Origin of the sequence: Halorubrum ejinorense (assembly GCF_039522565.1) — an archaeon.
Classification (GTDB): Archaea; Halobacteriota; Halobacteria; order Halobacteriales; family Haloferacaceae; genus Halorubrum; species Halorubrum ejinorense.
Genome location: NZ_BAAADQ010000013.1, coordinates 433,727 through 515,835 on the forward strand (window position 1 = coordinate 433,727; position 82,109 = coordinate 515,835).

Annotated in this window: 75 protein-coding genes and 3 tRNA genes (1 of these 78 cut by a window edge); 47 read left to right on the forward strand and 31 right to left on the reverse strand. The window is 69.5% G+C overall.

Annotated elements, in window-relative coordinates; all coding sequences use genetic code 11:
• From ABDZ89_RS12835 to ABDZ89_RS12875, 9 genes are all read left to right on the forward strand, one after another.
• Nucleotides 1-173 carry the 3' end of a vWA domain-containing protein gene (locus ABDZ89_RS12835; protein ID WP_343779694.1) on the forward strand. Its footprint begins 1,303 nt before the window's first position, so the window shows 173 of its 1,476 coding nt (coding positions 1,304-1,476); its start codon lies beyond the left edge, outside the window; the stop codon is at nt 171-173.
• 124 nt (nt 174-297) lie between these two features.
• On the forward strand, nt 298-1,623 hold the full coding sequence (locus tag ABDZ89_RS12840) for a choice-of-anchor W domain-containing protein (protein ID WP_343779696.1): 1,326 nt from the start codon (nt 298-300) through the stop codon (nt 1,621-1,623).
• A gap of 96 nt (nt 1,624-1,719) precedes the next feature.
• Nucleotides 1,720-3,429 (forward strand): SipW-dependent-type signal peptide-containing protein, encoded by a 1,710-nt coding sequence (locus tag ABDZ89_RS12845; RefSeq protein WP_343779698.1) that lies wholly within the window; start codon nt 1,720-1,722, stop codon nt 3,427-3,429.
• Nucleotides 3,430-3,647: 218 nt separating this feature from the next.
• On the forward strand, nt 3,648-4,427 hold the full coding sequence (locus ABDZ89_RS12850; RefSeq protein WP_343779702.1) for a hypothetical protein: 780 nt from the start codon (nt 3,648-3,650) through the stop codon (nt 4,425-4,427).
• Nucleotides 4,424-5,653: a SipW-dependent-type signal peptide-containing protein gene (locus tag ABDZ89_RS12855; RefSeq protein ID WP_343779705.1), complete on the forward strand. Its 1,230-nt coding sequence runs from the start codon at nt 4,424-4,426 to the stop codon at nt 5,651-5,653. Before ABDZ89_RS12850 ends, ABDZ89_RS12855 begins: the two co-directional genes overlap by 4 nt.
• Nucleotides 5,653-6,726 (forward strand): signal peptidase I, encoded by a 1,074-nt coding sequence (locus tag ABDZ89_RS12860; RefSeq protein ID WP_343779708.1) that lies wholly within the window; start codon nt 5,653-5,655, stop codon nt 6,724-6,726. Before ABDZ89_RS12855 ends, ABDZ89_RS12860 begins: the two co-directional genes overlap by 1 nt.
• Nucleotides 6,726-7,391 (forward strand): RodZ family helix-turn-helix domain-containing protein, encoded by a 666-nt coding sequence (locus ABDZ89_RS12865; protein ID WP_343779710.1) that lies wholly within the window; start codon nt 6,726-6,728, stop codon nt 7,389-7,391. The genes ABDZ89_RS12860 and ABDZ89_RS12865 overlap by 1 nt, the downstream gene beginning before the upstream one ends.
• Nucleotides 7,388-7,552, forward strand: coding sequence for a hypothetical protein (locus ABDZ89_RS12870; protein ID WP_343779713.1), 165 nt, complete (start codon nt 7,388-7,390; stop codon nt 7,550-7,552). Before ABDZ89_RS12865 ends, ABDZ89_RS12870 begins: the two co-directional genes overlap by 4 nt.
• 91 nt (nt 7,553-7,643) lie before the next feature.
• Nucleotides 7,644-8,441, forward strand: a complete 798-nt coding sequence (locus ABDZ89_RS12875; protein ID WP_343779715.1) for a ZIP family metal transporter — start codon at nt 7,644-7,646, stop codon at nt 8,439-8,441.
• 69 nt (nt 8,442-8,510) lie between these two features.
• Here the strand turns inward: ABDZ89_RS12875 and thiD are convergent, their stop codons facing one another.
• Nucleotides 8,511-9,389: a bifunctional hydroxymethylpyrimidine kinase/phosphomethylpyrimidine kinase gene (gene thiD / locus ABDZ89_RS12880; protein WP_343779717.1), complete on the reverse strand. Its 879-nt coding sequence runs from the start codon at nt 9,387-9,389 to the stop codon at nt 8,511-8,513.
• Nucleotides 9,390-9,533: 144 nt separating this feature from the next.
• Between thiD and ABDZ89_RS12885 the strand changes: the two genes are divergently transcribed.
• Nucleotides 9,534-10,190 carry a DsbA family oxidoreductase gene (locus tag ABDZ89_RS12885; RefSeq protein WP_343779719.1) on the forward strand — a complete coding sequence of 219 codons (657 nt, stop codon included), beginning with the start codon at nt 9,534-9,536 and terminating at the stop codon, nt 10,188-10,190.
• Between the two features lie 28 nt (nt 10,191-10,218).
• On the opposite strand, the gene ABDZ89_RS12890 is transcribed toward ABDZ89_RS12885, so the two are convergent.
• The 4 genes from ABDZ89_RS12890 to ABDZ89_RS12905 all read right to left on the reverse strand — a co-directional run bounded on the left by ABDZ89_RS12890 (nt 10,219) and on the right by ABDZ89_RS12905 (nt 14,757).
• A complete protein-coding gene (locus tag ABDZ89_RS12890; RefSeq protein ID WP_343779721.1) occupies nt 10,219-11,094 on the reverse strand; it encodes a phosphatase PAP2 family protein in 876 nt (291 codons plus the stop codon).
• Entirely contained in the window at nt 11,091-13,067 is a 1,977-nt protein-coding gene (locus ABDZ89_RS12895; protein WP_343779724.1) for an ABC transporter substrate-binding protein, read from the reverse strand. Before ABDZ89_RS12895 ends, ABDZ89_RS12890 begins: the two co-directional genes overlap by 4 nt.
• A 109-nt stretch (nt 13,068-13,176) precedes the next feature.
• A complete protein-coding gene (locus tag ABDZ89_RS12900; protein ID WP_343779725.1) occupies nt 13,177-14,370 on the reverse strand; it encodes a hypothetical protein in 1,194 nt (397 codons plus the stop codon).
• Nucleotides 14,371-14,454: 84 nt separating this feature from the next.
• Nucleotides 14,455-14,757, reverse strand: a complete 303-nt coding sequence (locus ABDZ89_RS12905) for a DUF7091 family protein (protein ID WP_343779727.1) — start codon at nt 14,755-14,757, stop codon at nt 14,455-14,457.
• A 138-nt stretch (nt 14,758-14,895) separates the two neighbouring features.
• Here ABDZ89_RS12905 and ABDZ89_RS12910 point away from each other — a divergent pair, with 138 nt between their 5' ends.
• Together ABDZ89_RS12910 and ABDZ89_RS12915 are read left to right on the forward strand one after the other, a co-directional pair.
• Nucleotides 14,896-15,327: an HIT domain-containing protein gene (locus tag ABDZ89_RS12910; protein ID WP_343779730.1), complete on the forward strand. Its 432-nt coding sequence runs from the start codon at nt 14,896-14,898 to the stop codon at nt 15,325-15,327.
• Nucleotides 15,328-15,423: 96 nt separating this feature from the next.
• Complete coding sequence (locus ABDZ89_RS12915; RefSeq protein WP_343779733.1) at nt 15,424-16,257, forward strand: P-loop NTPase family protein; 834 nt, start codon at nt 15,424-15,426, stop codon at nt 16,255-16,257.
• Between the two features lie 28 nt (nt 16,258-16,285).
• Here ABDZ89_RS12915 and ABDZ89_RS12920 read toward each other — a convergent pair whose 3' ends face one another.
• Complete coding sequence (locus ABDZ89_RS12920) at nt 16,286-16,807, reverse strand: DUF7858 family protein (protein ID WP_343779735.1); 522 nt, start codon at nt 16,805-16,807, stop codon at nt 16,286-16,288.
• 163 nt (nt 16,808-16,970) lie between these two features.
• Between ABDZ89_RS12920 and ABDZ89_RS12925 the strand changes: the two genes are divergently transcribed.
• Nucleotides 16,971-17,990: a transcription initiation factor IIB gene (locus tag ABDZ89_RS12925; RefSeq protein ID WP_343779737.1), complete on the forward strand. Its 1,020-nt coding sequence runs from the start codon at nt 16,971-16,973 to the stop codon at nt 17,988-17,990.
• A gap of 315 nt (nt 17,991-18,305) precedes the next feature.
• Here ABDZ89_RS12925 and ABDZ89_RS12930 read toward each other — a convergent pair whose 3' ends face one another.
• Nucleotides 18,306-19,154, reverse strand: coding sequence for an HFX_2341 family transcriptional regulator domain-containing protein (locus ABDZ89_RS12930; protein ID WP_343779738.1), 849 nt, complete (start codon nt 19,152-19,154; stop codon nt 18,306-18,308).
• 128 nt (nt 19,155-19,282) lie between these two features.
• On the opposite strand from ABDZ89_RS12930, the gene ABDZ89_RS12935 reads away from it, so the two are divergent.
• From ABDZ89_RS12935 to ABDZ89_RS12960, 6 genes are all read left to right on the forward strand, one after another.
• Nucleotides 19,283-20,938: a GTPBP1 family GTP-binding protein gene (locus ABDZ89_RS12935; RefSeq protein WP_343779739.1), complete on the forward strand. Its 1,656-nt coding sequence runs from the start codon at nt 19,283-19,285 to the stop codon at nt 20,936-20,938.
• A gap of 181 nt (nt 20,939-21,119) precedes the next feature.
• Entirely contained in the window at nt 21,120-22,736 is a 1,617-nt protein-coding gene (locus ABDZ89_RS12940; protein WP_343779740.1) for an ABC transporter substrate-binding protein, read from the forward strand.
• Nucleotides 22,737-22,892: 156 nt separating this feature from the next.
• Nucleotides 22,893-23,891, forward strand: a complete 999-nt coding sequence (locus ABDZ89_RS12945) for an ABC transporter permease (RefSeq protein WP_343779742.1) — start codon at nt 22,893-22,895, stop codon at nt 23,889-23,891.
• On the forward strand, nt 23,891-24,871 hold the full coding sequence (locus tag ABDZ89_RS12950; RefSeq protein WP_343779743.1) for an ABC transporter permease: 981 nt from the start codon (nt 23,891-23,893) through the stop codon (nt 24,869-24,871). The genes ABDZ89_RS12945 and ABDZ89_RS12950 overlap by 1 nt, the downstream gene beginning before the upstream one ends.
• 1 nt (nt 24,872) lies before the next feature.
• Complete coding sequence (locus ABDZ89_RS12955) at nt 24,873-25,994, forward strand: ABC transporter ATP-binding protein (protein ID WP_343779744.1); 1,122 nt, start codon at nt 24,873-24,875, stop codon at nt 25,992-25,994.
• A complete protein-coding gene (locus ABDZ89_RS12960; RefSeq protein WP_343779745.1) occupies nt 25,991-27,355 on the forward strand; it encodes an ABC transporter ATP-binding protein in 1,365 nt (454 codons plus the stop codon). Before ABDZ89_RS12955 ends, ABDZ89_RS12960 begins: the two co-directional genes overlap by 4 nt.
• 88 nt (nt 27,356-27,443) lie before the next feature.
• Here the strand turns inward: ABDZ89_RS12960 and ABDZ89_RS12965 are convergent, their stop codons facing one another.
• The 5 genes from ABDZ89_RS12965 to ABDZ89_RS12985 all read right to left on the reverse strand — a co-directional run bounded on the left by ABDZ89_RS12965 (nt 27,444) and on the right by ABDZ89_RS12985 (nt 31,398).
• Entirely contained in the window at nt 27,444-27,944 is a 501-nt protein-coding gene (locus ABDZ89_RS12965; protein ID WP_343779746.1) for a DUF7974 family protein, read from the reverse strand.
• A gap of 64 nt (nt 27,945-28,008) precedes the next feature.
• The gene (locus tag ABDZ89_RS12970; RefSeq protein WP_343779748.1) at nt 28,009-28,392 is read right to left on the reverse strand and encodes a dihydroneopterin aldolase family protein; all 384 of its coding nucleotides are present in this window, start codon (nt 28,390-28,392) and stop codon (nt 28,009-28,011) included.
• Nucleotides 28,393-28,526: 134 nt separating this feature from the next.
• The gene (locus tag ABDZ89_RS12975) at nt 28,527-29,393 is read right to left on the reverse strand and encodes an ABC transporter permease (RefSeq protein WP_343779750.1); all 867 of its coding nucleotides are present in this window, start codon (nt 29,391-29,393) and stop codon (nt 28,527-28,529) included.
• Between the two features lie 3 nt (nt 29,394-29,396).
• Nucleotides 29,397-30,302, reverse strand: a complete 906-nt coding sequence (locus ABDZ89_RS12980) for an ABC transporter permease (RefSeq protein ID WP_343779751.1) — start codon at nt 30,300-30,302, stop codon at nt 29,397-29,399.
• 7 nt (nt 30,303-30,309) lie between these two features.
• The gene (locus ABDZ89_RS12985) at nt 30,310-31,398 is read right to left on the reverse strand and encodes an ABC transporter substrate-binding protein (protein WP_343779753.1); all 1,089 of its coding nucleotides are present in this window, start codon (nt 31,396-31,398) and stop codon (nt 30,310-30,312) included.
• Nucleotides 31,399-31,701: 303 nt separating this feature from the next.
• On the opposite strand from ABDZ89_RS12985, the gene ABDZ89_RS12990 reads away from it, so the two are divergent.
• Nucleotides 31,702-32,769 (forward strand): ABC transporter ATP-binding protein, encoded by a 1,068-nt coding sequence (locus ABDZ89_RS12990; protein WP_343779754.1) that lies wholly within the window; start codon nt 31,702-31,704, stop codon nt 32,767-32,769.
• 137 nt (nt 32,770-32,906) lie between these two features.
• Nucleotides 32,907-33,908 carry a D-2-hydroxyacid dehydrogenase gene (locus ABDZ89_RS12995; protein ID WP_343779755.1) on the forward strand — a complete coding sequence of 334 codons (1,002 nt, stop codon included), beginning with the start codon at nt 32,907-32,909 and terminating at the stop codon, nt 33,906-33,908.
• A gap of 17 nt (nt 33,909-33,925) precedes the next feature.
• Here ABDZ89_RS12995 and ABDZ89_RS13000 read toward each other — a convergent pair whose 3' ends face one another.
• On the reverse strand, nt 33,926-35,161 hold the full coding sequence (locus ABDZ89_RS13000; RefSeq protein ID WP_343779756.1) for an aminotransferase-like domain-containing protein: 1,236 nt from the start codon (nt 35,159-35,161) through the stop codon (nt 33,926-33,928).
• A gap of 435 nt (nt 35,162-35,596) precedes the next feature.
• On the opposite strand from ABDZ89_RS13000, the gene ABDZ89_RS13010 reads away from it, so the two are divergent.
• The 7 genes from ABDZ89_RS13010 to ABDZ89_RS13040 all read left to right on the forward strand — a co-directional run bounded on the left by ABDZ89_RS13010 (nt 35,597) and on the right by ABDZ89_RS13040 (nt 44,134).
• A complete protein-coding gene (locus tag ABDZ89_RS13010) occupies nt 35,597-36,916 on the forward strand; it encodes an amidohydrolase (protein WP_343779758.1) in 1,320 nt (439 codons plus the stop codon).
• A gap of 779 nt (nt 36,917-37,695) precedes the next feature.
• The gene (locus ABDZ89_RS13015) at nt 37,696-38,799 is read left to right on the forward strand and encodes a hypothetical protein (protein ID WP_343779759.1); all 1,104 of its coding nucleotides are present in this window, start codon (nt 37,696-37,698) and stop codon (nt 38,797-38,799) included.
• A 126-nt stretch (nt 38,800-38,925) separates the two neighbouring features.
• Nucleotides 38,926-40,215, forward strand: a complete 1,290-nt coding sequence (locus tag ABDZ89_RS13020) for an adenosylhomocysteinase (RefSeq protein WP_343779760.1) — start codon at nt 38,926-38,928, stop codon at nt 40,213-40,215.
• Nucleotides 40,216-40,301: 86 nt separating this feature from the next.
• Complete coding sequence (locus ABDZ89_RS13025; RefSeq protein ID WP_343779761.1) at nt 40,302-40,451, forward strand: hypothetical protein; 150 nt, start codon at nt 40,302-40,304, stop codon at nt 40,449-40,451.
• A 54-nt stretch (nt 40,452-40,505) separates the two neighbouring features.
• Nucleotides 40,506-41,279: an endonuclease NucS gene (nucS, locus tag ABDZ89_RS13030; protein ID WP_343779763.1), complete on the forward strand. Its 774-nt coding sequence runs from the start codon at nt 40,506-40,508 to the stop codon at nt 41,277-41,279.
• A gap of 128 nt (nt 41,280-41,407) precedes the next feature.
• The gene (locus ABDZ89_RS13035; RefSeq protein ID WP_215087182.1) at nt 41,408-41,938 is read left to right on the forward strand and encodes a 50S ribosomal protein L16; all 531 of its coding nucleotides are present in this window, start codon (nt 41,408-41,410) and stop codon (nt 41,936-41,938) included.
• Between the two features lie 141 nt (nt 41,939-42,079).
• The gene (locus ABDZ89_RS13040; protein WP_343779765.1) at nt 42,080-44,134 is read left to right on the forward strand and encodes a DEAD/DEAH box helicase; all 2,055 of its coding nucleotides are present in this window, start codon (nt 42,080-42,082) and stop codon (nt 44,132-44,134) included.
• A 60-nt stretch (nt 44,135-44,194) separates the two neighbouring features.
• On the opposite strand, the gene ABDZ89_RS13045 is transcribed toward ABDZ89_RS13040, so the two are convergent.
• A complete protein-coding gene (locus tag ABDZ89_RS13045) occupies nt 44,195-45,997 on the reverse strand; it encodes an SLC13 family permease (RefSeq protein WP_343779859.1) in 1,803 nt (600 codons plus the stop codon).
• A 155-nt stretch (nt 45,998-46,152) separates the two neighbouring features.
• On the opposite strand from ABDZ89_RS13045, the gene ABDZ89_RS13050 reads away from it, so the two are divergent.
• Nucleotides 46,153-46,223: transfer RNA gene (locus ABDZ89_RS13050), tRNA-Pro, on the forward strand.
• Between the two features lie 197 nt (nt 46,224-46,420).
• Here the strand turns inward: ABDZ89_RS13050 and ABDZ89_RS13055 are convergent.
• Complete coding sequence (locus ABDZ89_RS13055; RefSeq protein ID WP_343779766.1) at nt 46,421-47,569, reverse strand: DNA cytosine methyltransferase; 1,149 nt, start codon at nt 47,567-47,569, stop codon at nt 46,421-46,423.
• Nucleotides 47,570-47,752: 183 nt separating this feature from the next.
• On the reverse strand, nt 47,753-48,364 hold the full coding sequence (locus tag ABDZ89_RS13060) for a beta-class carbonic anhydrase (protein ID WP_343779769.1): 612 nt from the start codon (nt 48,362-48,364) through the stop codon (nt 47,753-47,755).
• Between the two features lie 210 nt (nt 48,365-48,574).
• On the opposite strand from ABDZ89_RS13060, the gene ABDZ89_RS13065 reads away from it, so the two are divergent.
• Nucleotides 48,575-48,648: transfer RNA gene (locus ABDZ89_RS13065), tRNA-Phe, on the forward strand.
• A 345-nt stretch (nt 48,649-48,993) separates the two neighbouring features.
• On the opposite strand, the gene ABDZ89_RS13070 is transcribed toward ABDZ89_RS13065, so the two are convergent.
• Together ABDZ89_RS13070 and ABDZ89_RS13075 are read right to left on the reverse strand one after the other, a co-directional pair.
• Complete coding sequence (locus tag ABDZ89_RS13070; protein ID WP_343779772.1) at nt 48,994-49,278, reverse strand: DUF7577 domain-containing protein; 285 nt, start codon at nt 49,276-49,278, stop codon at nt 48,994-48,996.
• Between the two features lie 88 nt (nt 49,279-49,366).
• Nucleotides 49,367-49,537, reverse strand: coding sequence for a hypothetical protein (locus tag ABDZ89_RS13075; protein WP_343779774.1), 171 nt, complete (start codon nt 49,535-49,537; stop codon nt 49,367-49,369).
• A 60-nt stretch (nt 49,538-49,597) separates the two neighbouring features.
• Between ABDZ89_RS13075 and ABDZ89_RS13080 the strand changes: the two genes are divergently transcribed.
• Both ABDZ89_RS13080 and ABDZ89_RS13085 read left to right on the forward strand, forming a co-directional pair.
• Nucleotides 49,598-50,299 (forward strand): HAD family hydrolase, encoded by a 702-nt coding sequence (locus ABDZ89_RS13080; RefSeq protein WP_343779779.1) that lies wholly within the window; start codon nt 49,598-49,600, stop codon nt 50,297-50,299.
• Complete coding sequence (locus tag ABDZ89_RS13085; RefSeq protein WP_343779781.1) at nt 50,296-51,276, forward strand: phosphotransferase family protein; 981 nt, start codon at nt 50,296-50,298, stop codon at nt 51,274-51,276. Before ABDZ89_RS13080 ends, ABDZ89_RS13085 begins: the two co-directional genes overlap by 4 nt.
• A 50-nt stretch (nt 51,277-51,326) precedes the next feature.
• Here ABDZ89_RS13085 and ABDZ89_RS13090 read toward each other — a convergent pair whose 3' ends face one another.
• On the reverse strand, nt 51,327-51,866 hold the full coding sequence (locus ABDZ89_RS13090) for a hypothetical protein (protein ID WP_343779783.1): 540 nt from the start codon (nt 51,864-51,866) through the stop codon (nt 51,327-51,329).
• 211 nt (nt 51,867-52,077) lie between these two features.
• Here ABDZ89_RS13090 and ABDZ89_RS13095 point away from each other — a divergent pair, with 211 nt between their 5' ends.
• Entirely contained in the window at nt 52,078-52,272 is a 195-nt protein-coding gene (locus ABDZ89_RS13095; protein ID WP_343779784.1) for a cold-shock protein, read from the forward strand.
• Nucleotides 52,273-52,472: 200 nt separating this feature from the next.
• Here the strand turns inward: ABDZ89_RS13095 and ABDZ89_RS13100 are convergent, their stop codons facing one another.
• Complete coding sequence (locus ABDZ89_RS13100; protein WP_343779786.1) at nt 52,473-52,787, reverse strand: 2Fe-2S iron-sulfur cluster-binding protein; 315 nt, start codon at nt 52,785-52,787, stop codon at nt 52,473-52,475.
• A 147-nt stretch (nt 52,788-52,934) separates the two neighbouring features.
• Here ABDZ89_RS13100 and ABDZ89_RS13105 point away from each other — a divergent pair, with 147 nt between their 5' ends.
• From ABDZ89_RS13105 to ABDZ89_RS13115, 3 genes are all read left to right on the forward strand, one after another.
• The gene (locus ABDZ89_RS13105) at nt 52,935-53,993 is read left to right on the forward strand and encodes a DUF7093 family protein (RefSeq protein WP_343779788.1); all 1,059 of its coding nucleotides are present in this window, start codon (nt 52,935-52,937) and stop codon (nt 53,991-53,993) included.
• 88 nt (nt 53,994-54,081) lie between these two features.
• Complete coding sequence (locus ABDZ89_RS13110) at nt 54,082-54,465, forward strand: DUF5611 family protein (protein ID WP_343779791.1); 384 nt, start codon at nt 54,082-54,084, stop codon at nt 54,463-54,465.
• A gap of 293 nt (nt 54,466-54,758) precedes the next feature.
• Nucleotides 54,759-55,736: an ROK family protein gene (locus ABDZ89_RS13115; protein WP_343779793.1), complete on the forward strand. Its 978-nt coding sequence runs from the start codon at nt 54,759-54,761 to the stop codon at nt 55,734-55,736.
• 74 nt (nt 55,737-55,810) lie between these two features.
• On the opposite strand, the gene ABDZ89_RS13120 is transcribed toward ABDZ89_RS13115, so the two are convergent.
• On the reverse strand, nt 55,811-56,821 hold the full coding sequence (locus ABDZ89_RS13120; RefSeq protein ID WP_343779794.1) for a PrsW family intramembrane metalloprotease: 1,011 nt from the start codon (nt 56,819-56,821) through the stop codon (nt 55,811-55,813).
• Between the two features lie 187 nt (nt 56,822-57,008).
• Here ABDZ89_RS13120 and ABDZ89_RS13125 point away from each other — a divergent pair, with 187 nt between their 5' ends.
• The 5 genes from ABDZ89_RS13125 (at nt 57,009) to ABDZ89_RS13145 (ending at nt 65,456) form a co-directional block, all read left to right on the forward strand.
• The gene (locus tag ABDZ89_RS13125) at nt 57,009-57,437 is read left to right on the forward strand and encodes a DUF7532 family protein (RefSeq protein WP_343779796.1); all 429 of its coding nucleotides are present in this window, start codon (nt 57,009-57,011) and stop codon (nt 57,435-57,437) included.
• Between the two features lie 2 nt (nt 57,438-57,439).
• On the forward strand, nt 57,440-58,966 hold the full coding sequence (locus ABDZ89_RS13130; RefSeq protein ID WP_343779798.1) for a ribonuclease FAU-1 family protein: 1,527 nt from the start codon (nt 57,440-57,442) through the stop codon (nt 58,964-58,966).
• 115 nt (nt 58,967-59,081) lie between these two features.
• On the forward strand, nt 59,082-59,876 hold the full coding sequence (locus ABDZ89_RS13135; RefSeq protein ID WP_343779800.1) for an HpcH/HpaI aldolase family protein: 795 nt from the start codon (nt 59,082-59,084) through the stop codon (nt 59,874-59,876).
• 270 nt (nt 59,877-60,146) lie between these two features.
• The gene (locus ABDZ89_RS13140) at nt 60,147-63,974 is read left to right on the forward strand and encodes a glycoside hydrolase family 97 N-terminal domain-containing protein (RefSeq protein WP_343779861.1); all 3,828 of its coding nucleotides are present in this window, start codon (nt 60,147-60,149) and stop codon (nt 63,972-63,974) included.
• 315 nt (nt 63,975-64,289) lie between these two features.
• Complete coding sequence (locus ABDZ89_RS13145; protein WP_371152823.1) at nt 64,290-65,456, forward strand: glutamate-cysteine ligase family protein; 1,167 nt, start codon at nt 64,290-64,292, stop codon at nt 65,454-65,456.
• 19 nt (nt 65,457-65,475) lie between these two features.
• Here the strand turns inward: ABDZ89_RS13145 and ABDZ89_RS13150 are convergent, their stop codons facing one another.
• The 3 genes from ABDZ89_RS13150 to ABDZ89_RS13160 all read right to left on the reverse strand — a co-directional run bounded on the left by ABDZ89_RS13150 (nt 65,476) and on the right by ABDZ89_RS13160 (nt 67,045).
• Nucleotides 65,476-65,811, reverse strand: coding sequence for a NifU family protein (locus ABDZ89_RS13150; RefSeq protein WP_343779802.1), 336 nt, complete (start codon nt 65,809-65,811; stop codon nt 65,476-65,478).
• 166 nt (nt 65,812-65,977) lie between these two features.
• Complete coding sequence (locus ABDZ89_RS13155; RefSeq protein WP_343779804.1) at nt 65,978-66,316, reverse strand: hypothetical protein; 339 nt, start codon at nt 66,314-66,316, stop codon at nt 65,978-65,980.
• Nucleotides 66,317-66,427: 111 nt separating this feature from the next.
• Nucleotides 66,428-67,045 carry a 2Fe-2S iron-sulfur cluster-binding protein gene (locus ABDZ89_RS13160; protein WP_343779806.1) on the reverse strand — a complete coding sequence of 206 codons (618 nt, stop codon included), beginning with the start codon at nt 67,043-67,045 and terminating at the stop codon, nt 66,428-66,430.
• 159 nt (nt 67,046-67,204) lie between these two features.
• Here ABDZ89_RS13160 and ABDZ89_RS13165 point away from each other — a divergent pair, with 159 nt between their 5' ends.
• Entirely contained in the window at nt 67,205-67,687 is a 483-nt protein-coding gene (locus ABDZ89_RS13165) for an RNA-binding protein (protein ID WP_343779808.1), read from the forward strand.
• Between the two features lie 142 nt (nt 67,688-67,829).
• Nucleotides 67,830-68,678 (forward strand): endonuclease/exonuclease/phosphatase family protein, encoded by an 849-nt coding sequence (locus tag ABDZ89_RS13170; protein ID WP_343779809.1) that lies wholly within the window; start codon nt 67,830-67,832, stop codon nt 68,676-68,678.
• A gap of 51 nt (nt 68,679-68,729) precedes the next feature.
• Here the strand turns inward: ABDZ89_RS13170 and ABDZ89_RS13175 are convergent, their stop codons facing one another.
• Nucleotides 68,730-69,440, reverse strand: coding sequence for a DUF1028 domain-containing protein (locus ABDZ89_RS13175; protein WP_343779812.1), 711 nt, complete (start codon nt 69,438-69,440; stop codon nt 68,730-68,732).
• Nucleotides 69,441-69,866: 426 nt separating this feature from the next.
• On the opposite strand from ABDZ89_RS13175, the gene ABDZ89_RS13180 reads away from it, so the two are divergent.
• From ABDZ89_RS13180 to ABDZ89_RS13195, 4 genes are read left to right on the forward strand one after another with little or no spacing between them, the layout of a single operon-like run.
• On the forward strand, nt 69,867-71,939 hold the full coding sequence (locus ABDZ89_RS13180) for a PrkA family serine protein kinase (protein WP_343779814.1): 2,073 nt from the start codon (nt 69,867-69,869) through the stop codon (nt 71,937-71,939).
• 1 nt (nt 71,940) lies between these two features.
• A complete protein-coding gene (locus ABDZ89_RS13185) occupies nt 71,941-74,370 on the forward strand; it encodes a kinase anchor protein (protein WP_343779817.1) in 2,430 nt (809 codons plus the stop codon).
• Nucleotides 74,361-75,743 (forward strand): DUF444 family protein, encoded by a 1,383-nt coding sequence (locus ABDZ89_RS13190; RefSeq protein ID WP_343779819.1) that lies wholly within the window; start codon nt 74,361-74,363, stop codon nt 75,741-75,743. The genes ABDZ89_RS13185 and ABDZ89_RS13190 overlap by 10 nt, the downstream gene beginning before the upstream one ends.
• Nucleotides 75,740-77,815, forward strand: coding sequence for a SpoVR family protein (locus tag ABDZ89_RS13195; protein ID WP_343779821.1), 2,076 nt, complete (start codon nt 75,740-75,742; stop codon nt 77,813-77,815). Before ABDZ89_RS13190 ends, ABDZ89_RS13195 begins: the two co-directional genes overlap by 4 nt.
• Before the next feature lie 42 nt (nt 77,816-77,857).
• Here the strand turns inward: ABDZ89_RS13195 and ABDZ89_RS13200 are convergent, their stop codons facing one another.
• The 6 genes from ABDZ89_RS13200 to ABDZ89_RS13225 all read right to left on the reverse strand — a co-directional run bounded on the left by ABDZ89_RS13200 (nt 77,858) and on the right by ABDZ89_RS13225 (nt 81,988).
• A complete protein-coding gene (locus ABDZ89_RS13200) occupies nt 77,858-78,568 on the reverse strand; it encodes an alpha/beta hydrolase (protein WP_343779823.1) in 711 nt (236 codons plus the stop codon).
• 1 nt (nt 78,569) lies between these two features.
• Nucleotides 78,570-79,184: a VOC family protein gene (locus tag ABDZ89_RS13205; RefSeq protein WP_343779824.1), complete on the reverse strand. Its 615-nt coding sequence runs from the start codon at nt 79,182-79,184 to the stop codon at nt 78,570-78,572.
• A gap of 96 nt (nt 79,185-79,280) precedes the next feature.
• Entirely contained in the window at nt 79,281-80,657 is a 1,377-nt protein-coding gene (locus ABDZ89_RS13210; protein WP_343779825.1) for an HD domain-containing protein, read from the reverse strand.
• Between the two features lie 16 nt (nt 80,658-80,673).
• Nucleotides 80,674-80,880, reverse strand: coding sequence for a hypothetical protein (locus ABDZ89_RS13215; RefSeq protein WP_343779826.1), 207 nt, complete (start codon nt 80,878-80,880; stop codon nt 80,674-80,676).
• An 85-nt stretch (nt 80,881-80,965) separates the two neighbouring features.
• Nucleotides 80,966-81,808 carry a hypothetical protein gene (locus tag ABDZ89_RS13220; protein ID WP_343779865.1) on the reverse strand — a complete coding sequence of 281 codons (843 nt, stop codon included), beginning with the start codon at nt 81,806-81,808 and terminating at the stop codon, nt 80,966-80,968.
• A gap of 104 nt (nt 81,809-81,912) precedes the next feature.
• Nucleotides 81,913-81,988, reverse strand: a tRNA-Cys gene (locus ABDZ89_RS13225).
• Nucleotides 81,989-82,109: the final 121 nt, after the last annotated feature.

Consider the following 82,109-nt stretch of genomic DNA (forward strand, 5'->3'; position numbering starts at 1 on the left):
GCGCGACCACCCAGTGCATCGGCTTCGAGTGGACGCTCCCGGCGGAGGTCGGCAACGAGATCCAGACCGACTCGGTCATGTTCGACATCGGCCTCTACGCCGAGCAGTCGCGGCACAACGACGACCCGCAGGTGACGTTCAACGGGACGGAGGCGAACAGCACCAGCGTGTAACGCCGCGGAGCAACGCAGTCACTCCGGACGACGAGACACGTCCGGTTCCCGGTTCGGCGCCTTCGGGCGGCCGACGCGGCGGCTCGCGACCGCCGCCGGGAGTTCCCTTCGGGGATGATACACAATGAACGACGACACAATCGGACTATCGCGGCGCAAGATGCTGGTGGGACTCGGTGCGGTCGGCGTGGCTTCCGCGGGCGCGGGACTGGGAACGACGGCGTACTTCAACGACACCGAGACGTTCGAGAACAACACGCTGACGGCGGGCTCGCTCGACCTGTTCGTCGACTACGAGGCCTCGTACGACAGCGACGGCGCGGTACAGAACATGGCGGACATGGCGAGCGGCACGCAGGACGGCGAGCCCGCCGGGATGTTCTACGACCTCGACGACGTCAAGCCCGGCGACTCCGGCGAGGTGAAGTTCTGCTTCCGTATCGTGGACAACCCCTCGTACATGTGGGCGTGCGGTGACCTCTCGCAGGCGGAGAACGGCATCAACGAACCCGAGTCGGCCGTCGACGACACGCCCGACCTCGGCGAGCTCGGCGACTCGATCGTTGCGAGTCTCGCCTACTGTGACGAGGACGGCGAACCGCTCGCGGACGGGGAGATCGTCTCCGGCTCGCTCGTCGACGTCATCGCGGCAATCTCCAGCGGCGCGGCCCTCGACGGCGACGGGACGGCCGGCCTCGTTCCCGGCGAGCAGGCGGAGTACGCCGACGTGGTCGAGCCCGACGAGGGCGAGGCGTTCATCACCGGCCCCTGTGTGTGCCTCTCGTGGGAAATCCCGACGAGCGTCGGCAACGAGATCCAGTCGGACTCGCTGACGATGAACTTCGAGTTCCACGCGGTCCAGTCGCGCCACAACGACGGCACGGCAAACCCGTGCGTCCCGTCTATCACGACCCGGACCGGCGAGGGCTTCGCCAAGCAGCAGGAGTTCGCTACCGAGCAGGAGACCTCCTTCGCTCGCGGGCGTTTCGGTGACAACGGCCCCTCGGGCGCGTGGGAAGTCGCGGTCGGCCCCGACGTCGGCAGCGCTGACCTCGCGAACTACGTCTGGACGCCCGGGGACACCGTTCCGTTCAGCTACTCGTACGACGGGAGCGGCAACGCCTCGTTCACCCTCGACGGCGTGACCGTCGCGAGCGGGATCCCCGCCCCGAGCGGGAAGCTGGCCATCACGACGAAGGCCGACGAGGCGACCGTTTCGGTCGCGAACCTCGCGCTCGACCTCGACGGTACCGCGGTCACCCTCAGCGGTCCCGACGCGGTCTCGGCGACGAACGACGGCTCCGGCCGCGAGGTCACCTACCTCGCGTTCGACACCGACGCGGCGGACGTCGCGAACGCGTTCGCGATCACCGGCGACGTGACCGTCGACGTACAGGGCGACTACTCCGGCAGCGACGAGGGCGTCGCGTTCGACATCAGCGTCGAGTAATCGCTCTCGGCGCTCGCGCGCCGACGGTGACCACTCCCACACTGGCGTTCGACGGTTCGACTCCGTCGGTGGGACTCCCCTCGGGGATTCACAATCATGACAGACAGCAAGAAATTCGACACGATCGGACTGTCGCGGCGCAAGATGCTGGCGGGCCTCGGCGCGATCGGCGTGGCCTCCGCGGGCGCGGGCCTCGGCACCACGGCGTACTTCAACGACACCGAGTCGTTCGAGGACAACACGCTCACCGCCGGGAACCTCGACCTGCTCGTCGACTGGCAACAGACCTACGACTTCGGCGAGGGCCGTCAGTTCGTCAGCGCGCACCCCGACCACGACGGCGACGGCGAGCAGTCGGTCGAGATCGACGGCGACGTGTTCAGCTACAGCGACTTCCCGGACGAGACCGACGAGGACAGCAACGGGGCGAACCTCCCGGTGCTGACCTGCGACAACATCCCGCCGCTCTCGGAGGCGGACTTCGGGACGGACCCCGTCACGGGCGAGGAGATGGAGACGCTCGTCCGGCTCACCGACGTGAAGCCCGGCGACTCCGGCGAGATCACCTTCTCGCTGCACCTCTGTGACAACCCCGGGTACATCTGGATGCAGGCGGGCAACGTCTCCGAGGACGGCGGCGCCGGCACCGAGCCCGAGCTGCTCGTCGACCCGGACAACGTGGGCGACCTCGGCGACGCCATCGAGGCGCGGCTCTGGTACGACGAGGACTGCGACAACGTCTACGACCCGGCGGAGCCGGTCGACATCATGCTGACGCTCGACTTCTCGGGCTCGATGCTGTACGACCAGTACGGCGGCGTGGTCAGTAACGACGACATCGCGATCAACGGGACCACCTACACCGAGACGACGAAGATCGACCTCGTCGAGCTCGGCACCCGGCAGTTCATCGACTTCCTACAGAACGCGAACGCGGACGTACAGGTCGGCGTCGCGTACTTCGACGGCGAGAAGAGCGTCGACAGCGAGCCCCGGACCGGCGTCTTACAGGCGCTGACCAGCGACCTCTCGGTCGTCGACGGCGCGCTCGACGGCCTCCGTCAAAAGCTCGCGAACGTCGTGAGCGGCGGCGCGAGCTCGACCCCGACCGACGGCGACGGCGACGCCAACCCGTTCTCGAACGCGAGCAGCATCGCGACCGGCACGTACATCGGCGAGGGCGTCGACGACGCCCAGGCCGAACTCGACGCGAACGGTCGCCCGAGCGCGGCGAAGCAGAACATCGTCCTCTCCGACGGCGAGTCGTTCAACGGGACTGGCACCACCCAGTTCTCCTCGCCCACCGACGCGGCCGACGACGCCCGCGCGGCGTCGCCGAGCCCGGCGACCGACGTCTACACGATCAACGTGGACGGCAGCGCCAGCACCCTGCTGGCGATGGCCGGCCCCGCCGGCGGGGCGGGCGGCGACCTGCTGTTCTTCAACGACCTCGACGACCCGCTGAACATCCCGACGGTGTTCGGCAATCTCGCGGCGCAGACGACGCAAGAGAAGATCATCATGGAGGACACGCTCGCGAACGTCCTCGCCGAGCTCGCCGACGGGGACGGGATCCCGCTCGACGGCAACCGCGCGACGCTGTACGACGAGCTCGCGGACCCGGCGGACGACGCGGACCGCGACGCGTTCCGCGGCGACGGCGTGATGCACTGCGTCGCGCTCGAGTGGGAGCTGCCCCTCGAGGTGGGCAACGAGATCCAGGGCGACACGCTCGCCTTCGATCTGGGCTTCTACACCGAGCAGGCGCGTCACAACGACGGCGCCGGGACGTCGACGCCGGCCTGATCCGGCGTTCCGATCCCACCGCGGCGTCGACGGGCGAGGCCGATCGGCGGCGAGGCCGGATCGAGCGACCAACGGTGAGGTACGGTGTCCGTACCGTCGGGTACGGCCACCGGGCCGGCCGGGTATGACGCGCATACATACCACTACGGCGACGGTAGAGGTGGTGAGACGAGGGACGATATCGACGACACGGCCGTTCGGAGCCGCGACGACACACAATGATACAAAAGGAATCGAAACTCACGCGGCGGCAGGCACTCGCGGGACTCGGAGCCGTCGGCTTCGCGGCCCTCGGGGCGGGCTCCGGACGGCCGACGGGAACGGACGGCTGGGGCGAGTACTCGGAGTACACGTACGCCCAGTCGGACACGCCCTGGAACCTAGTAGTCGGCTGGCGGCGCACGGAGAACGGCGCGGTCGTGGATTCGAGCCCGACCGACGCCGTCGACGACGTCGGGGCCGGGATCCGGCTCGTCGACGTCGAGAACGCGCTGCCCGGTGACTACGGGACCGCGAGCGTCGGGCTGCGGCTCGACGACCCCGCGGGGACCGCCCCGGACGGCGTCCGCGTGTGGCTGCGCATCGCGCCCAGCTTCGACGGCTCCGACGCCGCGAGCGCCGCGCTCGCCGAGCGCATTAGCCTCGACGTGCGGTACGACACGGGCGTGCTCGGGATCGGCGGATGCGGCGGCGCCGAGGGCGACTTCGCCGAGTACGGCGAGTCGATCGGCGCCGGCAGCCTCGCGTCGTTCGACGGATCCGCGCTCGCGGCGGGGGTCGAACTCAACCCCGGGCTCTTCGACGACGGCTGCCTCCTCCCGGGAGAGCGGCGCTGTCTCACCTTCGACTGGGCGTTCGACGCCGAGGGGGGCAACGCCGGACAGGGCGGCGCAGTCGAGTTCGACGTGGCGTTCGCCGCCGACGACTGCGGCGCCGAGGGGAACCCGTTCGCGATGGGCGCCTCGACGGAGACCAACGGGGTCGGAGGGAGCGCATGAGCCCCGGAGACGACGTCGGACGGCGCCCGAGCGGCCTGAGCCGCCGCCGGCTGCTCGCCGGGATCGGCGGCGTCGGCGCCGTCGGAATGGCGAGCGGCCTCGGCACCGGCGCGTACCTCTCGGACCGGGAGACGTTCCCCGGCAACGCCTTCGGCGCCGGCGAGGTGGGCCTGACGGTGGACGGCGACCCCACGGACGGGACCGTCACCGTCGGCCCGCTCGCGGTCGACCGGACGACGTTCGACGAGCGCCCCGCCCCCGAGCGGTTCGAGGTGGGGGCGTCGGAGAACCCGGTGCGGGTGTGGCTCGCGACGGAGTGCCCGGACGGCGATCGGCTGGGGAACGCCCTCAAACTCGAGGTCGTCGTCGACGGCGAGTCGGTGACTGACGGCTACCGCCCCCTCGCGGAGGTCGAGCGCGACCTCGCGACCGGCGTGCGGATCGACGCCGGCTGCCTCGACTCGGACGGCGGCCCGATCGTCGTCGAGGTCGCCCCGTACCTCCCGGCGGACTCGCCCGACGTTGGCGGAGAGACAACGGACCTGACGTTCCGGCTGTACGCCGAGCAGTGCCGCCACGTCTCGGAGGAGCAGGCGAACGCGCCGGGGGCGAACCCCTTCGCGGAGGTCCTCTGCGGGGAGCCAGCGGTGGACTGCCCCGAGTGCGTCGAGTTCGGCAAGGCCGAATTCGGTGGGTCGACCGCACCGGGCGACGTCCTCCCGCTGGAGATGATCCTCGACGGCGCGGGGCCGCACGAGATCGAGGTCACCGAGGTCGAGACGAAGGACGGCGGCGAGGTCGTCGGCGTCGCGTTCGCGCTCCGGGACGCCGACGGGAACCCGGGACCGGACATGTGTGCCGTTGCGGTCAAGGGCGGACCGGACCGCGACCCCGAGGGCGTCGATATCGCCCCGGTGGCTCCGGAGACGGGAGCGGTCGTGTTCGCGCCGCCGAACCCCACCAACGGCAAGCGGTACGGGGTCAGCAACGTCACCGTCAGCGTCTGCGCCGGCGACGGCGAGCGCGGCGACGACCTCGCTGACGCCGCGAACGACAGCGGTGCCGCGAACGACAGCAGTGCCGCGAACGACAGCAGTGCCGCGGACGACAGCGGCGGCGGCTCCGGCCGAAAAGGGAACGGGAAACCGGAGGAGTCCGACGGCGGGTCCGCGAACGCCGACGGTCGAAGCGAGGGCAGCGGAAGCGGCGGCACGGAGGCGAACTGATGACCAATATACTCACATCACCACGGACGAAACGCGCGGCGAACGTACTCGGGATCGTCCTGCTGATCGCGCTCGTCGCGCCGTTCGCGGTGTACGCGGCCCCAGAGGTCGTCGGCGCCGACGAGAGCTTCGTCGTGCTCACGGCGAGCATGACGCCCGCCATCGCGCCTGGCGACGTCGTGATCGTCGCCGATCGCGATCCGACCGCGATCGCGGAGGGCGACGTGATCACGTTCATGCGAGGCACCAGCGACGTGCCGGTGACACACCGCGTGATCGACGTGGTCGGCGAGGGTGGCACCCTCGCGTTCGAGACGATGGGCGACGCCAACGAGGGGCCGGATCCGGGGTTCGTCCCCGCAGGCAACCTCGTCGGCGTCGTGGCGCTGACGATCCCGTGGATCGGGTACGTGATCCAGTTCGCGGGCACGCAGGCCGGGTTCGTCGCGCTCGTCTTGCTCCCCTTCGGTCTGCTCGCGGTCACCGAGGTCTGGTCGATCGTCCGCGGTCGCGACGAGCCCGAGGAACGCCCGACGACGACGGTCGACCCGACCGGCGAGTCGGCCGACGACGAGGCCAGCGGGCCGACGGCGGTCGGTGCGGCCGAGGCCGATCCGGCCGCAGTCGGCGCCGCCACGGAGGGCGCCGGGGGCGTCTCGGTCGACGCGGTCGGCGGCGCGGCGGCGGTGCTCGTCGTCTTCGCTCCGTACGCGGCGTACGTCGCGTTCGAGCTCCGGAGCGCCGCCGCGATCGCGGTGGCGGTGGCGACCGCGACGCTCCTGTTCGGCGCGCTCGCGATGTGGGTGCCGGCGAGCGGCGTGCTCGACCGGAGCGGACGGAGCGCCGCGGCGGAGTCGGAGAGAGACGCGTCGGAAACGGCCGCCGACGGCGGGGTTTCCGAGAGCGAACGGGACGTCGACGAGGGCGAGCCGAAAGCCGGTGAGGGCGACGCGGACGTCGACGAGACGGACTCGGCGGCCGTCGCGACGGACGAAGCGCGCGTGGAACCGGACGAGTCGGCACCGGTACGGACGCCGACGGCACGCCCCGACGCCGCCGGAGAGGTGGACTGATGCCAGCGAACCGCGGGCTCGTCGCGCTCGTCGCGCTGGCCGTGTTGGTGTGGAGCGTCGCGTTCGCCGGCGGGGCCACGGTCGCGGTCCTCTCGGCGAGCGTCGACGTGACGACGACGTTCGAGACGCCGGACGAACTGCGCGATGTGAACGAGTCGATCGGGAGCGGGTTCGCCGTGGCGACCGTGCCCGTCGAGAACGGGACGACCGCCGCGGGAGAGAACGGAACGTCGTCAGCGGCGAACGGGACGGAGACCGGCGAGAACACCACGGCGCCGCCCGTGGACGAAAACGCCTCGGCTCCGACGGACCAGAACGCCTCGGCTCCGACGGACCAGAACGCCTCGGCTCCGACGGACCAGAACGCCTCGGCTCCGACGGACCAGAACGCCTCGGCTCCGACGGACCAGAACGCCTCGGCTCCGACGGACCAGAACGCCACGGCGCCGGCGGCGAACGACACCGAGACGGACGAAAACGAACCGACGCCGACCGGTCCGACGGGAGACCAGCCGAGTTCGTCGGATGACGAGACGGCGACGAACGAGTCGGCCCCGGCGGAGAACGCGACCGCCGAGGGCTCGACCGCGGACGACGCGAACCGCGTCGACGCGGCCGGCGTTCGGCACCCTCTGGACCCGTCGCAGTCCGCTGACGGAGCGTGAGCGTGGCCTCGCCGAGTCGCCCGCGGGAGCGGCTTCGGAAGCGCGGCACGCGGTTCGGCGCGCGGTACGCAGCGCCCGGGGCGAAACTCACCGCGCTGTTGGTGCTCGTCGCGCTGCTTCTCCTCGTGTTCCTCGCCAGCCTCGTTCGGATGCTCGGGTGAACTCGCCGACCGCGCGGCCGAGACGCGGTTCTCAGCCGGTGACCGCGCCCGCCGGAGTTATGAGCGGTACCGGCGTACCACCAGCCATCGAATGGTCGCGCTCGACGCCTACGCGTTCGTGTTCGTCGCGGGGCTTATCACGGCGCTGGCGACCGGGATCGGCGCGCTCCCGTTCTTCTTCTTCGAGACCATCAGCGACCGCGGGAACGTGGCGCTGTGGGGGTTCGCGTCGGGGATCATGGTCTCGGCGTCGCTGTTCGGGCTGGTTCGGGAGGGGCTCGCGGAGGGGACGCCCGTCCAGATCGGCGTCGGGATGCTCGCGGGCGTCGCCCTCGTCGTCATCGCGCACGACGTGCTGTTAGACGCCGACGTCGATCCCAAGGAGTACGAGGAGGCCGACTTCAAGAAGCTCATCCTGATCCTCGGGGTGTTGACGGTCCACAGCTTCCCCGAGGGGATCGCCGTCGGCGTCTCCTTCGCGGACCTCGGGCTGGCGGGCGGCACCGCGCTGTTCGGCTTCACGGTCCCGCTACTGGCCGTGTTTATGACCGTCGCCATCTCGATCCACAACGTCCCCGAGGGGACGGCGATCTCGATCCCGCTGCGGGCGATGGGCGTCTCGAAGTGGAAGATGGTGTGGTGGGCGGTGTTCTCCAGCCTGCCGCAGCCGGTGGGGGCCGTGATCGCGTTCGCGTTCGTGCGGTACGCCAGGGAGTTCCTGCCGTACGGCTTCGGCTTCGCGGCGGGCGCGATGGTCTACCTCGTCCTCTCGGAGTTCATCCCCGAGGCGCTGGAGACGGGCGCCGACCTCCCGCGCGGCGGGAAGCCGGTCCTCGTCGGCGGCGTCGCGCTCGGCGTCGCGCTGATGGTCCCGCTCGCGTACCTGTGACTGCGGACCGACTCGTGTGAGTCGTCCGACCCGAGCGGTCCGGGTCGACCGACCCGGCGACCCGAGCGCTCACTCCCCGCCCAGAACCGTCGGGTTGACCGCGCCGGGACCCGCGCCCACGTCGTAGCCGCGTCGGACCGCCTCGCTCATCTCGCGGACCGCCGCGGCGACGGCGTCGCGGAGGGGTTCGCCGCGGGCCAGTCGCGCGGCGATCGCACTCGACAGCGCACAGCCGGAGCCGTGGGTGGCGTCGGTGTCGACACGCAGCGACTCGAAGCGGTCGACGGCCGGCCGGGACGCGGGTCCGTCGTTCGCGGCGTCGTCAGGGCCTCCTGCCGCCTTGCCGCGGACGAGCGTGTCGAGGACGACCTCGTCGTCGTCCGAATTCGTCGTCCCCGTGAGGTGGCCGCCCTTGACGAGCGCCGCGTCCGCGCCGAGCGCGACGAGCTCGCGGGCGGCGCGCTCGGCGTCGGCCGGGGTCTCGACCGGCTCGCCGGTCAGGACCGCGGCCTCGTCGGCGTTCGGCGTGACGAGCGTCGCGGCCGCGATCAGGTCCTCGTAGGCGTCCTCGGCCGCCGGCGAGAGCAGTCGGTCGCCGGTCGCCGCGACCATGACGGGATCGACGACGAGCGGGGCGTCGGCACCCGCGACGAGGTCGGTCACCCGGGTGACGATCGCAGCGGTCGCCAGCATCCCCGTCTTGATCGCGGCGATCTCGAAGTCGTCGGCCACCGCCGCGTACTGGCTCGCGACGTGGTCCGGCGGGAGCGGATGAACGTCCTCGACGCCGCGCGTGTTCTGTGCGGTCGTCGCCGTCACGACCGCGGTGCCGAAGACGCCGTGCGCGGTCATCGCGCCCAGGTCCGCCTGAATTCCCGCGCCGCCACCGCTGTCGCTGCCGGCGACAGAGAGCGCGACGGGGGGATAGATCGGGTCGTAGTCGGACATACGCAGTGGTACAACCTAGTTATATTAATCCGTGATGGTTCGAGACCGAACCGGACGGACTTCCGCTCGCCGGTCGGTCGGCATCCCGCGTCCGGGGCCTGCCGTCGCCGAACGACCTTTTCGGCTCCGCGGCGTATGCGATGTATGGCAACCGAGTCCGACGCCGCGTCCGGCGCCGACGAACCCGAGGCGATCACCGTCTACTCCGACTACGTCTGTCCGTTCTGCTTCCTCGGACGGCAGTCGCTCTCGCAGTATCAGGAGACGCGCGAGGAGCCGCTCGCGATCGACTGGCACCCGTTCGACCTCCGGGCGGGCAAGCGCGGCCCGGACGGCGAGATCGACCACGACGCCGACGACGGGAAAGACGAGGACTACTACGAGCAGGCGAGAGAGAACGTCCGCCGCCTCCAAGCGGAGTACGACGTGGAGATGGCCGAGGAGCTCCGCACCGACGTCGACTCGCTGCCGGCGCAGGTCGTCTCGGTCCACGTGCGGGAGACCGCGCCCGACGCGTGGCTCGCGTTCGACGAGGGCGTCTTCGACGCGCTCTGGCTGGACGGGCGCGGCATCGGTGACCGCGACGTGCTCACCGACGTCGCGGCGGACGTGGAGGGCCTCGACGCCGACGTGGTCGACGAGGCGCTCGACGACGACGCGCTGCGCGGGCGCGTTACCGACCTGTTCGACGCCGCCCGGCGGCGCGGCGTCACCGGCGTGCCGACGTTCGCGTACGACGGGCACGCCGCGCGGGGCGCGGTCCCGCCGGAACAGCTCGAGCGCCTCGTCGAAGGGGCCTGATCGCGGAGACGGTCTCTCGGCGTTCGCCTCAGTCGTCCGTGCCCGCCCCGGGTTCGGGACGCTCGTCGTCCGTGTCGCCCGCGTCGCCACTCGGTTCAGGTGCGTCGGCCCGGGAGTCCACGGAGCGATAGGCGAGGAAAACGGAACCGAACGCGAGCGCGAACCCGGCGATCACGTCGGTGAGCCAGTGGATACCGAGGTACATCGTCGCGACGACGACGGACAGCGAGAGCGGGACCGCGACCGGCGTCCACCGCGGGTACTCCTCGCGGGTCAGGAGCCCGAACGTCCCCACGGTGACCGCGAGCGAGGTGTGAAGCGACGGGAAGACGTTCGTGTTCACGTTGACCTCGCTCGTCAGCGCCATCACGTCGGGGTTGTTGGCGAAAAGCAGCGGCGTCACCATGTCCGGCATCACGTTGCGCGGGCCGTGCGCGAACACCAGCGTGTAGACGACCAACCCGATCCCGTAGTTCAGCGCGTACGCGACGAGGAGCCGCCTGAGCGTCGCCGTCTGCGGGAGCGCGAGGTACGCGACCACCGGGAACGCGAGCAGGAACGCGTAGCCGTACACGTACACCCACGAGAAGTAGGTGGTCAGCGCGGGACCGGCGAACGTCGCTTGGACCCACGGGACGAAGCCGCCTTCTAAGCCGTAGATGAGCGCCGTCGCCTGAAGGCCGAACAGTTCGGAGACCGTCTGTAGCGAGCTGCGGCCGATCGCGCTGGCGATCAACACCGCGGCGAGGGCCGCGCCGGCCCGCCGCGCGTCCCAGATCCGGTCGCGGAGCCCGCCCCACGTCTCGCGGAGTCGGGCGGGACCGATCACGGCGAGGCTCGCGACCGCCAACATCGCGGCGACCGACGCCAAGACCGAGGTGAGAACCGACAGTAACGGCGTCATTGCCCCCGAGAGAGCAGCCGCCCCTCGTCGTCGAAGCGATACCCGATGTCACGGAGCGCGTCCCTGGCGGCCGCGACGTCCAGCGATCCCCCGTCGTAGAAGAACGGGTGGACCGGGTCCGTGGCGCCGTCCCACGCGACCGAGTCCGGGACCGCGTCCGGCGACGCCGCGAGCGGGGACGCCGCCGCCCGCGCGTATCCGTCGAAGGCGTCCTGGACGATCGTCGACTTGTCGATCAGGCGAGCGAGGACCGCCCGGAACCGGGGGTTCGACAGCGGACTCTCGCGCACGTTGTACCCGACGTGGTAGAACGCGGCCGAGCGACCGCTCACGAGCCGGGTCTCGTCCGACCGGGCGATCCGGGGGACGGCCGCGGGACCGAGGTTCGAGACGGTCGCGTCGGCGGCGCCCCCGGCGACCGACTCCACGGCCGAGATGTCGGAGGGCAACACGCCGATGCGGAGCCGGTCGAACGCCGGCTTCCCGTGGTATCGCTCGGGAATTCCGGCTCGCGGGTCCGTCGACTCGGCGGACGGCGTCGAGTCGCCGTCGGCCGGCCGGACGAGGAAGTGGTCGGGGTTCCGCTCGAAGACGACCGACTCCCCCGCGGTCGCCTCGACGAAGCGAAGCGGGCCGCTCCCGACCGGATCGGAGTTGTTCGAGACGACGGCCTCCGTCGTCTCGAAGTCGAGTTCGAAGCCGGCGATCGTCGCCGCGTCGGTGCGGTCCGACCAGACGTGTTCCGGCAGGATCGGCACCCGGAGCGCGCGGGCGACGACGGTGTCGTTGGCCTCGGCGACCGAGAGCCGAACCGTCGCGTCGTCGACGACTCGCTCGTCTTCGACGAGCGAACTCCGGCCGCGGAACCGGGGCGCCGGGACCGGCGTCTCGACGTTCCCGAGCGACGTGTCCCGGAGGAACCGGTAGGTGAACGCGACGTCGCCCGCGGTCACGGGCTCGCCGTCGTGCCACCGGGCGTCCCGAAGCGAAACGTCGAGCGTGTCGGCGTCGACCCGCTCCCAGTCGGCCGCCAGCCACGGGACGACGCCCTCGCCGTCCGTGCGGACGAGGGGGTCGTACAGCAGCCCCGTGAACGTGCCGTGTTTGCGGTACTCCGCGGCGATCGGGTTCCAGTTCTGCGTGATGCGGTCGTCGGTCGTCACGAGCCGGAGAACGGCTTCCGACTCGGCGTCGCTCGCCGTGACGTTGCCGTCGGGCAGCACGCCGACGTCGGAGTCGGCCCACGACCCGTCGCCGAAGGATCCGTCGCCCGTCGCGTCGGTGTTGTTCGACCCGTCGCTCGTCGCGTCGGTGTCGTTCGACCCGCCGTCCGTCGAGCCGTCGTCCACCGCGGTGGGAACGCCTTCGAGGCCGAGGAGCCCCGTTACCGACGTCGGCTGGCGGTCCGTCGTCCACCCGTCGAACCGGTTCTCCTGAACGGCGGTGAGCGCGTCGGGGAACGCGACGACCGAGAAGGGCTGGACCTCGCACACCGTCTCCTGGAGGGAGTCGACGGCGGCGGACCGGTCGTCGCCCGTGGCGCGGCGCTGGCGTTCTAGCAGGTCGTCGACGGCCATCTCGGTGAGGCCGAAGGGGTTCTGCCACCCCGGCTCCGCGACGAACTTCGAGTGGGCCAGCCCGTACAGCGCGTCCGGGTCGAACGGCTGCGTCTCCACGAACTGCCCGACGTAGATGTCGAAGTTCTGGTTGATGAGGACCTTCCGCAGGAGGTCGGTCTGACCGACGGTGTTGAGGCGGACGTCGATGCCGACCGCGGTCAGATGCTCTTCGAGCTGTCTCGCGATGCGGATGCCGTGAGGGTCGCCGTCGGCGGGCGTCGCGTTGATCTCGAGAGTCAGCTGCGAGTGGGGGTCTCGTCCGGCGATGTTCTCCGTACGACCGAGACAACCGGCGCTGGTGGCCGCGAGGCCGAGGCCAGCGAGCGCCGCTCGTCGACTGATCGGTCGCGTCATGCGTTCGTTTCCTCCTGTTTTCCGTCACGCTGTATATCTCTTCTGTGCTGTCGAGGCCCGATCGGAGTCGAGCCCGCGGATCGGGCCCCGTCGTCCGGCGACCGAGGCGTCAGATCACGCCCGCCAGCGGGAGCGCCAGCCCGACGACCCACGCCGCCAGCCCGACCGCGACGATCGGTCGGTCCGCGGCCGCCCGGCCCAAGGCGACGAGGCCGAGCGCGGCGAGGAGCGCGGCCCGGTGAACGACGAGGTCCGGCGAGAGCGCCACGCCGAGCGTCGCGAAGTCGGCTAGGAACCCGGCGCCGAGGCCGACGACGACCGCCAGCGTGGCGGCCGCCGGCTCCGTCCGCCGGGCGCGCCAGACGACCAGCGCGGGGAGTCCGGCCGCGAGGACGAGGTACAGCGGAGCGGCGATGGCCTTCGGCGACGCGCCCGGCAGCGCCGTCTCCAGCGTCACGCCCGCGACGCGGACGCCGACGACGACGGCGGCGAGCGCGACCCCCAGCGTCGCGGCCGCGGCGTGTCGCCCCGCGTCGGTCCGGAGCCGACGAGCGAGGTCGACGGCGGTCTCGCGGGTCCGGCGGCGGAGCAGCGACCCGGCGACCGCCGTCGCCGTCGCGAGTTCGATCACGGAGAGCCAGCCGTCGCTGCGCCCGCCGTCGATGCCGCGGTACTCGCGGCGCACGTCGGTCGCGCGGTTCGACTCGACGAACTCGCTCTCGAGCCGCGTCGCGGGCGCGTCGATGTCGGGGACCGTGTGGCGGAGCCGGAACCAGTCGTAGTACTCCTCGTGGGCCTGGACCGCGGTGTAGGCGCCGTCGGGGGACTCGTACGCGCGGAGGTGGTCGCGGACGCCGAGGTACGACCCGTCGTGGAGCTCGAACGTCTCGGTGAGCCACGCGCCGCCGTCAGGGCCCTCGACGTACGAGTAGCGGAGCGAGCTGTGGGCGTCCTGCCAGTCGCGGGCGACGAACTCGCGAACCTGGTCGTCGTCGTTCGGCGTCGACGCCGCCTCGTCGGGCGCCGTCTCCTCCCAGTTCGCGGCCGGATCGCCCTCGATGGCGGCCCGGGTCGCCGCGGCGTCGGCGTGGAACACGAGGTTGATAGCGAGGGTTCGACCCTCGACGGTCCTGCTCCGGCTCGTGTACGGCCACAGCCGGTAGTCGCCGTCGACTTCGATGAGGCGGTCGTCCGGCACGTCGCCGGCGGTGGGTTCCCCGGCCGGCCCGCCGAGGAACCCGGAGAGGGCGAGCCCGAGCCCGACGACGAGGAGGAGGGCGACGACGACGCCGGTCCGCTTCATGGGAAGCCTGAGAGCCCCGGGAAAGAAACGCGTTCTGGTGAGCCCGAAGCCGCGGCGGGGCCGCGTCCGGCCGCTATCGATACGTCACCAAGTCTCGACGACGCCGTCACGGACATCTTCGGCGCAGCCCTCGCAGTCGGGGTGCCCGGACGCGAAGCAGGCGGGCCGGCCCTCGGCGTCGACCGGCACGGTCCGGCGCTCCGCGTGGCGGCGACAGACGATGCGAGCGCGGCCGGCGTCGTCGGTCGGGAGGTCGAACCGCGCCGCGGCGGCCGCGGAGCCGTCGGGGTCGTCGCGCCCCTCTGAGTAGGCGCGTTTGGCCTCCTCGAACTGCTTGCCCGCCTTCCGGAGCTGCTGGCGGATGACGCGTTCGAGCCGGTCGTCCATACCGCCCGTTTCGGCGCGGCGAATATAGGTCCGTTGGCGGGGCGGGCGAAGCCGAATCGGGGCGAACCCTGCCGAGGCGAGCCCGCACCGCCGCGGCGCCGGGAAACCTTGATACGACGCCCCGCCGATCCGTCGCGTATGTCCGCAGACTGTATCTTCTGTTCGATTGTCGCCGGGGACATCCCGGCGCGGACCGTGTACGAGACCGATTCCGTGCTGGCGTTCCTCGACGCCAACCCGCTCGCCCGCGGGCACACGCTCGTGATACCCAAGTCGCACGCGCGACACGTCGGCGACCTCGACGCCGACCTCGCGAGCGACCTGTTCGACGCCGTGGCGACGCTCACCCCGCGGATCGAGGCCGCGGTCGACGCCGACGGCGCCAACGTCGGCCTCAACGACGGCGAGGCGGCCGGACAGGAAGTCCCGCACGTCCACGTCCACGTCGTCCCGCGCTTCGAGGGCGACGGCGGCGCGGCGATCCACGCGGTCGCCGGCGGGCGGCCCGACCTCTCCGACGACGACCTCGACGCGGTCGCCGACGAGGTCGCGGCCGCGATAGACGGCTGACTGCGGCCATACTGTTCTCCAGATGAAACGAAGGGGGCGGGAGAGGCGTCGCTCGGCTTCGCGATTTTTAAGAAGCGCCTCGGGCGAGACCGGGACATGCAGACGACGACGCTCGCGGTAGTCGGCGCGACCGGCGGTGCGGGGACGACGCGGACCGCGGTCGAGTTGGCGGCGATGGGCGCTCGCGACGGTCGAGACGTCGCGGTCGTCGACGCCGCGTTCACGACGCAGGGGCTCTCCGAGTACGTGGCCGGGCGGATCGACCCCGACCTCACCGCGCTCCTCACCGACGACTCGGACGCGGCGCTGTCGGCGGCGGCGTATCCGATCGCCGGGACTCGAGCCGGCGGCGGCAGCGGCGACGGACGCGGGCGCTCCGGCCTCGGCGTCGGTGACGAGAGCGACGCGCCCGACCTCCCGGGACGCGTCGACGCGGTGCCGGCGCGGGCGCCGTTCGAGCGCGTCGCGCGGGCGAAGACCGCGGAGGCCGGTCGGAAGCTGGAACGGCGGATCGACGAGGCGGCGACGACGTACGACGCGGTGGTCGTCGACGCCGCGCCGGTCGGGTCGAACGAGGCCGTCGCGGCCGCGACGAGCGTCGACCGCGCGGTGGCGGTCAGGCCGGCGACGGCCCACGGCCGGGACGCGACACAGCGCCTGCGCGGGCGGATCGCCGACGTCGGTGGCGGTCTCGACGCGACCCTCGCGGTCGAGCGGTCGGGGGCGGACGACGACGGAGAAGAGGGCGGCGGCGACGCGGCCGTCGTTCGCCTGCCCGAAACGGACCCGGCGGTGGCGGCCGCGCCGACCGCGGCAATGGGAAGTCACGCGTACGCGCAGGCGATCGCGACCGCCTACGAGGCCGCCTTCGACACCTCGCTCGGCGTCGAGTTCCCAGAGTCGGGGCTGATCGAGCGGTTCACGCCCTGAGAAGGGAGTCGAAACGGGGTGTCGTGGCTCAGCGGAGACCGTCCGGGGAGCCGAGCGCGTCGCCGAGGGGGCCGCCGTCGCCGAGGCCGTCCCCGAGCGGCGCGGACCCCGCGACCTGCGCGTCGACGGCCTCGGCGACGGCGTCGACGGGGTCGTGCGTCTCGACGTACGTCGCCAGCGCGAAGTCGGCCTCGTCGCAGCCGGCGAGTTCGACCGCCTCGCTGCGGGCGGTCCGGCCCGCGAGCCAGTCGCGGACGATGTCGCGGCCCGTGGGAGAGAGCGGACAGACCCCCGCGACGCCGCATCGGTGAAGCGTTTTCGCGGCCGTCATCGGAGTGACGCCCGCCTCCGCTGCCGCGTCCCCGACGCTCCGTCCGGCCGTGTAGGCGTCGACGAGCGTGGCGGTCGCCTCGGGCGTGCAGGGCAGCGACTCGGCGTGGTCCGACAGGCGATCGACGAGCGGCGTCTCCGTGTCGTCCGCGAGCGCGACCCCGCGGTCGCGCTGGTCCGCGGTCACCTCGACCCCGGCCGCGATCTCCGACAGCGTCATGCGAACGGCTGGATCGTGTTAGCGCTTAAAACCACCGTACTGCGTCGGGTTGGACGGCGTAATCACCGACCGATAACCGGTCGGTTGAGCGCCCGCGATCCGGCCGAGAACCCGCCGATTCGCCCGGGTTTAAGTAAGGCATCGGGCCCGAGTTCGACGTGTGATGAGTGACGCACGCTCGACCCGCGTTCGTTCGCCCCGGACCGAAACCGACGACGTCGCGGCGCCGGACCGCGCCGCGGCCGGCACCGACGAGGCGGCTCGCGACGAGGAGACCACCGACGACGAGGCCGTCACGAGTGGACACGCAGGCGACGAGGCGACCGCCGACCGGGAGACCTGTCCCGAGTGCGGCGGGCGGACGCGCGCCGACGCCGCGGAGCGCGTCTGTACCGACTGCGGACTCGTCGTCGAGGCGGACCGGATCGACCACGGACCCGAGTGGCGGTCGTTCGACGACGACGACACGAATCCGAAACGCACCGGCGCGCCGCTGACGCGCTCCCGGCACGACCGCGGCCTCTCGACGGAGATCGGGCGGTCGACGAAGGTGAAGGGTCGCAAGCGCCGGCGCCTCGCCCGGATGCGGACCCAGCACAACCGCGCGCAGATCTCCACGAAGCGCGACCGCAACAAGGTGTACGCGTACACCGAGATCCGGCGGCTCACCGGCGCCTTGGGGCTTCCCGACAGCGTCCGCGACGCCGCCTGCGCGCTGTTCGACTCCGCGCAGTCGGAGAGCCTGCTCCGCGGGCGCTCGCTCGAGGGGTTCGCCGCGGCCTGCGTCTACGTCGCCTGCCGGACCGCCGACGTGGCCCGCACCGTCGAGGAGGTGTGCGCGGAGGCGAAGGCGACTGAGGACGAACACCGGGCCGCCTTCGACGCGATGAACCGCGAACTCGGCCTCCCCATCGCGCCGACCGGCCCGGCGGAGTACCTGCCGCGGTTCGCCAGCGACCTCGGCTGTGACCCGGCCGTCGAGCGCCGGGCGGGAGAGCTGGCCGAGCGCGCCGTCGAGGAGGGGATCGCGAACGGCCGCAACCCGGTCGGCGTCGCGGCCGCGTGCCTGTACACCGCGGCCCGCGAACTGGACGCGGAGTGTACCCAGCGGGAGGCCGCCGACGTCGCCGACGTGACGCCGGTGACCGTCCGGCGGACGTACGTCGATCTGACCGGAGAGTGAACGGAGGAACGCCGACGGGCGATCCGTCGGCCGTGACGGCACCGTCGGGCGGCCGCGGCGGCGTCAGCGGGGACCGCGATAGCGGGCGGGGGGAATGGAGGGCGGGGAGGGTGCCCCGGCCGCCCGGCGGGCGTCACGCATCTTAGTCGACGTGCGGGGGGTAATTCTACGTTAGCCGTCGACAGTACGGACGGACCGAACAGTGCGTTCGAATCGCACGAATCGCTCGCTGCGTGTCGGCCGTGACCGACCGGGCGCGTCACGCGTCGTGGCGCTTGCGGCCGCCCGGACGCCGGTCATCGCCCGCGACCCGGGCTACCGGCCGTCGATCTTGTGCTTGAACGCGAAGAAGACGCGGCGGCCGGTCTCGGTGAGCCGGACCGTGTCGGAGCGACCGATGTCCTCCAGTTCGACGTAGCTGCGTTCGCGCAGCGGCGAGAGCACGTGCGTCTCCAGCGCCCGGTACTTCGCCGTCCGGCTCTCGCCCGCCTCGCGGAGGAACGGCAGGTCGCGCTCGCGGGCCCACTCGATCAGGTTCCACTTGTCCGTGGCCAAGTGCTCCTCGCTGCGCTCGTGGAGCCGGCCGAGCACCGCGACCTGATCGGTCGTCGGCGCGTCCATCGGGTAGATGGGGAGGTCCACGGTGCGCTCGACGCCCTCGGTGAGCGGCTCCTCGCGCAGGTCGTGGCGGTGCCGCTCGGGCTCGACGCTGTACGGCCGCGCCCCGACGATCATACACGCCAGCGCGACGCCGACCGCGGCGATCCGCGGGCCCGTCGAGACGTTGCCGAAGAGCCGGTCGCCGTCGTCCTCGCCGGCGCGGTGGTGGGCGGCGACGGTCGTCGTCACGCCGAGCACGTCGTACACGTCCGCGAGCGCGACCGGGACGGGGCGGACGGCGGCGAACTCGGCGACCGACGCCCACGCGTCGCGCTGGTACTCGACGAGTCGGTCGTGGTCGACGCGGGTGTCGGCCGGGTCCGAAGCGCCGGCGGCGTCGAAGTCCACGTCGCCGCGGGCGCCCTCGCGGTCGGGGGCGTCGACGAGGAGGTACGCCACGTCGGCGCCGTGGCGGCGGAGGGGTTCGACGATCCGATCGCGCTCGCGGCCGAGCGGGACGACGTGGACGCGGCGTTCGGCGACGCTGGGGACCGAGGTGTCCATACCGTCGTTGTCCGCGGCGGTCGGTTAAATAGTCCGCCGGAGCGCCCCCGAGGAGTGACGGGCGATCACGTGACGTGGGGATTCATAGCACGAAAACCGTTAAGCCCGGCTGTCGCCTACGAGCGGGCATGAGCGCTGACAGGTCCGCCCTCCGGCGGGCCATCGAGCGCGGCGAGCGGGACGGTGGCGCCATCGAGTTCAAGGAGCGACTGACCCGCGAGGTACATCTGGCCGACGGCCGCATGGAGTCGCTCGTGGCGCAGCTCCGCCACCGCGTGCTCTCCGGCGACGGCGAGGCCACCTACGTCCTGGGCGTCACCGACGACGGCGGATTGGCCGGGATCTCTCCGGACGCCTTCTCCGAGACGATGGACGTGCTCTCGCTTCTGGCGGACGAGGCGGACGCGCACATCGCCGACGCCGAGACGTGGAGCGCCGGGACCGGCGGCGACGCCGACGACGCGGGGCTCGTCGGGCTCGCGACGCTGCGGGACGGGGGCGTGTTCGAGGCCGACGAGGACCACCTCGTCGTCGGCACGGCCGGGCACGTCGACCACGGCAAGTCGACGCTCGTCGGCACGCTCGTCACCGGGCGCGCGGACGACGGGCAGGGCGGCACGCGCGGCTTCCTCGACGTCCAACCGCACGAGGTCGAGCGGGGGCTCTCCGCCGACCTGTCGTACGCGGTGTACGGCTTCGACGACGAGGCCGACGAGCCGGTCCGGATGGACAACCCCCACCGGAAGTCCGACCGGGCCGGCGTCGTCGAGGCGGCCGACCGCCTCGTCTCGTTCGTCGACACCGTCGGCCACGAGCCGTGGCTCCGGACGACGATCCGCGGGCTCGTCGGGCAGAAGCTCGACTACGGGCTGCTCGTCGTGGCCGCAGACGACGGGCCGACGAAGACGACCCGCGAACACCTGGGGATCCTCCTCGCGACGGAGCTGCCGACGATCGTCGCGGTCACGAAGGCGGACGCCGTAAGCGACGAGCGGCTCGCCGCGGTCGAACGCGAGGTCGAGTCGATGCTGCGGGACGCCGGGCAGACCCCGCTGCTCGTCGACCGCCACGGCGTCGACACCGCGGTGGCGGAAGTCGGCGACGGGGTCGTGCCCCTGTTGCGGACGAGCGCGGTGACGAAGGCGGGGATCGAGACCCTCGACACGCTGTTCGAGTGCCTGCCGAAGCGGGCGACGCCGGACCGCGAGACCTTCCGGATGTACATCGACCGCAGCTACAAGGTGACCGGCGTGGGCGCCGTCGCCTCCGGCACCGTGAACTCCGGGACCGTCGAGACCGGCGACGAACTGCTCTTGGGCCCCATGCCCGACGGGTCCTTCCGCGAGGTCGAGGTGCGTTCGATCGAGATGCACTACCACCGCGTCGACAAGGCGACAGCCGGCCGGATCGTCGGCATCGCGCTGAAGGGCGTCGACGAGTCGGAGATCGAACGCGGGATGGCCCTGGTTCCCCGCGACAGCGAGCCGGAGCCGGTCCGCGAGTTCGACGCCGAGGTGATGGTGCTCAACCATCCGACCCGGATTCAGGAGGGGTACGAGCCCGTGGTCCACCTCGAGACCGTCTCCGAGGCGGCCGCGTTCTTCCCGGCGGACGGGCGGCTGCTGCCGGGCGACACGGGCGAGTCGCGCGTCCGGTTCAAGTTCCGTCCGTACCTGGTCGAGGCGGGACAGCGGTTCGTCTTCCGCGAGGGATCGAGCAAGGGGGTCGGGACGGTGACAGGCACCGGAACCGGCGGAGACGGAGCGTCGCCCGACGGTCGCTGACTCCCGTTCGGCGCGGAGCGACGCCGATGTCGGGCCGGCCGTTCCGAGTGTGTCGCTGTTTTCGTTGATTCGGAAGAGAGTCGCTTCGATCGGTACGAAGAACCGACAGCACAGCGAACAATGGTGACCGTACGGACACGTCCGCCAAAGCATTTATATGATAGAGAGATGAGTTCGCTGTATGCGTCAAGAACACACACAACGCATTTCACGACGGAAGGTCCTCGCCGGCAGTGCGGCCGGCACGTCCTTCCTCCTTGCCGGGTGTACCGGCGGGGGAGACGGCGGCGACGGCGGCGGCGGCGACGGCGGCGACCTCCCGAACCAGGAGCTGTACTTCGCGCAGGTGAAGGGCCCGCTCGACATGGACCCAGTCATCATCAACGACGTCCCGTCCGCGCAGATCGCGGGGCGAATCTTCGACGGCATCTACGAGTACGACGAGGGCGTCGGTCTCGTGCCGGGCATCGCCTCGGAGATGCCGACCGTCGAACGCGAGGGAACGCGGTTCATCGTGCCGATCCGCGACGACGCCATGTTCCAGAACGGCGACCCGGTGACGGCGGAAGACGTCATGCACACGGTCCTCGCGCCCGCCGAGGAGGAGACGGAGAACGCCGCGGAGGTCAACATGGTCGACTCCGCGGAGGCCATCGACGAGACGACGGTCCAGTTCGACCTGGCGTACCCCTACGGTGCGTTCGAGACCGCACTGGTTCGGAGCGTCGTCAACAAGGAGGTCCGGACCAGCGACCGAGACGCGTACAACACCGACCCCGTCAGCTCGGGGCCGTTCCAGCTCACCGAGTGGGAGCCCGAGAGCTACGCGACGCTCGAACGCTGGGACGACTACTGGGGCGACTCCGACGGGCTGCCGAACCTCGCGACCATCGAGTTCGAGCCGATCGAAGAGCAGACGACCCGCGTGACGGAGCTCGAGACGGGCAACGTCGACATCATCGAGACCATCCCGCCGCAGCTGTACGAGACGGTCAGGAACAACGAGAACGCCTCGATCAGCGAGACGCCCGGTATCGGATACTTCTACCTCGCGTTCAACTGCGCCGAGGGACCGACGGCCGACCCCCTCGTCCGCGAGGCCGTCGACTACTGCGTCTCGATGGACCAGGCCGTCGAGAACTTCGTCGAACCGGCCGGCGTGCGGCAGGTGAGTCCGTACCCGAAGACGATGGCCGACGAGTGGGACTTCCCCATCGACGAGTGGGGCGACATCTCGCACGACCAGGACCTCGAGGAGGCGCAGGCGCTCTTCGAGGAGGCCGGCGTCGACATGGACTACAACTGGCGCATCATCGTCCCGCCGGACGACAAGCGCGAACAGATCGGTATCTCGATCGGTGACGGGCTCCAGAACGCCGGCTTCAGCAACGTCGAAGTCCAGCGGCTGGACTGGGGGACGTTCCTCGACGCCTACGTCACCGGCGATCCGGAACGGTACAACATGTACACGCTCGGCTGGTCCGGCTCGCCCGACCCGGACGCGTTCGCGTACCAGCTGCTGAGCCAGGAGGTCGAGGGAACGACCAACGGCACCTTCCACGGATACGACGAGGCGTCGGAGATGCTGACGCAGGCCCGCGAGAGCGCCGACTACGAGGAGCGCCGCCAGCTCTACATCGACGCGACGACGGAGCTGCTCGAGGGGCGCGTCCACATCCCGGCGTACAACCTCAAGAACACCTACGGGATCCATGAAAGGGTCTCGGACTTCAGCTCGCACGCCATCTCGAGCGAGATTCAGCTCTTCACCGGGCACAACAACGTCGCGGTGGAGTAACGGTTCCCGCGGCGAACCGTTCCGCGGCCTCCGGTTCCGGACCGGATTTCCGCCGACCGAGACCGGCCGAACCTCCGAGAAGCGACGACACGGGCGTGGTGGAAACGCGGACAATTAAGTAACCGTCCACAGTCATCGACAGTAATAAACTAACAAATGGGGCTCTTACGGTACACACTTTGGCGGCTCGCACAGGCGATCCCGGTACTCGTCGGAATTATCACGATCACGTTCTTCCTCGCCAACCAGATCCCCGGCGATCCGGTCGAGATCATGCTGGGACCCAGTCCCGCACAGGAGCAGGTGGAGGCGATCCGGGCCCGATACGGCCTCGACCGCCCGGCCTACGAGCGGTTCCTGACGTACCTCTCGGGCGTCGCAACAGGTGACCTCGGCCAGAGCATCTACTACGACCGGCCGGTCCTCGAGATGATCCTGCTCCGGCTCCCGGTGACGCTGTACCTCACCGTGTCGGCGTTCATGTTCGCGATCGTGACCGCCATCCCGCTCGGCGTCATCTCGGCGAAGCGCCGGAACAAGCCCGCCGACCACGTCTCCCGGATCGTCTCGCTCATCGGCGTCTCGACGCCGTCGTTCTGGATCGGTCTCATGCTCATCATCGTCTTCGCGTTCTACCTCGGGTGGTTCCCCGCCCGCGGACTGCCGCTCCCGTGGGCGGATCCGACGGACGTCCGCGGCGCGGAGACCCAACTCCAGGTGCTCCGGACGTCGTTACATCACCTCGCGATGCCGATGGTGGCGCTCGGGACGCTCCAGATGGCCCAGATCACCCGGATCGAGCGGTCGTCGATGGTGGAGTCGCTCCAGGGGGAGTACGTCAAACTCGCCCGCGCCTACGGCGTCTCCGAGTCGAAGATCGTCCGCAAACACGCCTTCCAAGTGGCACAGCTCCCCGTGATCACCATCATCGGTCTCGGCCTCTCGACGGCCCTCGGCGGCGCGGTGCTGACCGAGACCGTCTTCGAGATACCGGGGATGGGGCGGCTCATCATCACGGCGATCAGCAACCAAGACTACGAACTGATCATGGGGACGACGTTCATGTTCGGCGTCGCGTTCGTCGTCGGCGTCATCATCACGGACATCGCGTACGCGTACATCGATCCCCGTGTCGCCTACGGTGACGAGACATAATGGCTACCGAAACCGACTCATCGACTGACGCCCCGACCGACACCGGGGGAACCGGCCCGGAGGAGATCGAGGCCCGCGTCGGCCTCCGATACACCCTGCGACAAGTGAAACGCGACACGACGGCGCGGATCGGGATCTACACCGTCGGGTTCATCGCCGTCGTGGCGATACTCGCGTCGATCGACCACTACGTGTTCGACTACGGGATCGCGGAGGCGATCTGGTACAGCCCGGTACAGGACCCCGAACAGGTCCAACGGCTCCTCCCGCCGGTCGGGATGGAGAACCAGTACGGACAGGGGGTCCTCGAACACCCGATGGGGACCGACCACCGCGGCCGCGACATCTTCGGCCGGCTGTTCTACGGGACTCGGATCGCCATCACCGTCGGCTTCATGGCCACGGCGATCGGTCTCGTCGGCGGCACGCTGATCGGCGCGGTCTCGGGCTACTACGGCGGCTGGATCGACGACGTGCTCCAGCGCGTCACCGAGACGATCTACGCGATCCCGTTCCTCGTCTTGGTCATCGCGTTCATGACCGCGTTCGGCAAGGAGCTCACCTTCGCGATGGTCGGGGTGGGGATCACCTCGGTCCCGGTGTTCAACCGCCTGATCCGGTCGCGGGTCGTCTCGGTCCGCGAGGAGGACTACATCGAGGCCGCCCGCGCGGCCGGGGTGAAAGACCGGAACATCATCCTCCGGCACGTCATCCCGAACAGCTTCGCCCCCGTGCTCGTCCAGGCGACGCTCCAGATCGGCGTGAGCATCCTCATCGTCGCCGGGCTCTCGTTCCTCGGGTTCGGCGCGCAGCCGCCGACCCCGTCGTGGGGGCAGATGCTCTCGGCGTCGCGGAACTACATGCTCCCCGCGCCGACGTTCAGCCTCTTCCCCGGACTGGCGATTCTCGTCACCGTCATCGGCTTCAACATTCTCGGCGACGGCCTACAGGACGCTCTCGACCCGCGGATAAACAACTGATATGACCGAACCACTACTCAGCGTACGCGATCTCAAGACACAGTTCTTCACCGAAGACGGCACGGTCCGCGCGGTCGACGGCATCTCCTTCGACGTGAACGAGGGAGAGATCGTCGGGCTCGTCGGCGAGTCCGGCGCCGGAAAGTCCGTCGCGACCTCCAGTATCCTCCGGCTCGTCGACAGCCCCGGTGAGATCGTCGGCGGCGAGATCGAGTTCAAAGGCGAGACGATCTTCGGCCTCGAGGAGGACGACGGCGGCGAGTTGCGGCCGCGCGAGGACATGCTCTCCGAGTCGGAGATGCGGAAGCGGATCCGCGGCCGCGAGATCGCGATCATCTTCCAGGACCCGATGGAGTCGTTGAACCCGGTGTTCACCGTCGGGGGACAGCTCCGGGAGTTCATCGAGATCAACCGCGACCTCGACGCCGAGGAAGCGAAAGCGGAAGCGATCGACATGCTCAGGGAGGTCGGGATCCCGGCGCCGAAGTCCCGGTACGACGAGTACCCGCACCAGTTCTCCGGCGGGATGCGACAGCGCGTGCTGATCGCGATGGCGCTCGCGTGCCAGCCGGACCTGATCATCGCCGACGAGCCGACGACCGCGCTCGACGTCACCGTCGAGGGCGAGATCTTAGAGATGGTAAAGGACCTCCAGGCGAAGTACGACACCGCGTTCATCTGGGTCACCCACGACATGAGCGTCGTCGCGGAGATCTGCGACCGAGTCAGCGTGATGTACCTCGGCGAGATCATCGAACAGGCCGAGGTGGACGACCTGTTCTACGACACGAAACACCCGTACACGTCGGCGCTGCTCGACTCGATGCCGCGCCCGGACGAGACGCTCGACGAGCTCAAACCGATCAAGGGGGTGATGCCGGAGGCGATCGATCCGCCCGCCGGCTGTCGGTTCCACTCGCGGTGTCCGGAGGCGCGGGAGGTGTGCCGCGAGGTCCACCCCGAGCCTAGGAACCTGAGCGGAGAGGGCGAGGCGACGCACACGGCGGCGTGCGTGAAACACGACGCGTTCGACGTGGGCTACGAGGAGAGCCCGCCGATCGACACGGACGCGACCGGCGGCTTCTCCGCCGGCTTCACGGAGACCGGAGGTGAGGCGGAATGACCGAGGTCGGACCGCCGGATTCGGACCCCGAGGCGCTGTTACAGGTCCGGAACCTGTGTAAGTACTTCGACAACGACAGCGGGCTGTTGGGCGGCGTCTCGGTCGACGGCGAGTTCCCCTACGTGAGACGGGACCCGTCGGACGTCCGCGCCGTCGACGGCGTGAACTTCGACATCAAGGAGGGCGAGACCCTCGGACTCGTCGGCGAGTCCGGCTGCGGGAAGTCCACGCTGGCGCGCACCGTCCTCCGGCTGCTCAAGCCGACGGACGGGAGCGTCTACTTCCAGGGCGAGGACCTCGCGTCGCTGTCCGGCGAGCCGCTGCGGCGGAAGCGGAAGGACATGCAGATGATCTTCCAGGACCCGCAGTCCTCGCTGGACCCGCGGATGAAGGTCGGCCCCATCGTCGAGGAGCCGATGAAGGCCCACGACATGCTCGACGACGAAGGGCGGGAGGCGCGAGCGAAGGAGCTGTTAGAGAAGGTGGGACTCGACCCGCAACACTACAACCGCTACCCCCACGCGTTCTCCGGCGGGCAGCGCCAGCGCGTGAACCTCGCGCGGGCGCTGTCGGTGAACCCCGACTTCATCGTCTGCGACGAGCCCGTGTCGGCGCTCGACGTGTCGATCCAGGCGCAGGTGCTCAACACGATGGAAGAGCTCCAAGCGGAGTTCGACCTGACGTACCTGTTCATCGCACACGACCTGAGCGTCATCCGCCACATCTCCGACCGCGTGGCGGTGATGTACCTCGGGAACATCGTCGAGCTGGCCGACAAAGAGGAGCTGTTCGAGAACCCGAAACACCCGTACACCCGGGCGTTACTCGACGCCATCCCGGTCCCGGACCCGCGGAGCGACGGGCGGAAAGAACTCCTCTCTGGCGACGTGCCGTCGCCGATCGATCCGCCGTCGGGCTGTCGGTTCCGGACGCGGTGTCCGAAGGTGATCCAGCCGGAGGCGTACGACATGAGCGACGCCGCCTGGCGGAACGTCGTGGAGTTCCAGCGCGCCGTCAGGCGGCGGGCGTTCGAGGAGACCGATCCGAACGCCCTCCGGGCGCGCTACTTCGACGACGCGGTCCCGAGCGGCGACGCGGGCACGCTGCTCGACGAGGCGCTCGGCCACATCGAACGCGAGGAGTTCGAGGACGCCGAGGGACTTCTCACCGAGCGGTTCACGGACGAGAGCGTCTGCGCGACCGCGAACCCAGCCTACGAACTGGACCCCGACCTCGACGACGGCCGTCACTACGCGGCGTGTCACCTGCGGCGGGACGAGGCGATCGCGTCCGCGGTCGACGAGGCCGCGCTGGACGGGTCGGTGTCGCCGAACACGGGGGCCTCCGGCGCGGACGACTGAGCGCTCGCCGCGGGTCGGAGGTCGGGGAGAACGGTCGTTTTTTCGAGGGTGATTCGGTTCGGCGAGGACGGGGTCGGTCGGCGGGGAGCTACCGGATCCGGATCTGCGTGGCGTCCTCGTGACGGGCGTCGGCGTCCGGGACGGGAACGAACACGGTGATCGTGTGGTCGCCGCGCTCGGCCCGGACCGACCGGTCGAGCCCGTCGTCGCCGCCGGAGCGGCGGAACCGCCCGTTCCACGTGGCCGTCGCGTGCTTCGTCTCGCCGGCTCGGAGCGACAGCGAGGACGCCTCGGCGGGCACGTAGCGCCGCTCGTCGGTGGCCTCGACGACGCCGTCGACCGCCCAGCCCCACAGGCGGCGGGTCGTCGTGGGGACCTCGATCGGGACCGGCAGGCGGTTGCGGATCGCGACGGTGATCGCGACCGGCTCGTCGGGCGCGTACTCGGCGGCGTCCGTGCTGACGGTCACCTCGATCGCTCGCCGCGCCACCGAGCGCGGGACGACGCGACCGAGGGCGTCAGAGAGGTAGTTCCGCGTCTCGTCGAAGCCGGTGCGGTCCGCCGAACCGTCGTGGCGTTTGTCGACCATGTGCGTCTCTGAAGGTGGTAAATCGGGACTCCGCGGTTCGACTCCGGGTAGGAGTGTTCCGGTACTAAGCGTTCGGGTCGGTCTCGTCGGCGGGCGACGGGCCGGCGTCGTCGACCACTTCGACCAGTTCCATCAGGGGATAGCCGTCCGCCATCGCCATCCGCGTGCGGGCCGTGATGCCCTCGTACTCGATCCGCATCTCGACGTCCATCAGGGAGCCGGTGAGCTCGGTGTACCCGTTCTCGTGGTCGATGGCGTCGGCGACCCGGTCGTCGTGGATCGTCACGTCGACCGCCTCGCAGTGCGGCTGGTTTTCGATCGACTCCGCCATCGCGGCCTCCAGACTCCGCGTGCTCGACGGACTGACGGGCGTTCCGGCGAACTGGTGGTACAGCGAGCCGAATTTGATCCCGGCCTCGAAACACGCCTGCTGGGCGTCGGTTGCCATGGTGGAACGCGGCCGCGGGCGGGCAAGAAGGTTCGGACGGCGGGCGGGCGCGGACGCGGTGGTCGACGCGCGGCGCGTGGGCCGAATCGGTGACCGGACGGAGCCGCCGGAGCGTCGCGGGCGACCCGCCGTGGTCAGACGTACTCGAGGATGTCGCGGAAGTTGATCGCGACGGCCAACGCGGCGCTGATGACCAGCACGATGATCGTCGCCATCGGATCCATCGCCTCCGTGCCCTGGGAGTACACCACCATGCCGTACATCTCCTTCGTGAGCGCGTCCATCGTGCCGCCGACGAAGAAGACGCGGATGAAGTCCTCGAACGAGCGGAGCCAGGCGAACACGAAGCCGGCCGCGATCGCGGGAGAGATGATCGGGAGCGTGATGTCTCTCAGCACGGCGCTGCCGTCCGCGCCGAGGTCGCGGGCGCCCTCCTCGAGCTTGCGGTCGAAGACGGCGAGCCTAGCGATCACCGGCAGGACGATGAACGGCAGCCCGTACACGGAGTGAGCGAGCACGGTCGTAAAGAAGCCGGAAGAGAGCCCGACGACGCGGAACAGGATCAGGAGCGAGATCCCCATGATGATCCCCGGCATCAACAGCGGGACGATGACGAGACCTCTGAGCAGCGACTTCCCGCGGAAGCTGTGCCGGGCGATGGCGAACCCCAGCGGGACGCCGAGCAGCGTCGCGACCGAGGCGGACACCGTCGCCACGAACGCGCTCTGTCTGGCCGCCATGAGGAGCGACGCGTTGGTGAAGAGGCTGACGTAGTTCTGAAGCGTGACGCCCCCGAGGGGGAAAAGAACCGAGTTCTCCGTGAACGAGAGGACGATTATCTGCGAGAGCGGGAGCCAGAGGAACAGGACGATGCCGATCGTCAGCGCCCACATGCCGTACGAGGCGAAGCCGGAGACGATCCGGTCGACGGAGACGGTCTCCGTGAGGCCGGGCCGGCCGACGAGACGCGACAGCCGGCTGTATTTCTCGCTGTCCGACATGGTTCACCCCATCGCCTCCAGGCTGGTGGTACGCATCACGATCGCGAACGCGACGATGGTCGGGATGATGAGGAACAGCGACCCCGCCGCCCCGAAGTCGATCGCGTACATCTCGTTTATCCTGGCCGTGAGCACCTCGGCGATCATGAGGAACTTCCCCCGGGCGAGGAACTGGGGCGTGATGAACGTCCCGAGCGCCGGGACGAACACGAAGACGCACCCGGTGATGAGCCCCTGTGCCGACAGCGGGACCACGACGTCCTTCGCGATCTCCAGCCGCGTCGCCCCGAGGTCGCGCGACGCCTCGATGACGCCGTAGTCGATTCCCTCGAGGCTCGAGTACAGCGTCAGTAGCATGTACGGGAAGAAGGCGTGGGTGAGCGAGATGATCACCGCCAGTTCCCCGTACTCGAAGGCCCCGACCGGTTCGGAGACGAGAGGCGTCGCGACCAGCGCCGAGTTGATCAGCCCCTGGCTGCCGAACAGGGAGAGCCACGAGTAGATGCGCACGATGAAGATGGTGAAAAACGGGACCAAGACCGCGAACAACAGGAGCTTGAATCGCCGTCCGGAGAGCCGCGTGAGCAGGTACGCGACCGGGTACGCGAGGACGACGGTCAGGAACGTGGTGGCCCCGGCGATGCGTAGGGAGAGGAAGAACGAGTCGACGAACGGGGTCTGGAAAAGCCCGCTCTCCCCGACGAACAGCTCTCTGTAGTTCGACACGGAGAAGGACCACACCACGTCGTACGAGCTGTTGATCTCGGCGAAGCTCACCATCACGAGGAACGCGGTCGGGACCAGTATCAGCGTGAGCAGCCATCCGACTCCCGGTCCCGCCATGAGCGCGAGCTTCGCCCGCTTGCTTCGCCGTCCGAACGCGTCGTCGAGCTTTTGGATGGTGCTCATCTCGTGCTCACGCGTTCTTTACCCGCTGGAACATCTCGATCCACTCGTCGTCTTTCTCGGCGGGCTTGAATGGGATCATCCCCTCGAGCACGCCCGGTTCGATCTGGAGCGACTCCTTCTCGATGTTGTCCATCGCGTCCTGCGAGGTGTTCATGATGTTCCGGTTCTCCGAGAGCGCCGCGCCGGTCTCGGGGCTGATGTACTCGTTTAACACCTGGAAGGCGGCCTCCTTGTTCGAGGAGCCGGCGGTGACGACGGCCCCTTCGAACCAGGTGAGCTCCTCCTCTTTCGGCTGGGAGAATTCCACGCTGTCGACGTCGTTCATGATCCCCACGTGGGTGCTGCGGTTCGCGAACGAGACGGCGATGTTCCCGTTCTGGTAGTCCTGCGTGAGCGTCTCCTCGTCGTGGATGAACCCGAGGAGGTTCGGCTTGAACTCGGTCAGCGTCTCCTCGATCGTCGTGAGCTGCTCGTCGGTGAACGAGACGGTGTCGCCCTCGAACGCCTCGGTGTAACCGAGCGCGAGCCCCGTCGCCATGATCGACTTGTAGTAGCCGTCGTACAGGGTGATGCTGCCGGTGAGGTCAACGCCCGCGTACTCCTCGCTGAAGAGGACGTCGTAGGAGTGCTCGTGGTCCTCCGGGAGCTTCGAGCTGTCGTAGCCGTACGCGTACCACCCGAACTGGACGGGCATCCCGTAGACGTCGTCGCCGTCGGAGAACTGGCCCTCCGCCGCGCTCTGGAACGTGGGATACAGCGCGTCGAAGTTGGTCATGATGTCCATGTCCACCGGGGCGGCCAGGTCCGCGTCGATGAACCGCGGGACGTACTCGTTGTTCGGGATGACGATGTCGTACTGTTCGCCTCCGCCCGCGTTCACGGTGGAGAACATGTTCGCGGAGCCGTCGGCGACCGAAATCTCCAACTCGACGCCGTCGAGCGCCTCCTCGACCTGATCGTTGACCCCGTCGTATCCGGTCCACGTCAGGATCGAGACCGTGGTTGATCCGCCGCCACCAATACATCCGGACAGGCCCGCCATACCGGTGACACCGGCCGCGCCCGTCGCTTTGATGAACTGCCGTCTGTCTACCATACGCATCAGCGGATTTTGCTGATATGTTATAAATCTGCCCCAAGTAACACTGTTATAGCAAAATATTACCCTTATATTGTTCTACCTATAACTTTCTGAGACGTGCAATGTGACATATACCCATTTCAGGTCGGTGTTTTTTTGCTCTCACCCCCGAACAGTCATATTTTATCCTGCTTGATTCAATAATTCGGGTATTTGCGCCCATATTTTGTGTATTACGTGTTTAAATCGTATGTATTCTCGAATATAATCGTTTTAACTGGACAAAACTTAAATACTATCGGCGTGTTCGGTCGCCGTATGACGACACCAACGACGGCGGTACAGCTCGACGGCGTTCGGAAGGAGTTCGGCGACACGACCGCTGTCGACGGGATCGACATCGATCTCCGGCACGGCGAGTTCTTCTCGCTCCTGGGACCGTCCGGCTGCGGAAAGACGACCACCCTCCGGATGATCAGCGGCTTTGAGACCCCGACCGAGGGCTCGATCCGCATCGAGGGCGACGACGTCGTCCACCGGCCGCCGAACAAGCGGAACACGAACCTGGTGTTTCAGAGCCTCTCGCTGTTTCCGCACATGACCGTCGCCGAGAACGTCGGGTATGGACTCAAAAAGGCGGGCGTCGACTCGAGCGAACGGGGGCGCCTCGTCGAGAAGTACCTCGACATCGTGGACCTCTCGGGGTACGGAGACCGCAAGTCGCAGGACCTCTCGGGGGGACAACAGCAGCGCGTGGCCATCGCGCGTGCGCTTGTGAACGAGCCGGACATCCTGCTGTTGGACGAGCCGCTCTCGAGTCTCGACCGCAAGCTGCGCCAGCAGATGCAGGTCGAACTACAGGAGATCCACGACCGCGTCGAGAGTACGTTCTTTTACGTGACACACGATCAGGACGTGGCGATGAGCATGTCAGACCGTCTCGCCGTGATGAACGACGGCGAGATCGAACAGATCGGGACGCCGAAGGAGATCTACCGCGAGCCGGCGACCGCGTTCGTGGCCGATTTCATCGGCGACACGAACCTCCTCGACGGCGTCGTGGAGAACACGACGCACCCGCCGCGGCTCGAACTCGACGCGGTGACCGACGTGAGCATCGACCTCGGTGACGCCCCGACCAAGGGCGACGTGGTCGCGTCCATCCGTCCCGAAGAGGTCGAGATCGCGGAGGCCGGGGCCGGCGCCATCGACGGAACGGTCGTCGATCAGTACTTCCACGGCGACCGCACGAACCTAGTGATCGAACCGCACGACGACTCGCTCCCGGAGCTCGACGTCGCCGTACAGGGCCGGACGAGCGTCCCCGAGTCCGGCGAGGTTTCCGTCGACCTCAACCCCGACGCGATGAGCGTGTACGCCAAGTAGCCGCCCGGTTCGGCCGAGCGTAGTCGCGCGACCGGTGCCCGCCGACGGGTCGTCCGCCGACCGATCGCCCCGGCTCCCGGAACACCGAAAGTGAACTCAGACACCACCATCGATCCGAACGAACGTATCGAACTCGCATGAATGGAAGCATCGACGCGAACGCCGCAGCCGAGGGAACAGACGTGCTGCTCCACCACAGCGTCTCGGCCGTCTTCGGCGGCGACTTCGTCGAGCGGCTGGCGTCGGGGGTCGACAGCGCGCTCCCGTCGACGGAGCAGGTCGAGACGGCGACGACCGCCGAGGAGTCCCGCGCGGCCATCGACGACGCGAACGTCGTCTTGACAATCCGGTCGATCAGCGACCAGCTCTCCGACGGGGCGGCGCCCGACTGGATCCAGACGCTCAACTCCGGCGTCGACTCGTACGACCTCGACACGCTCGCGGACCGGGAGGTCGCGGTGACGAACGCCGCCGGCGTCGCGGCCGAACCGATAGCCGAACAGGTGCTCGGCTACCTGCTGGTCTTCGAACGTCGGATCCACAAGGGGATCCGCCAACAGGAGCGCGACGGCGTCTGGCGGCGGTACTCCGCGGGCGAACTCGCCGGGAAGACCCTCGGGATCGTCGGCGTCGGCGCCATCGGCACGCGCGTCGCGGAGCTAGCCTCGGCGTTCGACGTGGAGGTGATCGGCACGAAGCGCACGCCGGAAACCGCCCCCGACGCCGTCGACGAGGCGTACCCGCCCAAGGAGCTACCGGAGCTGCTCGCCCGGTCCGACTACCTCGTCCTCGCGTGCCCGCTCGTCGAGGCGACGCGGGGGCTGATCGGCACCGAGGAGCTGATGTCGATGCGGTCCGACGCGGTGCTGGTGAACGTTGCCCGTGGGGAGGTCGTCGAAGAGTCGGCTCTCGAGACCGCCCTCCAGCAGAGCCGCATCCGCGGGGCCGCCCTCGACGTGTTCGAGAAGGAACCCCTTCCCCAGGAGTCGCCGCTGTGGGACCTGTCGAACGCGGTCATCACCCCGCATATGGCGGGGTCAACGCCGAAATACGCCGACCGGGTCGGGTCGCTGTTCGAGGAGAACTACCGGCGCTACGCCGCCGGCGACCTCGAGGACCTCCGGAACCGGATCCTCTGACGGCCGGGTGGAGAGAGTCAGTCGTCCGCCTCGACCGTCGGGGCCTCGGCGCGGACCGCGGTCGCCAGCGCCGCGATCCCCTCGTCGATCGAGTCGGGCGAGGCGTGGCTGAACGACAGCCGCGCGTTGCGCGTCCCCCCGTCCTCGTGATAGAAGAACGACCCCGGAAGGTACGCCACGCCCTCGTCGATGGCGTCGGGGAGCATCTCCTCGGCGTCGACCCCCTCGGGGAACTCGACCCAGAGGAAGAAGCCCCCGTCGGGTTCGCTCCACGTCGTTTCCGGCGGCATCCGCTCGTCGAGGCTCTCCATCATCCGATCGCGCCGCTCGCGGTAGCCAGCGGTCAGCTCCTCGATCGCCCGGTCGAGCCGACCGTCCTCGGCGTAGCGAGCGATGAGACCGCGGGTGAAGCTCGGCTCGCCGCCCGCGTTGATACGGTCGAACTGTTCGACGAACGACGGCTCGGCGATGATCCACCCGGTCCGGACGCCCGGCGCGATCGTCTTCGAGAACGTGTTGACCCGGATCGCCCGGCCCGTCTCGTCGAGCGACCGGAGCGGCGGTGGCTCCGCGCAGTTGTACCGGAGCTGTCCGTACGGGTCGTCCTCGAGGACCAAGAAGTCGTACCGCACCGCTAGCTCGAGCAGGCGCTCGCGCCGCTCCGCGGAGAGGGTTACCCCGGTCGGGTTGTGGAAGTTGGGGATGGTGTACAGCAGTTTCGGCAGCGGCTCGCCGGCCATCTCGCGCGCGGCGAGGTCGGCTGCGAGCGCCTCGATGTCGAGCCCCGCCTCGTCCATGTCGACGCCCTCGATGTCGACCCCGTAGTTGCGAAAGAGGCGCAGCGCGCCCATGAACGTTGGCGCCTCGACGAAAACCGTGTCGCCCGGGTCGAGGACTGTCTGACACACAGTGTCGATCGCGTTCGTCGCGCCGTTCGTCACGTGGATCTCCTCGGTCCCGCAGTCGATCCCGCGGTCGCGGGCCCGATCGGCGATCACCTCCGGGAGGGCGTCGGCGTACTCGCCGCCGCCGTACTGGAGCGCTCGGTCGCCCTCGGCGTCGAAGAGGGATTCGGCCGCCGAGACCAACTCCTCGTTCGGGAACGAGTCCGGATACGGGAATCCGAAGCTCAGCGGGACGGCCTCGGGGTCGCGGATATCCCGCCACGCCCCGTACACGGAGCTATCCATCGTTTCCCGGACGGTCTCGGCGAACAAGTGGTCGAGCCCGTCCGACTGGTCGCGGTCACTCATTCGGGTCGTCTACTGACACCAGTGTGTGGATAATAAATCTATGGGCCGTTTCACCGACAAAACAACCACATATTGAGAATATAGTGTCTCTACTGAGATTTTATTTCCATTATCAGTGATCGATGTACAATGCTATGCCGACACCCACGTCACACGTGCCGATAGGCGGGTCACTTCTCGACGGGGACTGGTTCCATCAGCCGGTAGCCCTCGGTCGTCGTCCGCGTGCCCGACGGGGTGACGGGCATGCCGGCGAACTGGCGGTACGACGAGCCGAACGTGATTCCCGCCCCGAAACACGGCTTCCGGGCATCGATTCCCGCGGCGGGACGCGGCCGCCGGCGGGCGAGACAGTCCGGACGGCCGGCGAGGAACCGGTCATCGCCCGGGGCTGAGAACCGAAGGCGTTTGGTGGGGCGGGCGGAACGGACCGGTATGGACTACCTCCGCGTCGCCGGCGGACGAGTGCTCCGGCCCGACGGCCGAGTCGAGCGGGCGGACGTCGCGGTCGATCGCGACGAGGGAACGATCCGGGCCGTCGGAGCGCCGGACGAAGTCGACGACGCGGTCGGCGAGCCGCCCGGCGAGGCGCTCGACGCCGACGGGTCGCTGGTGATCCCCGGGCTCGTCAACGCCCACACGCACGTCGCGATGACGCTGCTGCGCGGGTACGCAGACGACAAGCCGCTCGACCCGTGGCTCCGCGAGGACATCTGGCCGGCCGAGGCCGAACTGACGCCCGACGACATCGAGGCGGGCGCCGAACTCGGCGTCCTCGAGATGATCCGGTCGGGGACGACGGCGTTCGCGGACATGTACTTCGCGATGGACCGCGTCGCCGACGTGGTCGACCGCGCGGGGCTGCGCGCCCGCCTCGGCCACGGCGTCGTGACGGTCGCGAAAGAGGACGCGGACGCGCGGGCGGACGTGGAGGAGAGCCTCGCCGTCGCGCGCGAACTCGACGGCGCCGCGGACGGCCGGATCCGCACCGCGTTCATGCCGCACTCGCTGACGACGGTCGGCGAGGAGTACCTGCGCGAGGGGGTCGCCGGCGCGCGTGAGGCGGGCGTCCCGGTTCACCTCCACGCGAACGAGACGACAGACGAGGTCGATCCGATCGTCGACGAGCGCGGCGAGCGACCGATCGCGTACGCCGAGTCTCTCGACGCGCTCGGCGCGGACGACTTCTTCGCGCACGGCGTCCACGTCGACGACTCGGAGGTCGACCGACTCGCCGAGGCGGGGACCGCGGTCGTCCACTGTCCGGCCTCGAACATGAAACTCGCCAGCGGGATGGCGCCGGTCCAGCGGCTCCGGGAGGCGGGCGTGACGGTCGCGCTCGGCACCGACGGGGCGGCCTCGAACAACGACCTCGACGTGTTCGACGAGATGCGCGACGCCGCCATGCTCGGGAAACTCGCCGCGGACGACGCCGCGGCGGTCCCGGCCAGCGCGGTCGTCGAAATGGCGACGGCGGGCGGCGCGGACGCGCTCGGGCTCCCCGGCGGCCGGATCGAAGCGGGCGCGGCCGCCGACCTCGCGGTAGTCGACCTCGACGCGCCGCACCTCACGCCGGTCCACGACCCGGTCTCCCACCTCGCGTACGCGGCGCACGGGAGCGACGTGCGCCACACGGTCTGTGACGGCGAGGTGCTGATGCGCGACCGCGAGGTCCTGACGCTCGACGCGGCGGCGGTCCGAGAGCGCGCCGCGAACGCCGCGAGCGACCTCGTCGAGCGGGTCGAATCGGCGTAGCGCACAGCGAGAGCGCGATCAAACGCGACGCGCAAACCCGACCCGCGTCGGCAGTATTTAGCTGTCAAATTCAGGACCCGCGGCCTGTTTATCAATGAACGCGCGGTGGCGCGTGCCGACGAACGCCCGAAGGGCGTGAGTCGCACGCGCGAGGGACGCCGTGAGCGACGGGCGACCGAAGGGAGGCCGGAGCGAACGGCAGCGAGGCGCTGTGCTGTGCGGGGCGAGACTCAAAGGGGCGGCCGCGAGGGCGGCGCAGGCGTTCACGAGAGCAAAGCTCTCGTGAGCCAATCAGAACGCGCAGCGTTCTGATGACGACGCAAGGACCGCAAGGAGAGCGGCAGCGACCGACTGAGGAGCGTGGTTCGAGAGAGCGAAGCTCTCTCGTCATCACGAGACGCCGAAGGCGTCTCGAACGACGGCGAGCGTGCGCCGCCCTCGCGGCTGGGGCTTTGGAGGTGTTCGCTGTCGATCCGGTATCAACCGTTTGTAAGCGAACGGCCGGGGCCTTGGAGATCATCGCCGCGAGATGGTCGCCTGCTTATAAACAACGGAACACGACTCGGTAGAGCGCGACAGTCCCGGAGACGTATCGCGCGCGAGCGACGACGGACCCGAAACCAGGGACGAACCCGGCACCGATCACGGCGAAACCGCCGCCGAACCTCTGATCCACCAAAACAGACGCCTCAGAGCCGTTAAGCCGGATACAAACCGAATTAAACCGCGTTAAGGGACTTCTCTTTTTATACGGTAACAGGGAGTGGACCCGAGTGGACATGAGACAACGCACGACCAGTCTGCTGCTGATCGCGGTCGTCGCACTCGGTGCGATGACCGGCGTCGCGGCCGCCGACGGCCACCTCGAAGTGGGAGTCGAGGACGCCGACGGCGAACCGACGGTAACGGTGACCGACAACGACACCGCCGTCGAGAACGCCACGGTGAACGTCTCGACCGCCGCCGACCAGAACGTCACCTACGTCGGTGACGGCGAGTACGCGACCGACGAGAACGGAACGGTCGCACTCCCCGCCGCCGAGGAGGACGTGACGGTCAACGTCTCGGCCACCGCGGACAACGAGACCGACTCGGCGACCGTCGACCTCGAAGCCCCTGAGGGCCTCGAACTCGACGTGGCCGACACCGACGGAGCGCCCGTCGTCACGGTCACGAACGACGACGACGCCGTGGAGAACGCGAGCGTGAACGTCTCGACCGTCGACGGGCAGAACGCCACCTACGCCGGCGACGGCGACTACACCACGGACGCGAACGGGACCGTCGAACTCCCCGCCGCGGAGGAGAACGTCACGGTCGATGTGACCGCCGAGTACGAAGGGGAGAGCGTCACGCAGACCGTCGACCTGACCGTCGGCGGCGAGAACTCGTCCGCGGACCAGCCGTTCGGACAGCTGGTTCGGGAGTTCATCGAGCGACTCAGCGGCCGCGAGGGCGGCATCGGCGGGGCCGTCTCCGACTTCGTGACGGAGAACAACCCCGGCAACGCGCCGGACCACGCCGGCGGACCCGGCGGTCCGGCTGACGCCGAGGACGACGGCGCCAACGAGACCGACGACGAGAACGCGAGCGACGCTCCGGGTAACGCTCCCGAAGGCGTCGGGAACGCGAACGACGACGGCGAGCGCGGCCCGCCGGACCACGCCGGTCCCGGTGAGGACGACGGCGACGACGCTGACGACGGCGACGACGCCGACGAAACAGAAGAAGACGACGCGGAAGAGGACGAGGCAGAGAGTGAGGAAGACGAAGCGGACGAAGCGGACGAAGACGAAGAGGAGGAAGAAGCGGGCGACGAGGACGATGACGACGAGGACGACGGCGGACCGCCGGACCACGCCGGCGGCCCGGGCGGTAACTGATCGGACGGGCTGACCGCCCGTCCGGCGGCGCGAGCGACCCGAACGGTGACTGACGGCCGAAGCGGCTTTTTCGGAGGGGAGTCCGGTGTCGGCAGGGTTTAGTGCGCCGTGAGCGAAGCGTGAGGCATGAGCGAAACCGCGTACGCGCCGGTGTCACAGCACCTCTCGGACGTCGAGGCGGCCCGGGAGGAGGGGCGCCGGAAGATGGACTGGGCGCTCCAGCACATGCCGATTCTGAACGCGCTCCGCGAGGAGTTCGTCGACGAGCAGCCGCTCGAAGGCGAGACGATCGCGATGGCGATGCACGTCGAGGCGAAGACGGCGAACCTCGTCGAACTGCTCGCCGAGGGCGGCGCCGAGGTCGCGATCACCGGCTGTAACCCCCTCTCGACGCACGACGACGTGTCGGCCGCGCTCGACGCGCACGAGTCGATCACCTCCTACGCGGTCCGCGGCGTCGACGACGACGCGTACTACGACGCGATGCACGCCTGTATCGCGCACGGCCCCACCATCACCGTCGACGACGGGATGGACATGGTGAAACTCGTCCACGAGGAGTACCCGGACCTCATCGACTCCATCGTCGGCGGCGCCGAGGAGACGACCACCGGCGTCGACCGCCTGCGCGCGATGGACGCCGACGGCGAGTTGAACTACCCCGTCTTCGCCGTGAACGACACGCCGATGAAACAGCTGTTCGACAACGTCCACGGCACGGGCGAGTCGTCGCTCGCGACCATCGCGATGACGACGAACCTCTCGTGGGCCGGCAAGAACGTCGTCGTCGGCGGCTACGGCCAGTGCGGGAAGGGCGTCGCGAAGAAGGCCTCGGGCCAGAACGCGAACGTCATCGTCTGCGAGGTCGACCCGCGGAAGGCGCTCGAAGCCCACATGGAGGGGTACGAGGTGCTCCCGATGGTCGAGGCCGCGAAGAAGGGCGACGTGTTCATCACGACGACGGGCAACCGCGACGTGATCACCCGCGAGCACTTCGAGGAGATGGGTGACGGCGTCCTGCTGGCGAACGCCGGCCACTTCGACGTGGAGGTGAACCTCGATCACCTCGACGACCTCGCCGTCGACCGCTACGAGGTCCGCGAGGGGGTCGAGGGGTTCGAGATGCCCGACGGACGCGTCCTGAACGTCATCGCCGAGGGGCGACTGGTCAACCTCGCCGCGCCCATCGCCCTCGGTCACCCGGTCGAAGTGATGGACCAGAGCTTCGGCGTCCAAGCGGTCGTCGTGCGCGAACTGGCCGACAACGGCGACGCGTACGAGGCCGGCGTCCACGACGTCCCCGACGAACTCGACCGCGAGGTCGCCGAGATCAAACTCGCCGCCGAAGGCGTCGAACACGACCACCTCACCGACGAACAGCGCGAGTACATGGGCAGTTGGGAACACGGCACCTGATCGGACTCGACTGGGGCCGACTCCGGTAGGTCGGTGCCGCGCGGTCCGTTCGACCGGCTTTTGTGCGACGCGACCGTACCGAGTGTATGAACCTGACGGCGGTGTTACACAGCGGTTTCGGGGTAGCGGTGGTGGCCGGAATTCTCGTCTCGGACACGACGCTTCGGATCGCCGCGTTCGCGCTCGGCGCCGTGCTCTTCGTCGCCGGGATCGTCGTGTCGCGACGCGGCGACTGAGGCGAGCGCCTCCGGCGCGCGCCCTTTTTGCCCCGCGACCGCCTACGGAGCCCAGTGACAGTCACGAGCGTCCACGACCCGAGCCACCGCGAGGCGCTCTGGGAGCTGGAAGACGCCTTCGAGCGCGGCGACCTCGTCAGCCTGTTCGGCCGCTGTACGGTCTCGTACGAGGGCCGCGCCGCCTCCGACCTCGGTGCCGGCGACCGGCTGCTCGTGTTGAAGCCCGACGGCGCCGCCCTCGTCCACACTGACGAGGGCCGTCAGCCCGTCAACTGGCAGCCGCCGGGGTCGGAACACCGCGCCGCGGTCCGCGAGGGGCGACTGCGCGTGGTCTCGTCGCGAACCAACCCCGACGAGACGCTGACGGTCCGCTTTTCGGCCGTCGAACAGCTCTCGGCGATGCGCGTGACGGGCGGCCGCGACCTCGAGCTTCACGGCAGCGAGGAGGACCTCCGGACTCGAATCTTGGAACGCCCGGACCTCGTCGAGCCGGGGTTCGAACCCCGAGAGACCGAACGGCCCTCGGGCGCCGGGCCGATGGACGTGTTCGGCGTCGACGCCGACGGGACGCCGGTCGTCGTCGAGCTGAAACGCCGCCGGGTCGGACCGGACGCGGTCGGGCAGCTCGCCCGGTACGTGCGCGCGCTCCGCGAGGAGCTGGGCGTCGAGGGCGACGGGGATCTGGAGGGCGAAGGCGACCGCGACGGCGAGAGCGCGCCCGAAGTCCGCGGCGTTCTGGTCGCGCCGTCGGTCACGGATCGAGCCGCGGAGCGACTCGCCGACCGAGGGTTCGCCCACGTCGCGCTCGAACCGGCCCCGGACGGGTGACTCGAATCGCGTGTCAACCCGTGGCTCGATCCGGCGGCTGACAGACGCTGACGGCCGACGGGTCGGCGGAGACGGCTCGCTATCGAAGGCTTTATCGCCGCAGCACGGGCTACATCGGACAAGTAGCCATGTCTGACAAACCCGCCTCTATGTATCGGACGATCGACAAGCCGTCGTACACCCGCCGCGAATACATCACGGGCATTCCCGGCTCGAAGATCGCCCAGCACAACATGGGCGACCTCTCCGCGGAGCCGGACGACTACCCCGTCCAGATCAGCCTCCGCGTCGAGGAGGAGCTCCAGGTCCGACACGGCTCGCTGGAGAGCGCGCGCCTCTCGGCGAACCGTCACCTCATCAAGGAGCTCGGCGAGGGCAACTACAAGATGACCCTCCGCAAGTTCCCCCACCAAGTCATCCGAGAGAACAAGCAGGCGACCGGCGCCGGCGCGGACCGCGTCTCCGACGGGATGCGGCAGGCGTTCGGCAAGCCGGTCGGCACCGCCGCGCGACTCAGCAAGGACGACGTGGTCTTCACGGCCTACTGCGACGTCGAGCAGGCGTCCGTCGTGAAGGAAGCGTTCCGCCGCGCGTACAACAAGCTCTCGCCGCCGTGCCGGATCACGGTCGACCGCGGCGAGAAGCTGCTCGTCTCGTAACGACCGACTCCACCCCCGTCCCCGAGGCGGGTCCTTTTCCGCGCGACCGTTTCCGGACAGCCGCGGCGCCGGGCACGGAGAGACGCGGGTGCGACCCCCGAGCCGAACTCCTGAAATACCTCGCTCGCGTACCAAACCGCAGTGTCACAGCAGTTGGCCGAGGTCGAGACGCTGTTCCTCCACGAGTCGCGGAGCGACTACACCGTCGTCGCCACCCGCGACGGCAACCGGGTCCTCCGCGGGCGGCTCGAACTCAAGGACACGTCTGCGGGCCCGCGCCCGGCGAAGTTCCGCGTCGTCCGCGACGGCGAGGACCACCCTCGCCAGCCGGACGAGTTCGTCGACCTCGCGCGGGCGGCCGACCGCATCCGGATCTCCGAGCAGACGACCCCGGAGAACCGGAAGCGGCTGGAGGCGATGCTCGACGGCTATCAGCTGGACTCGCTCGCCGTGCGGACCTGCCGGCGCTGCGCGAACGACGGCCGGTACGGGCCGATCACGAGCGACGACGCGATCGAGCACAACGGCGAACTGATCTGTCGGGACTGTGCCCGTCGAGAGCTGGAACGAGAGCTGTCGTACAAAGGCGAGTTCACGGGCGCGGCCGAGGAGCGCCTCGAAGAGCTCCTGTACGAGTCCGGTGACTTAGACCGGATCGTGAGCCTGCTTCAGGGCGGGCTCGACCCGGACCTCACGAAGTACGACGAGGTCTCCGCGAACGTCGACGACGTCTCGCCGGTGCGGACCGAGGATCTGGACCTCCATCCGGACCTCTCCGCGCACCTTCAGGGCCGGTTCGAGGAGCTGCTGCCGGTCCAGAGCCTCTCCGTCCGGAACGGACTCTTAGACGGCGACGACCAGCTGGTCGTGAGCGCGACCGCGACCGGGAAGACGCTCGTCGGCGAGCTGACCGGGATCGACCGCGCGCTGAAGGGGGACGGGAAGCTGCTCTTCTTGGTTCCGCTCGTCGCGCTCGCCAATCAGAAACACGAGGACTTCGAGGAGCGCTACGGCGACCTCCTCGACGTCTCCATCCGCGTCGGCTCCTCGCGGGTGAACGACGACGGCAACCGCTTCGACCCGCACGCCGACGTGATCGTCGGCACCTACGAGGGGATCGACCACGCGCTTCGGACCGGTAAGGACCTCGGCGACGTGGGAACGGTGGTCATCGACGAGGTCCACACGCTGAAGGAGGGCGAGCGCGGCCACCGGCTCGACGGGCTCATCTCGCGTCTGAAGTACTACAGCGAAGACCGGATGGAGACCCACGAGGGGTACGACGGCACCCAGTTCGTCTACCTCTCGGCGACCGTCGGTAACCCGGAGTGGCTCGCGAAGAAGCTCCGCGCCACGCTCATCGAGTACGAGGAGCGGCCCGTGCCAATCGAGCGTCACGTCACCTTCGCCGACAGCCGCGAGAAGGCGCAGATCGCCGACAAGCTCGTGAAACGCGAGTTCGACACGAAATCGTCGAAGGGGTACCGCGGGCAGACGATCATCTTCACGAACTCGCGGCGTCGCTGTCACGAGATCAGCCGCAAGCTGCGGTACGACTCGGCGCCGTACCACGCCGGCCTCGACTACAAGCGGCGGAAGAAGGTCGAGCGCCAGTTCGGGAACCAGGACCTCTCGGCGGTCGTCACCACCGCGGCGCTTGCGGCCGGGGTCGACTTCCCCGCCTCGCAGGTGATCTTCGACTCGCTGGCGATGGGGATCGAGTGGCTCTCCGTCCAGGAGTTCTCGCAGATGCTCGGGCGCGCGGGGCGACCGGACTACCACGACCGCGGTCGCGTCTACCTCCTCGTCGAGCCCGACGGCGTGTACCACGGCTCGATGGACCGCACGGAAGACGAGGTCGCGTTCACCCTCCTGAAAGGCGAGATGGAGGACGTGGCGACCCACTACGACGAGACCGCGGCCGCCGAGGAGACGCTCGCGAACGTCGTCGTGGCCGGGAAGAAAGCCAAGCGACTCAACGACCGGATGATCGGCGAGGTGCCCACGAAACACGCCCTGGGGAAGCTGCTGGAGTGGAACTTCATCGACGGCTTCGAACCGACGGCGCTGGGTCGTGGCGTCACGAGGCACTTCCTCGCGCCCGACGAGGCGTTCTTCATCCTCGATTCGGTGCGGAAGGGGACCGACCCGTACGACATCGTCGCCGACCTCGAGCGGCGCGACGACGAGGAGTGACGGCAGAGCGAGCGCTCGGGCGGACGGCCTCCGTCCTCGGATCCCGCGAACTGGTCCGGCTCAGACGCCCCAGAGGACCGCGATGCCCGCCGTCGTGACGACCGCCAACAGCAACTGGAGCGGGGCGCCGACCCGGAAGAAGTCAGTGAACTCGTAGCCGCCCGGCGCGTACACCATGAGGTTCGTCTGATACCCGATCGGGGTGAGCACGGCCGAGGAGGCCGCAAACGTCACCGCGAGGACGAACGCGAAGGGGTTCGCTCCGATCTGGACGGCGGTCTCGACCGCGACGGGGATCATGAGGACGACGCTGGCGTTGTTGCTGATGACGTTCGTGACGAGCGCCGTGAACAGGTAGAACGCGCCCAACACGAGGACCGGCGAGAGGCCGACGGTCCCGACGACCGCGACGTCCGCGAGCCAGGCCGCCGCGCCGGTCCGTTCCACGGCGACGCCGAGCGGGATCAGTCCGGCGAGCAGGAGGATGACGCTCCAGTCGACCGCGTCGTACATCTCTCCGGGCTTCACGCAACCGGTCACGACCATCGCGACGATGCCGCCGAGCGCGCTCACGGGGATCGTGAGCACCTCCAGCGCCGCCAGCGCCACGACCGCGACGAGGATGCCGACCGCGACGGGGATCCGGCTCGTCCGGAAGTCGGGGCGGGTGAGTTCGCGGGCGAGGACGAAGTCCCGGTCGGCGGCGAAGCGACCGATCGTCGTCTCCGTCGCCTGAATCAGGAGGGCGTCGCCGCCGCGGAGCGGTCGCTCGTCCATCCGGGCGTGGATGACGCGCTCGCCGCGTCGGATCGCGAGGACGCTGGCGTCGTAGCGGTCCCTGAAGAACAGCGTTTCGAGCGTCTCCCCGATCACCGACGCCTCCGGCGAGACGACGATTTCGACGAGGCTCTGGTCGGTCACCGGTTCGACGGCCGCCTCGTCGGCGTCGAGTTGTTCATCCGTCACCTCGGCGTCGGGCGCGAGGTCGAGCCCCTCGGCGTCGACGAGCGAGAGCAGGTTCTCGCGGTCGGTCCGGAGCACGAGCACGTCGCCCGCGTGGACCTCCTTCGGGCCCAGCGGTTCGGTGAACGCCCGGTCGTCGCGGATCAGCTGAACCACGTCGGCGTCGACGTCGAGCGCTTCGAGGCTCGCGCCGATCGTCTCGCCGACGAGCGGGGAGTCCTCGCGGACGACGGCCTCGGTGAGGTACTCGGCCATGTCGAACTCGGCGACGAGCCCGTCGCCGGCCGCGATCCGTTCCGGGACGAGGTACCGGCCGACCGTCGCGAGGTACGCGACCCCGGTCAGGAGGACGACGAGGCCGAGCCCGGTGAACTCGAACATCGAGAAGGGGTGATCGAGGAGGCGGGCGGAGACGTCGGAGGCGAGGATGTTCGTCGAGGTGCCGACGAGCGTCAGCATCCCGCCGAGCATCGCGGCGAAGGAGGCGGGCATCAACAGCTTCGACGGGGAGATGCCGGTCCGTTCGGCGATGGTGTTCACCATCGGGATCATGATCGCCACGACCGGCGTGTTGTTGATGAAGCCGGCCGTCCCGCCGGAGAGGCCGAGGACCGCGAGCAGTTGCTTGTTCGGGCTGTCTCCGAAGCGGTCGGCGATGGCGGCCCCGACGAGGTTCACGAGCCCCGACTGTCGAATGCCCTCGCTGAGGATGAACATCGCGAGGACCGTCACCGTCGCCGGACTGGCGAACCCGCTTATCCCGACCGCGGCGTCGACGCCGGTCCACGGCTCTAAGACGACGAGCGCGACCATCACCGCGATCGCCGTGACGTCCACGGGGACCAGTTCGGTGACGAAGAGGACGAGCGCGACGGCGACGAGACCGAATATCACGGCGATTTCGGTCGTTATCGGCGGGATCGCGCCGGTGAGTGGAAGGAGTGACGTCGGCAACACCGTTGATCCTCAGATACCGGGGAGGCCAAAGAGGCTTCCCCCTTCCCGCGCGAGCGCAACGAAACCCTTTAGCGACTCTTGCGGGTACGTACTGGTGCGGGACCGTGGGTTAGTGGTATACTCCGGGCCTTGGGTGCCCGTGACCCCGGTTCGAATCCGGGCGGTCCCATCGCTGCCGCGAACATCCGTGAGCGGCAGCGCTGGAACGGATTCGAACTTTACCGGTCGCGCGCAGCGAACGGAGCGAGCGAGCACGTCCGGTTCCGGTTCGAATCCGGGCGGTCCCATTCCTGCTGCGAGCAACTCCGCGAGCAGCAGCGTCGGAACGGATGCGAACCACGGAACGAACCGAGAGAAGTCGCGGCGTCAGGCCAGGTCCGTGAGCGACTGCTGTTCGTAGACGTCGGGGTCGGCCGGCGGCGCGTCGCGGACCTCGGGGTAGTACTCCCGGATCTGGTTCGCCAGCTCCTCGCCCAGCCGGACGGGGACGGCGTTACCGATCTGTTTCATCACGTCGGTCTTGGTCCCCTCGAACGCGAAGTCGTCGGGGAACGTCTGGAGCCGCGCCATCTCCCGGGGCGTGAGGTAGCGGTCCTCGTGCGGGTGGATGAAGACGTTCGTGCTCACCGTCAGCGACGGCTCCTCGGGGTGGAGCCGGCGGAGGTACGTGCCGTACCGCTTGACGATCTCCGGCTCGTGGGGACAGGCGTCGGTGTCCTCGCAGTCACAGCGGTACTTCTTCGTCTTCAGGCGGTCCGGGAGGTCGCGGTAGTAGCCGCCCGGCGGGACGTGGCGAATGCGTTCGAGCGTCTTCTCGCCGGTGTTCGCGTACGTCATGTTCGGGAGGTCGTCGGTCGCGTCCGCGAGCGCCTCGCCGGCGGTGCGCCAGCTCCCCTCCGGCGTCGTCGGCTCCGGGAACCGGATCGGCACGTCGCGGTCGGTGCCGACGAAGAAGATCCGGCGACGCTTCTGCGGGACGCCGTACTGTTCGGCCTCTAACACCCGGTACTCGCATTTGTAGCCGTGGGCCGCGAACTCGTCGACGATGAGGTCTTTCACGTACCGATCGTCGCTGGTCTGCCGGTTGATCAGGTCGCGGACGTTCTCCATCAGGACGACCTGCGGTTCGAGGACGGAGACGACCCGGAGGAACTCCTCGAACAGGGTGTTCCGGCGGTCCTTCTCCATCTCGTCGAGCTCTATCTGCTCGTTGTTGAGCCGGCTAAATCCCTGACACGGCGGCCCGCCGATCACCACTTCGATGTCGGCCGGCTCGTGGCCGGCCCCGCGCACGGCCTCGCGGAGGGCGTCGGCGTCCAACTCGCGGACGTCCCCTTCGAGGAACTCGGTGTCGGGGAAGTTGCGTCGGTACGTCTGCGCGGCCGGCTCCCACTCGTCGCTGCCGAGAACAACGTCGAAGCCGGCCTGCTCGAACCCGCGGTCGAGGCCGCCGCAGCCGGAGAAGAACCCGGCGACGACCGGGGCGTCGGCGTCGTCAGCGCCCACGGGCACCACCTCGTTTCAACGCGGGCGCGCGTACTCGGTCCATTCGTCACCGGATTCGCCGCGGGCGCATAAAAACGTCACACCTCGGCCGGCGAAGCGGCGAGGGCGGAAAGCCCGTGGTGGCGGAGTCGGCGAAGCCCGCGGTGGCGAGACCGACGAGAGCGGCCGGCGTCGTCGTCGAATTCGATCGACTCAGGCGCGTCGTTCGCTGATCTCCTCGGCGATCCGTTCGTCGGGGCGGCGGAGTTCGCCGGACTCGACCTCGTAGACGTAGCCGGAGACGGTCGTGTCGTCGGGGATGAACGCGGACTCGCGGAGGTACTCGACCTGCGCGGCGCAGGCGGCGTCGATGTCGTCGGTCATCTTCACCCAGTCGAGGAGGTCGGCGTCACCGATGGTGAGATCGGGCAGCGAGGGGTCCAAGTCGGCGGCGTCGAGGTCGCCGGTCTGCGCCTTGAGACCGTCGCGGATCGCCTCGTCGGGGGCGCTCATCATGCCGCAGTCGGTGTGGTTGATCACGACGATCTCGTCGGTGTCGAAGAAGTTCGTTGTGAGCGCGGCCGACCGGATCACGTCGTCGGTCACCTTTCCGCCCGCGTTGCGGAACACCTGCGCGTCGCCGAGGTCGATGCCGAGCGCCTCCTCGATCGGGATCCGCTCGTCCATACAGGCGACGACGAGGAGGTTCTCGTCCGTCGGGATCCCCTTCCGACGGCGGCGCGCCCAGTCGTCGCGCTCGTCGACGGCGGCTTCGAGGTGCTCGTGATGCGTGTCGCGATCGTCTTGGTCATGGTCGTGTGACATCGGTAGAACGGACGGACGCCGGAGACGGACCCGTTGCGGAAACGACGATCGCCGCCGTCGCCGAGGAGCGGCGGCGATATCCTCCGATATCGGGAGAAGGGTCGAGACGGGAAGTCCACGACCACGGCGGCGAGGGGGAGCGAAGGAGCGCGATCCGACCGCCGCCTTTCGAAATCCTTTTGTCCCGAATCGGCGTTGGTGGGAGTGCGAGCCGCCTTAGCTCAGACTGGGAGAGCACTCGACTGAAGATCGAGCTGTCCCCCGTTCAAATCGGGGAGGCGGCATATTTCGAGACGGTGAGCGGCCCTCACCGTCGAGAAAACGACGCCGGACCGATTTGAGCAGACGAGTCGTGAGCCCGAGCGGAGCGAGGGCGAGCGTCTCGGCGAGTTCAAATCGGGGAGGCGGCATTTTCCTGCGAACCTACGAGGGAGCGCAGCGACCGAGTCGTGAGCAGCGAAAACGCTCCCGACCCGAGTTGAGCACGGAAGACGAGCGCAGCGAAGCGAGCACGGCTTCCGGAGTTCAGATCGCGGGGGCGGCATACTCTAAAGCCGTGAGCGACGGCGACCGGCGGCAGTTCGGTCGTCGATTCATCTACCACCGACGAGAGCGAATGGGTTCGGTCGTTAGCCCGGACCGAGCGGCGCCGCACATTCGCGACAGTACGTGAACTCCGACTCATTCTCCACGCCGCACTGCGGACAGGTCGACGAGGACCGCTCGTCCGGCGCCGGCGGGTCGCGGTCGTAGATCGGGTCCTCGGTGTACCGCTCGGTCTCGCCCGCCCGTCGCTTTCGACTCCGCTCGCGGCCCTCGCGGAAGATACCGACCAGAACACGGACGCCGAGTCCTAACGCGAAGAGCAGGGCCGCGCCGGTCGCGACGAGGTAGACCGTGCCGGCGTCCAGCATGGGGGCGACTACGGGCCGGAGACGTAGATAGTGTGGGGGGTCACCAAGGGTCGATGACGGCTCTCGCCGCCTGTCGATCGGCCGCGGCTCACTCGTCGCCGACGAAGACGGTCGCGAGCCGGTCGCCGCAGTGCGGACAGTTCAGCGTCTGCCACGTGTTGGGGTCGAGGTCGCCGAACGGCTCGGACCGGCGGGCGTCCGCGACGGAGACTGTCGCGCCGCACGTCTCGCAGGCGTGGGTGTCCTCGGGGTCGGGCATCGTCGGATGTACGGGCGCGTCGCCGAAACGGACTTCGCCGCGCGGCGCCACCGATCTCCCATGAGCCGGTTCGCGGCGGTGGCGTTCGACCTCGACGACACGCTGTGCCGCCACGACCACGACATCGACGCCCTGTACCGACGGGCGTTCGAGGCGGCGGGCGTCGAACCGTTCGGCGAGCCCGACGAGCTGTGGCCGCTCCTCGACGGCGCGCCGGACCCGAACGACCGCGTCGGGTACCTCGGCGCGGGGTTCGCGCGGCTGGCGGCCCAACACGGCCGCGACGTCGATCCGATCGCGCTCGCCGAGGCGTTCGAGTCCGTCGCCGACGACTCGCGGGTCGCGTACCTCCCCGGAGCGGTCGACGGGCTGACGGCCGCGGCGGCGGCGGGGCCCGTAGGCGTTCTCACGAACGGCCCGGAGCGGAGACAGCGGGCGAAAGTCGAGGCGCTCGGTCTCGGTGACCGAGTGGACGCGATCGTGTACGCGGGCGACCTGCCGCGCCGGAAACCCCACGCGGAGGCGTTCGAGCGGCTGACCGCCGCACTCTCGGTCGAACCGGGAGAGACGCTGTACGTCGGAAACTCGCTGTCGTACGACGTGGCGGGCGCGCACAACGCCGGCCTTCTCTCGGCGTGGCTGCGGGCCGACCCCGACGACGCGGCGGCCCCGTACCGGCCGGACTACGTCCTCGACTCGCTGGACGAACTCGCGTCGCTCTTGGCGTGCGAGCCCGAGGCCGAGGCGGAGGCCGACCCGTGAGCGACGGCGTCCGAGAGCGGGCCCTCGCGGAGACGCGCCCGGGAGCGACGGCGACGAGCGTCGAGCCGCTGGGCCGCGGAAACCGAAAGCGGACGGAGGTGGTGCGGTTCGAGGCGGCCGACCCGGTCGTCGTCCAGTGCTCCTCGACGCCGGGCGCGGCGCGGACCGAGGCGGCGCTGCTGGCGGCGATCGGCGAGCGAACGACCGTTCCCGTTCCGCGTCCGATCGGCGGGGGAACCGTCGACGGCACGGGGTGGTTCGTCACGCCGCTGATCGACGGACGCGACCTCCACGAGGCGTTCGTCGACCTCGATCCGGCGGCTCGGGGAGAGGTTTCCGAGGCGTTCGGACGGTTCCTCGCCGAGATCCACGAGGCGTTTCGCTTCGACGGGTGCGGTCGCCTCGCCGTCGAGGGAGGGGCCGAATCGAACGCAGCGCTCGGGGGCGACTCGCCGCTAGTCGTCCGAGAGCCGGTCGACGCGACGACGTGGCTCCGACGGTTCGGCGAGCGACACGCGGATCGGCTTCCGGCGGAGTTCGACGACCTCCGCGGGGCGCTCGCCGAGGCGCTTCGGGAACCGATCGAGGGCGACGCCGCGCCGCGGCTGTTCCCGTGGGACTTCCGGCCCGGGAACGCCCTCGTCGCGGACGGCGCGGTGACGGCCGTCATCGACTGGGAGGCGCCGCTTTCGGCTCCGGCGGGCGTGTCGGTCGCCAAGGCGGAACACCTGGTCGTCGACTGGTACGCGCCCGCGGCCGAGACCGAAACGCTCCGGCGGTCGTTTCGCAAGGGGTACGAGTCGGTCGCCCCGCTACCGCCCGTCGGGCGCGCCCACCGCGTGGCGGCCGTCACGAGCGCCGTCGTCGACAGTGCGGGCGTCGTGACGAACCCGCGGTACCCGCCCGTCGACCGGGACGCGGCGGTCGCGTTCCACCGGCGCGCGCTCCGGAACGCGCTCGACGGATCGGTCGAGTGAGGGCACGGCGAGGGGCCTCGGCGTCCGTGGGTCCGAGGCGGAGAGAGCGCTCAGTACAGCGCGGTCGCCGCGAGGATGCCCGCGGTCTGACCGAGGCCGACGAGCGCGACTCCCGCGACGACCCCGGCCGGGGAGCCCGCGAGCGCGGCGACGGCCGCCCCGGCGACCGAACACGCGGCGGCGACGTAGTGGACGGTCGAGCGGGGGACCGCCGAGTCGCGCAGGCCGGTGTAGACGAACGCGGGCGCGGGCAGCAGCATCCAGCCGTAGAAGGCGACGGCGAGCAGCGCGTCGGCCGGGAGCGGGGCGAGCGCGAGGAAGCCCGCGACGCCCGCGAGCGTGACCGGCGTCCCCGCGAGGATAACCAGCTTCCACGCCCTGAGGACGCCCGTCTCCATGTCGCGCCACGAGGCGACGACGAAGGCGACGAGCAGGACGCTCATGACGACGTGAGCCACGAACAACGCGTGTTCGGAGACGGCGCCGGTCAGGGCGGCCGCGGCGACGCCCCACGCCGCCGGGACCAGCAGGGCGGGACCGTTCTCGCGCAGGCTGAGCGCGGGACCGTCGGCGTGACGCGTGCGAGACACAGCACCTCGTTTTCAGGCCGTGGGCATAAACGTCGGCGTCGAGCCGGGTGACGTGAAACCGACGGATCAATCGAGACGGGCGATAGTCCTCCCATGGACGGTCACTAATTGTCTGCGATAGCGCGCTTTTCAGAAACAATTGTCCGAAGAGGGCCGTGGTAACTGTACACTCGCAATCCTTATAATCCGATAGCGCGTTCGTTCAGACGCAATGGCGACCGGAAAGGTTGATTTCTTCAACGACACTGGCGGCTACGGATTTATCGAGACTGACGACGCGGACGACGACGTGTTCTTCCACATGGAAGACGTCGGCGGCCCGGACCTCGAGGAGGGACAGGAGGTCGAGTTCGACATCGAGTCCTCCGAGAAGGGCCCGCGCGCGTCCAACGTCGTTCGGCAGTAAGCCGATCCGAAATGGTGGGTCGGTCCGGCTGACGCCGAACGCGACTCTGACACACGGTATCGAACGTTTTGCCCGCGTCGCGGACTCACGTCCGTCGCGGTCGTATTTCACACCGACCAGCGGACGGCTCGTCGCGAGCAGCGGCGAGGGCCGCGCTGGATAGAAGTTGCTGAACCGACGGAGAAGGCGTCGGTCGCGGTTCAGATGTGCTGGCCGAAGAGCCCGCGGCCCTTCGTCACTTCGACGTCGCCTTCGACTTTGGTCTGACAGGCGAGGCGGACGTCGTGGCTCGGGTGATGCGGCGGGAACCAGAGGCGGGCGCGCTCCTTCTTTCCCGGCTCGCTGACCTCGCCCTCGACCTGGACCGCACAGGAGCCGCACGACCCGGCGCCCCGGCAGTTGAGTTGGTTCATCTTGCCGTTGTACACCGAGAGGCCGGCCTCCTTGAGCACGTCGCGCAACACGGCGCCCTTCTCGCATTCGATCTCCTCGCCCTGATAGGATACTGTAGGCATGTCGGTGAACGGTACAGCGGCGATCCACAAAGAGTCTGTGTCCGCGGCCCGCGGGGGGAAACCGGTCGCGGCGGTCCGAAACGGTCGTGCGCCGAGCGTCGGACGCCGACGGGGCGTTTTTTACCCTCGGCACCGCAGGGAGGCACAATGGGACTCAGGTGTCTGCTCGGGCACGACTTCGACGAACCCGAACTCCAGCGGGAACGCGAGGAGGACGGCGACGAGGTCGTCACGACCGTCAGGGAGGTGAAGACCTGCGCTCGCTGCGGCGAGACGCAGGTCGTCAGCGAGAACACGGAGGTAACGACGATGCAACAGCTGGCCGACGAGGCCGCCGCGGACCGGACGGGCGAGAGCGACCCCGGCGGTCCCGCCGGTCCGGCGACGACCCCGGGTGCCGCGGAGGAACCCGCGGGACGGAGCGAGCCGAACGACGCCCCACAGGAGTCGGTGACCCTGGACGAAGAGCCCGGCGCCGGCGCCGACGACGCGGTGATCCTCGACGACGGAGCGACGGCCGACGCGGACGACGGCGGTCCCGGGGCGGCGTCGGGAGGCGCCGAAGCGAGCGCCGTCGACGACTCGCCCGGAACGGCCGGATCGGGACCCTCGGAGGAGGACGCGGAGCTGTTAGACGCCGGCGACGGGGCGGCGGCCGGCGGCGGGGCGGGAGCCGGCGAGGCGCCCGCGACCGACGCCGCGTCGGACGACGAGCCCGACGCGGAGACCGACGACGGCGTGATCCTCGACGAGGACGACGACGAGTCGGTCGAGGGCCGGGAGCGCGGCGCGTGGCCCGAGGTCGACGAGGAGGACGCCGAGGGAGACGGGGCGGCCGCTTGGCCCGACCACGGCGGCGAAGACGAGGGGTTCAGCGCCGAGGTCGGCGAGGGCGGAGACGCCGGCGTCGAGTTCGGCGGCGGACTCACTCCGGAGGCCGCGGAACAGGAGGAAGCGGACGGAGAGGGGGAGTACGTCGAGGCGCCCGACGACTCGGAGAGCGTCTCGCTCGACGCCGACGGCGAGGGCGGAACGGGGATCACCCGGAGCGAGAGCCCAGAGCTACAGACGGCGGGCTCGAACGAGCCGACGGAGTACTACTGTCCCGAGTGCGGGATGGTTCGGGCCTCGGACGGGAGCTCCATGCGCGCGGGCGACATCTGTCCGGAGTGTAAGCGCGGGTACGTCGACGAACGCCCCCGGTAGTCGTCGTCGAAACGGGCGCGTCGGCGGTCGAGCCCGCCGAGCCGCCGTGACGAAACTGGTTTACGCAGGCCTGTCGAACGGTCGCGGCATGAAGGAGTACAAGATGCGACGCGGTGAGCATCTGGACGACCGAATGCCGGACCTGAAAGCCTCGATCGAGGACTACTTCGGCGAGGTCACCGGCACCGAGGAGTGGCAGGGACACGAGCTGTACGTCGTCGAGGACCCCGACAACCCGGTGTTCGACCGCATCGTGGCCGGCGCCGCCGAGTACGGGAGCAAGAAGGACAAGCTGGCGGTCCACTTCGAGGAGCGACCCGCCGAAGACGTCATCGCGGAGGGCAACGCCGACGCCGCCGCGGACGCCGTCGACGCGAAAAACGAGTTCCTGCTGGAGGCGACCGGCCGCGACGCGAAGTCCCGACGCGACTCGCTGAAACGCGAAGTCGAGGACGACGCGCCCGACTACTGAGCGGTCCCCGCGGCCGTCGCCTCCGTCGGTCGAGCCACCGAGAGCGATCTCTTCGCGAAGCGCGGTCCGTCCGTCGAGATCCGCCGGTTCGTCGGCGTTCGGCAGCGCTCGCCGACCGAGAAGGCCGCGTTCGGCAGCGTCGCACGGGAGTCCTCCTCAGCGCTCCGTGTCCGGTGACGTTCGTCCGCGAAGTCGCCTCGTAACGCGATTTCTCGGTGACGACCGGGTTCTTTCCCGTCGCTCGACCACGCGAAGCGTCCCGCTTAAGTGAAGCGGGTCCGCGCTTACACCCGATGTACTACGTGGGCGTCGATCTCGGGGCGACGAACGTCCGAGCGGTCGTCGGCGACGAGACCGCGGCGATCCTCGGCTCCGCGTCGCGAGCCACCCCGCGGGGACCGAACGGCATCGCCGTCACGGAGGCGGTACTGGAGGTCACTCGGGGGGCCTGTACGGAAGCGGGGATCACACCGAACGAGGCGGTCGCGGCCGGGATCGGCTCGATCGGCCCGCTCGACCTCGCGGAAGGGGTCGTCAAGGGGCCCGCGAACCTCCCGGACACGGTCGAGCGCATCCCGCTCGTCGGCCCCGTCGGTCGGCTGCTCGACACCGACGAGGTGTACCTCCACAACGACACCATCGCGGGCGTCATCGGCGAGCGGTTCCACTCCGAGCGCAACCCAGACGACATGGTGTACCTCACCATCTCCTCGGGGATCGGCGCCGGCGTCGCCGTCGACGGCAACGTGCTCTCGGGGTGGGACGGGAACGCGGGCGAGGTCGGGCACATGACCGTCGACCCCCACGGCTTCATGACCTGCGGCTGCGGGCTCGACGGACACTGGGAGGGGTACTGCTCGGGCAACAACATCCCGAAGTACGCCCGCGAACTCCACGAGGAGGACCCGATCGAGACGGTGCTCCCGATCGAAGACCCCGACTTCTCCGCGGTCGACGTGTTCGAGGCGGCGGGCGAGGACACCTTCGCGGACCACGTGATCGACCAGGTCGCCCACTGGAACGCCATGGGAATCGCCAACGTCATTCACGCGTACGCGCCGCTGGTCGTGAGCGTCGGCGGCGCGGTCGCGCTCAACAACCCCGACCGCGTGCTGGATCCGATCCGCGAGAAGCTCCCGGAGATGGTGTTCATCAACGTCCCCGAGGTCCGGCTGACCGACCTCGGCGACGAGGTCGTCGTGAAAGGCGCCCTCGCGAGCGCGCTCACGGGGGGGACGGGCGACCGCTCGCGAGTCGAGACGCCGCCGTGACGGGCGGCACGGGCGACCGCTCGCGCGTCGAGAAGGCGCTCTGACGGAAGCCGGAAACGAGGCCGGTTTCGCCCTTACTGCTCGAACTCGTCGAGCTCCGGCTCGACCTCGGGGTCGACCGAGTCGCGAGTGTCGAGGTACGCGTCGCGGTAGCGCCGGATCTTCCGGAGGAGCACGAAGCCGAACGCCCCTTGGAACACGACGACGAACGCGAACAGCGCGATCACCTGCGGGATCCCGATCAGCCCGGCCGCGACGCCGGTCACCGGCCCGACGAGGGTGTTATACAGCGCGTGGATCGCGGCCGCGAGCACGAGTCCCTTCACGACGATGGGTCCGCGGTTGCCGGGGTTGAACTTCGCGAGCCCGAGGTAGTAGCCCGCGAACGCGGAGTAGATCACGTGTCCGGGGCCCGCGAGCGCCCGGAACGCCGCGATCCCGTCGCCGGCGCCGAGCGTGGCGATGCCGACGGTCAGCTCTCCGAGGTCGACGTTCTGTGCGATGTACACGAGGTTCTCGATGACGACGAACCCGAGCCCCGCGATGGCGCCGTAAACGGCCCCGTCGATGACGGCGTCGAACCGGGCGTCGGTGTACGCGTACAGCCGCACCGCGAGCAGCTTCACCGACTCCTCGACGGGCCCGACGATCAGGAAGAAGAAGAGCACGAGCCCCGGGAAGCCGAACGGCCGAAAGAAGGGCTGGAGCTCGCTGTTGAGGACCGCGGCGAACGTCGCGGTCAGGATCGACAACAGGAACGTGGCGACGAGCAGCGACAGCGGCTCGCCGGTCGTGACATCGGACGAGTACACGTAGGCGGCGAGCCCGAGCGCGGGGATCACCGAGAGTCCGAGGAGGATCGCGATCGCGGGGTCGAAGAGCAGTCCGATCCCGAACGACCCGAGAATGACGAGCAGGCCGGCGAAGGCGACGAGCACGACCGCGGCCTTCGCCGACCGAGTGATGAACCAGTGGAGCGCGACGGAGAGCCCGTCGAGCGAGGTCCGCTCCTCCCACGTCGCGATGTCGTAGAGGTCGCGGTCGTCGTCGGCCCGAGACGCGATCGGGTCCTCCTCGGATGGCATAGGGGTCGATTGCCGCCACGGTGACTTAATCGTCGGTGTCGGGGGAACACTCGCGAGAGGGACGGACCGCGGCGTCGCCCCCGGGCCACGCGGCGGCGACCGTGCGACGGGTCGCCGGTCGATCGAAGCCGCGGGCGCCGAGCGCCGCGGTCGACAGGATTGAAACGGCGGCGCCCGAAGGCGGAGTATGCACTTCGATCCTCGGGTCCAGCGCGCCCTCAGCGAGGCCGGGCTGGACGCGGACGCCGTCGCGGACGCGTCGGACCGCGTCGCCGAACTCGTCGCGCGGGACGCCGACCGCCTCCGATCGTTCTTCGACGCGGACGGTCCCTACTACTCGGACATGGAGATGGCACACAGCACGGCGGAGGTCCAGGAACACGCGACCGCCGACGTCGACCTCTTCACGCACGGGAGCGACCTGCGCGGGTACCTCTCGCTCGACGGCTGGGGGGTCCCGGTCGAGGGCGGACGGATCCTCCGAGCGGCGGACGGAGGGGGCGGGGAGGACGACGGCGCGTCGGGCTCGGACGGCGGGCCGATAGTCGTCGAGCTCACCCTCGGCGACACCGTCAACGACCGAGTGCGGTTCGCGCGCGACCGCGGGGCCCTGTGACGATGGCGCGGGTTCGCGTCCGCGGCATCTACGCGACGGCGCTCACCGCGCGACTGCTCGACGCGGGCCACGGGGTGGTCGACGCCTCGGCGCCGATCCGGCGACGCTTCGACGCCGCGTTCCCCGACGACCCGCCGGAGGTCCGGGTCGAGACGAGCGACGACCGGCAGGGCGTCGGAGCGAGCGGCGATCCGGACGCGGTCGCCGCGGTCCGGGAACCCCTGACCGGCGCGGGCCGCGACGCGCTCGCGTGGCCGGACCCGACCCCGCCGGGCGCCGTCCTCGACGGCGAGGTGACGGAGACGCTCGGCGGCGGGGCAGTGGTGACGCTCCGAACCGGCGGGACGGAAGGCGACGGCGCGCTCGAATCGGCCGAGCCGGCCGGCCCGGTCGAGGGATACCTCCCGTTCGGCAGCGTCGACGCCAGAGTGGAGTCCGGCGACGCGGTCCGCGTCCAGGTGCGCGAGTCGGCGGCGCCGTGGACCGACCGCCGCCCCGAACTCGCCGGCGAACTCCGGGTCGGCGGCGGCCTCGTCGCGCTCGAACCGGGGTCCGGCACCCGGGTCGACGTTCGGAACGACGAGGACGCTCGGGAGCTGTCGGGCATGCTCGACCTGCTCGGCCTCGAACCGCCGGCCGGGTGGCGGGCGGTGTGGCTCCCGCCGGCAGTCGACGCCGACACGGAGGCGCTGAAATCCGGACTCGACGGCGCGGTCGACGCCGCGGAAGCGCTGCGCGCGGCGACCGGGGACGGCAGCGACGCGGTCGGCGGGGGCGGTGACGGACCCGGCGACGCCGAGAGCGGCCTCGGCGTCCTCGACGACCGGTCTCGACTCCGCGAGACGCCGGTGGCCGAGCCGAACGCCGGGGTCTGGGTCTGGTTCGGCCGCGAGAGCCGGGGCGGACTCGACGACGCGCGGCGGACCGCGACCGCGACGATGCCGGGCCACCACCGGGTGAAGGCGGGGTCGGCGGACGCCTCGGCCGGGGTCGACCTCGCGGAGGCGCTCTGTGAACCCGACCCCGACGCCGCGTTCCCCTTCGCGGTCGTGACCGACGCGTTCGGCCCCGCGGAAGGCGACGCGTTCCGGATCGACCACGGGAAGCCGGACGGCCGGCTGATCACCCTCGGCGAGGGGACGGTCACGGGCGTCGACGCCGACGGCGGCGTCACGGTCGAACGGGAGATGACCGGCGGGGGGACATACGACGGACTGGGCGTCGACCGCGAGGCCGGCGACGTCGCCGAGACGAGCCTGAAGGAGGGGCGCTGGTGGTACCCGACGACGTACCGGGGCCGCGACGGGACCGTCCGAGGGACGTACGTCAACGTCTGCACGCCCGTGGAGGTGTTCCCCGACGCAGCCCGCTACGTGGACCTCCACGTCGACGTGGTGAAACTGCCGGACGGCACCGTCGAGCGGGTCGACGACGACGAGCTCCGAGAGGCGGTCGCGGCCGGAACGGTCCCCGAACCGCTGGCCGAGAAGGCGCGAAGCGTCGCGTCGGCGCTGGAGAGCGCGCTGTGAGCCGCCGACCGTCTCTCGGTTAATCACAAACACGCAGAGCGTGAATATACGCCGTGTTTTACCAGCCGCTCGCGAACGTCCGAGCCACGATGAACGACGAAGGGGGCGGTCGCTCGTGAACGCGGCACAGCCGACGAACGACCTCGCGGCGACCGTCGAGGGCGGCGGGGTCGCGTTCGGGGTACTCGACAACGCGTACAGTCCGACGCTCGTGGAGCTCTACGGCGAGCTCGGCGCGGACTTCGTCTGGATCGACCTCGAACACGGCGGCCCGTCCCCGCGGGACGCGGGACGGATCGAAGACCTGCTCCGCGCGGCAGAGCGGACGGGCGTGGAGCTGCTCGTCCGGCTCCCCGACACGGACCCGACGCTCGTCCGGAAGGCGCTGGACCTCGGCGTTCGGAACGCCTTCCTCCCCCGGGTGAAGACCGCCGACGAGGTGCGAGAGGCGGTCCGGTCGGCCCGGTTCCGCTACGATGACGGTCCCGGCGATCGGGGGCTGGCGTCGCCGCGCGCGAGCCGCTGGGGACTGGCCGACGAGTACGTCGCCACCGAGGACGACGAGACGCTCGTCGGCGCGACGATAGAGACCGCGGAGTCCGTCGAGGACATCGACGAGATCCTGGCCGTCCCGGAGCTGGGGTTCGTCTTCATCGGCCCGTTCGACCTCTCCGTGGCGCTCGGTCACCCCGGCGAACTCGACCACCCGGACGTTCGAGACGCCGTGGAGACGGTCCGCTCCGCGGCCGTCGAGGCGGGCGTCCCCGTCGGCGGGCTCGGGTTCGGGATGGACGACGCCGGCGAGAAGGCGGCGAACGGCTACCAGATCGTGAACCTCGGGAGCACGACCGGGGCGCTCGAAGGGGCCGTCACCGACTGGCTCGACGACGTCGAGCGAGGCGACGGCTGAGCCGAAACGCCGCGCCGCTCCGTGCGACCGCGGCGAGAACGCCCCCGAGACGGCGTTTCAATATCGGGAGACGAAGCGCCGCTCGCCGCGCGACGGCGAACCGAAGCGACCTGTCCCCACGTAGTTTTAACTCGAATACGAACGGATGAAACACCTCTCGTTCGTTACAATAACATTATCAATCATCGCATTCATGGGAGACGCACAATGAGTGAAAAACTATCACAGCGCAGATTCGACGAAACGAGTCGGCGCGGCTTCCTCGGGAGCGTGGGGGCGCTGGTGGCAGCGGCCGCCTATTCGGGGAGCGTCGCGGCCGACGACGCCGCGCGGGTCGCCAACGACGCGGACGACCCGGTCCAGACGGTGGCGTCACCGGACGGGTCGATCACGGTCACGGTCGACGTCAGCGACGGGGTCCCGACCTACGAGGTCGCGCGCGGCGGGACGACGTACGTGGAGTCGTCGACGCTCGGCTTCGACTTCCGGAACCAGCCGACGTTCGGCGCGAGCGCGACCGGCGACGACGGCGCGGTGACCGTCACCGGGACCGAACGCGAGGCCGCGACCGAGGAGTGGGAGCCGGTGTGGGGCGCGGCCGACGAGGTTTCGGCCGAGTACAGCGCCGTGAGCGTCGGCCTCGCGGACGCGGCGTCGGACGGCTCCCCCGCCGACGGGGGGCGCGGCGCGACCCTCCAGATCCGCGTGTTCGACGACGGTGTCGGGTTCCGGACGGTCCTCGGCGAGGGGTTCGCGAGCAACTCGGAGAGGGCGGTGATCGACTCGGAGAACACCGGCCTCGACTTCGCGGACGACTACGACGCGTGGTGGATCCGCAACGAGGTGACCAACCCGCGGTTCGAGCAGGAGTACGCTGAGACCCCGCTGTCGGAGATTCCGGGCGGCAGCGAGCCGCGACGACCGACCGGTACCCAGATGCGCGAGGGCGCGCACACGCCGCTCACCGTCGACGCGGGCGACGCGTACCTCAGCGTCCACGAGGCGAACCTCGACGACTACGCGGCCGCGACGCTGGCCCCCCGGAGCGACGGCGGCGGGACGGGGTTCGCGACCGAACTCACGCCGCTGCCCGACGGGTCGCGTGCCTCGCTGGACCTGCCGGCGGCGACGCCGTGGCGGACGATCCAGCTCGTCGACCGACCGGGCGAGCTGATCGAGTCGCAGCTGGTGCCGCTCCTCTCGGACCCGCTCGACGAGTCGGCGCTACCGACCGCGGGCGGCGAGCCGGACACCGACTGGATCGAGCCCCGCAAGTACGTCGGTATCTGGTGGACGATGATCGCGGGACAGGCCAACTGGGAGTACCGCTCCGACGACGCGATCGCGGGCGGCGGCGGGAACCCGGCCTCGTACGTCCACGGCGCTCGCACCGAGCGAATGAAGCGGTACATGCGCTTCGCGAGCGAGAACGGCCTCGACAGCGTGCTCGTCGAGGGGTGGAACGAAGGGTGGGACACCTACCCGGGCGACGGCACCGGTTTCGGCTTCGGCGTCGATGACTCGTATCCCGACTTCGACGTGCGGGAGGTGACGGGCTACGGCGCAGGCCTCCCCGATCCCGTCGAGATGACGATCCACAACGAGACGGCCGGAAACCTCCCGAACTACGAGGACGCGATCCTCGACGAGGACGTGTTCGCCGGCTACGAGGGCCAGGGGATCAACTCGATCAAGAACGGGTACGTCTCCGACCCCGGGCTCAGGATCGACGACGGCGCCGACGGGCCGACCCACAACCAGCACAACCAGCTCGCGGTGAACCACCACCGGCTCGTGATCCGCGAGGCGGCCGCGAACCGACAGCTGCTGGAGATCCACGAGGGGATAAAGCCCACCGGCGAGATCCGCACCTACCCGAACGTGGCGAACCGCGAGGTCGTGAAGGCCCAAGAGTACGACGGGTTCGGCCAGCTCGGCTCGAACGTCGGCCGCGATCACCACGTCACGCTCCCGTTCACGCGGAACCTCGCCGGCCCGGTGAGCTTCCAGCCGGGCATCTTCGACATCACCTTCGGCGACGACCGCGGCGACCAGATCCAGACCACGCGGGCGAAACAGCTCGCGATGTATCCCACGTACCTCAGCGGCCTCCAGATGGCCGCCGACCGGATCGAGGGGTACGTCGACGAGACGTTCGGCGTGGGGGAGGGCCTTCAGGCAGCCGCCGGCGACCGCGACGGACTCGTCACGGACGACACGTGGCGAGACGCGTTCGGCACGAACCACGTCGCCGTCGACCCGAACCGCGCGCCGGGCGGCTCGTCCGTCAGGTACACCGTGACCGACGCGCCGGCGGCCGGCACCTACGACCTCCACCTCCGCTACGCGAGCGCGCCGGAGGAGAACGCGGGGCGCGTGATCGACGCCGGCGGCCCGCAGGCCACGCTGCGCGTCAACGACGAGACCGAGCCGATAGCGCCCGGATTCACCGGCTACTGGGACGACTGGCAGGTGTTCACGACCGAGGTCGAACTGGCGGCCGGCGACAACGAGATAGCGATCGAGCTCGACTACGAGGACGGCGAGGACGGGTTCGTCGGCGACGTGGGCGGGTTCAACCTCAACGCGGTCGCCGTCACCGAGTCGGGCGAGCCGTCGCCGGTTCCGGCCGACTACGAGGGGTACGTCCCCGCGAACGAGAACTTCGACGCCAAACCCGAGTTCGGCTTCATCGAGGCAGTCCCCGCCGCGGGGTGGGACGAGACGCGCGTCGTCGGCTCGGCGATCGGTGAGTACCTCGCCATCGCCCGACGCCACGGCGACGAGTGGTACGTCGGCGTGATGACCGACGGCGACGGCCGAGCGATCGACGTGCCGCTCGACTTCCTCGCGCCCGGGAACTCCGGCGAGGCGCCCGGACGCGGGGGGAACGGCGGAAAGGGGAACGGACGCGGCAACGGAAACGGCAAGGGCAACGGCCGCTCCGGGCCGAAGTACGTCGCAGAAATCTACGGCGACGCGATCGGGGGCGGCGTCGACGCCGATCCGACCGCGACCCGGATCGACGAGGCGGTCGTCGACCCGTCGACGACGCTGCTCGCGTCGACCGCGCCGAGCGGCGGTACCGCGGTCAGGCTCCGGCCGGCCCGCGGTCCCGAGATCAGCCGCCTCCCCGAGTACGAGCGACCGGAACAGGAGATCTCGATCGACATCGCCGACGAGGCCGACCTCAACGAGCCGTTCATCACGGCGACCGGCTCGAACGACGCCGGCTTCGTCGGCGGCACGAACGTCGAGGTCGTCGTCGACGGCGAGGTGGACGCGATCGCGAACGTGCGACTCCCCCCGAACGCGACCGACGAGACGGTCACGCTGGGCTATCGGATTTCGGCCATCGACGAGTTCGACATCGCCGTCCGCGACCCCGAGACGGGCGAGACGCTCGCCGCCGAGACGGTGACGGTCGCCCCGGGTGACCTCATCGCGACGCTGACCGATCCCGCGGGCGACGACGACGGGCCGGGCGAGTACGTCTACCCGACAAACGAAGCGTTCCAGGAGGACGCCTTCGACCTGCGCTCGTTCCGGCTGTTAGAGACCGACGACAAGTACCGCTTCGCGTTCGAGGTCGAGAACCTCTACGCCGGGTTCGGCGGCACGTTCTCGCCGCACTACTTCGTCGTCTACCTCCGCGATCCGGACGGCGACGGCGGCCGGGCGACCGAACTCGGCGACCTCTCCGTCACGGCCGAGTTCGACGACGACTGGCGGTACCGGGTCGCCGCGAGCGGGTTCGGCGGGAGCGTCGTCGACGCCGAGGGCAACGGACTCGGCTCCCCGGAGCGGATCGCCGACTTCGAGTCCGGCGTCGCGGTCGTTTCGGTGCCGAAGAGCGCGCTCGGCGGTGCCGACCTCGCCGACTGGGAAGTCCTGCCGGTCGTCGGGTCGGAGGACTTCGGCTCGTTCCGCGACGTACAGGAGAGCCGGGGCGCCTTCGTCTTCGGCGGCGCAAAGGAAGGCGCGGCCGGGAACGCGCCCCGCGTGATCGACCTGATCACGCCGGAGGGCGTCTCGCAGGCGGACGCGCTCGACTACGACGCCGAGACGCTCGCGTCGCTGCCGTTCACGCCGCTGTAGCGGGTCGAAGCGTCGGGACGAGAGCCGAGAGACGGACATCCGGTCCGCGTCAGATCGGTCCCCTCTGACCGCCCTTCACCCGCCGATCGAAAGCGGCCGTCATAGACTGTCGAAACGACTGAGCTAGCGGGTGAAAATTTCTTTTCTATATGTGAAAAGCCATATTCCTAAATGAGAACAAGGATTCTGAGGTGTTCTTAACAGTATCCACAGAAGAGTTATTACTTCGCTGTCGTGACTCGAAACCATGCTATTTGATACCACACCTGTTCGAGCGAGCGAGCGGACGGGAGACGGCGATCGGACCGGCAGACGGTGAGCGACGTAACCGAGGCGGCCGGGCCGGACGGTGGATCGACGGCAGACACCGGACCGATGCGGCGGAGCGTCGAAGTGGAGTACTGGGTGGTCGACGAGAACGGTCGGCTGACCGAACCGGGCGGGCTCGTCGACGCGGCGGCGGGCGTCGAACGCGAGTTCGTCGTTCCGCTCTTGGAGGTCAAGACGTCGCCGTGCGAGTCGACCGCGGAACTCCGCGAGGAGCTGTTCGACCGCCTCGACCGAGTCCTCGAACGGGCAGACGCGCTCGACAAGGGGCTCGTCCCGCTGGCGACACCGATCTGCGACGGCGACATCCCCGATCTCGGGAGCGAGCGGACGCGGGTTCAGGACCGCGTCTTGGGCGACCGGTTCGAGTACGTCCGCCACTGCGCCGGGACGCACGTCCACGTCGAGCAGCTACCGGGACGTGAGATCGACCAGCTCAACCTACTGACGGCGCTCGACCCGGCGCTGGCGCTCGTCAACTCCTCGCCGTACTTCGGTCACGAGCCGCTGGCGGCGGGCGCGCGATCGATGCTGTACCGGTGGATGGCGTACGACCACCTCCCGTGGCAGGGCGAGCTGTGGCCGTACGCCGAGAGCACCGAAGAGTGGGGTACGCGCCTCGAACGCCGGTACGAGGCGTTCGTCACCGGGGCGGTCGTCACCGGCTGCGATCGGGAAGCCGTCGAGGGGTGTTTCACCCCGGAGAGCGCGGCTTGGACTCCGGTGAAGCTCCGAGCGGAGTTCGGGACTGTCGAGTGGCGCTCGGCCGACGCCGCGCTCCCGAGCCAGGTCGTCCGGTTGGCCGACGACATCGCCGGCGTCGTCGAGCGGCTCGAAGACGCCGAGTTCCGCGTCGGCGAGGATCCGTGGGAGGGCGGCGAGCGGCGGGGCGTCGGAGACGAAGCCGTCGTCCTCCCGCCGTTCGAGACGGTTCGCGAACGCGTCGAAGACGCCGTCCGAGACGGGCTCGCCTCGGACGCGGTCCGGTCGTACCTCGAACGCATGGGCTTCGAGACGGCGGCGTACGAGCCGCTGTCGGCCGGGCTACGAGAGGAGAGACCGCTTACCGAGGCGGACGCGAGGCGGGTTCGCCTCGACCACGCGGAGCGTCTCGGGCGGGAGGTGCGCCGGCGGCACCCCGTTCGGAGCGACTGAGCGGCCCGGTCGAGCTGACCTAAAAGTGGTTCGCGGACTCGGTCTCGTGTTTGAGTTCGCCGCCGCGGCCGCCCTCGACGGTGGACGCGCCGTTGTCGCCGGAGGAGGCGGTTCGGACGGTGACGTTGTCGACCTCGTCGAAGTCCATGATGAGGTCGCGACGGATGTTGTCGGCGGTGATGTTCGAGATGCCGCAGCCGGAGCAGGTGCCGCCGAGTTCGACGACGACCTCGCCGGTGTCGGGGTCGGCCTCGCGCACGACGCTCGTGCCGCCGTGCATCTGGATGATCGGCATCTGTCCGACCATCCACCGCTCGACCCGGTCCGCGAGGCTCTCGTCGTTCTCGTCGCTCATTGTCTCTCCTTCTCCCCCGACGGTATGGAAAGTTGCGGTTTAGGAGCGCGAAACGAGCGAGAAAGGAACTGTGTCATCGTCGATGAGACGGGATGCGGTCGCGAGACGGGTCGTTTGCCCGGATCGTCGCCGAGCCGGCCGTTCGTCCGGATCGCCGAGAGGAGGGCTATCGGTCCGAGTCGTCGGAGCCGTCGGGCGGGTTCCCGGACTCGCTCGGGAGCTGCGTGGGGTCGGCCGCGGCGTCCCCGTGCATCGAGTCGTCGCGTTCGAGCAGGTACAACAGGGGGCCGAGCGCGGTCAACACGAGGACTCCGGGCAGGGGAGCGTCGGGTACGAGGATCGCGGTGACGAGGCTGGCGCCGCCGGTGAACACGACGAGCGCGGCCCACAGCGGGGGCGACCCGAGGTCGACCCCGACGCGGACGGCGTCGCGGTAGACGGCCGCGGCGATCAGCGCGACGACGGCGCCGCCGCCGCCGGCGACGAGCGCCGTGGTGACTGACATACGAACGGTTGGGGCGAGACGCGAAAAAGGGTGTCGCGAGGAGAGCGGAGACGGAGCGGCGGAGAGAGCCGAGACGGAGCGGCGGGGATAACGGACCTGCGAGCGGAGCGGCTACGGAGCTTCGCCCGTCTCGATGCTGAAGGAGTCGCGCGGGTAGGCGACGCAGGTGAGCGTGTAGCCGTCGTCGATCTCGGCCTCTTCGAGCATCTGTTGGTTGTCGTGCTCGACGAAGTCCTCGGAGGGACCGTCGGCGATCCGGCCGGCACAGGAGACGCACTGCCCCTGTCGGCAGGCGTACGGGAGGTCCCACCCCTCGTCTTCGCCCTGATCGAGGATCGGCTCGTCGTTCGCGAGCTCGACCGTCTGGCCCTGCTTGACGAACTCGACCTCGAAGTACTCGACCTCGTCTTCGGGGATGTCACCGGGGCCGGAGCTGACGGTGCCGCCCGATTCGAGTTCGCCCTCTTCACCGTCGCCACCGGCGGGGATGGCGCCCGCGCCGCCGCCGCCGCCGCCGACCGCGCGGTTGCCCGGTTCCGGGAACTCGGTCTCCGGAACGGTCGCCGCGCGGCGTTCGAGCACTTCGTCCGAAATGTCCGTCGTGGGCTCCCACCCCGTCCCTTTCACGGTGCCGATGAGGACGATGAACAACGTCATGACCGCCGCGAGCACGATCGCTGGCGGGTTCACGATCGTCGCGATCGCCACGATCGCCAGTGGGTTGAACATACGAGTCGATTAGGAGAGGTAGTTTAAGGCCGTTTTGATCGGTCCAACCGGGCGAGAGCGCCGAGGGGTCCGGATACGGGGTGACGAAGGGGGAGAGGAGGTCCGAGAGACACGTCACGGAGCGGTCCATTTATCGCCCGAGCGGTCGACGTAGCGCCCATGCAAGTGAAATCACGGCACCACCTCCGGAGCGACGAGATCACGACGATCCGTGAGGCGGTCGCCGACCACCTCGGGGTCGACATCGACGGCGACGCGTTCGAGTTCGTGGAGTTCGTCGACGCCGGCTACGAACTCGTCCTGGTCGACGGCGAGCCGGCGGTGTTCTACGTCGACGACGACGAGCCGTTCCTCACCGTGCGTGGCGCGAACGACTACGAGCCGGAGACCGGGATCGTCACGGTCGACGCGGGCGCCATCTCGTTCGTCTCCGACGGCGCCGACGTGATGCGTCCCGGCATCGTCGAGGCCGACTCGGCGATCCGCGAGGGCGACCTCGTCGTCGTGGCCGAGGAGACCCACGAGAAGGTGCTCGCGGTCGGGCGCGCGATGGTGGACGGCGACGCGATGGTCGGCGACAGCGGGAAAGTCGTCGAGTCGATCCACCACGTCGGCGACGACCTCTACGAGTTCTCGGTGTGAACCGCGGTCGGCGACCGAAGAGCGGCCGCGGCCGCGATTGCGGTAGCGGCGAGGAGCGTCCGCGCGAGCGACGCGATCACGGCCGGGCGGGGCCGCGATCGCTCCGCGTGTTTTAATCGCCTCGCCCGCGAGTCCCACGACAATGACCGGGATCCGGGTGCTGAGCTACAACGTCCGCTACGCCAACCGCGGCGACCACCACGACGCCTGGCACGACCGCCGCGACGCGGTCGGCCGCCTCGTCCGGTTTCACCGACCCGACGTGGTCGCGTTCCAGGAACCGCTGCCCGGGCAGCGTCGGGACCTCCGCGAGCGGCTCCCCGCGTACGAGTTCGTCGGCCGGGGGCGAGGGGCCGACGGCGAGGGAGAGGGGTGTCCGATCGGCGTCCGAAGCGAGCGCTGGCGGGTCGTCGACGACGGCACGTTCTGGCTCTCCGAGACGCCGGACGAGCCGTCGACCGGCTGGGGCGCCACGCACCCGCGGATCGCGACGTGGGCGCGGGTGCGCGCCACCGACGGCGACGCCGCCTTCCTCGCCGTCGACACGCACTTCGATCACGTCAGCGCGACCGCGCGCCGCGAGTCCGCCCGGCTGCTCCGCGAACGGCTTCCGGAAATCGCGAGCGGGGGCGCAGGAGAGTCCGACGGCGCGACTCCGATAGTCCTCGTGGGGGACTTCAACTGTACGCCGGGGTCCGAGCCGCACCAAATTCTCGTCGGAGAGGGCTCACCACGGGACGGGGAAGGCGAGCCGGACCGGTCGAGAGCGGGGCGCCTCTCGCTGCGCGACGCTGCGGCGGCCGCCGACCTCCGGCACGGCCCGGAGACGAGCCTCACGGACTTCGCTCGACTCATCGACGGTCGGCGGATCGACCACGCGCTCGTCTCGCCCGAGGTGTCTGTCGAGGCGTTCGCGACGCTGGCGGACCGGGACGACCGCGGCCGGTACCCCTCCGATCACCTCCCGATCCTCGCGCGGCTGTCGCTGTAGGGGGATCGGGCCTCGTCGCGACCGGTGGTTCCGTCTCGGTCCCGCCGTCCGTTACTCCTCGTCGCCGTCGTCCGTCTCTCCGTCTTCCTCCGCGTACTTCTCCAAAATGGTCTCGTAGCCGCGCTTGGCGGTCTCGTACGTCTCCCGGAGGTCGGCGACGGGCGTCTCGCTCGCGTCGACGCGCAGGTCGTTGTAGTAGGGGTCGTCGGCCTCCTCCTCGGTGTTACACACGAGGAGTGCCGCGGACTGGACCTCGAGGTCCTCCCGTTTGTCTCCGCCCGCGGCGTGGCCCGCCGCGAGCGCGTCGATCAGCCGTTCCGCGAGCGGCGCCTCGCCGTGGGCGTCGGACTCGTAGGCGGCCGCGGTGTCGTCTATCACGTCTTCCCCGGTCAGGAGGTTGCCGGCGACGGTGTAGTTCTCGCCGACGACGTGGCCGTACCAGTCGTTACACTCGTCGCCGGAGAACGCGAACGTCCCGTCCGCGTCGACGCCGTGGAGCTGGCGCTGCGCGCTCCCCTCGTCGGCGTTCAACAGCGACTGGAGCGCGTCGTCGACGGCGAGTCCGTCGTCGAGGTACTCGATCCCCTTCCGCCCGAGTTCGACGTTGACGAGCGACTGGGTGGCCACCGCGCCGTCCGACGAGGCGAACGGACACAGCGTGCCCACGCCGGGCAGCCGAGTCGTCACCGCCACGCCGAACCGGGTCTGATCGCCGCCGTCCTCGTCGGTGTACCGCTCGCGAACGCAGATGCTGAACGTCACGTTGGTCCTGTGTGGGCGACCCGCAAAAGGGTGCGCTCCGGGGGTGATGGTTCCGGTTCTCCGGCTGCGCGCGAAGAGCGCGCGTGCGAGCGACCCGCGGGAGCCGAGCGCTCGGGGCCGCCGTCGAATTCACGGGTCGCTGATAAGAGCCGCCGACGGACCGTCACCGAGCCGACCGGATCCGGCGACCGCGGAGGCGCCGATCAGTTCATGTCGGGTGTCAACGGGCGACATACTTATCCGTGCCAATCCCTCCCACATATATAGCCTCGGATACGGGCGAGGCACCGACCGGCACCCGATCGCGTACCGACGACGCGTCGCTCGCGGCTCGACGATGTGTTGACACGCGCACCGAGAGCCGCAGCGCCGTCTCGTGCGCGCCGGGGGTCGGTGGGCTCGCCCTCTCCGAGCGAACGTGATACGATGGCAGAACGACACACGCTCGAACGGCTCAGCGAGGCGTACCAGACCGCGGTACCGGACGATCTCAGAGCGGCCCGATCGTTCGACTGGTACCTCGACGCGCTGTACGACGATCCGAAGATCACGCGAAACGCTCACCAGCGCGTCGCGGACATGTTCGACCACTACGGGACCCACTACGACGAGGAACGCGGCGTCGTCGAGTACGCGCTCGCCGCGGAGGACCCGCTCCACGACGGCGAGAACGTCTTCTACGGCCGGGAGATCCACGAGGCGATCCACGAGTTCGTCAACAAGGTGAAGTCCGGCGCCCGCGGCCTCGGCCCCGAGAAACGGATCAAGCTCCTGCTCGGTCCGGTGGGGTCCGGGAAGTCTCACTTCGACTGGCTCGTCCGTCGGTACTTCGAGGCGTACACCCGGGAGGACGCCGGGCGGATGTACACCTTCCGGTGGGTCGACCTCTGTTCGGTGATCGACGACCAGGACCCCGACGACGACACGGTCCGGTCGCCGATGAGCCAAGATCCGCTCGTGCTGCTCCCGAAAGAGCAGCGTCAGGAGGTCATCGACGACCTCAACGAGCGGCTCGACGCGCCGTACACGCTCCGGAACGACCAACACCCGGACCCGGCCTCGGAGTTCTACCTGAACGAGCTGCTCGCCCACTACGACGACGACCTCCAGCGCGTCTTCGACGAACACGTCGAGGTCGTGCGACTGGTCGCCGACGAGAACCGGCGCGAGTGTATCGAGACGTTCGAACCGAAAGACAAGAAGAATCAGGACGAGACGGAGCTCACCGGCGACGTGAACTACGCGAAACTCGCCGTCTACGGGGAGTCCGACCCGCGCGCGTTCGACTACGCCGGCGCGTTCTGTAACGCGAATCGCGGGCTGTTCTCCGGCGAGGAACTGCTGAAGCTCCAGCGGGAGTTCCTCTACGACTTCCTTCACGCCTCCCAGGAGTCGACGATCAAGCCGAAGAACAACCCCCGGATCGACATCGACCAGGTGATCGTCGGGCGGACGAACATGCCGGAGTACCGCGAGAAGACGGGCGACGAGAAGATGGAGGCGTTCAACGACCGGACGAAGCGCATCGACTACCCGTACGTGTTGGAGTACGACAGCGAGGCGGAGATATACGGGAAGATGCTCGCCAACGCGGACGTGCCGAACGTCCACGTCGAGCCGCACGCGCTGGAGATGGCGGGGCTGTTCGGCGTGCTCACCCGACTGGAGGAGCCGACCGACGAGACGGTCACGCTCTTAGAGAAGGCGAAGGCGTACAACGGCGAGCTCGAAGACGAGGAGATCGACCGGCGGAAGCTCCGCGAGGACGCCGCCGAGTCCGCCGACGTGGGCGAGGGGATGGACGGCATCTCGGCGCGGTTCGTCGGCGACGAGATCGCCGAGGCGATCATGGACGCCACCCACCGCGACCGAAACCACCTCTCGCCGCTGTCCGTCTTCGACCACTTCGAGGCGAACCTCGGCGGCCACGGCTCGATCGCGGCGGAAGACCTCGACCGCTACGAGCGCCTGCTCGACCAGGTCCGCGAGGAGTACCGCGAGCGCGCCATCGAAGACGTGCGACACGCGTTGGCGTACGACGTGGACGAGCTCCGGCGACAGGGCGAGAAGTACATGGACCACGTGATGGCGTACATCGACGACGCCACCGTCGACGACGAGCTCACCGGCCGCGAGACCGAGCCGGACGAAACGTTCCTGCGCGCGGTCGAAGAACAGCTCGACATTCCCTCGGACCGGAAGGACGACTTCAGACAGGAGGTGTCGAACTGGGTGTCCCGCCGCGCCCGCGAGGGGCGCGGCTTCGACCCGCAGGAGAACGACCGGCTCCGCCGCGCCTTGGAACGCAAGCTGTGGGAGGACAAGAAACACAACATCAACTTCTCCGCGCTCGTCTCCGCGACCGACATCGACGACGAGGACCGGAGCGCCTGGGTGGACGCCCTCGTCGAGCGCGGCTACTCCGAGGACGGCGCCGCCGAGGTGCTGGAGTACGCTGGCGCGGCGGTCGCGCGCTCGGAGATGGAGGGCGGGGAGTGAGATGAGCGACCGCACCCGATCGGACGGCGACGGGTTCGTCGCCGCGGCCGACGAGCGGCTTCGCGGCGCGTACGACCCGCCGATGAGCCTCGAGTCCTACGTCGACCGCGTGTTGGAGGACCCGACCGCGGCAGCCTCCGGGGCCGGGTACATCCTCGCGGCCATCGAGGCGTACGGCACCCGAGAGGTCCGCGAGCGCGGCGAGACGCTCGACCGGTACCGGTTCTTCGACGACCCGGCGAACGACGGCGAACACGCCGTGTTGGGCAACACCCGCGCGCTCAACGCGTTCGTCGACGACCTCCGCGCGGCCGCGACCGGGCGGGGGAACGACGAGACGATAGTCTGGATCGACGGCCCCACCGCGACGGGGAAATCGGAGTTCAAGCGGTGTCTGGTGAACGGGCTCCGCGCGTTCTCGAAGACCGACGCCGGCCGCCGATACACCGTCGAGTGGAACGTCACGGGCGCGGGGACCGGTGGCGGCGCGAGCGGCGCGTCGCTGTCGTACGGGGGCGGCGGCGACGCGAGCGCGTGGTACCGCAGCCCGGTCCAGACCCACCCGCTGTCGGTGTTCCCCGAGTCGGTGCGGGAGTCGGTCGCCGAGGCGGTCGACGACGAGGCGTACCCGATCGCCGCCGACGTGGAACTCGACCCGTTCAGCCGCGAGGCGTACGACCACCTGGAGTCGGTGTACCGCGAGCAGGGGCACGACGACCTCTTCTCGGCGATCGCCGGCCGCGACCACCTCCGGGTGACGAGCTACGTCGTCGACGTGGGACGCGGGATCGGTGTCCTCCACGCCGAGGACGACGGGACGCCGAAGGAGCGCCTCGTCGGCTCATGGATGGGGGGGATGCTCCGCGAACTCGACTCGCGCGGGCGAAAGAACCCGCAGGCGTTCAGCTACGACGGCGTGCTCTCACAGGGGAACGGCGTCGCGACCGTCGTCGAGGACGCGAGCCAGCACGCCGACCTCCTCCGGCGCCTGCTCAACGTGCCGGACGAGCGGCGGGTGAAACTCGACAAGGGGATCGGGATGGACCTGGACACGCAGCTGATCGTCATCTCGAACCCCGACCTCGACGCGGAGCTGGACCGCCACGCCGAACGCGGCGACGCCGACCCGCTGAAGGCGCTGAAGCGTCGGCTCTCGAAACACGAGTTCCGCTACCTCACGAACCGCCGGCTGGAGGCGCGGCTCCTGCGCCGGGAGATAGCCGGGGCGACGCCGGTGACGGAGACCGGTTCGCGCGGGAGCGCGAGCGGCGGCGAGGCCGCGAGCCCCGGCGACGGAGCGACGCCCGAAGACGCCGCGAACCCCGACAGCCCCGAGAGCGACCCGGGCGCGGCGCCGCTGTCGATCGGGGTGCGGGAGTCCGACGGGACGGTCGTCGACCGCGAGATCGCGCCGCACGCGATCGAGGCCGCGGCGCTGTACGCGGTCGTCACGCGGCTCGACGCCGACGACCTCCCCGGCGGGCTCGACCTGATCGAGACGGCGGAGCTGTACGAGAGCGGCGAGGTTCGACGCGGCGACGACGCCGTCACCGTCGCCGACGTGGAGGTCGCCGACGGGGACGGCCGGAACGGCATCCCGGTCACGTACGCCCGGGACGCGGTCGCCGACCTGCTCGCGACGCCGGCGGACCGGAGCCATCCGGAGTTCCCCGTCGAGCACGTGGTCACCCCGACGGACGTGCTCGACGCGATGGCCGACGGGCTCGCCGACGCCCCGGTCTTCTCGCGGGCCGAGGCGGCCGAGTTCGAGGGGCGCCGCGAGCCGGTCGCGGCGCGGGTCCGCGAGCGGCAGCGAGAGGACGTGATCGAGGCGATGCTCGCGGAGGCGACCGTCTCGACCGAGCGGGTCGCGGAGTACGTCGAACACGTGTACGCGTGGGACGACGACGAGCCGACGACGCGCGGCCGCGAGGGCGAGGCGCCGGACCCGCTCGCCCTGAAGGTGTTCGAGACGGAGACGCTCGGCCGGTTCGACGAGAGCGACTACCGCGGGACCGACCCCGGGCGCGCGGTCGAGCGCTTCCGGCGCGAGCGGGTGATCCGCGGCCTCACGCGGTACGCGTGGCGGAACCGCGGCGACGCGTTCAGCATCGACGACGTCGACCTCGGGGAGGTTCCGGAGCTGAAGGCGGTGCTCGACGCGAACGACCTCGCCGACGTGAAACGGCGGTTCCCCGACCTCGACCCGGCGGCGTGGCCCGACCCGCCGGCGGACACAGAGACGGCCCGCGTGAAACGCCAGACGATAGGCCGACTCTGCGAGCGCGGGTACAGCCCCGCCTCCGCGGAGCTGGCGAGCCGGGCCGTGATGGAGGACGTCCGCGACGAGTGGCCCGACGTCGACGGCGCGGCGGGCGGCGACCCGGACGCCGACGACGGCCGGAACGGAGGTGAGGGCCCGTGGGACTGACCGAGGACCGCGAGCGGTTCCGCGAGGTCGGCGAGACGCGCCGAGAGGACCTCGCCGAGTTCATCAGCCACGGCGACCTCGGCGGCTCCGGCGCCGACCGGATCCGGATCCCGATCAAGGTGGTCGACCTCCCCGCCTTCGAGTACGACCAGCGCTCGGCCGGCGGAGTCGGACAGGGCGGCGACGGGCAGCCGCAGCCCGGGCAGCCGGTCGATCCCGAGCCCGGCGACGGCGACGAGGACGGCGACCCCGGCGAGGAGGGCGGCGACCACGAGTACTACGAGATGGACCCCGAGGAGTTCGCGCGCGAGCTCGACGAGGCGCTCGGGCTCGACCTCGAACCGAAGGGAAAGCGGGTCGTCGAGGAGGTCGAGGGCGACTTCACCGACACCGCCCGCACGGGTCCGAGGGGCGCTCTCGACGTCAACGAGTTCTTCAAGCGCGGACTGAAGCGGCACCTCGCGACCGATTTCGACGAGTCGTACGTCCGAGAGGGCCTGTTCGTCGACGGCGCCGACGCCGACGACGTGTTCGCGTGGGCGCGAGGCGAAGGGGTCCCCGTCTCGCGGGCCTGGGTCGCGGACGCGGCCGCGACGCTCGAATCGGAGCGCGGCGAGCCCGTGGCGGCGCTCGACCGGTGGGAGAGCTTCGACGCGCTCGGCGAGGAAGTCGACCGCGAGTCCGCCGCGCACCGGATTCGGCGCGAGGGGCTCGACAGCGTTCCCTTCCGCCGCGAGGACGAGCGGTTCCGCCATCCGGAGGTGATCGAGGAGCGCGAGCGCAACGTCGTCGTCGTGAACGTCCGCGACGCCTCCGGCTCGATGCGGGAGACGAAACGGGAGCTCGTCGAGCGGGTGTTCACCCCGATGGACTGGTACCTGACCGGCAAGTACGACGCAGCCGAGTTCCGGTACGTCGTCCACGACGCCGAGGCGTGGGAGGTCGACCGCGAGGAGTTCTTCGGGATCCAGTCGGGCGGCGGGACCCGCATCTCCAGCGCCTACGAGCTGGTCGAGGAGATCCTCGAAGAGTACCCGTACAGCGAGTGGAACCGGTACGTGTTCGCCGCCGGCGACTCGGAGAACGCGGCCAGCGACACCACCGAGCGCGTGATCCCGCTGATGGAGTCGATCGACGCCAACCTCCACGGGTACGTGGAGACCCAACCCGGCGACGGCGCGGCGAACGCCCGCCACGCCGACGAGGTCGAGTCCGCCTTCGGCGACGCCGACGACGTGGCGGTCGCGCGCGTCGGCGAGCCCGACGACGTCACGGAGGCCATCTACGAGATCCTCAGCACCGAGTCGGAAGCGACCGGGAGCGCCGGCGGCGAGAGCGCCCGCGGGCGGACCGACGGAGGTGAGCGGCGATGAGAGACGACCGAGTCGAGGCGAAACGCGAGGCGTCGACGCTCGACGAGCCCGCCCGCGAGGCGCGGGCGTTGGCCGAGCGGCTCGGATTAGCGCCGTACCCGGTGCGGTACTGGGTCGTCGACCACGACCAGATGAACGAGCTGATCGCGTACGGCGGCTTCCAGCGCCGCTACCCGCACTGGCGGTGGGGGATGAACTACGAGCGACAGCGGAAGAAAGACCGGCACGGGCTCGGGAAGGCGTTCGAGATCGTCAACAACGACGACCCCGCCCACGCGTTCCTCCAAGAGTCGAACGCGGCCGCCGACCAGAAGGCCGTGATCACCCACGTGGAGGCGCACGCGGACTTCTTCGCGAACAACGGGTGGTTCGGGCTGTACGCCGACCGGGGCGAGGGCGGCCCGAACGCCGCGGCGCGGCTAGAGCGCAACGCCGACCGGATCGCGTCGATCGCGAAGCGCGCCGACGTCGACCGCGACGACGTGGAGCGCCTGATCGACGCCGTGACCGCGTTAGAGGACGCGATCGACCAGCACAGCCCGGTCGACGCCGCCCGGTCCGTCGACGAGCCGGGACTCACGGAGGACGTGAGCGACGGCGACGAGGACCCGCTCGCGGCCGTCGAAGCGCAGATCGACGAGCTCGACCTCTCCGAGGAGGTCCGGCGGGACGTGTTCGACGACGAGTGGCTCGACGAGCGCGGCGAGGGCGTCGAGCCGGAGGAGCCGCGCCCGGACGTGCTCGCGTTCCTGCGCGACCACGGGAAGCGGTACGACCCCGAGAGCGGGAAGGCCGTCGACCGCGAGCCGTGGGAGACCACCGTCATCGACGCGCTGCGCGAGGAGGCGTACTACTTCGCCGGCCAGAAGCAGACGAAGGTGATGAACGAGGGGTGGGCGACGTACTGGGAGTCCGTGATGATGGGCGGCGAGGGGTTCGCCGGCCCCGACGAGTTCCTCACGTACGCCGACCACATGGCCCGGGTGCTCGGCTCGCCCGGACTCAACCCCTACAAGCTCGGCTTCGAGCTGTGGACGCACGTCGAACTGCGGGCCGCGCGTCGAGACGTGATCGACAAGCTGCTGCGCGTCGAGGGAGTCACGCCGGAGAACTTCCACGCCCGGATCGACCTCGACCGGGTCGCGGAGCTGCTCGAACCGCACCCGGCGATCGCCGGTGCCGGACCGGCGACGCTGGACGAACTGGCCGAACTCGCGGCCGAGGGCGACCCTCGCATCGACGCCGAGGCGGTCGATCGGGCGCTCTCGATCAGGGGAGGCGACCCGAACGGGGATCCCGACAAAAGCGAGGGCGACGGTCTAGACATCGAGCGCTACCCGTGGAAGCTGCTCACGCGAGAGGGGCTCGCCGAGCGGCACTACGTCCTCTCGCGGCCGGAACACCGCGGTGCGCTCCGGAACGTCTCCCGCGAGGCGTTAGCCGAGCAGGCGCGGTACCTGTTCGACGTGGACCGGTACGAGACGGTCGAAGCGGCGATCGGCGACGTCGACCGCGAGGCCGGCTGGGACCGCATGGTCGAGGTTCGCGAGAGCCACAACGACGTGACGTTCATCGACGCGTTCCTCACCGACGAGTTCGTGCGCGAGGGGAACTACTTCACCTACGAGTACAGCCGGGCCGCAGACGAGTACCGCGTCGCGAGCGTCGACGCCGACGACGTCCGCAAGAAGCTGCTCCTGCGGTTCACGAACTTCGGGAAGCCGACGGTCGTCGTGTTGGACGGGAACTTCCGAAACCGGGGGGAACTGCTCTTAGGCCACCGGTACAACGGCGTCGCGCTCGACGAGGAGCGCGCTCGGTCGACGCTGAAGCGCGCGTTCGAGCTGTGGGGCCGACCCGTGAACCTCGCGACGATCCGCGTCGAGTATGACGAGGGCGCCGTCCGGCGCGCCAAGCGCCGGGGCGAAGAGCCCGAGGGCACCGAGGTCGGCGTGCGGTTCCAGTACGACGGCGGCGCGGTGACGGAACACGACCTCGACGACGCGATCCGAGAGCGGATCGCCGCCGACGAGGTCGACTACGACACGAAACCGGACGACTGGCTGGCGTGAGCCGGTCGAGACGGGTCGCTCTCGGATCGGGAAGCGCGGCCCTCAGGCGAGGGGCGCGACCATCGCCGCTACCGCCGCCACCTCCTCCTCGTTGATCCCGTGACCCATCCCCTCGTAGAGGCGTTCGTCCACGTCGGCGCCGAGCGCCTCCAGCACGGCGGTCGTCTCGCGGACACGCTCTTCGGGGATGTGCGGGTCGACGTCGCTACAGCCGACGAACGCGGGCGTGCCGGCGAGCGGAGCAGCGTCGTCCGAGCCGTCTTCATCGTCGCCGGTCGCGTCCGTGAGGTAGTCGCCGACGTCGACCGTCTCGCCGATCAGTCCGCCGCTGAAGACGGCGAGCCCGCCGTACCGGGTCGGGTTCCGAGCGACGAACTCGCTGGCGAGACAGGCGCCCTGCGAGAAGCCGCCGACCAGCACGCTCTCGCGGCCGAGGCCCGCGTCGACGGCGCGGTCGACCGCCGCGCCGACGGCCCTGAGTCCGGAGCTCCGCCCCGGCTCGTTGTCCGCGACCGGGGCGAGGAAGGAGTTCGGATACCAGGTGTTGCCGGCGGCCGACGGCGCGAGAATAGCGACGTCGCCGTCCCCGGCGAGTTCCTCCCCGAGGTCGAGGACGCTGCGGGCGGTCGCGCCGCGGCCGTGGACAAGCACGAGCGCCGCGTCGGCCGCGTCGAGCGGCGTCCCGGCCGTGACCAGCGGCTCGTCGCCGTGCGGATCGTCGCCCGCGTGCGGGTCCGCGGAGCGGTCGGCCATCTCAGACGCCGACGCCGGCGTCGGCGTCGGGGAGGTCGTGTTTGTTCACGGGGAGGCCGAGCTCCTCTAGGGCCCCCTCCATGTGACGGTCCTGCGCGAAGTCGGCACCGTCCTCCTCGCGGAGCCGCTGTGCGGTCGCGAGTACCTCTCCCTTCCGGTCGGACGGAATCTCGTACTTGTCGGCCGACAGCTCGACGACGAGGCCGTTGTTGTCCTGCGTGTAGATCGAGTGGAAGACGCCGCGATCGAACACGTTGTACCCCTTCCCGGCGTCTTCGAGCGCCGCCATGATCTCCTCGTACTCGTCCGGTTCGACGCTGAAACAGAGGTGGTGGACCGCGCCGGTGTTGACGCGCTGGCCGCGGGCGGACGCGCGCTCGTCGCTCACGAACACCGTGAGGATCCGGCCGTCGCCGGTGTCGAAAAACAGGTGCGTCTGCGAGGGGTCGTCGAGGTTCGGCTGGCGCAACACGAGCGGCATCCCGAGCAGGTCGCGGTAAAAGGCGAGCGTGTCCTCCTCGTTGCTCCCCCAGACCGTGATGTGGTCGGTCCCGGTGGTGTGAAACGGTGCGTCGGGCGACTCCGCGGTGACCGGAGCCTGATTCTCGTCGCTCATAGCTGTTTGAAGGCGACCGAGCCGTATAAAATCGACAGGGACGGGACTGTGACCGGCTAACACCGGTGTTATCGGAGTCGGGCGCTGCGACCGTCGTCAGCCGCCGTACTCCGCGCGGAACCGATCGACGAGCCACCGGGTCGCGCGCTTGCGTTCCCCTTCCGGCACGTAGACGAACGGGATCGGGCTGTCGAAGGCGCGCTCGCCGTACAGCCCCCAGTCGCCGGCCGAACGCGTCGTGCCGCCGTACGCGATGGGGATGTCGGCCAGCTCCGAGGGCTCGTACTCGGGGACGTACGACCGCTCGATCCACACGTCGTGTGTCGGCACGCCCAACTCGGCGGCGAGCTCGCGTTCGAGCCGGTCGTCGCCCGCGACGAGCCACTCCCCGAACGCCTCGCGGTCGACATCGATCCGATCCGCGTAGGCGATCCGGTGTTTCCAGCAGGTCTTCGGGAAGCGCCGCGCGCGATACCGTTCGTATAGCGTCGCGAACGTCGTGTCGGGTCGGTCCCGCGCGAGTCGGCGCAGCCGCTCCGCGACGGTGTTGTCGTCGATTTCCCCGTCGAGGACGCCGTCGATCGTCACCGGCGGTTCACCGGTGAGTTCGGCGGCCCGCTCGGTGAGCGCCGCGAGCAGCGCGTTCGCGTACACCGACTTGTGGTGCTGTGTCACCCACATGTACAACGCGATCCGGCCTTCGAGGTAGTTGCCGAGCGTCGAGAGCGCCTTCTCCGAGAGCGCGAGCCCCTCGTCGGGGTGAGCGGTGTAGGCGTCGACCATGCGGTCGGTGTCGAAGTTCAGGACGTTCGCCCCCGTCATCCAGTTGTCCCGCGAGATGTAATCGAGGCGGTCGACGTCGACGGGCGAGTGGAGCAGTTGTGCGCCCAGCCCGTGTTGCCACGGCCCCCCGCGCTCGTACACCAGGCTGTACCCCAAGACGTACGCGCACACCTCTTCCGGGTCGACCGACAGCGACCGGAGCGCGCCGTCGAAGCGGTCGAGTATCAGCAGACAGCTCATGAGTTCGTGCGGACTCGCCTCTCGGAGCGGAACGTCGTCGAGTCCGGCGTCCCGAAGCGACGCGACGAAGCCCCGATCTGCGAGCCGATCCCGCAGTTCCATGGCGTCGAGGAAGCGCTCACAGACGTGCGAGAAGGGCGGGTGACCGACATCGTGGAGCAGACACGCACACTCCAGCGTCGACTGGATCTCGTCGAGTCCCGCCGGTGACGTCTCGCGAGTAAAGTACGGCTCTTCGCGCAGATTCTCGAAGACGCGACGGCCGAGATGGTAGACGCCGAGGCTGTGTTCGAACCGCGTGTGGTTGGCCGCCGGATAAACCAGGTGGGTCGCCGAGAGCTGTTTGACGTACCGGAGCCGCTGGAACGTCGACGTGTCGATCACACGGTCGACGACCGCGTCGTCGAGTTCGATGTAGCCGTGAACCGGGTCTTTGATCTGTGTCGTCATCTGTGGAGTCCGATGATCACCGCTGCCAGACCGGAGGCGCGACGCCGAGCGCCCGAACGACGAACGGATAGGCGACGGCGATTCCCAACACGAGCGCCAGCGACGCCGCGAGGCCGAGCCCGCCCAGCGCCCGATCGGCGACCCCTAGCGCGAGGAACATGGCGACGAACATCACAACCCAGTGGGGCGTGAGCTGTCGCACTTTCGCGGTCGCCGAAGTCATGCCTCCGATAGCGCTCCCGTCGGCTAGTGACTGTCGATAGAGAATCAGGCGATAGAACGGAACCGAAATCGACCGCCGGGCGGAGTCAGTACCGCGACGGGAGGAACGCCGCTCCGGCGAGCAGGATCGAGGACAGCGCCGAGAGAACGAACACGCGGGTGAGTCCGGTGTTGTACTGTTTGAACGTGTCTATCTCGGCGACCTGCGCCTCGTACCCTTCCATGTCACTCGACAGTCTGAGCGTCGACGCGTCGGGGAAGTGCGCGATGTAGTCCGTGCCGCCGAGCGTGACCGTCCCCTCTTGGGCGACATCGATCGTCTCCGTCTGGGTGGCCTCCCACACGAGCACGGCGCCGTCGGCCGTCACGCCGTCAACGGTGACCGTGTTCCCACCGTATTCGAACGTCGCTCCCGTCTCGTAGGTCCGCTCTTCGGGCGCGGGGAAGTACTCCTCGACGGGCACCAGCGTCCGCTCGCCCGAGTCGTCGGTCACTGCGACGTACTCGCCGTCTTCGAGCGTCACGGTCTGGTTTTCGGCCGCGTCGTCACTTTCGAGGATCGCCTGCCGGTCGAGGACTTCGACGAGCGTGAACTCGGTCGCGTTCGCGCCGTCGACCGTCACGCGCCAGTCGCGGTCACCGACCGTGACCGTCGACCCGTTCGCCCACGTCTCGGACATCTCGGCGGTGAACTCGCGTTCGAGCGTCCCCGAGATGACGGTCGTCGCCGCGCCACCGTGGCCACCGCCACCCTCCTCGGACTCCGAGATGTCGGCCACCGTGTACGACGTCCCGTTGACTTCGACCGGGTCACCCTGAGAAACCTCGAAATCCGGACTCTCTAGCGCTATCTCTGGACTATCGGCCGTCGCGGTCAGCGCGCCACTCACGCCTGCGATGGCGAGGAAGAGCGCGACGAACACAGCCACAGCGCGTCGTTGCATGGTTGTCGCATGGGTCACCCGGTGTTTAACGGTTACTAAGCGGGTCAGTTCGTGGGACCGCTCCGCGACGCTTCCCGGAGAATATCAGAAGCCAAGGGCCGGATTTGAACCGGCGTTGGGCGGCTCTGCAGGCCGCTGCGTCTGACCGAACTCTGCCACCTTGGCGCTAATCTGACGTACCGCTGTCGAGCGTTTAAGCCTAGCGGTCGCTAGTGGAGTGGATGTCTGGCGAGCGCTCTCGCTCGCCGAACGAAATGATACGGTGGGAGCGGTATTGCTCCCGTAT

What these genes read in the sequence shown, in the direction of transcription:
- ABDZ89_RS12840 (WP_343779696.1), top strand. Translation starts at nt 298, where the DNA reads ATGAACGACGACACAATCGGACTATCGCGGCGCAAGATGCTGGTGGGA.
- ABDZ89_RS12845 (WP_343779698.1), top strand. Translation starts at nt 1,720, where the DNA reads ATGACAGACAGCAAGAAATTCGACACGATCGGACTGTCGCGGCGCAAG.
- ABDZ89_RS12850 (WP_343779702.1), top strand. Translation starts at nt 3,648, where the DNA reads ATGATACAAAAGGAATCGAAACTCACGCGGCGGCAGGCACTCGCGGGA.
- ABDZ89_RS12855 (WP_343779705.1), top strand. Translation starts at nt 4,424, where the DNA reads ATGAGCCCCGGAGACGACGTCGGACGGCGCCCGAGCGGCCTGAGCCGC.
- ABDZ89_RS12860 (WP_343779708.1), top strand. Translation starts at nt 5,653, where the DNA reads ATGACCAATATACTCACATCACCACGGACGAAACGCGCGGCGAACGTA.
- ABDZ89_RS12865 (WP_343779710.1), top strand. Translation starts at nt 6,726, where the DNA reads ATGCCAGCGAACCGCGGGCTCGTCGCGCTCGTCGCGCTGGCCGTGTTG.
- ABDZ89_RS12875 (WP_343779715.1), top strand. Translation starts at nt 7,644, where the DNA reads ATGGTCGCGCTCGACGCCTACGCGTTCGTGTTCGTCGCGGGGCTTATC.
- thiD (WP_343779717.1), bottom strand. Translation starts at nt 9,389, where the DNA reads ATGTCCGACTACGACCCGATCTATCCCCCCGTCGCGCTCTCTGTCGCC.
- ABDZ89_RS12885 (WP_343779719.1), top strand. Translation starts at nt 9,534, where the DNA reads ATGGCAACCGAGTCCGACGCCGCGTCCGGCGCCGACGAACCCGAGGCG.
- ABDZ89_RS12890 (WP_343779721.1), bottom strand. Translation starts at nt 11,094, where the DNA reads ATGACGCCGTTACTGTCGGTTCTCACCTCGGTCTTGGCGTCGGTCGCC.
- ABDZ89_RS12895 (WP_343779724.1), bottom strand. Translation starts at nt 13,067, where the DNA reads ATGACGCGACCGATCAGTCGACGAGCGGCGCTCGCTGGCCTCGGCCTC.
- ABDZ89_RS12900 (WP_343779725.1), bottom strand. Translation starts at nt 14,370, where the DNA reads ATGAAGCGGACCGGCGTCGTCGTCGCCCTCCTCCTCGTCGTCGGGCTC.
- ABDZ89_RS12905 (WP_343779727.1), bottom strand. Translation starts at nt 14,757, where the DNA reads ATGGACGACCGGCTCGAACGCGTCATCCGCCAGCAGCTCCGGAAGGCG.
- ABDZ89_RS12910 (WP_343779730.1), top strand. Translation starts at nt 14,896, where the DNA reads ATGTCCGCAGACTGTATCTTCTGTTCGATTGTCGCCGGGGACATCCCG.
- ABDZ89_RS12915 (WP_343779733.1), top strand. Translation starts at nt 15,424, where the DNA reads ATGCAGACGACGACGCTCGCGGTAGTCGGCGCGACCGGCGGTGCGGGG.
- ABDZ89_RS12920 (WP_343779735.1), bottom strand. Translation starts at nt 16,807, where the DNA reads ATGACGCTGTCGGAGATCGCGGCCGGGGTCGAGGTGACCGCGGACCAG.
- ABDZ89_RS12925 (WP_343779737.1), top strand. Translation starts at nt 16,971, where the DNA reads ATGAGTGACGCACGCTCGACCCGCGTTCGTTCGCCCCGGACCGAAACC.
- ABDZ89_RS12930 (WP_343779738.1), bottom strand. Translation starts at nt 19,154, where the DNA reads ATGGACACCTCGGTCCCCAGCGTCGCCGAACGCCGCGTCCACGTCGTC.
- ABDZ89_RS12935 (WP_343779739.1), top strand. Translation starts at nt 19,283, where the DNA reads ATGAGCGCTGACAGGTCCGCCCTCCGGCGGGCCATCGAGCGCGGCGAG.
- ABDZ89_RS12940 (WP_343779740.1), top strand. Translation starts at nt 21,120, where the DNA reads ATGCGTCAAGAACACACACAACGCATTTCACGACGGAAGGTCCTCGCC.
- ABDZ89_RS12945 (WP_343779742.1), top strand. Translation starts at nt 22,893, where the DNA reads ATGGGGCTCTTACGGTACACACTTTGGCGGCTCGCACAGGCGATCCCG.
- ABDZ89_RS12950 (WP_343779743.1), top strand. Translation starts at nt 23,891, where the DNA reads ATGGCTACCGAAACCGACTCATCGACTGACGCCCCGACCGACACCGGG.
- ABDZ89_RS12955 (WP_343779744.1), top strand. Translation starts at nt 24,873, where the DNA reads ATGACCGAACCACTACTCAGCGTACGCGATCTCAAGACACAGTTCTTC.
- ABDZ89_RS12960 (WP_343779745.1), top strand. Translation starts at nt 25,991, where the DNA reads ATGACCGAGGTCGGACCGCCGGATTCGGACCCCGAGGCGCTGTTACAG.
- ABDZ89_RS12965 (WP_343779746.1), bottom strand. Translation starts at nt 27,944, where the DNA reads ATGGTCGACAAACGCCACGACGGTTCGGCGGACCGCACCGGCTTCGAC.
- ABDZ89_RS12970 (WP_343779748.1), bottom strand. Translation starts at nt 28,392, where the DNA reads ATGGCAACCGACGCCCAGCAGGCGTGTTTCGAGGCCGGGATCAAATTC.
- ABDZ89_RS12975 (WP_343779750.1), bottom strand. Translation starts at nt 29,393, where the DNA reads ATGTCGGACAGCGAGAAATACAGCCGGCTGTCGCGTCTCGTCGGCCGG.
- ABDZ89_RS12980 (WP_343779751.1), bottom strand. Translation starts at nt 30,302, where the DNA reads ATGAGCACCATCCAAAAGCTCGACGACGCGTTCGGACGGCGAAGCAAG.
- ABDZ89_RS12985 (WP_343779753.1), bottom strand. Translation starts at nt 31,398, where the DNA reads ATGGTAGACAGACGGCAGTTCATCAAAGCGACGGGCGCGGCCGGTGTC.
- ABDZ89_RS12990 (WP_343779754.1), top strand. Translation starts at nt 31,702, where the DNA reads ATGACGACACCAACGACGGCGGTACAGCTCGACGGCGTTCGGAAGGAG.
- ABDZ89_RS12995 (WP_343779755.1), top strand. Translation starts at nt 32,907, where the DNA reads ATGAATGGAAGCATCGACGCGAACGCCGCAGCCGAGGGAACAGACGTG.
- ABDZ89_RS13000 (WP_343779756.1), bottom strand. Translation starts at nt 35,161, where the DNA reads ATGAGTGACCGCGACCAGTCGGACGGGCTCGACCACTTGTTCGCCGAG.
- ABDZ89_RS13010 (WP_343779758.1), top strand. Translation starts at nt 35,597, where the DNA reads ATGGACTACCTCCGCGTCGCCGGCGGACGAGTGCTCCGGCCCGACGGC.
- ABDZ89_RS13015 (WP_343779759.1), top strand. Translation starts at nt 37,696, where the DNA reads ATGAGACAACGCACGACCAGTCTGCTGCTGATCGCGGTCGTCGCACTC.
- ABDZ89_RS13020 (WP_343779760.1), top strand. Translation starts at nt 38,926, where the DNA reads ATGAGCGAAACCGCGTACGCGCCGGTGTCACAGCACCTCTCGGACGTC.
- ABDZ89_RS13025 (WP_343779761.1), top strand. Translation starts at nt 40,302, where the DNA reads ATGAACCTGACGGCGGTGTTACACAGCGGTTTCGGGGTAGCGGTGGTG.
- ABDZ89_RS13035 (WP_215087182.1), top strand. Translation starts at nt 41,408, where the DNA reads ATGTCTGACAAACCCGCCTCTATGTATCGGACGATCGACAAGCCGTCG.
- ABDZ89_RS13060 (WP_343779769.1), bottom strand. Translation starts at nt 48,364, where the DNA reads ATGTCACACGACCATGACCAAGACGATCGCGACACGCATCACGAGCAC.
- ABDZ89_RS13070 (WP_343779772.1), bottom strand. Translation starts at nt 49,278, where the DNA reads ATGCTGGACGCCGGCACGGTCTACCTCGTCGCGACCGGCGCGGCCCTG.
- ABDZ89_RS13075 (WP_343779774.1), bottom strand. Translation starts at nt 49,537, where the DNA reads ATGCCCGACCCCGAGGACACCCACGCCTGCGAGACGTGCGGCGCGACA.
- ABDZ89_RS13080 (WP_343779779.1), top strand. Translation starts at nt 49,598, where the DNA reads ATGAGCCGGTTCGCGGCGGTGGCGTTCGACCTCGACGACACGCTGTGC.
- ABDZ89_RS13095 (WP_343779784.1), top strand. Translation starts at nt 52,078, where the DNA reads ATGGCGACCGGAAAGGTTGATTTCTTCAACGACACTGGCGGCTACGGA.
- ABDZ89_RS13100 (WP_343779786.1), bottom strand. Translation starts at nt 52,787, where the DNA reads ATGCCTACAGTATCCTATCAGGGCGAGGAGATCGAATGCGAGAAGGGC.
- ABDZ89_RS13105 (WP_343779788.1), top strand. Translation starts at nt 52,935, where the DNA reads ATGGGACTCAGGTGTCTGCTCGGGCACGACTTCGACGAACCCGAACTC.
- ABDZ89_RS13110 (WP_343779791.1), top strand. Translation starts at nt 54,082, where the DNA reads ATGAAGGAGTACAAGATGCGACGCGGTGAGCATCTGGACGACCGAATG.
- ABDZ89_RS13115 (WP_343779793.1), top strand. Translation starts at nt 54,759, where the DNA reads ATGTACTACGTGGGCGTCGATCTCGGGGCGACGAACGTCCGAGCGGTC.
- ABDZ89_RS13120 (WP_343779794.1), bottom strand. Translation starts at nt 56,821, where the DNA reads ATGCCATCCGAGGAGGACCCGATCGCGTCTCGGGCCGACGACGACCGC.
- ABDZ89_RS13125 (WP_343779796.1), top strand. Translation starts at nt 57,009, where the DNA reads ATGCACTTCGATCCTCGGGTCCAGCGCGCCCTCAGCGAGGCCGGGCTG.
- ABDZ89_RS13130 (WP_343779798.1), top strand. Translation starts at nt 57,440, where the DNA reads ATGGCGCGGGTTCGCGTCCGCGGCATCTACGCGACGGCGCTCACCGCG.
- ABDZ89_RS13150 (WP_343779802.1), bottom strand. Translation starts at nt 65,811, where the DNA reads ATGAGCGACGAGAACGACGAGAGCCTCGCGGACCGGGTCGAGCGGTGG.
- ABDZ89_RS13155 (WP_343779804.1), bottom strand. Translation starts at nt 66,316, where the DNA reads ATGTCAGTCACCACGGCGCTCGTCGCCGGCGGCGGCGGCGCCGTCGTC.
- ABDZ89_RS13160 (WP_343779806.1), bottom strand. Translation starts at nt 67,045, where the DNA reads ATGTTCAACCCACTGGCGATCGTGGCGATCGCGACGATCGTGAACCCG.
- ABDZ89_RS13165 (WP_343779808.1), top strand. Translation starts at nt 67,205, where the DNA reads ATGCAAGTGAAATCACGGCACCACCTCCGGAGCGACGAGATCACGACG.
- ABDZ89_RS13170 (WP_343779809.1), top strand. Translation starts at nt 67,830, where the DNA reads ATGACCGGGATCCGGGTGCTGAGCTACAACGTCCGCTACGCCAACCGC.
- ABDZ89_RS13180 (WP_343779814.1), top strand. Translation starts at nt 69,867, where the DNA reads ATGGCAGAACGACACACGCTCGAACGGCTCAGCGAGGCGTACCAGACC.
- ABDZ89_RS13185 (WP_343779817.1), top strand. Translation starts at nt 71,941, where the DNA reads ATGAGCGACCGCACCCGATCGGACGGCGACGGGTTCGTCGCCGCGGCC.
- ABDZ89_RS13195 (WP_343779821.1), top strand. Translation starts at nt 75,740, where the DNA reads ATGAGAGACGACCGAGTCGAGGCGAAACGCGAGGCGTCGACGCTCGAC.
- ABDZ89_RS13200 (WP_343779823.1), bottom strand. Translation starts at nt 78,568, where the DNA reads ATGGCCGACCGCTCCGCGGACCCGCACGCGGGCGACGATCCGCACGGC.
- ABDZ89_RS13205 (WP_343779824.1), bottom strand. Translation starts at nt 79,184, where the DNA reads ATGAGCGACGAGAATCAGGCTCCGGTCACCGCGGAGTCGCCCGACGCA.
- ABDZ89_RS13210 (WP_343779825.1), bottom strand. Translation starts at nt 80,657, where the DNA reads ATGACGACACAGATCAAAGACCCGGTTCACGGCTACATCGAACTCGAC.
- ABDZ89_RS13215 (WP_343779826.1), bottom strand. Translation starts at nt 80,880, where the DNA reads ATGACTTCGGCGACCGCGAAAGTGCGACAGCTCACGCCCCACTGGGTT.